The organism is Micromonospora sp. SD19 (assembly GCF_054462275.1).
In genome coordinates, this window is the sequence record NZ_JBTLMN010000013.1 from 1 (window position 1) to 115,343 (window position 115,343).

Consider the following 115,343-nt stretch of genomic DNA (forward strand, 5'->3'; position numbering starts at 1 on the left):
CGACTGAACATCAACAACCAGCGAGGGGGTCAACATTCGGCCGGAACAGAGGGGTCAAAGTTCGGCCGGCGTTGACAGCAGGACACATCGTGGCCGCGATCTGGTGGAGCGACCCCACAAAACCGGTCGCAGGAGTCTTCACCTGCTACTGGAATGATCTGGCATCCTCGTGGACGCCGCTACGTGACCTGTGGACGCAGGCCGACACGGCACCCGGCCAGCGATAGCCGGCCATGATGCGCCGGGCCTGCACCCGGCCAACCGCTGGCCACCGAAGCGATCCCCCCTCCGCGACCTCAGCCGTTCCCACCGTCCCGGGCCGCCTAACCGCGCCTCCGCCAGTCCGCGCCCAAGCCCTTGGCAGCACCGGCGGTGGTGTGATGGTGGAACACGCCGCAGCAGACGACGACTGGACCCGCTATAACCCTGGCCGCATCGCCCCCGTCAACGCCGCGCCGGGCTGGACCGCAGACGCAAGACAGGGCAGCTCGCTCAACCCTGCCAGTGCGACGGTCCGGCCTACGCCAAGCGTGGCCGGGCTCGTTGCGTCAGTCGTCGATTGGGTGGTCGCCCTCGCCGCGGCGCGCCGCGTCTCGGATCATGCCAGCGGCTTCATCGTTGGAGCAGCCGGTGGCGCGGATAAATCGCCGGCAGCGACGCACACCTGGGTAACGACGGCGTTGCCGTCGTTACCCACGTACTCGCGGCCGGCTTGTCCAGCTGACGAGCTTTCGGTTGTGCGGCAACGGCTTGAGGCGTTCGCCGCGGACGTGGTCACCCGCTGGTGCGGTCGGATCAGCGGGTGAAGGGTGAGACGGGACGTCGCCGGCTCAGCCCTGCCCCGCAGCGGCGCGGCGCACCATCCGGCGCGCCTCGTCGCGGGGCACGCCCGTGGCGCGCAGCAGGTCGTTGGCGATGGTCCGCAGCTGGGACACGACGATGGTGCCGGAGAATCCCATGTCCTGGCGGCACGCCTCGCCGGCCTCCCGGACCGCCGCCAGCACCCGCTCCCGCGCGCCGACGGGCTCCCGGGCGGCCAGGAACTCGCGGTGCAGCATCCGGACCGCCTCGCCGTAGTGTTCGACGGCGGCGGGCAGGCCGGGTGGCACCGGCTCGTGGTCGCGCAGAGTGGTGCCGATGCGGCGGACCAGGGTGCGGCTGTTGCGGAAGGCCCGTTTCATGTGCTCGACGCCGTCCCGGTAGGCCGCCAGCCTCCGCCGGCGGCGCCAGCGCAGCGGCGAGTGTCGGGCCACCTCGTCGGCGGCGATGACGACTTCGTCGAGCCGGTTGAGTTCCGGCTCGGCGGCGCGCATCCGGTCGAGCAGTTCCTCGGCGGCGCGGGCGTCGCCGCGGGCCAGGGCCTGTGCGGAGGCGCTCATCTGTCTGGCGAATACGTCGAGCGCGGGGTCGACGACGCGCCGTAGCGTCCGCGTCGGGTTGAGCGGGACGATGACGAGCACGACCAGCAGTCCGATAGCTCCGCCGATCAGTGCGTTGATGGTCCGGGGCAGTTCCAGGTCGGGGTTGTTCGGGGTGACGGTGGCGACCAGCACGCCCGTAGCGCCGGCCTGGGCCATCAGGGCGCCAGTGCCGCGGACCACCGCTGCCACGGCGATCGCCACAAAGACGGTGGCACCGGTCTGCCACGGCCCGGTGCCCAGCAGGCCGATCAGCATGTCGCCCACGGCGATGCCGAGCACCACCCCGGCGATCAGCTCGACGGTGCGGCGGGCGTTGTTGCCGATAGCGGCGGCGATCACACCGACCGCGGCGGCCGGGGCGAAGGTTGAATCCTCGTTTCCCAGCAACTCCCTGGCTGCCACCCACGACAGTGCTGCGGCGAGGCCGGCCTGCACCGCGAGGATGAAGTACGTCTGCAACCGCCGGTATGCCTCCTGGCAGGCCCGACGCAGCCCGGAGTCCGCCTTGGTCGCTGGCTGTTCACACTCCGAGACCCGCATAGGCGCGGGTACCCGGCTCATCCGGCGCCGAACGTCAGACGGGATGGGCCATGGCGCCGGTCAGCGCGACGACACCGGGTAGCCGGGTGTCCTGGCGCAGGAACTGCACCACCACCGGCACGGGTGAGCGCAGCAGGCAGCCGTAGGGACGGTCGAGTCGGACCGCCTCCGGGTCGATCAGGTCGTTGACCCGCACGTGCCGGATCCGCCGGGCGCCGACCAGGATCCGGTACGGCCCGACGGGCTCGGCGTCCTCGTAGTAGACGTCCAGGCTGACCTCGGTGTCCTGATCCGTGGCGTTGAGCACGCACAGCTGGTCGAAGCTGGTGAACTCCGGTTCCGGGCCGTTGCCGGGGAACGGCACGCGCCCACCCGGGACCACCCACGTCCGCGCGCCGATCTGCGGCATCACGCCTCCTCCAGCAGCCGGGCCAGGTCCGGGCTGAGGAACACCCCGTCCGGGTCCAGTCGGCGACGCAACGCCTGGAAGTCGTCCCAGCGGGGATAGAGGGGCCGCAGGTCGCGGGCGGTCAGCCAGTGTCTCTTGCCCCAGTGCGGCCGGCCGCCGTACTGCCGGAAGACCGCCTCCATGTCCCGGAAGTACTCCTCGTGCGGCAGCGAGGTGTTCTGCAGGCAGGCGACGGTCACGGTCGGCCGGCCGTAGGCGTTGCTGAGCCAGATGTCGTCCGCGGCGACGCTGCGCACAAGCACCCGCCACCCGGCCACCCGGCGGTGCCGTTGCATGATGCGCCGCCGTACCTCCGCGAAGCAGGCCGGAAAGGCCTCCACCGGCAGCATGTACTCGATCTCCTCGAAGCGCAGCTCCCGGTGCCGGGGGATGGCCCGGTGGGTGGGGGCCACGTGGACCTCGCGGGGCTCGTCCACGGCCGCCGAGCCCGGTACCCGCGGCGCGTGCCACACCCGCTCGTCCGGCGTCTCGTCGACCCGGTTCATGACCCGGACCTGAGTCAGGTCGCTGCGGGGATACCAGTAGAAGTCCATGTTGCGGTTGGTGTGCTGCAACTCGGCCAGGTGCTCCAGGGTCCAGGCGACGGGCGCGCACCAGGACCGGCGGTGCAGCTGGTAGCGGGGCTGCACGGCCAGCGTGACCCGGGTGAGGACGCCGAGGGCGCCCAGCGAGAGCCGGGCCGCCGGCAGGAGCTCCGGGTTGCGGTCGGCGCTGACGTCCACCGTGTCGCCCGTGCCGGTGACCAACCGGACGCCGGCCACCTGCGTGGAGAGGTTGCCGAAGCCGAGGCCGGTGCCGTGGGTGCCGGTGGCGGTCGCGCCGGCGATCGACTGGTAGTCCACGTCCCCGAGGTTGTCCATCGCCAGCCCCGCGTCGTACAAGCCCTCACCCAACGCCCTGAGCTTGGTGCCGGCGCCGACCGTGGCGCGCACGCCGTCGTCGGCGATCACCCCAGCCAGCCGGTCGAGGCTGGCGAGGATCCCATCGGTACGCACCAGCGGGCTCGACGAGTGCCCAGAGCCCACCGGCCGCAACGTCGTCCCGGCCTCGCGGGCCCGCCACACCAACGCCCGCACCTCGTCCTCGTCCGCAGGCTCGGCATACTCCGCCGGGATGAACGACAGGCTGCCAGACCAGTTCACGAACTCTCGTTCCACGTCCCCTCCTCCTCCCACTGGACGCAATGGCTTACCCGCCGATACGACAGACAGTCACCCACATGATCTGCCGCCCGCGTGGCCCATGCCGGGGGCCGCCATGGATGAGTACCGTCGGCTGCTGACATGTCGAATTCGGTAACCTGTCGGGTGGGTAAGGGCTCCTCGGTCAAACCGAGGCCGACCGCTAGGTCGTGGCCGGCTGGCTCCTAGTACTCCAGCCGCAGCTGGTGGAGTCGGAGTCTTCGCTGGTAGTGGGCTGTTCTGGCGCGGTACTGGTGTCGGCGTCGCCATCGTGACCGTCGATGGATGTGGTCGAAGGGTCGGATGGTGGTCGATGACCTCGCCACCACCCCCGCGATCGTCATGGGCCGCCGGATGGACATCCTCGGCTGGTACCGCCTGGCAGCCGCCATGATCACCGACTTCGCCAAAGTTGCGGAAAAGCACCGCAACTATGTGCGTATCCTGTTCACCAATCCGGCCATGCGCACCCTCTACGCCGACTGGGAATCCGTCGCCAGAACTGCGGTCGCGCAACTGCGCATGCAAGCAGCGAAATACCCCGACGACCCCCGCCTGGCCGGGCTCGTCGAAGAACTGTCCGTGCGAGACCCCCAATTTCGCACCTGGTGGGCCGCCCGCACCGTCGCGAGCCTGACGACCGGCAGCAAAACCCTGATCCACCCCCACAATCGGCGAACTGGTTCTCGACTGGGACACCCTCGTCGAAGCCAACGACACGGAACAACAGCTCGTGATCTGGACCGCCCCACCCGGCAGCCCACCACGACGCCCTACGGTTCCTGGCCTCCTGGACCGACGAAACCCCCACTCCGAGACTCCATAAGCAGGAGGGCTAACCACTCTGTGACTTCCACCGCCGCGCCGATCGACGTTTTATGGCCAGACCCTCGGGTAGCACACCTGACAGCAAGCCTGCCCCGGGGACTGTAAGACGAACGGTGTAACTCCTGATCAAGGAGCAGCACCTGATGACGGATGTCGTGATCACCGGGTCGATATGTTGGCGAACGCGCAGGACTACCCACCGTCATAGTGGGTAGTCCTGCAGACCGATCGACCCACGGGTGGGAGAAGCCATGCCGGTCTACGGCTACCACGCCTCGCACGAGCAGTTCCCGCCGAGTGAGCTGCTGCGGCTGACGGAGAGCGCCGAAGAGGCCGGTTTTGGACGGGCGATGTGCTCGGACCACTTCGCGCCGTTCGGCGCCGAGCAGGGGCACTCCGGGTTCGCCTGGTCTTGGCTGGGTGCCGCGCTGGCCCGTACCGGCCTGCCGATGGGTGTGGTCAACGCTCCCGGTCAGCGGTACCACCCGGCGGTCGTGGCGCAGGCCGCCGCGACGCTGGCGGAGATGTTCCCGGGCCGGTTCTGGCTGGCGGTGGGCAGCGGGCAGGCACTCAACGAGCACATCACCGGGGATCGGTGGCCGAGTAAGTCGGAACGCAACGCCCGGTTGTGGGAGTGCGTGGAGGTGATCCGCCGGCTGTTCGCCGGCGAGTGCGTGACGCATCGTGGGCTGGTGACCGTGGACCGGGCGCTGCTGTGGTCGCGACCGGCGCAACCGCCTGCGGTGTACGCGGCGGCGGTGACTCCGGAGACTGCCGGCTGGGCCGGGTCGTGGGCGGACGGGCTGATCACCATCAACCAGGGCGTCGACGCGGTACGGCGGGTGCTCGCGGCGTACCGGGACGCCGGTGGGCGGGGGCCGGTGCTGTTGCAGGTGCACCTGTCCTGGGCCGTCGACGAGGACACGGCGCTGCGGGTGGCGCACGAGCAGTGGCGCGCCGCGATCCTGGGCAGCGACGTCGGCTGGGATTTGGTCACCCCGGCGGACTTCGCCGAGGCGACCGCGTATGTCCGGCCGGAGGACATGCGGCGGCACGTGCTCGTGTCCGGCGATCCGGCACGCCACGCGTACTGGCTGCGCGAATACGCCGACCTCGGCGTCGACGAGATCTACCTGCACCACGTCGGGCGCGACCAGGACCGCTTCCTCGACGTGTTCGGTACCCGGGTGCTGCCGGAACTGGCATGAGCTTTTCACCTATCGACTCGTACGCCTTCCTGTCCGACACCCACACCACCGCATTGGTGGGACCGGACGGCACCGTCGAGTGGATGTGCGTACCCGATGCGGCAGGCGACGCGGTCCTGGCCCGGCTGCTGGACCGCGACGTCGGGGGCCGGTTCTCCCTCGCCGTCGCCGGCTGCCCGGTGCCGGCCCGCCGCTACCCGCCCGGCACCCTGGTGCTGGAGAACCGGTGGGAGGGCCCGGACGGCACGGCGGTCGGCCAGGACATGCTGGCCATCGCGCCTGGCGACGCAGCTCAACCGATCAGGGCGGAGCACGTGCTGCTGCGCCGGGTGCGCGCCGAAGCAGGTGTGGTCCGGCTACGGGTGGAGCTGACCCCGCGCCCCGGCTTCGGCAAGCATCCGGTGCGGTGGGAACGCTGCGGCGACAGCTGGCACGCGCGGGGCACACCGCTGCGAGTGATCACGGACCTGCCTACGTCGGTGGCCGATGGGACCTTGATCGGCGAGGCGGAGCTGCGGGCCGGACAGAGCGTCACGCTCCTGTTCGGCTATGCCGACACTGTCCCCCCTCTCGCCGCCGCCGACGGGCTGTCCGCCCGGACCAGCGCCACCTGGCGGGACTGGTCGGCGCGCAGCACCTACACCGGCTTCGCCGCGGAGGCGGTGCGGCACAGCGCCCTGGTGCTGCGCGGTCTGTCGTACGACAGGACCGGCGCGCTGCTGGCCGCTGCGACCACCTCGCTGCCGGAAGAGGTCGGCGGGGTACGCAACTGGGACTACCGCTACACCTGGCACCGCGACGCAGCCCTGCTGCTGCTCGCCCTGTTCCGCCTCGGCCACGTGGAGGAAGGCCGCCGCTACATGCAATTCCTGCTCAAGTTGTGCGCTGACGAGCAGCCGCTTCCTCCGTTGACCGGCATCCACGGCCGGACAGACGAGGAACGGCAACTGCCACACCTGTCCGGCTACGCCCACAGCCGACCCGTTCGGATCGGCAACGCCGCCGCCGAACAGACCCAGTTCGACACCTACGGGCACGTCCTCGACGCGGCCCTGGCCTACCAGCAGCTCACCGGCGAACTGGCGAGCGACCAGTGGAAGCTGCTGCGGCGACACGTCGACACCATGGCCCAGCGGTGGCACGAACCCGACCACGGCCCTTGGGAGATCCGCGGTCCCTGCCGGCACTACGTCGCCTCCAAGATGATGACCTGGGTCTGCCTCGACCGGGGAATCCGCCTCGCCGAACTGCTCCACGACCGGGACGCACCGGTGTCGCGGTGGCAGCAGGCACGCGACACACTGCACGCCGAGATCCTCGACCGGGGCTACGACGAGCGGGTCGGCGCCTTCGTCATCGCGTACGATTCGACCGACCTGGACGCCGCGCTGCTGCGTATGCCGCTGGTCGGATTCCTGCCCGGCGACGATCCGCGGGTGGTCTCCACCATCGAGCGGATCCGCGAGGACCTCACCATCGCACCGGCCCTCATCCGCCGATACAAGATCGACGATGGCCTACCCGGTGAAGAGGGCGCGTTCCTGCTGAGCTGTTTCGAACTGGTCTCCGCCCTTGCGCTGGCCAAACAGCACACCGAAGCCCGGCGCCTCTTCGACCAACTCACGAACTATGCCGGACCCCTCGGGCTGCACCCCGAGGAACGTGACGCCGACGCAGCCGCACTGGGCAACCACCCGCAGGCGTTCACCCACCTCGCCCTCATCGAGGCGGCCATGAACCTGGACGCGATCGGCGATCGCGACGCCCTCCACGCTTGGGCCGAACGCCACACAGCCCGAGCCGACCCAACTCGAAGTCAGGTAAAAAGCTCATCTGACTGTGAGGCTGGCCGGGTCGGCCCTCAAGTCATGGACTGATGGTCGGTAGTAGTGGACGTGATCCTACCTCTGAGCGGCTTTGCGCCTTTGAGTGGCTTTGTCCGTCCGCTGCTGCCGGCACCCGGCCCGGCGGAAGACGTTTGGCCTGATCGGGAGCTTGACCGCGCCGGTGAAGCCGAAATGGCCGAACGGGGCTGAGTCGATCGCAGGGGGATGCGGCCTCCTGGGCGGGTGCGGCAGCGGTGGGAGGCGACTGCCTCGGATACGGCGTCGAGGTCGTCGGTGGTGGTGTAGGCGTGGGTGGCCAGGCGCAGGACGCCAGTGCGGGGTGCGGCGATGACGCCGCGGTGTCCGAGCCAGGCCGCCATGGCCTCCGCGTGTGGCTCGACGAGCGCCAGGTGCGGGCCTTGCGTGTCGACGTCGGCGGCCAGGCGCACAATCTCCATGGACAGGCCGGCGACGGCGGCGTAGACGGCGGCGACAGCGGGTGTGCCGGTCTCGTAGCGGCGGGCGTGTGGCGGGAAGTCCAGGACGGTGGCGCGGTGGGCGTGGGGGTCGGCGCGGCCGAGCCAGCCGGTGAGGGTCGGCCGTGGTCCGTCGGGGTTGCGGACGTAGAGGAAGGCCAGCCGGGGGAGCCCGAGCAGGTACTTGCCGGTGCCGGTGACGAGGTAGTCGCAGTGCAGGGCGTCGACTTCGAGGGGCATCACGCCGGCGGCCTGGTAGGCGTCGACGAACACGGCTGCGCCGGTGGCGTGCGCGGTGTCGGCGATACGGGCCACGTCGAGGCGCCGGGAGTCTCGGTAGGTCCCACCCGGGGGACTCGAAGCCTGAGCCGTTGCCCAGTGCCGTGCGGATGACGGCGAACCGGGCCGGCGGCAGAGACCTCAGCATGTGTAGCTGCTCGGTGGTCAGGCGCAGCGTTTCCGCGGCGCGATGCAGGAGCAGTTCGGCTGCGGACGGCCGGTCCGCGTCGAGGTGCGCCAGGGCCCGCAACAGGTGGGATCGGGTGAGCTTCAGCCACAGCTCGGTGCTCTGGTGCACGATCTGGAACAGCAGCTCGTCGGCGTGCACCCACTCCCCCGGCCCTCGTTGTAGGGACAGCAGGTCGTCGGTACGCATGTAGCGGGCGTAGTCGGTGTCACCGGATCCCGGCAGCACAGCGGGCAGAGGGGACGTAGGCATAGGGGTCTCCAAGGGCGTTCGGGCAACTGCCCGGGTGGCTATCGCGTCGGCAGAGGCGTGCCGGTGGCACATGCCGGGTCAGGTGCGCAGGGCGGCGAGCGTGGAGGCCGCTACGGCGCGCACTCGGGCAGGCAGATCCCCGCGCAGGACCGTCCCGGGACGCAGCGGAGCGGCAGTGACAGTCAGGTAGAGATTCGCGTCATAGGCGCAGATGGCGAAGCCGCTGGCCCGGTCCACGTAGGCGTAGGCGGCGGACCCAAGGCCAATCACGTCCATGCTCGGCCCATCAGACTGCTGGGCCTGGCGCAGGCCCTCGTACAGGAGCCTGCCGGAGCCGGGCGCCCCGATGTCGGCACGTACCGTCACCACGATGCCGTTGGGCAGGCGACCCACCGTGGCAGTGCATGCCGTGCTGACGGTGCTGCCGGCCGCGCGGGAGTCGTCCTGTTGGCTTCCGACCGGACCGACGATCTCGGAGATCGGTGTGAGGGCTACCTTCGAGCACAGCGCGTCTACCGGGCGATACGGCGCTGCGGTCGACGCGCCTGCGGTGGGCGTCGTTGCCTCGGCCGTCCTGGTGGTGCCGGCGGTGTCGGAAGCGGTGGTCGCCGTGGTCGTGCCCGAAGCGTCTTGAACTCCGGGATGTTCGGTACAGCCCGTTGCCGCCAGGACCACGGCGACAAAGACGGCCATCGCCGCAACTGCGCGGTGCCGCGCAAAGAACGGGTACGCCTTACGGCGGTCACGGTATTGATTTAGGGCAGACAATGGGGGCAGGATCACAGGATCCACCTATCCCGGGGATACAGGGTAGTTGCCCGCGCGAATTAACCGGGCATGCTTTGACGCAGACCCGCTCCCCAGTCATCGGGACTGCGTCGTTAACGCAGCAAATTCAGCACAGCCCTGACCTCAGTGTCCACAGTTTCGGCTACCCCTAGCCACATTTACTGCCCTGTTGTAACACGCTCGTACAACACCTGAGCAGGGATGAAGCGCTCATCAGACGCACAATCGAAGAATGCGCCTTTCGGGGGCAGGCGATTCGCCCTGCTCGAAAGCACAAGCGCTACGGCGTGAACCTGCTCGACTTGAGGGCGACTTCCAGGATGGCGAGGGTCCGGAGGTCGGCCTAGCGGTCGCCGTTGAGCACCGAGCCGAACCGGTCGACCCCGCCCCGGGTCGGTAGCGCCACCACTTGAGCGGACAGCCTCGCCGCTCCTATCACGCCTGCGCGATGCGCACCGATGGCAGCCTGTGGCGCTGGGGCGACAACTCGTTCGGGCAGCTCGGCGACGGCACCACCACTCACCGGTCGACCCCGGCACAGGTGGCCCTGCCGGGCTGACCGCCACCGGTGGACGAACTGGGCCGTCGATCCGCGCCGCTGCCACGTCAGCGACGGCGCGGGCCGACGGCACCGCGCCATCGGCCGGTGTCGCGCAAGGAGGTTGGGGAGAGCAACCGCACATTGCCGGCACCGAACGCGGTCTCTCACGCGACGCCACCCAGTGCCTCAACCGAGCCGCGGAGCAGGCATGTGTACCCGCTGGCACCGGGCACCGAGCCCGAAGAAACACCATCGAGGTCGACGAGAACACCCCGCAGGCGGGGTACCTGCCAAACGTGGCACGAGCGGCAGGCCTACCCATCGCCGATAGGCAGGCTAATCAGGCCGGGGCGCGGGTGCGGACATCGGCGGCGTGGCCGAGGCCAGCTATTGCATGATCAAAGGACGGCCGCCGCCCGCCGGGTATTCGACAAGGACCCGGACTTGGCGCCTCTCACCGCCACAATCAGAGATCGATGGCGACGGCTCCCCGCATTGGCGAAGCCGTGGGGCCGTCGGCGTAGGGGTCCGGCTCGCCGAGTTCGGGGCGCCATTCGTTGAGCGGCACCAGACCCGGTTCGATCAGCGTCAGGTCGCCGAAGAGAGCAGCGAGTTGCGCGTCGGTGCGCAGCGTAATCTCGGTGGCGGCACGGGCTCGGAAGACGGCCTTGCCCTCAGACACGGTCGTGTTGTCGTACCGATCGGTCACGACGGCGCTGATGTGGGAGATGACCATCGCGCTACCGGGGGCGAGCCGCTCGCGGATCGGGGTGACGACGGAATCGATACGAAGTGAACCAGGCGCGGTCAAGTGTCCCCGCTTTGTCGCCGCGCCAGCGGATCCACAACCCGAGCGTCGTCCACCGCAACTCGCCGTCGGGGGCCCGGAACCCGAACTCGAGCCACCACACCCCGGTTTTCTCTCGGCCCGGCGTCCGGTTGTGGTGGCGGTCAGCCAGGTTGCCGGATCCCCGCTGCGACATGGACAGGGCCGCCGGGCTAGTGTCGCCGTCGATCATGGTGGGAAACCACTGCCCGCTGGTCAGCGACTTACCGGAGCCGTTGGGCCCGACGAGGGCGCACCAGCCGTTGTGGAACAGGAACTGCTCATCAACCCAGGCCCAGGAGTTGACGACGCCAGCGCGCACCGGCTGCCAGCGTCCGACTGCAGCGGGAAGGGCGTCAACGGTGAGAGCGTGCGTGGCGCCGAATCCCGCGTCGAACAGGGTGACGTTCGCGGGCTGATCAATGGACTTGCTCATGCTTGCCGTCCTGGTCGAAGAGAGCGTCGTCGGTCAGGGGTAGCTCGCCGCGGCGGTCGGGGGTAGCGACGCGCACCCGCCAGTGGCCGTGTGCGCCGGTGGTGGTCCAGGCGGGCGGCCGGTCGCTGGTTCGGATGAGGATCCCGGCGGCGACGAGGCTTGCGAGGGCTTCCTGGGTCAGAGTCTGGAGCGCGGCGTTCGATCGGAAGGACTTGGCCCACTCGGGCTGGTCTGCCTTGGCCTCGGCGATGACCGCCTGGCAGGCATCCTCGGTCAGCGGCTGCGGCGCCCCGCCGGTGTTCAGCCACTGCACGATAAGCAGGGCGGCTTGGCCCGGGATGGAGTGGGGTTGAGGGAAGTCGAGGTCCGTGCTGCGGCGGCCGGAATCGGCGGTCAGCCACAGATCTCGGCGCACCACGCAGGTCAGCCCGGCGACCATCGCGGCTTGAACAGCCTGGCGGCGGCCACCCGGCGAGGCGAGATAGGTGGCCTCGATGCCGTCGCCCCCGAGAGGCACTACGGCATCGTCTATCACCGCGCGGAGCGCGCGGTGCCGCCGCTGCAGGTCACGCTGGTTCTCCGAGGCGTGGTCGGGAAGGGCGGCCTGGTCCTCGCACAGCTTGGCGACGTGTGTGTGCGGCTGGCTCAGGTCGATCTGCAGTTGGGAGATGGCTGGCGCTGCCAGTAGATCGTTGAGTCGTTCAGGGTTACAGGTGATCACGATGTCGTTGCCGGCATCTGTGCCGGCGGCCGTCAACGGGCCGTCGCTGGTGATGAAGCCCCACTCGCGCAGCAGCTCACACGCGTCGACGAACGCTCGCCGGTGTTGCTCGGCCTTGGCACGCGGCTCTCCGGCCTGTGTGACGACCTGGAACGCCGGTAGCCTGCCGGCGCCGGATTCTGCCGCGCACGTGCGGATCACTTCTCGCTGCAGATCGCCGAAGGTGATCTCGGGACGCCGCCAGAGCTGTTCAGCGATCAGGCACAGCAGAGTGAGCACCAGCACGGATACCTTGCCTGCGCCTTCGCGCGGCAGGCAGCTGCGGTCCTGCGGCGGTTGGTGACGCCGTTTGAAGAGCCGCACGTACCGCCCGAGGTTGGAAATCCTTACCCGCCATCCCAGGGTCGCGTGGAACCACTGCCGCAGGTCGTCCTCGCGGGCCCGGGCTGCTCGGAACAATTCCGGTTCCGTCTCCTCGGTCAGGAAGGGCTTTCGCAGAAGCGCCGGGATGACCGGCGCGAGGTTGGCCAGTCTGTCCTCACGGGGCTCAAGAAGGAACTCGTCGAGGGCGGTCATCGATGCGACCTGGTCGAATCGGCGACGACGGGAGAGATCTCGATCCAGACGTCGGGCGCGGTGAGGCTGCCCTCGGCGGTCTGGACGGTGGTCACCCTGCCGATACGGCCTGGTTTGAGTCGCATGCGGCACCGCAAGGTGAGCGCTTCCCCGTACCCTAGGTCGGCGTCGTAGCTGTCCATGGCTTCCTCCAGCAGGTCGATCAGTACCTGCAAATGGGCGCTGTCGATGCCAGCGAAGTGGGTCAGGCCCACTTGGCCCGGCGTTAACAGGCCTTCGGACAGCTCGGCGAGCCTGGCCATCTCTGCCAGGGCAGCCTGCTCCTCCGCCTCGCGCGACAGCGCCAGGTTTTCCATCCGGTGGGCGGTCCGTGGCGTCGATGTGCTGGGGGCGCGACTGCGGAGGCTCACAGAAACGTTGACGCTGGGCCCGGCGGCGACGGTGACTGCCGGCAGGATGTCGTCGTCCTCATGAGGGACCTTCGGGTGTTGGGCTGCCCACATCCCGGTGGCGGCGGCGAAAACGGCGTAGGCGTCGGCGTCGGCGCCTTGGGCGTGGATCATCAGCGCCAGCTGCCGGAAGTCCGCCGCGAGATCGCTGGTGCGGTTGGAGGCATGGTAGCGGCGGGTGATGGCCGAGAGCAGGGCATCGATTGCATACATGGCCGAGTCGATGATCTTGTCGATGTTGCCGCCGGGCGTGAACCACGCGTCGAGGCTCTCCAAGTGCGTCACAGCGTCGTCGATCCACGCCGCCGTGTCGCCCATTTCGACGGCGCCCGCGCCGGATGCGCCTGTTTCAGCGATAACGGCGTAGCCTTCCACCCGGATAGCCTCGAGGCTGCGCCTCAACGGCGCGAGCGCTGTCTGAGTGTGCTGCACGAACTGCCGCAGCACCACCATGATGCGCGTCCGGCTCTCGCCGAAGACCTCATCGTCGGTGACGTCATGCTGATTCAGCATGCGCATCGCCTCGTAGTAGTCGCCGGCTGCGTTGAGCAGCTGACCGACCTGCGACCGCACGGCGGCGATGTCCAGGGCGACCCGCATGGGCTCCTTGTCGAGGTGAAGGAGGAGCTGACGTAGCGTGTCCTGGATTGAGTCGATTAGCCGCGGGGGCAGCGCAAGCACCCGATCGAGGTCGTTGATCGCGTCGCGGACCGACCGGACAATGATGCGGCCCTTCTTGCTCAACGCCCACGCCTCCTGACGGCGGTGGCCGTCGCGGAGGTCCTCTCGCGATGCCGTTGGGCTCAAGAACGGCAGTACCAGACGCATCTGGACCAGCTCATCGAGCCGGCTTCGGAGAAGGTCGGCGGGCATAGGCTCGCCGTAGCCATCCCGCGTCATCTGCTCCGCGATGTCGCGCATCGTTGACAGCGGCGCAGTGCCGCTCAATCGCAGCAAAGCGGAGAGAACAGCGGCGTAGTCCTCGCGGGCGTTACCCAGCGGTTCGCCGACGAACCGCCACATGTCCGGCTCGATAGCCCGCCACCAATCGGTTCGCATCATCCTCCCTTCTCGCGCGACCATCAATGCAGTGGATGCTTACAGATGGGTGCGACAAAATCCGCCCTTCGTACATTTGTTCGGCAAGAGTGGATCACGCAGCCTGAATCGGCGACAATGTCGTAGCGCTCTGGCATCGCTCGACCTGGCAGGAATCGAGCAGCTCGGCGAGAGCCTTGGTTAGGTCGTGCAGGGGCTGGCACCGTCGGTGATGACTCGATCCTCTTCTTCCCTCCGGCGATGTAAACGGGAGAGCCGGGCAGCGCACGCCGTTGGGCCGGCCTGGGCGAATGGCGCGGGCGGTTGCGGTACTACGACTTGGAGGTCGAGGTCCGAGGCCGGGCCAGTCGCTCGACCTCGGCGGGCAACGGTCTGCCTTCCCTGTGCGGCCGATCCTGACCCAGGTGTCCGTTGGCTGGCCGCAGAGCGGCGATGGGCAGGGCCAGCGGTGGGATCGCGCGGACGGCGGTTCGCGGAGATCGTCTTCGCTGTGGTGCTTCGGCCGCGATAGTTGATCGGTCTGCCCGACGGGGCGCGAAGGCAGGCTGACGGGGCCTCCGGTAGGGCCATCCAGTCACGGCTGCGTTGAGGGGAGGGCGGCGCGGGTGCGCGGAGTCGTTACGGCGCCGGGTTGTTGAGCCTTTCGAGTAGGGCGAGTGTGTGCGGCTCGTGCGCGAAGCGGCTGGCCAGCGTCGTAGCGGTGGCTCGGGCTTGCGGCGTATTGTCGAAACGTAGGTGCAGGTCGACCCAGGCGGAGACGATGCCTGGATCGGTCACGTCGGGTCGCAGATGGCGGTACGACGTCCACGCCGCGTCCCACCGGTTCTGGTTGAGCTGAGAGATGATCAACGCCCATGCGTGATCACGGTTCGTGGGTTCGTCTTTGAGTGCTGCCCGGCAGCACGCTTCTACGCCAGCCCAGTCGTTCCGCGTGGCTCTGCGCTCTATGAGGCGGCGATGCAGGGCTTTGCGGTGCTCGGTTGCGAGTTCGCCGGTGGCGAGGAGATCCTTGGCGCATTCGTCGGCGGCGTCGAGGTCGCCTCGGATAGCCAGGATGTTGACTTTCTCCTGGAGCGCCTGGAGCGCCCCGTATCCTGTCCAGGTTTCTTCGCACACGGCGAGGGCCTCGTCGTAGCGTCCTGCCTCACGAAGGATCTCGATCAGCAACTCTCCCGCAGCGGGTGACCAGGCAGACCGCAGCAGCGTGACAGCTCCGTCGTGGTCACCGCTAGCAGCGGCGTTGCGTGCGGTGTAAGCGACACGGTCGCCGTCGTCGAGATTCGCCAACACCGCCACCCGGTCGAGGTCCGTTGCATCGAGGGCGCCTCTGGAGGCGAGTTGGTTCAGGCAGATCCTCGCCGCGAGCGGGGTGTCCGCATTGTCGAGCGCGATCCGCCACATGGCGACCGTAGCCGTGGCGGGTTGACGCGGGTCCGCAGCGAGCGCGCGGATCAGTGGCTCGGCGGGTGTGCCGCGCATGGCGTCGCCGAACCGGACGGCGCGAATGCGGTCGTCCAGGGCAATGCTGGCTTGGGCGCCCACGATCGCGACGACGGGGTCGCTCGCTTCGCGGTCGTTTGCTTGGCCGCCGAATGCGGTGGGCGTGGCCAGTTCGATGACCTCCATGAACGCGCCGACGAGCATGCGCTCCTGTACGAGAAGGCGGTGCACGGTCTCGCTGGGTCCAGCCCATCGCCGTAGGTCGTCCCGGACGGACGTGGCGAGCGCTACCACCTCCTGCTGGTCTTGAAACGGTAGCGTCGTGGCGCCGCGCAGCAGGCGCTCCATGAGCGCCCTGGCCCGGCCGAGCCTGCCACCGGTGCTGGTCGGTTGCCGTTCGCAGACGCGGTCATACAGGGCCAGCGCTTGGTCGAAGTCGCCCCGGCCGGCAGCGCGCTCCGCGAGGAACAACAGGCAGGTGGGCTCCGCATCGAGCTCACCGTCAGACCGATCGATTAGTAGCTTCTCCAGCAGGTCTTCCCTGCCTGATTCATCGGCTTCGAGGGCGCAGACGGCGACGTCCATGAGCAGGTTTGTCCCTGCCCGTTGCGGGCCCTGGACGGGACGGAGAAGGCCGGCGGCTTGGCTCCTGTCCCCGACAGTGATGGCCATGATCGCCGCGATGCCACGCAGCCGCGGCTGGTTGTCCGGATCCCGTTCGGCCGCCAGCGCGAACGCTTCCATTGCCAGGTCCTGGTGGCCGTGGTCGTTGGCATACGCCCCGACGGTCGCAAGCCGCGCCACTGTCGCGTGAACCCAGCCCCGGCTCGCGGCAAGGAGCGGCTCCACGACCGCCCTCGGGTCATCGCGGCCTCCGCTGAGCATCCGCGCGAGACGCCGCGCACCATCGGGGTCGACCTGGCTGAGAGCCGACAGCATCTCCACCGTGGAAGGTGGCAGCAGCGGCAGAACCTCCGCGACAGGATCCGGGTTGGCCGAAGGAGCGGCGAACGCGATGTCACGCAGGGTGTCACGCGATGACGCGTCGAGTACGTTCGCGGACGGCACCTCGATCGACCAGCCGCGGTCGGTCTCGCGCACCGCGTCGGCGGTAATCTGAACCCAGTAGCCGACTCGGGTCTCCGGGTCGACGATGACGAGCACCACGGGCATCAGGTTGGCCAGCCAGTACGTGAGGTGCCGAGGCTCTCCAGTAAAGCGCCAGCCGATCCGCGTCCTGCGTTTGAAGAACGTGGGCCCGCATTTAATCTGAACGGCTATGTACCGGCCGGTGGGGTTTGTGGTCAGACCATCGACCTCGACATGAGCATCGATACCCTGATCCGCCTCGCGCTGCTCCCGAAACGCCCAGGTCAGATTGGTGAACGCGAGTTGCACCTCGGCAACGCCGCGGCGCTCCATTCCCAACGACGACGTCTTCACCCTGCAACCCCATCCGCCTCGTTGCCAGCCGTGCGCGCCTGCCCGGCTGCCACCGTTTGCCTCGTCGACTTCACCGCCCCGTTCACACGGGCCGCCTCCGTCACCGTCTCGGTTACCAGGCCGAGGCCGCCATCACCGCCCGTCCTCGGAGCCCGCACATGCCACTTCCATACGGCTGGGATGGAAGCTCCGCAGCTCAAGTGCCGGTCGACCCTCACCCGAACCGAACCATCGCTGGGCCGGCATTCGCGTGCCCGGTGAGGTAACTCAGTCGTCTTGGTCGATGTCGGGGTCGAACTGGACGAGCCATTCCACGTCGCCGTTCGCCTCGGTGGCGACCAACCCGGAGACGAGCCAGATCAGGGCGGGAAGGAACGCGTCGCCGAGCCGGTCGAGTGCCTCGTTGACGGTCACCGTCGGTGCCAGAGGGCTACCGAGAAGACCCGCGAGTTGGAATGCCTGATCGGCGGGTTCGTCGTCAAGGTTCTGGCGGATCCACCCCAGCGCGGGGCCGGCGAGGTCAGTGGTCGCGGTTGCCTTCGCGCTGGTCAGCCAGGTCATCAGAACGGCGGTCAGGGTGGTGGCGGCGAGACCGGCGGCGTCGGGATCGTCGGCGTGGTCGAGGGCTTCCCCAATCCGCCAGGCGGGTTCCTCCATACCGCTGGTGATCGTCTCGTCGATCAGGTCCCGAAGCCCGTCCGCGGAGAGCTCGACCGTCGCCGCGAGGTCAATATCCTCGACGTCGCCCCGATGGCGGGTCACGGCGTCGGCGTAGGCCTGTACCTCGGCGGCGCTGAACAGGTGCTGGTTCTCCTCCGTGACGAGGTAGCCGACCTCCCGCCAGGCATGGATCGGGGCCGGGTCCACCCCCGCGTCCTCGGCGGCCTTGAGCATGTGGTCCACGGCGTCATCGAAGTTCCGCTGGCTCAACGGGGTCGGCTCGTCAGCGTCCGGGTCGAAGAACACCGGATCTTTCGGTCCCGGCTCGCGGCCGAACTTCTCCCGGAACGCCGCGAACTGCGCCTGGAACCCCTCACGCAACTCCGTACCCGTCTCGGACCCCGCGTCCCACGTCAACGTGGCAGCGCCGTCCGCGCCGACGGTGCGCTGCACGAACCGGGGGTCCCCCATCCGGTCGAGGACCAGACGGGCATGCTGTTCGTGGAACTCTTCCTGCCGAGCCACGTCTTGCCGCTGCTGCAGGCGTGCGCGTTGCTGCGCGGCGCGACGCTGGCGAGGTGTGCGCTTTTTCGGCATAACCCGCTCCTCCCGCCACCCCTTCGACGGGCGACCTGGGGCATTATCCCTCTGCGACAGTCCGATCCGGCTCCGCGACACAGGCCCGTTCGGGCGCGCCTGCCTTACCTGGCTCGGCGACCAGATCCGCCCTGTGGACAGCTTCCGGGTTGCCCACGCACCGGCCGGCTATCGTGCGGATGGAGGGCCACCACAGGAGGACGCGTGCGTCGGACGATCAAGTTCCAGGAAGCGGTCGAGCGGCTGCGCGAGGAAGGCCGCCGTCAAGGCCTGGACATCTCGGCGGTCACCGCCCAGGACATCCTCGCCGACCTTGTCAACACCACCGCCGCCACTCTCGGCATCCGCGCAGAGACCTACGTACGGTCCCACCTTCCTAACGTCGACCCCGCCGACCTCGTGACCCGTCTCAAGCAGGCGGACGACGCGCAGAAACGCGAAGTGGCCGACGCTTCCCCCGCGGTGATCAAGCTGGAGGACACCGGCCGGCTCATCGCGTCGCTCGCCCAAGCGGTGCGATGCGTCAGCCTCAACCACGACCGGCTAACAACAGGACGCCGCGACAAGTGGGAGGCCGTCGGCGTCCTCGACGACGCCAGCAACTGCCTGACCCTGCTCGGCGAAGCCGTGAGCAACAGCCACACCACCGCCCAGGGCACCGCCGTGCTCTGGAGCGACGAAAGCGTCGTGTACGCACGACGCGCTCTCACCCAGACCATCACCAACATCCGCGACGGCGGCTGGACCTTCGCCCACGGCCCGCAACTCGACGCCGACGTCGCCACCCGCATGAACGCCGACCTGAAGATCCTCCCGCCGGAGTGAACACGCCGCCAGCTTCAGATAATGCGACGACCGGCACCGCTCCCGACGCATTCCGCGATACCGGACTGGCGTTCTTGCTATGACCTCGGTCGCCGCACCCGAACCATCCGGTCCATCAGGCGCTCCCCTGCACGCTGAACGCCGACGGGCCGTTTGCTTGGTGACGGCGCTTGACGGCCAGCGCAGGGGAACCCCGATGGGGTTGATCCGAATCGCACAGGCGCCGGCGTGGGGCCGCCCTTGGGGTTGTCCTGCGCCGATGGCCAGGTCTACCGTGACGGCATCGTTGGGCAGGGCGGCTCCCCCCCGTGGTCGCCCTGCCCCACGTAAACAAGCCGGGATGCGCCAGGCGCCGGCCACGTCTCGAAGACACGCGCAGACCGTGCCCCATTCACCCGTTTAGCACATCCGTTCTAAGTTCGCGATATCGTCCTGGGATGACCGCTCCTGACGTGCCACCTGATCCGGTGTCGTTGACTGCCCGGCAACGGCAGATCCTCGACGTGATCCGTGGCTGGGTGCAGCGGCACGGCTACCCGCCGACGGTGCGGGAGATCGGTGCGGCCGTCGGGCTCGGTTCCCCCTCCTCGGTGGCGCATCACCTGAAGACCCTCACCCACCACGGCCTGATCCGACGGGCTCCTGGCGGGCCGCGAGCGGTCGACGCCCGCCCCATGCTCGGCCACGACCCGCCGGTGAAGTCGGAAGCCCCGCGCGGAACCGCCGTGCCTCTACTGGGAGCCATCGCCGCCGGAACGCCGATCCTCGCCGAGGAACTGGTGGAGGAGGTGCTGTCCCTGCCCGCCGAGCTGGTCGGCCGGGGCACGCTGTTCGCGCTACGGGTACGAGGCGACTCCATGATCGAAGCGGCCATCGCCGACGGCGACATCATCGTGGTACGGCAGCAGGCGGTCGCCGACAACGGCGACCTCGTCGCCGCAATGCTCGACGGGGAAGCCACCGTCAAGCAGTACCGAACCCGCGACGGCCGCGCCGAACTCGTCCCCCGCAACCCCCGCTACCCGGTACTGCCCGGCGATCACGCGACGATCCTCGGCAAGGTCATCTGCGTCCTGCACCGCCCGTGATCCCGACGATCGCCGCCACGACCTACCGCCGGCAGCACGGTGGCTCGCCTGGGCTTACTGCTCAGCCAGGTCCGGGCGCCACATCGTGATCTCATCGTCGAGGTCGCCGCTGCGGATGTCGTTCAAGGCGGCCATGTATCCAACCTCAGTGGCGTCGATAAGCATCCTCAGGACCTCGGTCGGTGCGTCCTGGTAGCCGTAAGCCGACCACACGTTGGCCATCGCCTCGTAGGCCCGCCGCACGTCACCCTCGTCCTGCGCGGTACTGCCGTGCAAGTTCGCCACAGCATCGGACCAGCCGGTCACATCACGCTCCGAATAGGACATAAAGAAAGTATGCCCGACGCGATCCCTGCTGCGGGGGGCTCGCTGGCAGCAGCGGACAAGCCCTACCGCCGTGGCCGAACCGGGCTGTTGCCAGGTCTTGCTCGCCCGGCCGCCCGGTGTGAGGGATACCCGCCGGTGTCGAGCTGAGCGAGTTCGCCGTCGATGTCGACCGAGTAGATGCCGTAGAAGTGCACCTTCTCGTGGTGGATCGGCCAGCGGGTCCCGACGAGGGACCGGCCCCGGCAGTATTGTCCGCCATGACGACCGTTCTGTATCCAGTGGTCGTTGTTGCGGTCTGGACAGCACCTGGTGGCATTCCTGTTCCTGTGGATGGCCGGTGGCACCGTCCCTGATGCCTGAGAGGCGGCCGCCAACCAACGACGGTGGTCGTGGGTCGACTCCCGCCGATACCACTCCCGGTGCTGATTCCCGGCCATCCGCCAGATGCACGAAGGGCCCGCATGAGCGGGCCCTAAGGCGGCTGCGGGATCCCCGAGAGGGCCTCCTGCACCAACCAGGCTAGCAGCAGTTTTTGCATCACATACAAACTTCCCGTATCCGACCACTGGCTGGCTGCCGTGCTGGCGAAGCACCCGCACTGGCCTGCGGAAATTGGCTACGGGGCCAGGCAAAGCGACCGTGTCCGGTCACCGGTGCCGAATGATGTTGTGGAACAGGGTCATCGCGCCACCGGCGGCCGCGCCGCCAGCGAGGACGGCGGCGGCCAGCAGTTGCTCGGCCAGGTGAGTCAGAACACCGGCCGCCACGCCGGTCAGGACGGCGAGCAGGAGCACCACGGCGGCGCTTCACGGGGCGAAGTGGGCGGTCGACGAGGAGGCGATCACACACTAAGCAGCCTCGGTGTCGCATGACGCGGTCGACAGGTCAGCCACGGTGATCACCTGCGCCAGCAGCGGTGAGGCGGGCGGAGACGCTCGCCCTCGCACTTCAGCTTGCGCTGTACCCGGATGCCGAACTGTTCGTCCCGGCCGCTCACCCTCACGGCCACCCCTTAGGAGCGTCGGGGTTCTGCGCAAACACCGCGCCGACGGCTCGTTCGTCGTCGTTGAGCCGGCTCAGCATCCGGCCGACGTCGGCGGATCGTCCCATCCGCCGACGTCGGCCGGGACCTGCTGCTCCATCACGTTCACACCCGGGATGATGTCGATCAGGGGGACGGTTCGGCCATCGGGTTCGGGAGGACGGGGTTGTCGAGCGAGCCGATCAGTCGACCCTTGATCTGCCGGTCCCAAATCGGCCGGTGCACTTCGTGCTACTCATTGACCCGTAGCCGCATCACGGTCGGGAAGTCCGTATCGTCAAGTGGTTCGGTGCCGAGCCCAACCCGACTGACGCAGCCCGTGCGCTGGCTACCTGGATGAGGTCAGGTCGCATGGTCAAGGCTGAATCGCGGGCCTTGCGCTCTCCGTCCGTACCTGCCGCTCGTACTCGGCGTCCACGTCCTACCCAACGGAGTGACGACCAAGATGCAGGGCGAGACGGAACGTAGCGCCCCACTCACCGACTCGGTACCTCAGCAGTGCTCCGTCCTGAACGTAGAGATCGGCGAGTGAGCGTCGCAGCCAGGCGCGACAAACCGGCTCATCCTCGCCAAGGTCCTTGACGACCTCCGGCCTACCCATGAACTGTCCGTCGGTATTGGTAGACCTGGGTGTCATCGACGAAGCCGCCCAAACATCGGTTGCCGCGTGCCGATGATCGGATGAACATCACCGAACTCGGTGGGTGGAGGCGCGGACGCACCGATGATCGGGAGTTACCCGCCGTGGAGGGCCCGTTCTCGGTGACGACGGAGCGCCTCCTTGTCTGGCTGACTAGCGGATTCGATCGGCCGCCGCAGCAAGACTCCATCGAACTCTGCATACTCCGTATCCCTGAGCTTCGGATCTACCCGGACGTGGTTGCGGCCGTCGATCCAGATGAGCATCTTGTCGAAGAGGTTATGCAGGTCAGCGCGCAGCAGTAGGCCGTTGCTGACGTGGTCGCGACCGCCATGAGCGACTGGATCGATGTGCGCGGCCTGAAGCACGTGGCTGACTTCGCACCCGCTGATCGCGCACCGTCCACGGTAGGCCTTCATGAGCTCGGCCCGGAATGCCGGTTGGCCTTGCCGGTCCAGTACCTGCTGAAGTCGCCGTATGCGGGCCTCCGGCAGTACCTGTGGTCGCGGTGCCTGCAAGGCATCGAGCCAGTCCTGGATGCGGCTGATCTCATCCATGTCGAGCCTGCGTACGGTCCGCGGTGAAGAGGAGAGGATCCCGGGTGGCGTCGAGGCGGAGAGGAGGCGCCTGGTCGTCTGCGTATCCCACTGGATGTAGATCCGCCAGTGATTGCCGTCTTCTGACCAGCGAGGATCATCAGTGGCAATGCCGCGTGCGACGATCCGAGAGTAGGGGACGCCGGCGTACACCCAGATTGTGTCGCCGGCTCTCATCAGGCGGAAGCTGCTGCCCAGATGCCAATCGGCGATGCCGCCTGGACGGACGGCTCGAAACGTGTCGAGTACAGGCTCGTCGTACCCCCACTCTTCTGGGTCGTTCTCATTGACTGGGTAGACGAACTCGTTCAACGGCCGACCTGCATTCCCTGCCATCGGGGTGCTAACCCTCTGCACTTGTCGTCACCCCTTGGGGTGCCAGATGCGGCCTCACGGCGATCACTGTACGGCGCGGCCGGAGACGTACCTCCACACCGCATGGTCTAGCTCCCGAGGATCTACTTCAAGGCGATCGGCGGCACCCAGGTAACAGCTATGCAGATCGGCGTATGAGAGAGCCGGAACCCCGGCCTCGACAGCAAACGAACGAAGGTGAACGTCGACTGCCGTCGTCGACTTGCCAGCGAGGATGCAGAGGTAGTCTGCAGTCTTCGGGCCGACACCGTTTACCGAACGGAGTCCAATGACGTTCTCGGGGCTACTCAGGAAGACCGCAAGTTGATCGACGGTATTCACGCCATGGTCGGCCAGGTGGAGCGCAAGTCGATGGATGCGGTCTGGCTTCCTGCCGGGCCACTTGAGAACCTCACGTAGGCGGTCGGGGCCGCCGAACGCCAACAGACCGCTTGTTGTATCGGCCCCTGGCTGGTCGGAGCGAAATCGAAGCGCCCGGGCGTTAACCGTCTCGTATCGCATCCCAGCCTGCAGAATCGCATCGACGAGAATGGCGCCCATGTGGCCGTAGCTGTTGTGGGGGTGCGCCTCGATGGATAGATCCACATGTCGGGCGTGGTCAACTAGCGCCACGATGTGCGGCACGAGGCGGGCGGCAGGGCTAGACATCCCACAATCCTCGCGTATCGAGGCCACCCCGATGCGATGGGTACGCACGCGTCTACCGCCAGTCGGGTAACGGCCACTACCGCTGAACACCGGACGTGGATCACTTCCGGTTCGCGGCGATGGTCACCATGACGTCGTTGCTTGGTCCTCGATCACCTTCACTCATCGGTGATGTCCCAGGCTTCGCAGGCGTTCCCAACAACGTGATCCCTTTCCGCCGACTCAAAACCTTAGACCTGCGGCCACGGGCGGATCGCGGCGGCCATGGACAGCGACGCGGTGGTTCAGGTTAGCGGTAGACCCGATCACCTACCTGTTCCAGTGGCTGGTCCCCACATGGCGGCAGGGGGCACGCCCAGATCGGCGTACGATCGTGCCGAGAACAGTGCAGCTGACCAAGTACCGGCGGCGTAGGCGCGGGACGGACCGGATGTCGCAGCCCACAGCACTAGGGTGATCGGCCAAGATCGATAGACGGTGGGCGTTGCCCGCGCTGCGGCAAGCGCGCGCCGTATCGCGAGCGCTTCAACTGCGGGCTCCCTACTGGACACAGGCAGTCATAATCGGGTTGGCTCGTACCCGTGGGCGGATTGACGGTTCGACGTGCAAGCCTGTGGCAGGACGCCGTGCGGCTGTTGCTGCTCCTCGACGCGGCGGTGGAACCTGTTGGCGATGACTCCGAGGCGCCACCAGGAGCCGCGGGTGTCGTTCGTGCGCAGGTTCGACTTCAGAAGCTGGACTTCTGGGTTCGGAATCCTGACTACCTGGCCAACGAGCTGCTGAACGACTTCGAGCGAGACCCTGAGTCTCCCGGCCTGGTCGGTGAGGCCGAACGAATCCTGACCGAGGAGGAGCCGGACCTCCGCCGCTTCCCGATGCTGCGACACCGCTTCGGCGCGTTCGAGCACCTCGACAATGCATTGGCGGTTCTCGTCGAGCGGGGGCTGGCTCGCAAGCGGCACCGCTTGGGTGGCGGCACCAGGATCATCCAGCACAACTACTACCTGCTCGACCGAGGCCGCATGACGGCTGTTGGCCTAGTGGCTGAAGCTCCGGCGCTGGCCTGGTACGTCGAGCGCACTCGGCTCGTGGTGAACCTGGTGGACGGGCTTGGAGGGAGCCAGATCAAGCAACGCCAGTACCTCCAGCGCGACTACGCGGACACGCCGATAGGTTCCTACATCCCTGGAATCACCGACCAGGTACGTGCGCGTCTGACGAAAATTCGGGAGGCGCATGCGCTGGGCACGAGTTCGACGGAGGCTTCGTGATGACCCGAGCAGAGAGCGCTGGTGCGCAAGCGTGGACCGCACCAAGCCCGGGCGAAGTCCTCAGACGCGTCGCGGCGAAATGTTCTATGGACGTTGCCGACGTGGAGACGGTGCTGACGGAAGCCGGCATAGCCCTTCCCAGCCCGGTGCCGGCAACCCGGCGAATCGACGTCCAGCGGTTGAGGGTCAACGGCGTCAAGAACGACGGCACCGAGTTCACCATTGATCGGACGATCGGCCCCGGCGTGTGGGCAATCATGTTTCCAAAGAACTTCGTCGGGAAGACGAGCCTGCTCGAGTTCCTGGTGTGGGCGCTCCGCGGCGCTCCGCGAGAGATCGCCCCGGACGTGCGAGCCTGGGTTCGCCGCATCATCGTCGATGTCGTGGTGAGCGGGCAGGCAGTACGGGTGATCCTGGTCCAGGGCTCGTACGGGGATCTCTCGTGCAGCATCCTCTCGGCCGGCTCCGCCGACGAACTCGTCACCGGGGAGGACGACAGCCTCCACCTGCTCGCCGAGGCCGAGGGCGAGGCCGAAATCGAGAAGCTCATCGGCACCTTCATGATGGAAGCACTCGGCCTCGGATATACGTCGATCTGGGATCCGACAGGGGGACTCGATGGCGGAGGCGCCTCACAGAATCATGGCTGGGCGGCCTACTTTGGCGCGTGTTACCTCAATCATGGTGGTAACAAGCTGCTCCTCGGGGACATTGCGAATCTGAGATGGTTGCCCGCCAAGCTCTTGGACCTGTTCATCGGCCTTCCCTACGCCGGCATCCTTTCCTCCCTGAACACCGCACAGAAGCGCCTCAACAAGACAGCTAGGCAAGCAGCCCACCGTGCTGAGTCGGACCGGACGGCCCGACAGGACGAGCGGAAGCAGTGGCAAGACGAGTTGAGCGAGGTTCGCAAGCAGCTGGAGCATGCGAACCGAGCGGCTGACCCTCTCATCACTGATGCGATCGCGGCCGTCGACAGCGCCCTTGATGACCTTCGGGCAGCCCGCTTAGCCCATGCCGACGCCGAGGAGCTGAAGGTTAGGGCTGATCAAGCATGTCTTCTTGCCGGGCAGCAGGTGATGGACGCCAAGGAGACCTGGCAGGCCCGTCGGGTGCTTGGGCTTCTCGACCCGGATTGTTGTCCACGCTGCGAGGAACCGATCGAGCCTGCACGACACGACGCGGAGCGCCAAGATGCGTCCTGTGCCGTATGTGCCCGGCCTATGCGTCAGGTGGACGAGGAGTTCGCCGAAGCGCGCATCCACGAGCTGGAGGAGGAACTGGCAGGACAGCAGGAGGCGCGCGGGAAGGCTAAGGAGGACCTTGCCGAGCGCACGCGAATCCTGACAGAGTCCCAACGGAGCCACAACGAGGCTGTCCAGCGACTGGATGAGGTGCGCGTCGCGACGGCGTACCGCGCGCAGCGCGACCTCGAAATCCGTGCGGCGCGGCTGGAAGGACAACTGCAAGCCACCGGATCTCCTGATGGGGCGCTGCCCGAGCCGACGCCTGACGCAACTGAGCAGGTCCTGGCCGCGGTCATCAAGGTTCTCGGGGGCGTCGTCAAAGAGGCCGCTGACTACCTGTTCCCGGAACTGGACCGCCAGATAGTCGCACTCGCTCGCGACTTCGGCGTGCCCAACCTCGACTCCGTTGACGTCAAGCGCAACGGAAACCTAAACGCCGTCAAGGGCGGCGAGAAGACCGCATTCCCGGACTTCCAACCTGGGGAACGTCTACGGGTGCGGATCGCCATGGTGATAGCCATGCTTCGGGTCAGCACGCAACGTGGGGTGCCGGCCCATCCCGGCCTCCTGCTCATCGATGCGATTGGCAGCGAGGAGGTGACCACCTCGGACGCGACGCGGCTGGTCAGGGAGTTGAACCGGCTAAGCGACGACCTGCCCGGGCTTCAGGTCATCCTGACGACGGCCAAACCGGAATACATCGGCGACGTGCTGCCCGAGGAAAGGATCATCACCAGCAAAGGCGACTACATGTTCTAGAGGCGAAACATGATTAGCTGACTACGCAGGACCTCAAGATCGCACCGCTGACCGAGGAGGACGCGATGGGCTCCGTCGAAGCCGCTCTCTCCGAGTGGGCAGCGCGCGCCACCGAGGAGCAACTCGAGCTCGGCCCAAGCCTCGACGACCTCGGCGGCAGCGAGACCGTCTCGGCCGAGGCGGAAGCCCTAGCCGCAGGACCGATGCTGCCGTACCTTCTCCAGGCATTGGCCCACCAGACGCACGATGCGGAGGACATCAGAAAGGTTCTGAAGCCCGCCATATCCGCTGGACTCATGGCTCCTTCCGCTGCCTGGGTACTCGCCGAAGCGATCGAGCTCCTGTGCTGCCAGCCGGCTCTCCTCGACTCCTACGCCACCATCACCGCGAAGGCCCTGTTGCGACACGCGGAGGACGCCTTTGCTGGCGAACAAGCGCCAGCGTTCGCACACGACGCCGTTGCGGGCCTGCTGCTTCTATCGCTGGGGGAACACACCAATCACCACCGCCTCCTGCTTCTGCTCACGGAGATCGACGGGACCGAGCCTGCTGAGGCCCTCGAGCGGCTACCACTGCTGATCGGCATCGCGCACGACCACTACGAGGACGCCGGCCTGATCAAGGTACTCCAAGCCCTTGAGAATGCTGAGTCGCTGCCGCCGGCAACTCGGAACGACGCCCGCTACGAACTGGCCTTGGCGACGCTACGGGCTGGACTACACGCCGACAACCAGCAGGAAATTCTGCGTCTGCTCCGCTCAGCGGCCATCCTTTTGCAAGCCGTTGAACATGCGGAAGAAGCACGCCTAGACGCTCGAGCCTACCGACTTGCCTTGGAAGCGCTCTTCACGTTCACCGAACTCGAGCAGCAGCCAGACATCGATGTGCAGGACCGGCTCGCCTCTCTCGCACATGATCTTGACAAAGCCGTCTCTCAGCGTGTCGCGTGGTCCGCGCGGATGCACCAGCCTCCCTGGCTAGAGGCTAGAGGCCATACTGAAGCATCCTGGCTCGAACTGGTGGCGACACTTCGCAACGCAGGAAATTGGCTGCTGCAGCCGAGTTGGCTCGACGCAAGCAAGGTCCTGGCAGGGGTGCTGCAGGTCTATCGAGCCAGCAGGTCGGTCTACGCGGTCACGGGGGCCGACAACAGCCTGGAGAGACTCATTTCCCCGCCGATTGAGGCAGCGTTCATACGAGAGATGGGACTCCTGCACCACCTGAGAGAAGGCCTCAAGCACGACCCGCAGTTGGCGCAGCACCCCGACGCTCTTCAACTCGACCAGAGAATCTCCGCGCGGCAACACGCGCTCGCTTCTGGGTCCTCAGCGGAGCCGCCGGGAAAATCCGAGGCCGGGCAGGGGCCCTGGGGCTCGCTGCTCAATGGGACTGACGAGGTCCTGAAGGAAAAAGTGCGTGGGCTCCTAGAAGAGCACGAGAGAGGGTTCGCACTCACCGGCGACCTCCTGCTCGATACTCAGCTAGCGCAGCTTCATGGACAACTAGTGCAGAGCCCGAAGTGGGAGGAACCCGCGCGAAGCTACTTCAGCGCCCTGCTGAACCACGTTCTTCGGTTCCTGCACCTTCGCTTCAACGCCCAGGCAGATTTATTGGGTGGTGTCACTGCGTATCTCGGTCCGCACCCCAAGGGCAAGCTGTGGCTTGAGGAGGATCTGCAGAACGACTGCCTGCAATACCTTGCCGGAATGCTCGAAGCCGGCAGTGTGCAGCGGGAGGTCATCGACGTCGCATCAGGGCGTGCCGACATCACGTACACTCCCGAACTCGGCATGCGGTTCGTGGTGGAGGTGAAACGGCACGAGAACAAGTGGACTCGGGAGAAAGTCGAAAACAAATACCTGGCCCAAGCCGTCAACTACACGGCGACTACACCGCCATTCTGCATCCTTCTCCTAGGCGATCACAGTGACCACTCCAAGGGCTACACCAGCCTTGAGGACAGCGTGTGGAGCACATGGCGGTCGCGTAGCCCTACGGAGACTCCGCGCTTCGTCGCAATCGGTGTACTGCCGATAGGCCGCCTGACGCCCTCGGAGCTGACCAAACGGGCCCGGGTCACCTCCTAGCAGCGAGCTGGCATCCAAGCGGCACTGCGGCCGAGAAGAAACTGCCGCCACCGTCGGATCACTGCCTGCACGCGGTGATCGTACGCATGTTCGAGGGCGGGTGGCGGCGGGGCCGTGCGCAAGACTTACTCGCACCGGTCCTCGCCGCCCCGGCCGTGGGGTTCGCAGTAGTCGGGGCGATGCCGGTACAACCGCAGGTCACGCCCGTGTCGTCGCCCGAGCTCGGGCGTGATCTCATACAGGCAGGCCCGCTACACAACGGTTTCCCTATCGCCGGTGACCACCTCGGCCTGCCCCCGCAGCAACTCCTCCATAGCCCGACGGTAGGTAACTGGCGCGGGCTCAGCCCGGCGTACAGGATCACCTCCGACCCGAACGGCGTGGAGAGGAAGCGGTTCCCGCAGCGGAACGTGCCGCCGCAGGGACCGGAGGTCAGTGGCTTGCGGCCAAAGCTGTTCCACCTGCACGCGGCCGTGTCCGGCAGCTCGAGCGGTGACCTCGCCGACCCGACCAGGATCCGTGCCCACACCGCTGGCGGTTTGGTGGAAGACCTGGTCACGCGACCCGAGCACTGCCTGCGACGGCAACTTGCTCGCCGGCGCCGATCAAGGTATTTGAGCCCGTGAGGCGACGGATAAAGTGCCGACGAGTCGATGGGGCAAGCCCGTGTCGGCGTCGTCAAACCGGCCCTGACCAAGGCCGCAAGCCCGGCTGAGAGCGCCGCACCCCGTGGCGGGTTTCGGCGCGAAGCTGTCGGTGGCCCAGCTACCGTGTACCGGCCAGCGCCCCGTCTAGTGCCCGCCGCTTGACAACATCTGCCCTATTCAGGGCGATGTTTCGGGCTAGAAAGACCTGCTGCCGTCCACAGCGGGCTGGCGGAAGAAGGTTCTGTTAATCCCGCCGCACGGCGCGGTGGGACCCAACCCCGCAAGGCCAGGTCCCACCGCACAATTAACTCAGGGGATGCGGCTCATTTGTGAGCGCCGACAACGCTGCGGCGATCTCCTGCATCGTCGCCCGCACGTAGGTGGCTGTAGTGCCAGCATCACTACCGCCCTCCGAATGACCGGCGTAGGCTCGTGCGACGCCGTAGCCGAAGTTCCTTTCCACCCAGGTCAGCGTGGTGTGACGCAACCAGTGTGTGCTGATCTGTTGTGTGTAAACCCACGGCAGGTGCTCGCCGATCCGCACCCACAGATGGTCATAACGCCGGTATGTGATGGGCTGCCCACTCCGATAGCGCAGCAGTTGCCCCGCCTCCGTCGCACCCCGCTCCTCAGCATGCCGTTGCAGGTACCGCATCAGCGTCGGAGAAATCGGCTGCCACCGCCTTGAGTCCCCCTTCTCTCGCAGCAGGATCAGACATTGATCCGGATCCAAATCGGCCGGACGAAGCGCCAGCGCGCCACCGCGTCGACACGCCGTCTCGGTGTGCAACCGCAGAAGCAACGTGTCGAGCGCCGGATCGTCGCCCGTGCTGGCTGCAACCTCGTTGATCTCGGCCAGCCGGGTATCCGCCACTGCCCTGCGCGTGCTCGGCAGCCGTCGCGGCTTCGCCACCTTCAATGCAGGGTTGTCCGAAGCAACGATGAAACCATCAGCGACTGCCCTCTTGTAAAGACAACGCAAGGCGGCAATCAGATGCTCCGCCGCGCTTCGACCTCCACGGGCGTTCCGCCGCGCCACCACGTGCGTCTTGACGTACTCCGCCAACTGCTCGATCTCCGACGGAGTGGGCTCGTCCAATCTTCGATGCCCCCAGTGCTCCACCACCCGCTTCCAATAGGAGCCGTAGGCACGCCGCGTCCCCGCCGTGACCGCAGCCGCCACCACCGGGACGTACTCGGCAAAGGTCGGCGACGGAGGCCGAGCCACCGCAGCGTCCAACAGCTCAGCAGGCGAGATGCCCATCCGAGCAAGAAGCAGCCGAGCCGCGTCCAACTCAGCACGATTCGCCGCGGTATCACTCATGCTCGCCCCCGAACACCGCGTCGTGAGCCTGGGTGATCAGCTCGTCGAGCTTCGCCGGCGGGTGAACTACCAGCCGTCCGCTGGCCGGTTCAGCGACGATAAGTACGCGGTCACCGGCGGCGAGGCCGCACCACTGGCGAACCACCGCCGGCAGCCGGACATGACCTTCCTTGGCCACCTTGAAGACGCCCTGTTGATCCGCGGAAACCACAATCAGCCCATGGCGCTCCCTGATGCTCAATCGCAGTCCGGGCGCCCACTGAAGCACCTTCATCGCCGACCGATCAGCGATCCGGCCGTGCGCATTCAGCGTGACCAGTCCGTAGACAGCCAGGCGACTGCGGGTGGCGGCGAGGGTTGGAAGGGGTAGCGGCGGTCGTCTCATCGCTGCGGCAGGAGTACCAGGAGCACCACGTGCGCTGGTCTGCTGACCGGGCAGGGCAACAGCGGGGATGACAGATGAGCTGGCGTGTGTTGTCGCAGCTCTCGCTCCGGGAGGCCTGTCACGAGGGGCAGCGCCGGCGCCTGTGTCGTAGGAGCTTCGGCGGTGGTCAAGCATACTTGACCACCGCTACGTCATACTGTGCACAAATGAAAGATACTCGTGTCCGAGGGGGGACTTGAACCCCCACGCCCTATACGGGCACTAGCACCTCAAGCTAGCGCGTCTGCCATTCCGCCACCCGGACCTACACGTTCAGCCTACCTCGCCGACCAGATGATCTTTCCATCCGGTGGTCGGCACGGCGGGCCGCACGGGGAGTTACTGTACACGCCGCTCGTGGATCATGCACATCGCCTTCCGGCGCCTCTCCCCCGGCGCTTCCGCCGCTGCTCAAGCCGCCTCAAACGGCGCGGCGACACACGGTCGAGGCGTGTCCGGGTAGCGTCCGGCAGCCCTCTGACGGCAGCATTGCCACGTGCCCCATCCCTCCCCCTTGGCAGCCGCCCAGCACCGAGCCCTCGCCCTGCGCGCCGCGGGCGACCTCAGCGCCGCCCGGCAACTGCTCGCGGAGGCCGTCGAATCCGCTCCTCCGCCGTACGGTGACGATCATCCGGAGGTGCTGCACACCGCGCACCTGCTGGCGCGGTTGCACCGGGAGGGGGACGACCCGCCGGCTGCCCGCCGGGTGTTGGAGGAGGCGTTCGCGGCGGGCGAGCGGCGCTGGGAGCACTCGGATCCGCTGATGCTCGCGCTCGCCTTCGAGTTGGCGGAGGTGGCGGAGGAGTTGGGCAACCGGCACGAGGCCCGCCGCAACTACACGCGCGTGGCCACCGCCGGGCCCGCCGTGCTCGGTGAGAACCACCCGGCGGTACGAGCGGCCCGCGACTATCTCGGCCCGCCCGCGTCGACGTCGGGCGAGCAGCACCCCGCGCGAACGTCCGGCCCGGTTCCGGTCGCCCCGGCGGGCGAGCCGGGTGCCCGGTCGGCGCTCACCGGCCCGACCCTGTCGCTGGCGACCCTCGCCGCGATGCGGCCCTCGGCGGGCGGTCCGCCGCCGGCCGTCTCACCCTGGGCGCCGCCGCAACCGCCGGCTGCACCCCCACCAACCCCTTCGGCGGTACGCGCACCCGCCGCACCCTCGTCGCCCCGCAACGCCGTCCCAGCGCCTCGGGCGATGCCCGTTCAGCCGGCAGCCTCCTCGACCCGGCCGACGCAGCCCGGCCCGCCGACGGCCGCACCCAGACCTGCGGCGACGCCAATTCCACCCGCTGACGAGCAACAGCCAGCGACCGCGATGTCGCTTGGCTCACGCTCCAGCGGGCAGTCCCCCACGAATGCGCCACCTCCGGTTCAACGCGCCGAGAAGTATCCGTCCGCACCGTCCCGGTCAACGGTCGACCCGACGCCCCGGCCCAGGGCTGAGGGCCCGCCGACAGCGCCGGCCGGGCAGCGACCACCACACGGACCGCCAGCCGGGCCAACCGTGGCACCACGTCAGCGGGTGGGTGACCAGGCGACTCCGCCGGTGGCCGACGCGCCACCACCGCCGCCCGCCGCACCGGCGGTGCCGGCACCTCGCTGGGACAACCCCACGATCCAGGTACGGCAGATCGAACCGCTGCTCGCCGAGGAGGCCGCCCGAGTCGCCGCCGGGCGAACCGCACCGGGCGATTCGCACAAGGTGTCCGACACCGAGGCGACGCTGCCGGGTAGGGCCGCCCCGGCCGTCGACCATCCGGGGCCGGCCTACCCGCCGAGCGGACCACCTACCCAGCCTGTCAGCGCACCCCCGGTGACCCCGCATCCGATCTCCGCGCCACCCAGCCAGCCGCACCCGGTCTCCGCGCCGCCGGCCCACCCATACCCGGTCTCCGCACCCCCCGGCTACGACCAGCCCGTCTCCGCACCACCCGGACACACCTACCCGGTCTCCGCACCCCCCGGCTACGGCCAACCCGTCTCCGCACCACCCGGACACACCTACCCGGTCTCCGCACCCCCCGGTTACGGGCAACCCGGGTTCGGGCAGCCTGTCTCCGGGCCGCCTTACGGGCCACCCGTCTCCGCGCCTCCGGTGAGCGCGCCACCCGTGCCGCCCTGGGGGTTGACCGCACCGCCCTGGAGCAGCAGCGCCCCACCGCAGCCTCTGCCGACTCCCGCTGCCGACCCCACCGACCCGCCCGCGACGCGCAATCAGCCCGCGACCGCCGCACAGGCCACGACCGCCGCACGGGGCATGACCGTCGGACAGGCCATGGCCGCCGGACAGCCCGCGACCGCCGCACAGGGGACGGCGGCCGGACCGGGCACGGCGGCCGGACAGACCATGATGGACGCGGGTGGCACCGGTGCGGACGGTGACCCCGGGCTGGGCATCCTCGACGCCCCGGCGGCGTCGAGCCGGCAGACCGGGGGTGCGCTGTCCGACCAGACCGTGGTGTTCCCGTCGCCCGGCGGGCCGCCCAGTCCGGGCTGGCCCGAAGCCGCCCCGCCCGCCCCGCTGGCCGCGCAGACGAAGCTCACCGCCGGGCCGACGAACGTCACCGGAGCCTCCCCAGCAGACCCGAGCATCGCTCAGGCAAGCCCTGTCGCACAGCCGGCCTGGTCACCGAGCGCCGGCCCGAGGCCGCCGGCCGCGCCGCCACCGGTGCAGCAGTACCACCATCAGCCGGCCCAGGCGCCGTACCCGATCCAGGACCAGTACCAGGCGCCGTACCCGGGTCAGCAGTACCACCCTCCGGCGTACGCCGATGATGGTGGGTCGACGGGCCGCAACCGGGCGGCGCTGATCGGTGCGGTGGTGGCGGCCGGGGTGGCCGTCGTGGCGGTGGCGGGTCTGGGCGCGGTGGTGCTGACCCGTGACGACCCGCCGCCGGCCGCGACCCCGACGACGGCGGCGACGCAGGCGCCGACGGCGGCCGGGCCGGCGCCGGGAGACCTGAAGCTGCGGGACGATTCGACCACGATCACGTTGACCTGGACGGACCCGACCGGTGGTGCGGTGCCGTTCATGGTCGCCGCCGGTCGGGCCGGGCAGGCGTTGGGGGTGATCGCCACCGTGGACCCGGGCCGGACCAGCTACACGGTCAACGGGCTGAACTCCCGGGTGGATCACTGTTTCACCGTGTTGGCGGTCTACTCCACTGACAGCTTTGCGACTTCCGGGCAGGTCTGCACGACGCGGGAGCGCCGAACCACGCCGACCGGGTCGCCCTCCGGCCGACCGTCGCCGCGCTGAATCGAGCGCGGAACCCGGCTGAGCTGGACGTCCACAACGCACACGCTCGGTATCCACAGGGGTGACAGTGCGGGTTCCCCCGCCACCACCAGCGCCATATGATGGCACCCGGCTCAGGGGAGGGGTCGCCGCGAGGCGCACGCCACCTGCCACGACTCACGGGAGGCAGCCGGCTGTGGCCAGCATCGACGACGCCGTACGGACCGAGGCCCCCCGCCCCCGGTCCCGGCTGCGCGGCGGGCTGGTGACCGTCGGCACGGTGGCCGCGCTGCTGGCTGCCATGGGGTTGACAGTCCTCGGGTTGGGCGCGGCGGACAACGCGGTGGCCAACTACGACGCGAGCTCCTGGTTGTGGAGTGCGGCGCGCAGCGAGCTGGCCCGGGTCAACGGGGTCACCGCCCGGGTGGACACCCGCACCGAGATCCCCGGTGCCCGGCAACATCCGATGCAGATCACCCAGACCGACCGGCTGCTGATCCTGCGTGACCTGCAGACGGGGCAGGTCAGCTCACTGGATCTGGCCACCCTCCAGCTCAGCGCGACCACCCGGACCACTCCTGGCCTGGGGGTGAGTGTGGCCCTGCACGAGGACGCGGCGTTCGTCGTCGATGCCGTGCAGGGCATCGTCCGGCAGCTCGACCCGCGATCGTTGACCCCGGTCGGTGAGCCGGTGCGCTATCCGCCGGGCATCGCCGGCGGCACCTTCGACGGTGCGGGTCGGCTCTGGATCGCGGTGCCCAGCGAGGGCACCGTCTCGGCGATCACCGCTGCCAAGCTGCCGTCCGCGCCGGCGTCGGCCGCGCCGGCGGGCACCGGGCTCAGCCCGCAGCGGGTCGAGTCGTACGACGTCGCCGACGCCAGCCACGAGCTGGTGGTCTCCACCCTGGACGACGGGGTGGCGGTGCTCGACCGGACGGCCGGCACGCTGGTGCGGGTGCAGCACGGTGAGGTGCACCCGACGCCGCTGACGCTGTCCGGCCCGGCGGCGCTTCCCGCGCGTACCAGCGGTTCACGGGTGCCGGTCACGGTGACCGCCGACCGGCGGGTGCTGCTGGTGGGTGACGGTGGGCAGGAGAGCGCGTTCACAGTGCCGGGTGAGGGGGGTCGGCTCAGCCCGGCGGTGGCCTGGGCGGACCGGTTCTACTGCGCCGACGAGGCCACCGGCATGATCTACTCCTTCGACGCGGCGGGGCAGCTGGTCGAGACCATCCGGGGGCGGGCCAACGGGCCGCTGGAGCTGGAGGTCCGGGAGAATCACCTGTTCATCAACTCCCCCGACTCGGCGACCGCCCGGGTGGTGGACGACAAGCACCAGGTGCGCGAGGTCAACAAGTACGCCAACGATGTGCTCGGCGGCGACCCGCCGCCGGTCCCACCGCCGCCGCCCCCACCGAAGAAGCCGCGGGTGGGCAAGCCGAGTGCGCCGCGCAGCGTCACGGCCGCCGCCGGTAACGCCCAGGCGCGGGTGAGTTGGCGGCCGGCCGCCGCCAACGGCGCCGAGATCATCAAGTACGTGGTGGAGGGCGCCGGCCAACGCCTGCAGGTGGGCGCCAACCAGCGGGCGGTGGAGGTCAAGGGTCTGACCAACGGCGAGACGTACCGGTTCGCGGTGCACGCCGTCAACGCGAAGGGCGACGGCCCGGCGCGCAACAGCAACCCGGTGACGCCGACCGCCGCGGTCCCCGACCCGCCGGCGAGCGTCACCGCGCAGGAACGGCCCGACGGCACGGTGCTGGTGAAGTGGCCGGCGGCGAACGGGCAGGGCAACACCATCGCGAGGTACGCGGTGACGGCCAGTTCGGCGGGGGCGAACGCGCCGGCTGGCGAGTCGACCAGGACGGAGCTGGTGGTGCCCGCCGGTGAGCTGGAGTACGGCACCCAGTACGCGTTCACAGTGGTGGCGGTCAACAGCAAGGGCGCCGGGTCGGCGGCGTCCCCGGTCAGCAACACGGTGGTGCCCTTCGCCGCGCCCGGTCGGCCGCTCAACCTGCGCGCCGGCACTGTCGCCAACCAGCCGGGTGCGGTGACGGTGCAGTGGGCGCCGGCCGAAGCCAACGGTCGGCCGGTGACGAAGTACCTGGTGGACGTCGGTGGGCGGGTCAGTGAGGTGACCGACACCCGCACCACGGTGACCGGGCTGGGCAACGGCCAGAACGTCACAGTGAAGGTGAAGGCGGTCAACCAGGCCGGGCCGGGGCCGGAGGCCACCGCCACCGCCCGGACGGTGGCCGAGCCTCGGGTCACGGTGACCGGCTCGTCGTCGACCGCCACCGGGGCGACTGTGACGTTCACAGTGGACGCGGGCGGCGGTCAGGCCACCTGCTCGCTGAGCACGGCGGGCGAGCCGGCGAAGGCCGGGGCCTGCTCCAGCATCACGATGGCGGGCCTGACGCCGGGCACGAAGTACACGTTCACGGTGACGGCCACCAACGCCGCCGGTAAGGGCACGGCGCAGAAGGCCCAGAACACGCAGCCGCTGTACGGAATCGCTACCTGCAACAACGGGCCGGACGGTGACCAGCGGACCTACTGCGACAAGGAGGTCGACGGCCGCAACGGCAACGAGGTCTTCAAGGTCACCCGGCAGGACAACGACCAGCAGGCCGGCTGGGCGAAACCCGGCACCCGGTTGAAGGCGTACTGCAAGAAGTCGGGCGAGAACGTCGACTCGTGGATCTACAACAACCAGAAGCAGAGCAACTGGTGGGTGCAGGTCGAGTTCAAGGGGAAGAACTACATCCCGTGGGCCTGGCTCAACCTGGAGGGCGGCGACACCATCAACGTCCTGCCCACCTGCTGAACCACCAGGCGAGGAGCACCACCGACCGTGAACACCCACGAGCCGCTCACCCAACCGGAGGTGCAGGGTTTCGCCGCCCTGGCCGCCCGGCTGGCCGAGAACGTCAACGCGGTGGTGCTCGGCAAGCCGCAGGTGGTGCGGCTGGCGCTGACCGCTTTGTTCGCCCAGGGTCACGTGCTGCTGGAGGACGTGCCCGGGGTCGGTAAGACGACCCTGGCGCGGGCCATCGCCGCCACCGTGAAGGGTGAGTGGCGGCGCATCCAGTTCACCCCCGACCTGCTCCCCTCGGACGTGTCCGGCGTGACGATCTTCAACCAGGCGACCCGGGACTTCGAGTTCCACCCGGGGCCGGTCTTCGCCAACATCGTCATCGCCGACGAGATCAACCGGGCGTCGCCGAAGACGCAGTCGGCGCTGCTGGAGGTGATGGAGGAACGGACTGTCACTGTGGACGGGGTCCGGCACCCGGTGCCGTCGCCGTTCCTGGTGGTGGCCACGCAGAACCCGGTGGAGATGGACGGCACCTATCGGCTGCCCGAGGCGCAACTGGACCGTTTCCTGGTGAAGCTCTCCGTGGGGTACCCGGACGAGGCGGTCGAGGTCGAGGTGCTGCGCGGGGCTACCGTGCGGTCCCCGGAGGCGCTCGCCCCGGTCACCGACACCGCCACCGTCGGCGAGATGGTGCGGATGGCCCGTCGGGTGCACATCGCCGAGCCGCTCTACGCGTACGCGGTCCGGCTGGCCGCCGCCACCCGCACCCACCCGCAGGTGCGCGTCGGGGTCAGCCCTCGGGGCGTGATCGCGTTGACCCGGGCGGCGTGCGCGTACGCGTTGATCGACGGGCGGGGCTGGATCATGCCGGAGGACCTCAAGGCGCTCGCCGAGGCGGTGTTCGCGCACCGGCTGTTGCTCACCCCGGACGCCCAGGTGCGCGGGATGACCGCCGCGGAGGTGCTGCGCCAGGCCGTGGCCTCGGTGCCGGTGCCGCTGCCGTCGGGGCAACCCGCTCCGGTGCAGGGCTGACCGGCAGCAGCGCGATGGGGATCACCGCCCGTGGGGTCGGGCTGCTCGTCGCCGCCGTGGTGCTGCTGGGGGCGGGTTTCCGGTTCGCGTACCCCGAGTTGACGTTGCTCGGCGCGGCGGCCGGAGCGGCCGTGGGCTACGCCGCGCTGGTCGCGGCGTGGCGGCCCCGGCTGGCGGTGACCCGCCGTGCGGACCCGGACCGGGTGGCCCGTGGCGAGCCGGCGAGCATGACGTTGACCGTGCGCAACACCGGCCGCCTGCGATCGGCGAACCTGCTGGCCGAGGACCGGTGCGGGGAGCGGACCGTGCCGGTGCCGGTGTTGCGGCTACGGCCCGGCCGGGACACCGAGGTCCGCTACGACGTGCCGACCGACCGTCGTGGGGTGGTGCCGGTCGGCCCGTTGCGGGTGACCCGGCGCGACCCGCTGGGGTTGGTGGCGCTGGCCCGCCCGTACGGTGCGACGGTGCCGGTCTGGGTGCACCCCCGGGTTCATCCGCTGGCGGCGGTGCCCACCGGCGCGGGGCGCAGCCTCGACGGTCGGGTGGACGGGGTCCCGCACGGGTCGATCACGTTCGACTCGTTGCGGGAGTACGTGGTCGGTGACGAGCTGCGCCGGGTGCACTGGCGTACCAGCGCCCGGGTGGGTGAGCTGATGGTGCGGGAGAACGTGGACACGAGTCTGCCGCGCCTGGTCGTCCTGCTGGACAACCGTGTGGCTGCGCATCCGGGGCGGGTCGGTGGGGTGGCGGAGTCGTTCGAGTCGGCGTGTGAGGCGGCGGCGTCGATCGTGACCGCCGCGCACCGCGCCGACCTGCCGGTGCTGTTGCTGCTGGCCGCCGGGGAGCCGGCGCAGGTCACGACGCCCGACGGCGAGGGCGACGGCGCGCTCGGGCCGCTGGACCGGCTGGCCGCCGCCGAGCTGTCCGGCGATGGTGCGGCGGTGCGCGCGGCCACCACCCGGCTGCGGCAGGACCGGCTGGGCGACACGCTGATCTTCCTGACCGGGCCGGGTGGCCGGGAGGAGTTGGGGCACGTCGGGGCGCTGCGGGGGGCGTACCCGTCGGTGGTGGTCGGGGTGTTCGGCGCGGCCGAGCCGACGCCGCCGGGCACCGCCGGCCTGGTGGTCGTCGATGCGGCGGACGGCGCGCAGTTCGCCGCCGAGTGGGACGGGGTACGCCGGTGGTGACGGGTGCCGCGCGGGTGCTGCGGGCGGCGGTTCTGCCGCTGGCGCTGATCGGGCTGACCGCGCTCGCCGGGGTGGTGCTCGGTCGGGTGTACGCCGGTGGCCTGCTGACCTGGCTGGTCGTCGGCGCGGCGGCGGGTTCGGTGCTGGTCAGTGTGGCCGCGCGGCGGCTGCCGTCCTGGCTGGTGGCGCCGGTGTCGGTGGCCGCGATGGCCGGTTGGACACTGTGGTCGCTGCGGCTGGCCGCCACCCGCGCTGACGTGCCGGGCGGCCTGCTGGAGGTCACCGCGGACGCCGCCCGCAACGGCATTCCCCGGCTGCTCACCGCGATGATCCCGGTGGAGCCCACACCGGACACGGTGCTGGTTCCCGTCGTGGCCGCTTGGCTGGCCGGGTTGGCCGGCGCGGAGGTGGCGCTGCGCACGGGCAGGGTGCTGCTGGGTTATCTGCCGGCGGCGGGGCTCTACGCCGCCGCCCTGTACGTGGTGGGCCCGAACGCCGAACCGGCGGTGGGGTCGACGGTGGCGTTCGTCGCGGTCGCGGCGGTGGGCCTGGCGACCCCGAGCCGGGCGGCGGCGTCGGGCGGCGATCCGACCGCCGACCTGACCCCCCGGGTGCGGGCGGCGGTGCGGTTGCGGCTGGCCGCCAGCGCGGCGCTCGGGGTGGCTCTGGTGGTCGGGTCGGTGGCGCTGCTCGGCCCGGTCGTCGCCGGGCAGGTCGACGGTCGGCCGGTGGACCCGCGCCGGTACGTGGAGCCGCCGCAGGTGCAGACGCTCGACGAGAACCCGTTGATCCGGATCTCCGGCTGGGCGCTGCACCCGGAGCAGAAGCTCCTCGACGTGAGCACGGAACGCCCTGACGCGCCGCCCGACACCGACCCGGCGGCGGACACCTCGCCCGGTGTGCGGATCCGCTTGGCGGTGCTCAGTGACTACGACGGGGTGACCTGGCGCGTCGGCGCGACGTACCGCAACGCCGGCCGGATCCTGCCGGCCGCGACCGCCGCCCGCGACAGCACGGTGCGCACGGTCCGGCAGCGGATCAGCGTGGCCGAGCTGACCGGCCGGTTGCTGCCGGCCGTGGCGACGCCCCGGGAGGTCAGCGGGGCGCGGGTGGCGTACGACCCGGCGAGCGGGACGCTGATCCGGCCGGAGGGGCTGGCGCCGGGGCTGCGGTACACGGTGACCTCCGCCGAGGAGCGCCCGGACCTGAACCTGTTGGCTACCGCGAACGTGCCCGCCGGTGGTGAGGTGGCCCGGGTGCTGCGGGTGGCGGACGGGGTGCCGGACCCGATGCGCCGGCTGGCCGGGCAGCTGGCTGAGGAGAACGGCGCGCCGTTCGCGCGGGCGTCGGCGATCGAGCAGTTCCTGGCCGAGCACTACCGGGTGGTGGCGGACGCGCCGAGCGGGCACGCGTACCCGAATCTGGGTTTCTTCCTGTTCGGGCCGCGCAACGGCGGCGGGCAGGAGGGCACCTCGGAGCAGTTCGCGGCGGCGTTCGCGGTCCTCGGCCGGCTTTCCGGGCTGCCTACTCGGGTGGTGGTGGGTTTCCGGACCAGCGGGCAGGGGCCGGTGCTGGCCGGTGACGCGTACGCCTGGCCGGAGGTGCTCTTCGACGGGTTGGGCTGGGTGTCGTTCGACCCGCTGCCCCGCCCGAACGACGAGCCGAGGCCGGTGGAGGAGGATTTCCGCCCGACGCCGGAGGACCCGCCGCCGTCGGAGGCGCCCGCGCCGACCGCGGAGCCGAGCGCCTCACCGGAACCGGTGACCGCCGCCGATGTCCCGTCCGGCCGCGACGGGGTCTCCACGCCGGTGCTGGTCGCCGCCGGCAGCGGTGGTCTGTTGCTGGTGGTGGGGGCGTTCCTGCTCACCCTGTTGGCGATGCGCCGCTCCCTCACCCGCGGTCGGCTCGTGCGGGGCGACCCCGGTCAGCGCATCGCCGGCGCCTGGCGGGAGGTCACCGACGCGCTCCGGCTGGCCGGGAGGCCGGTCGGCGACGACCTGGCCGCGACCGAGGTCGCCGGGCACGCCCGTCAGGCGCTCACCGACACCGGGGCGGGCAGCGACGGCGCCGACGGGCCGGCCGTCGACGAGCTGGCGGCCCTGCTCAACCGGGTGGGTTTCGCACCGGGTGCCGCAACAGCGGATCAGGCCGCCCGGGCCGCCGAGGTCGCCACCGCGTACGTGACCACCCTGCGCTCGGCGCGCCCCTGGTGGCGCCGTCTGCTGTGGTCGGTGCATCCCGCCCCGCTCCGCCGCGCCCGCCGCTCCCCCCGGTGATCGAAAACGTAGCGGGTCAGGCGGTCAGCCGGCGGACGAGTTTGCGCATGCCGGCCTGCCAACCGTCCGGGTCCTCGGCGCGGCGGCGCGCGTAGTCGGCGACCTCGGGGTGCGGAAGGATCAGGAAACGTTCCTCGGCCAGCCCGGCGATGGCCGCCTCGGCGACCTGGTCCGGGGTGAGCACCGCGCCGGACGCGGCGACCACCCGGGCGCCGAGGTGGCCGTCGGCGAGCCCGTCGGCGAGCATCGGGGTGTCCACTCCCTGGGGGCAGAGGGCGCTGACCCGGATGCCCCGGTCCCGGTAGGTGATGGCCAACCACTCCGCGAAGCCCACCGAGGCGTGTTTCGTCGCGGTGTACGCGGCGTCGCCCACCGCGGTCAGCACACCCGCAGCGGAGCAGGTGTGCAGCAGGTGCCCGCCGCCTCGGGCGAGCATGCCGGGCAGCACCGCGCGGGCCGAGTAGACGTGGGCCAGCACGTTGACCCGCCAGGCCCGGTCCCAACCGGTGTCGTCGACCTCCACTCCCCCGCCGGTGGTCACTCCCGCGTTGGCGCAGAACAGGTCGATCCGGCCGTACCGCTGCTCGGTGTCGGCGACCAGCGCGCGGACCTGCTCCTCGTCGGTGACGTCGACGGCGTGGGCGTGCGCGACCGGGCCGATGCCCTCGGCGACCGCGCGGGCCGCGTCGGCGTCCAGGTCGGCGACCACCACGGCCGCGGCTCCCTCGGCGGCGAACCGGCGGGACAGCGCGGCGCCGATGCCGCCGGCCCCGCCGGTGACCACGACGATCCGGTCGGTGAGGTTCACGCGGACGCCTCCACGAGGTTGGTGCCCAGTCGGGCGATGAGGCCCAGGAGCGCGGTCGCGCCACCGGCGGTGACCTCGGGGGTGGGCAGCAGCGCGATGATCGGCACGTCCACCCCGTTGTCGGCGTAGCGGCGCACCTCGGCGCGGCACCGCTCCGGTGAGCCGTGCAGCACCAGCGCGTCGACCACCTCGTCGGGCACCGCCGCGTTGGCACCGCGCCGGTCACCGGCGGCCCAGGCCGCCCACATCGGTGCGAGCGCCTCGTCGCGGCCGAGCCAGCGGTGGAAGTCGGCGTACGCGCCGACGGTGAGGTAGCTGGTGATGAGCCGGCGGCCCAGTGCCCGGGCGTACGCGGTGTCCTCGGTGGGGCAGACGAAGATCCGGGCGGCGACGTCGAAGTCGGCGCGGCGCTCGCCCAGCTCGGCGAGGGCACGCGGTACGTCGTCGGCGCTGAGCCAGTTGAGGATGACCCCGTCGGCCTCCGCGGCGGCCAGCCGGAGCATTCCCGGGCGCAGCGCGGCGAGCAGGATCTGTGGCGGCACCGCCGGCGGTCGTTCCAGCGTGAACCGGCGGACGGCGAACGTGTCGTAGACCTCGTCGACGGTCTCGCCGCGCAGCGCGGCGCGCAGGAAACGCAGCACGTCGCGGGTACGCCGGAACGGCTGGTCGAACGGCACGGCGTTCCAGTCCCGGACGAGCACCGGTGAGGACGCCCCGATGCCGAGCGAGAACCGGCCCGGCGCGGCCTCGGCCAGCGCCGCCGCGCTCATCGCGAGCAGCCCGGGACCCCTGGTGTAGACCGGGGTGATCGCGGTGCCCAGCCGCAGCCCGGGCTGCCAGGCGGCGGCGAGGGCCAGCGGGGTGAACGCGTCGGCCCCGGCGACCTCGGACGACCAGACGTCGGTGAACCCGGCCCGCTCCAGGGCCGCGTAGGCCGCGTCGTGCTGCGCCAGCGCGATCCCGCCCAGCGGCACGGTCATGCCCCATCGATTCGTCACCGATCGATCGTGCCCGTTGACGACGGCCCGGGCAAGATCCCCGGGTTGGGCAGAATCGCCGGTTTCCGGCCGTGCGGCCCAGTGGGAGGTGCTACCACTTCGAGGTGGACCGGACCGACGGCGCAGGCCGCTGACCATGGGTTCCAGGGCGGCGGGACGCCTGGAGCCGGTCCCGGCCGCGGCCGCGCCCGGCCGGGCGACGTTCCTGGAACTCTTCTTCGACCTGGTGTACGTCTTCGCGCTCACCCGGATCTCGGCACGCGCGTTCGAGGATCTGACTCAGGACCCGGGCCGGGAGCACGGCTGGGGGACGATCACCGGCAGCGGCAAGACGCTGCTGTTGCTGCTGGCGCTGTGGGCGGTCTGGCAGGGCACCGCGTGGACGACCAGCCGGTACGACCCGTACCGGGTGCCGTTGCAGACCGTGGTGATCACCGCGCTGGTGTGCAGCATGGTGATGGGGGTGGCGATCCCCCGGGCGTTCAGCGAGACCGCGCTGATGTTCGCCGTGGCGTACGTGATCGCGCAGGTGACCCGGCCGGTGATCCTGTCGGTCGCGCTGGGCCCGCACCCGTACCGCCGGTTGAAGGTGCGGATGGCGGTGATCTACGCCGTCAGCGGGGTGCTGTGGATCGGCGGCGCGATGCTGAGCACCAACGCGCAGGTGGTGCTCTGGTCGGTGGCGCTGGGCTTCGAGTACCTGGCCGCCCGCTGCGGCTGGCCGGTGCCCGGCCTGGGTCGTTCGACGATCTCCAAGTGGGAGATCGCCGGGGAGCACCTGGCCGAGCGGTACCAGCAGTTCTTCCTCGTCGCGCTGGGCGAGACGATCCTGGTGGCCGGTTTCTCGTACAGCAAGGGGCCGTACGAGAAGGGGCACGCCTGGGCGTTCGCGCTGGCGTTGGCCACCTCGATCATGTTGTGGCGGATCTATGTGCAGCGGGCTGGGCGGATCCTGGGCGAGGCGGTGATGAAGGCCCGGCACCCCGCCAATATCGGCCGGTCCGCGGCCGACACCCACCTGGTGATGGTGATCGGTCTCGCGTGCACCGCGATCGGCTACGAGCTGATCATCGAGGCTCCGTTGGAGCGGATCCCGGGCTCGTGGTTGGCCATGGTGCTCGGTGGCCCGGCCCTGTTCCTGGCCGGCCGGGCCCGCCTGGAGTACGAGGTGTTCGCGCGGGTCTCCCCGTCCCGGTGGATCGCCCTCACGGTGCTGGTGGTGTCGTCGGTGCCGTTGCTGCACCTGCCCGGTGTGCTCGCGACAGCGCTCGGGGCGCTGGCGTTGGCGGCGGTCGCGGTGGCCGACGCCCGGCGGGCGCACGGCGCCCCACCGGAGGCCGCCACGCCACCGTTCTGAGCGTTGCGCGCGAATGCCGTGCCGGACCGGAGGGTTACTCTCGGCCGGTGACCTTCTCGCTCGTCGCCCGCTCCGCCGACGGCCGCCTGCACGGCGTGGCCGTCGCCAGCAAGTTCCTCGCCGCCGGGGCGTTGGTGCCGGCCGCCGCCGCCGAGGTGGGTGCGCTGGCCACCCAGGCGCACGTGAACCTCGCCTACCGCCCGCAGGGACTCACCCTGCTACGCACCGGGGTGGCTGCCGCCGACGTGGTGGCCGGGCTGATCGCCGCCGACCCCGAGCGGGACCATCGTCAACTCGGCGTCGTGGGGGTCACCGGAACGGGGGCCAGCTGGACGGGGCCGGCCTGCCACCCGTGGGCCGGCGGGCGGACCGGCGACGGCTGGGCCGCGCAGGGCAACGTGCTCACCGGGCCGGAGGTCGTCGACGCCCTCGGTGCGGCCTGGGAGGCGGGAACGGCGCTGCCGTTCGCCGAGCGGCTGGTGGCCGCGTTGCGGGCCGGCGACGAGGCCGGCGGCGACCGGCGTGGGCGGCAGAGCGCCGGCCTGCTGGTGGTCGAGCGCGGCGGCGGGTACGGCGGCACCAGCGATGTGGTGGTGGACCTTCGGGTGGACGACCACCCCGACCCGGTGGCCGAGCTGGGTCGTCTGCTGTCGGTGCACACCATGCTGTTCGGCCGGCCGGACCCGGCCACCCTGCTCGACCTCACCGGCGCGGTCGCCGCCGAGGTGGCGGCGTTGCTCGCCGCGCTCGGTCATCCGGCGCGGGAGGACGACCCGGAAGCGGCGTTGATCTCCTGGGCCGGGTTGGAGAACCTGGAGGAGCGGCTGGTGCCGGGGCGGATCGACCCGGTGGTGCTGACGCACCTGCGCGGTGTCGCCCCGCACGTCCCCGCGCCCCGCTCGGCGAGCTGATTCAGCAACACCGGCGACGACCTCGCAGGGCCGGCCGTCAGCGGCCGAAGGCCAGCCAGCGGAAGCCGGCGGCGTCGACCGCTGCCCGTTCCGGGACGGTCACTGCCGTCCGGCCGGTGGCCTTGCGGATCAGCGTCAACCGGTCCCAGCCCAACCCAGCCGGCGTCGGTCGTCCGCCGGTGAGCAGCTCGGCGATGACCGCCGCCGCCGGTGGGGTGAGCCACGGGGACCGGCCCAGCGCGGCGGCCAGGTCCAACCCGTGCACGCCCACCTCGACGACCCGGGTCCGCAGGAACTCGCCGAGGCGCATCGCGTCGCCGTGGCGGGTTCGCACCACCCGGTCGGGCGCGGCGGCGGCGACGGCCGCCTCGGTGGCCCGCCAGGCCCGGTCGAACTCGGTCGCCAGCGCCGCCCGGTCCACCGGTAGCGCGTCCCGCTGCCCGCCGGCGATCCGGTCGGCGTCGACCTCGGCGGTGAACTTCGCCGCGCCGAAGTAGCCTGCGGCGTCCACCTCGGCGTGTGGCGGGGCGGGCGCGGCTAGCATGTCGGTCAGTCGGCCGACCCCGGTGCGGGTGTGCGCGATCAGCTCCCGGACGGTCCACGGCGGGCAGTCGGTGGGCCGGCCGAGATCATCGTCGGTCAGCTCGGTCAGGACCTCGGTGAACCGCGCGCACTCGGCGGAGAACGCCGCCCGGGTCGGCTCCACCGGGCGGCTCAGCCCTTGACCCGGGGCACCAGCCGGTGCACGACGGTGAGCACCAGCGCCATCACCACGGCCATCGTGCCGGCGATCCCGGCGGCGCTGCCCGCGTACCCGACGAACAACGGCCGGCGGGACAACTCCTGCGGCCCGGTGCCGCGTAGCTCGATCAGCCAGGACAGGGACAGTCCGCTGGCGACCAGGGCGAGCAGGCCGACCACCCCGAGCACCAGCGCGGCGACCCGGTGCGCGTCGCCGGGGGCGACCTCGGCCTGCTCCCGCTGGGTGATCAGCAGCAGCAGCCCGGCCAACGCCGCCCAGACACCCACCACCAGGTACGCGGCGACGGCGTCGCTGGGCCGGTGCCAGCCGGCGGAGAGGGTGGCGACTCCGGCGACGGCGGCGTAGCCGGCACCCACGAACGCGCCGACCGCCCGGACCTTGCGCGGCAGCACGAGCATCAGCGCGACCGCCACCGAGGCGGCCACCGTGGTGTGCCCGCTGGGCAGGCTGTTGCCCACCGCCGCGCGTTCCGGGTCGAGGCCGAAGTCGGGGCGGTTCAGCCCGTACTTGAGCAGTTGGGTGGTGACGTTCGCTCCGGCGATCAGCAGGGTCGCGGTGATCGCCAGGGCGATCCGCCCCCGGATCAACGCGATGAAGCCGATCATCGCGGTGGCGGCCAGCAACGAGACCACCGACATCGCGTTGAGGATCCGGTCGACCGGACCATCGATGGTGTCCTGTCCGATCCGGTTGCCGGTGAGGGCGACGGTGTCCACCCACTGACCGACCTCGGAGTGCACGGCCACCCGCCACACGGCGAGGAAGGCAGCCGCCTGGACAAGGGCCAGTACGACCAACCAGACCGCGGTCCAACCCCGTGCCGTCGCGCGCATCCGCACACCGTAGCGGCAGGTGTCGGCGGTCCGAGCGGTGGCCCGCCACCAATCGCCGGTTAGGTTGTGCCGGAGGTGAGGAGGCGGTGGTGAGCGGAACACCGGAGCGCGACAGCTGCCCGGCCGAGCCCGGTCCGGAGCAGCGCGGAGGCGGCGATCCGGGGCCGGAAGGGCCGGCGCGGGCCGGCGTCGACACCGGTCCGGGAGAGCCAGCGCGGGCCGGCGTCGACACCGGTCCGGGAGAGCCAGCGCGGGCCGAGTCGCTGACGGATCTGCTGGGCGGGCGACGCGGCGCCATCGACGCCACACTGCCGCCGCTGGCGTTCGCCGCGGGGTGGTTGTGGGGCGGCGAGTCGCTGTGGGGCGGGGTCGGCGCGGCGCTGGCAGTGGGCGCGGTGGTGGCCGGCGTACGCCTGCGTCGGGGTGACCGGCCGCGTTCGGTCCTGATCGGGCTGCTGGCCGTCTGTGTCGCCGCGCTGATCGCGGTGCGCACCGGTCGGGCCGAGAACTTCTTTCTGATCCAGGTGTTGTCAAACGCCGCGAGCGCTCTGGCGTGGACGGTCAGCATCGTGGTGCGGTGGCCACTGCTCGGTGTGCTGGTCGGCGCGGTGCTGGGCCAGCGCGCCCGGTGGCGGCGCGACCCGGTGCTGCTGCGCGGGTACGGCCGGGCGAGTTGGGTGTGGACGGCGACGTACCTGCTGCGGGTCGCCGTGTTCGTGCCGCTCTACCTGGGCGGGCAGGTGCTCGCGCTGGTGGTGGCCCGGGTGGCGCTGACCTGGCCGCTGGTGGCGGCGGCGCTGGCACTGAGTTGGGTGGTGCTGCGGCGCTCGCTGCCGGCCGGGCACCCGGGGCTGCGTCACCCGGTCGTGCCGCCTCGCTGAACCGGTCGCGCCGCCTCGCCGGTGCGGCGGGGCGGCGCGGACTCGCTGCAAAAGTGGAGAGGCCGCCACGGGGGGAGCGGCCTCTCCGGTGACGTACGTTACTCCGTCACGGACCTCGGTGTGATCCCGCGACGGCCCGAATTTCTGGGCTTTTTCGCGGCTAGCTTCAGTCCGGGCGGTGGGGCGGGCCAGCCGATCCGCTGCGTCGGCCAGATGGCCGGCCCACCCCGGCCTGACCGTGGGTGTCAGGCCGTCCGCCAGCCCTGGTCCGTCGTTCCCCGGACCGGGCCGGACCCCGGGGTGGGCGGTCCACGCCACCCACCCCGGGTCGTATCAGCCGTTCGGGAACAGGCTGCCGTAGTCGGCGTACGCCATGGCGACGTCAGCCTGCGCCCAGAACCGGTGGTAGTTGAACTCGGGCTCCGGACCACCGTCCAGGTACGCCTGCACCTTGGGCCAGTCCGGGTCGTTCTTGTAGAAGGACCGGATGTCCAGGAAGCTCTTGCCGGCGGCGATGGCGTCGCCGTTCGGCATCTTCCCGGTCCAGCCCGACGGGACGTAGAGGCCCTGTCCGGTGGACGCGTTGTAGACGTCGTCGAAGCGCCGGTAGTCGCCACGCTTCTCGGTGGTGGACACGCCCTTGGCGTCGCTGGCGGACGACAGCGCGTCGAGCAGCCCCTTGGCGGTGTCCTTCGCCGCGACGTTGCCCGACTTGGCCGCGTACGCGATCAGGGTCCGGGCGTAGGCGGCGGTGACGCCGACGTCCTGGCCCTTCACCGTGACCTCGACGTGCAGGTTGGTGTTGGGCTGCGGGTTGGACGGGTTCCAGGTGGTCGGCTGACCGGTCCACGCCATGTCCGACGGGATGGACCAGTTGGTGCCGAGGGTGGTGTTGGCGATCGCCCACGGCACCCACTTGTCCAGCAGCGCCTTGGCCTTCGCGTTGCCGGTCTGCAGGTACAGCTCGGCGATGCGCTGCATCGACCAGGCCTGCATGCCGAACCACTGGTTCGACGGCGGGTCGTTGTAGACCGGGTCGACGTCGTAGAACATGCCGTAGAAGGTGCTGGTGCCGGCCGGCGGCTGGGCGTAGCTGCCGTCCCAGCTGTTGGTGGCACCACCGGCGATGCCGCCCTCGGCGGACTGCAGCCAGGTGTAGAACTCCAGCTGCCGGTCGAGGCTCTTGGTCCAGTCGCTGGCGGCGGTCGGCGACTTCGGCGCCAGCTCCGGGGTGTTGGTCAGCGCCCAGGCCGCGAACGGGTTCTGGTAGCCGAAGTGGTTGTGGCTGGAGCCGATCCGCCAGGACCAGTTCTGGCTGGTGTCGTACGCGCCGCCCCAGGCGTAGTACCAGGACAGCAGGTAGTGCGCCGAGTCCTTGCCGCTGCCGGCGGGGCAGGTGCTGGCCCCGACGCAGTTGCCGATCTTCTTGAAGTACTTGTCGAACATCGCGTACCGCAGGTAGTCGCCCATCTTGGCGGCCTTGGTGATGGTGGCCGCGACGTCGGCCTGCTTGTTCTGCGCCTTGGCCCAGGTCAGCGCCCAGTACGCGGCCTGCACGGCGCGGGCGTCGGCGTCCGGAGCGTTGGTGTACTTCCACTGCTTGGCGGGGGCCCCGGTGTCCTTGACGAACAGGTCGAGGTAGCCGTACTGACCGCCGTGCTTGAAGGTGTCGCAGGACGGCTGCGGGACGGTCTCCCACACCGACTCCTGGGTGCCCCGCTGGAAGGTGTTGATGTACGCCGGCTTGGTGGTGCCGTCACCGCAGCGGCCGAAGCCGTAGGTGTTGTCGACGTCCATCAGCCAGTGCATGCCGTAGATGTCGCCGGTGCCGTAGGTGGACTGCAACTCCGAGCGGAGCGGGTCCTGGCCGACCGGGACGTTCGGGTCCAGCGCCGAGGGGTACTGGCTGGGCAGGTTGTACTCCGCGGCGTACTGCGGGGTGCCCGCGGAGCCGGCGGTCGGCTGGTCGGCGTGCGTCGGGATGATGTACTTCTCCATCACGGTCCACGCGTTGTTGAACGGGGCCCAGTTCTGGGTGACCCGCCCGTAGTTCGCCTCCAGCCAGAGCCAGAAGCTGAACGCCTCGGAGGTGGTCTCGTGACCGTGGTCGGGGGCTTCCACGATCAGCGTCTCCACCGAGTGGTACGGCACGCCCTCGGGGCTGAAGTAACCCGAGTTCTTGATCTTGCCGTACTGCTCGAGGAACTTCGCGATGTAGGTGTTGTCGCCGCCGGGGGTGTCGTTGTCGATCTCGGTGGCGGTGACCGCCAGCGAGGCCAGACCCGTGGCGGTGGCGGTGATGGTGGCGGCGCCGCCGACGGTGTCGGCGTCCTCGGCCGCGGCGACCGTGACGGTGGCCCCGGTGTTCCAGTTGCTCGGGGTCAGCGTGACGGTGCTCGGCGAGACCGTGACATCGGTGTCACCGGTGCGGGTGAGGGTGACCGGCACGTTGGCCGTCGGCGCGGCGCTGAGCTTCAGGTTGAAGGTGGCGGTGCCACCCTCGGCGACGCTCACCGCGGACGGCGTGGCGACCAGCGTCGGGCCGCTGGCGGCGCCGACGGTGAATGCCTTCTCGTCGACCCCGATGCCGTTGGCGTTGTCATACGCCTTGGCCTGCACGGTGTAGCTGCCGGCCGGCAGGTCTTCCTGGGTGTAGGCGTACGGGGCGCTGGTGTCGGTGTTGATCAGCAGGCCGTTGCGGTAGAACTCGACCTTGCTGATCGTCCCGTCCGGGTCGCTGGCGGTGGCGGTCAGCGGCACGTCGGCCGGCGCGGTGAACGGCCCGCTCGGCAGGCCGAGCGAAACCGTCGGCGGCTGGTTGGCCGGGGTGCCGTTGCACGGGGTGCCGTTGATGGTGAACGCGGTGGGCTTCGGGTTGCTCCCGGTGTGGGCGCCGTTGAAGCCGATGGTGGTGGAGGCCCCGGTGCCGAGGTTGCCGTTGTACGACTCGTTGGTCGCGGTGACCTCACTGCCGGTCTGGCTGTACCGGGCCGACCAGCCCTGGGTGACCCGTTGACCGCTGTTCGGGAAGGTCCACTTGAGCGTCCAGTTGGTGATCGGGTCGCCCAGGTTCTTGATGGTGACATTGGCGGTGAAGCCGGTGTTCCAGTCGTTGGTCGCGTAGACCACGTCGCAGGCGGGTGCGGCCTGTGCGGCGCCAGCGGGCAGGGTCACCCCGCCGATGGCGAGCGCGGCGGCGGCGATGATCGCCACTCGACGGCGTCGTGCCAGTTGTCTCATGTGCGCGGTGTCTCCTCGGACCGGGCCGGGACGGTCCCCGGCGAGGCGCCTGCCCGCGTGGGTGGTGGTCCGCGGGGATGTCGAGGCGCCGGGAAGGTGGTCTCCCCCGGGCCCGGCCGGGGTTCGGCGGTGCGAGCCCGCACGGGAGGGGTCCCGCCGGCTGATCGGGTGACCGTGACCGGAGCTGGTGCTGCCGGCTGCCCTCGGTGGACCCGCACTCACGCGATGTGGCTCCTGTCGCGTCGAATCGACAGTGTGCCATGGAAGCGCTCCCACAACAAGCGCACGGAGCCTCGGATCAGCTCCTTGTTTCGATCTCGTTTTGGGGCTTTCACAAAGGCGTGACGGGCGTTACAGTCGCAACATCGGTCGATGGGAGCGCTTCCATCGACAAGGTTCCAACAAGAAGATCGCTGGGATCGTCTCTGACGAGCTCAGGGAACCAGACCGAGGGCCGACGACGGGCCAGCCCGGACGCCGTCGTCAGCCATCGTCCCGCCACAGGGAGGGAGGTGGAACCAGAGCCACTCGCGTGGCCCGGCTCCCGCGCGACACGCACGGCAGGACCCAAATTCCGCCCGTGTGTGTGCAGTTACGGTGGGGACGGGGGTTGCCCTCCCCCGTCCCCACACTAAACCCCCGTACACGATAGGAAAAGAGGCCGACGGGACAGGCGCGCCGCGCCGCCCGGACGGCCTCGTTCGCTGCTCGGGGCCACATCCGTCTCCCACTCGCCAGCGCCGGCCGCCATGACGGCCGGCTGACCAGCCGGCAGCGCCTGCCCTATCATGGGAGCGCTCCCGAATCTTTCGGCGGTGGCCCCGTATCCATGAGGAGAATCCATGTCGATACCTATTGGGCCCGCCGGCCCGCTGCGCTTCCCGGACAACTTCGGCTGGGGCGCGGCCACCTCCGCGTACCAGATCGAGGGCGCCACCAAGGAGGACGGGCGCGGCGAGTCGGTCTGGGACACCTTCAGCCGCGTCCCGGGGCGCACCCGCAACGGAGACACCGGCGACGTGGCCATCGACCATTACCACCGGTACGCCGAGGACCTCGACCTCATGCGCGACCTCGGGTTGCGCAGCTACCGCTTCTCCATCTCCTGGCCCCGGATCCAACCCGACGGCACCGGCACGCCCAATCAGCGCGGCCTCGACTTCTACCGCCGGCTCCTCGACGGCCTGCACGAGCGCGGCATCACCCCGATGGCCACCCTCTTCCACTGGGATCTGCCCCAGGCGCTCCAGGACGCCGGCGGCTGGGAGTCGCGCGACACCGCCCACCGCTTCGCCGACTACGCCGACGTGGTCTTCCGCGCCCTCGGCGACCGGGTGCCGTCCTGGCTCACCATCAACGAGCCCAAGACCGTGGTGCAGAACGGCTACCTCACCGGCCACCACGCCCCCGGCCGGCAGGACCCGGACGCCGCCTACCTGGTCGCCCACCACCTGCAACTCGCGCACGGGTTCGCCGTCGGCGCGCTGCGGGCCACCGGCAGCGACAGCCGGATCGGCCCCGCGCTCAACCTGCACCCCTGCTACCCCGCCGACGACTCCCCGCAGGCGGCCGCTGCCGCCCACCTCTACGACGCCTACGAGAACCGCCTCTACCTCGACTCGCTGTTCAAGGGCAGCTACCCGGAGGACCTGCTGGCCGACCTGGGCCCGCAGAGCCGGATGGTCCAGGGCATCCGCGACGGCGACCTGAAGGTCATCTCCGCGCCGGTCGACCTGCTGGCCGTGCAGTACTACACCCCGATCTACGTCACCGCCGACGGCGGCACCGCGCACCGGTGGGCGACCTCCGAGGCCGAGTGGCAGCAGATCTACCCCGAGGGGATGTACGACCTGCTCACCCGGATCACCCGCGACTACGGCCCGATCCCGCTCACCATCACCGAGAACGGGCTGCCCACCCCGGACACTCTGGACGCGGACGACACCGTCCAGGACACCGGCCGGATCAGCTTCCTGCGCGACCACCTCACCGCGGCGCACCGGGCCATCGCCGACGGGGTGCCGCTGGAGAGCTTCCACGTCTGGTCACTGCTCGACAACTTCGAGTGGGACCAGGGCTACGACCAGCGCTGGGGCCTGGTCTACGTCGACTACCCCACCCAGCGGCGGGTGCTCAAGAGCAGCGCCACCTGGTACCGCTCCGTCATCGCCGACGGCGGCTTCTGAACGCGCCGCCACCCGGACCGCCGGGCCCGGACGGCTCGGCTCGGGTGAGCCGGTGACCGTCCGGGCTCGGCCGGCTCACTCAGCGGGGCAGCGCCTGCTGCAACTCCGCCCGCAGGGCCGGGGTGAGCATCTCCCCCGCCTGCTTCGCCAGCCGGGCCATCTCGTAGCCCACCACGCCGATGTCCGCGTCACCGGCCGCCAAGGTCGCCAGAATCGAACCGTCGCGGATCTGCATCACCAGGAAGTAGCCACGGCCCATCTCGACCACCGTCTGCTTGACGACATCGCCGTCGAACATCTGGGCCGCGCCCGCGGTGATGCTCATCAGCCCGGAGGTCACCGCGGCGAGCTTGTCCGCGTTGTCACGCGGCAGGTGATCGGAGATCGCCACCAGCAGCCCGTCGGAGGAGACCACCACCGCGTGCGCCACACCCGGCACCCGCTCCGCGAACGCGCTCACCAGCCAGCTCAGGTCACGCGCCTCCTGGCTCAACGTCGTCACTGTCGTCGTCCCCCTTCGTCGTGCCCCCCGGACGGTGGCACGGGTATCTCGGTGGTGTCCTCAGCCTCGGCGCGCCGTACTCCGCTGTAGAGCCGCGAGAGCATGCCGCCGACCGCCTCCGGGTCCGGGTCGGTGCGGGTCGGTGCCGTCATCGGTTGGGCCGAACGGGTGACAGCGCTCAACTGCGCCATGGGCACCCGCACCGGCAGTCCCCGCTCGTTGGTGCCTGCGGTCACCGGGATGGTCGGTGGCGCCGCCGGTGCGGGCACCACCGGCGAGGTCGGGCCCTGCCGCGAATACCAGCCCCCACCGTTGCCGTTGCCGTTGGCAGCGGCCGGGGCCAGCACGTCCTCGGCGCGCACCGGCATCGGGCGGCCCTGACGCGGCACACCGACGCCCGGCGGGCGGCCGGCCACCGGCAGGTCCCGCACCGCGTTGCCGGGTGCGGCGGCAGCGCCCGGCCAGCCCGCCCCGGGCTGCGCAGCCAGCCCTCGCGCCGCGCTCGCCGCCAGCATCCGCGCCGACGGGGGCGCGTCCAGCTCCACGTTGCCCGGCGGAGCCAGCAACTCGGCGGGCAGGACGAGCCGGGCGACCAGGCCATCCTCGCCGCCCTCCAACCGCACGCGGAGGCCCAACCGGGCCGCCAGGTGGCTGACCACGAAGAGCCCCATCCGCTCCACCGCCGCCACGTCCGCGGCCGGCGGGCTGGCCAGCACCTCGTTCGCCTGCACCAGCGCGGCCGGGCTCATGCCCAGACCACGGTCGACGATCTCGATCAGCGGACCGCCCGCTCCGACCCGGGCGGTCACCACCACGACGGTGTCCGGGCGGGAGAAGGCCGTGGCGTTCTCCAGCAACTCGGCCAGCAGGTGCACCAGCTCGCCGACGGCGTGCCCGACCACGTGCACGTCCGCCACCGACTCGATCCGGACCCGCTGGTACTGCTCGATCTCGGCGGCGGCGGCCAGCAGCACCGCACCGAGACCGACCGGCCGGTTCCACCGGCGGGTGGAGTCGGTGCCGGCGAGCACCAACAGGCTCTCGTCGTTACGGCGCATCCGGGCGGCCAGGTGATCGAGCTTGAACAGGTTCTCCAGCTGGTCCGGGTCGCTCTCCTCGCGCTCCAGGTCGTCGAGCAGCTCCAACTGGCGCTCCACCAGCACCTGACTGCGCCGGGCCAGGTTGACGAACATCGCGTTGACGTTACGCCGCATGAGCGCCTGCTCGACGGCGACAGTGACCGCGCTGCGGTGCACCGCCACGAACGCCTCGGCCAGCTCGCCGATCTCGTCGAGCGAACGCACCACCGCCGGCGCGACCTCGATGCGGGGCACCCCGCCGGTGACGGTCTTCAGCCGGTCCAGGGCGTCGGGCAACTCGACCTGGGCGATCCGCAGCGCCTGGCTGCGCAGCAGCCGCATCGACCGGGCGACCGACCGGCCGATGAGCAACGAGATCAGCAGGGCGGCCAGCAGGACCGTCACGACCCCGCCGACCACCAGCAGGGTCGCCCGCAGCTGGTCGGCGCTGGCCTCCTCGGCCTGCCGCACGGCGTCGTCGAGCACGCCCGCCTCGAGCTGGCGCAGCGACTCCTGGCGTTGCTGGCTGGCCGACCACCACTGCTCCGACGGGAGCACCTGCGGCGACGCGCCACCGGAGGACAGGCTGCGCTCCTCCAGATCGGTGGCGACCAGAAACATCGGCGACACCGATGTCTCGTCGTAGCGGCGGATCTGCGCACTGGTCGCGGCCACCCGGAACGCGCCGAGCGCGGTGAGTTGCTGGCCGCGCAGGTCGGCGAGGATCACCCGGTCCTCGGTGCCGTACGCACCGGCGCGGGCGGCGGCGTAGAGCTGACCCCGCACCCGGGAGGACAGCTCCTTGACCCGGGCCAGCTGGACGTAGCGCAGCACCGCGTCGTTCAACGCCGGCTGGTTCTGACCCGGCGTCGGTTCGGCGAGCAGGTCGAGCAACGCCCCGACCGCCCGGTGGTAGTTGCTCAGGATGGTCTCGCTGCTGAGCACCGCCGGTGGGATCGCCGCGCGGATGTCGACCACCTGGTCGTACGCCTCCAACGCCTCCGAGAAGGCCACCCGCCAGGAGGCGTCCGCGTCCGCCAGTGGCTCGGCGGCCCGGCTGAGGTCCACGATGGCCTTGTCGGTGGCCGCCTGCAACGGCTTCAGGTCGTTCGCGGCGGCCTGCCGGTCACCACCCTTACGCAGCTCGCCCAGCTCCCCCGCCGAGCGGTCGCGCTCCTGCTGGAGCTGGTGCACCGCGGCGGTGATCTGGCGGCCGATGCCGACCTGACTGGAGAAGTCGTTCAACGCCGTCGTCCGCCCCACCAGCGTGCTGGTCTGCACCCCGGCGAGCAGGAGGAACGCCATCGACGGCACCACCAGCACGGTGGCGAGCTTCGTGCTCATCCGCCAGTCGCGCAGCCGGAACGGTGACCGCCGTCGATGCGGAACGACTCGGACGTCGAAGCGGCGGCGGCGATGGTTCGACACCGCACCGTTCGCCGGGTCGGGACCTGCCGCCACCCTGCCTCCTCCGTCCTACCGCGTCCACCGCGGTCGGGGGAGCGCAGTCCATCCAACCAGGCTCGGTACCGCTGTCAACGGCCCGGGCGAGGCCGAGGTTCAGGAAGGATACTGCGGGTGGGACCGTCCTGCCGTGGTCGGTAAAACCAGCTCGTCCGTCCGGCCGATGTCGGCGAGCTCGATCGCGTCACCGAAGCGCCCCAGCGCGACCAACGCGGCACCGGTGGCGCCGATTTCCGGGTTACGTTGATGCGACACCGGTCGCGGTGCGAGCGCAGTGGCGAAGGCCTGCCGCCACCACACCGAGGCGGCAACCGCGCCGCCGCCCAGCACCACGCCGACCGGTTTGTCGATGGTGGACTCCAACACCCCGAGGTCGTCGGCGACCAGCTCACACAGCCCCTGCATCAGCCCGGCCAGGATGTCGACAGATGTGGTGCTGAAGCTGAGCCCGCGCAGCGCTCCGCTGCCCGCCGGAGCCAGCCCGGGTGCCCGGTCGCCGCCGAAGCGGGGATCCGCCGGTCGACCACCGCCCGCCGGCACCAGCGCCAGCGCCGCGTCCAGCTCCGCGCCCTGGGGCAACCGCAACTCCCGGTTCGCCCAGGCGAAGAGGTTGCCGCCGTTGGCGTACGCGGCACCGGTCACCACGTGGTCGTGGTCGACTCGGTAACGCCACAACCGTTCCGGCAGGCGGGGCATCGGTTCGCCGGCCGGGATCCGCTGCATCAGCCGTACGGCTGCGGAGGTGCCCACTGTGACGGCGGCCCGGCTCGGGTCGACGCAGCCCGAGCCGACGTTCGACGCCCCTCCGTCACCGACCGGCGGTGACCAGCGGGCCTGCGCCAGCTGCGGCCACCGACGAGCCAGGTCGACCCGGAGCCGGCCGTGCCAGTCCAGCTCGCCGAGGGGCGGCAGCTGCGCCGGTGTCGCCTCGGCCAGTGCCAGCGCCTCATCGTCCCAGCGCAGGGTGCGCAGATCCAGCAGACCGGTCCCGGAGGCCTGGGAGATCGACATGGGCGCGGTGTCGAGCAGCTCACCCAGCACGTACTCGGGCAGACCGACGAACCGGGCGATCGGGGTGCCGGACTGCTCGCGCAACCAGGGCAACCGCATCGACCAGTACGACCGGTGCCACCAGCAGCCGGTGCGCTGGTGGAAGCCGTCCGGGTCCGCCGGTCCGGCGGTGCGGCCGACCGGGGCGGGCCGGGTGTCCAGCCAGGTGACCACCGGGCCCAGCGGAGCGCCGTCGCGGTCCAGCGGAAGCACCGAGTGCCACTGGGCGGAGACCGCCACCAGGTCGACGTCGTGCAGGTGCCCCGACTCGGCCAGCTCGTCCAGGCACTCGACCAGGCTCGCCAGGTAGTCCCGGCCGGACAGCGTGCCGGTGCCGTCGTCGCCGATGGCGAGGTCGACCTTGCGGCGGGCCAGTGCGCCGGGCAGCGGCTGCGTGTCCGCGTCCAGCACCAGCCCGCGTACCGAGGAGGTGCCCAGGTCGAGCGCGAGAATGTTCATCGCCGGTCAAGTTACCCCGTGCCAGCGGGGCGACGGGCGCGTAGGGTGGATCACATGCTCGCGCACCTGACCAGTTGGTGGCCCGCCGACCCGGCGGCCATCCCCCGCGCGTAGCTCCATCCACGCGGCCGCCATCGAGGCGGTCGCCGGATCTCCCGGTTCCAGGGCCGCCCGAGGGCGGCACCCGGCCCGACGGAGATTCCGATGACCCAGCTGACCGACCTGCTCGCCGCCGTCACGCACGGCGTCGACCCCGGCCCCTTCGCGCTGCTGCGCCGCGACGGCGCTGACGAACTGGACCTGTTCACCGGCCCGGTCGACACCGCCGAGGGGCTCACCGACATTCCGCTGCCGCCGGGCCCACCCGGGGCCCGGACGCTGGCCCTCGTGCCGTACCGGCAGATCACCGAACGTGGTTTCGCCTGCGTCGACGACGGTGCCCCGCTGGAGTTCCTCCAGGTCAGCGCCCACCAGCGGATCGCACTGGCCGACGCCCTCGCCACGCTGCCCGACGAGCCGGTCCACACCACCGACGCCGGCTTCGACGTCAGCGACGAGGAGTACGCGCGGACCGTGCAGCGCGTGCTGTCCGAGGAGATCGGTCGGGGCGAGGGCGCGAACTTCGTGATCCACCGCGCCCTGCACGCCACCGTGCAGGGTCCGCCGCTGCGGGCCGCGTTGGCCGCACTGCGCCGGTTGCTGGTCGGCGAGCGCGGCGCGTACTGGACGTTCGTGGTGCACACCGGCACCCGCACGCTGGTCGGCGCCAGTCCGGAGCGGCACGTCAGCGTCGACGACGGGCTGGTGATGATGAACCCGATCAGCGGCACCTTCCGCTGCCCGGGCGGCGTCGCGGACCGGACGGCCCTGCTGCGTTTCCTCGCCGACCCGAAGGAGGTCGAGGAGCTGTACATGGTGCTCGACGAGGAGCTGAAGATGATGGCCACCGTCGCCGAACACGGTGGGCAGGTGATCGGGCCGTACCTGAAGGAGATGTCGCACCTGGCGCACACCGAGTACCTGCTCGCCGGGCGGGGCACCCGGGACGTGCGGGAGGTGCTGCGCGAGACGATGTTCGCCCCCACCGTGACGGGCAGCCCGATCGAGAACGCCTGCCGGGTGATCGCCCGACACGAGCGCCGGGGTCGGGGCTACTACGGCGGTGTGCTGGCGTTGCTCGGTCACGACGAGGCCGGCCGGCAGACGCTCGATGCCCCGATCCTGATCCGGACCGCCGAGATCTCCCCCACCGGCCGACTGCGGGTGCCGGTCGGCGCGACCCTGGTCCGGCACTCGACGACGGCCGGCGAGGTGGCCGAGACGCACGCCAAGGCCGCCGGTGTGCTGGCCGCGCTCGGCCTCGGTCCGGCGGCGTCCGTCGGCGACCGCGGGCCGGTCGCGCGGCTGGCCGACGACCCGGCGGTACGCGACGCGCTGGCCGCGCGTAACGCACCGCTGGCGCGGTTCTGGCTGGACCAGCGGTCACCGGACGCGCCCGGACTGCCCGCACTGGTCGGCCGCCGGGCGTTGATCGTGGACGCCGAGGACACCTTCACCGCCATGCTGGCCCACCAGCTGAGCGCGTTGGGCCTCGCGGTGACCACCCGGCCGTGGCACGCGAGCGGCCCGGTCGACGACTACGACCTGGTGGTGGCCGGTCCCGGGCCGGGTGACCCGGGCAGCGCGGACGCGCCGAAGATGGTGGCGCTGCGCTCGCTGCTGACCGGGCTGCTGGCAACCGGTCGTCCCACCCTCGCGGTCTGCCTCGGCCATCAGGTGCTGGCCGGGCTGCTGGGGCTGACGCTGCACCGCCGGGAGGCGCCCTACCAGGGGTTGCAGCGGGAGGTACCGGTGTTCGGGCGGACCCGCCGGGTCGGGTTCTACTCGACGTTCACCGCCCGCGCCGAGGCCGACCGGTTGGCCACCGCGTACGGGCCGGTGGAGCTGGCCCGGGACCCGGGCGACGGTGCCGTGCACGCCCTGCGGGGGCGCGGCTTCGCCGGGGTGCAGTTCCACGCGGAGTCGGTGCTCAGCCCGGACGGGCTCGCCGTGCTGAGCGAGCTGTTGGCCGATCTGCTGCCGGCGGCGCGCACGCAGGCGCTGTCCGCGACGCGCGACGGCGCATAGTCACAGTGCCCCGGGGGTAGGGCTGGATGGACCGGTGGCGCGGACGGGCCGAGAGCCCCCGCCCGCGCCACCGGTCACCCTCGTCCGTCAGCCGGCCGCCGGCTCAATTTTTCCGCAACTTCCGGGTCGTTCCGGCCCGGCGCCGCGCGCGGACGACGATCCTGATGCCATCGGTGCCGGCGGGATCGAGCCGTCGCCCCGCACCGGGCGCCTGAACGGGGGATCGCGCTCCGCCGGCAACGGAGCTGGCGTAGCGCGATCAGGGGACCGGGTCCGCCCCGCCCGCGCTCAGTGGACCAGGGTCGCCATCAGCCGGTCCAGTTCGGCCGCCGGGTCCGCGGTGAGACCGGTGTGCACCGGCCCCGTCTGGATCATCGTGCTGCGCGGCGCGGCCAGCCAGTGGAACCGCTCGCCGAGGCGCATCCGGGTCGCCGGCCCGTCACCGGAGCAGGTCCGGTCCCAGGAGTCGAGCACCGCCGCCACCGCCGGCAGGTCGACGTCGGGTGCCAGCGCGCGAACCCGGTCGGCGTCCAGGTGCGTCCGCGCGGCCAGGTAGTCGCGCTGCTGGCAGTAGAGCAACACCCCGACGTTGATCTGCTCGCCGCGCTCGATGCGGGGTACGAGCCGGATCACCGCGTACTCGAAGGGTTGCCTCATGCCCCGCTCCCCGGTGGCAGCCAGTCGGCCGTGCGGGCGACCCGGCGGGTCAGGTGGTGCAGGTACGCCTCGCGCGCCGCGTCGGCCGTGTCGAAGTCGGCGGCGGTCAGCCACTCCCCCGGTACCAGGGCCAGCACCTCGCTGAGCAGCTCCGGGGTGACCTGGGGGGCCAACTCGGCGTCGGCCTCGGCCAGCCGCGACGCGTACGGCGCCAGCACGTGATCGTCCGCGCGGTAGGCCCGGTGCACGGCGGCGTCGGCGCGCGGCCAGTTGTGGTGGAAGTACAGCGAGGCGCCGTGGTCGATCAGCCACAGCTCCCGGTGCCAGACGAGCAGGTTCGGATTGCGCCAACTGCGGTCGACGTTCTCCACGTACGCGTCGAACCAGAGCACCCGGGAGGCCATCGCCGGGTCGACGGGGTGCGCCACCGGGTCGAAGCCCAGCGCCCCGGGCAGGAAGTCCATCCCGAGGTTGGCGCCACCGCTGCCGCGCAGCAGCTCCTGCACCTCCTGGTCGGGTTCGGCCCGCCCGATGACCGGGTCGATGTCGAGGACCACCAGCGGCGGCACCCGCAGCCCCAGCCGGCGGGCCAGCTCGCCGCAGATCACCTCGGCGATGAGCGCCTTGGGCCCCTGCCCGGCGCCGCGGAACTTCGCCACGTAGGTGCCCAGGTCGTCGGCCTCCACCACGCCCGGCAGCGACCCACCCTCGCGGAGCGGGGTGACGTAGCGGATCGCGGTGACCTGGCGGAGCACGCCGCCCACCCTACTGTGCTGCCCGGGACGGGTGGGCGGGCCGGCCCGGACCGGCACACGTGGGTCAGTCGAGCTTGTCGCGCAGCTTGTCGACCTGGGTCTGCAGGCGGTTCACCGCGTTCTCGTTGTTGACGAACGTGGTGGTCCCGGCGGCCAGGCCGAGCCCGATCAGCACGGCCAGGATGCTGAGCACCAGGCCGCCGATGGACACGCCACGACCGGTGACCCCGGGCCGGCGCGCCATCTTGAGCCCGACGATGCCGAGGATGATCCCGATGATGCCCAGCACCAGCCCCAGCCAGGCGAGGATCGCCGTCAACACGCTGAACAGGCCGGCCACTCCGAACACCAGGGCGAAGGTCGCTGCGGCGCTGGTCTTGGCGCGGGCGTCCCCCCGGTGGCCGCGGGACCCGGCCGTTACGCCGGCACCCCGGGCCGGCTCGCTTGCGGCAGTCATGAGAATCCCTTCCGTACGCGCGGCGCGCGCACTTCCGGCGAGCCGCATTCCCCCGAAGACCCCGCTTACGCCTCCCACCAGCAGAAGTGTCGGTGGTCGGCCCTAGGCTGGCCGCCCGGCCACGAAAAGGAGCGCCCGATGCCTGTCGACCTCAGCGCGGCCGAGGCGCTCGCGCTGCGGATGACCAGCTTGTTGCTGCGCCCGCAGCCGAGCACCCGACCCGGTACCGTCGCCGAGGTGGTCGAGTGGTTCGGCGCGATGCAGGCACAGGATCTGGCCAGCGGGTTGTGGTCGCTGGGGGCCCGACTGCCCGGTTGCCGGGTGACCGACGTGCAGGCGGCGTTGGAGCGGCGTGAGGCGCTGCGCACCTGGCCGATGCGGGGCACCGTGCACCTCGTGCCGTCCGCCGACGCCCGTTGGATGCTGGAGCTGACCGGTGTCCGATCGCTGGCCGCCGTGGCGACCCGGCGGGCGCAGCTCGGGCTCAGCGAGGCCGACGCGGACCGGGCGGTGGACGTCCTGGGTGCCGCGTTGGCCGGCGGTGGTCGGCTCACCCGCGCGCAGTGCCTGGCCGCCCTGCGGGCCGCCGGCCTGGGCACCGACGGGCAGCGCGGCTACCACCTGCTGTGGTATGCGAGCGTTCGCGGGGTGACCTGCGTGGCGCCCAACGTCGGCACCGAGCAGACCTTCGCCCTGCTCGACGAGTGGGCACCCGAGTCTCGCCGGTTGGAGCGGGACGAGGCGCTGGCCGTGCTCGCCCACCGCTACGTTCGCTCGCACGGCCCGGTCACCGACCGCGAGTTCGCCGGGTGGAGCGGGCTCACCCTCACCGACGCCCGGCGCGGCCTGACCGCCGCCGACGACGCGCTGAGCACCGTACGGGTCGACGGCACACCGATGTACGTCGACGCGGCAGTGCCAGACGCCCCGCGCACCAAGGCGGACGACGTGCTGGCGTTGCCCGGTTTCGACGAGTACCTGCTCGGCTTCCGGGACCGCACGTTGATGCTCGACCCCGCCCACCAGGCGGCGGTGGTGCCGGGCAACAACGGCATCTTCCAGGCCACAGTGGTGCGCGCCGGTCGGGTGGTCGGCGTGTGGAAGCGCAAGATCACCCGCACCGGGGTCACCGTGACCGTCCGGCCGCTCACGCCGCTGGACGTCGCCGCGCGGGCCCGGGTGGAGCAGGCGCTCGGGCGCTACGCCGACTTCCTCGGGCTGCCGGCCCGCTTCGACTGGCTGACCTGACCGACGGCGTCACGCGGCGGCGGCGGGTCGGCCGCTCGTGGGCGGGCGGCGCTGAGCAGGTCGGCGATCCGCCTCACCCGGGGATCTTCGCGGATCTGCGCCACGCTGGCCGGCAGCGGCAGCCGCCAGTTCGGGTACTCGTCCACCGTGCCCGGCATGTTGGGTTGGCGCACCTCGCCCAGCACGTCGTAGAGGGAGACGCCGAGCAGCCGGGTCGGGCTGGCCGCGAGCGCGGCGTGCATCGACACCACCACCTCGCCGTCGTCGGGTGTCGCTGGCGCGTCGGGCCGTGCCGGGTCGACGGTCGGCGTCGGTGTCGGTGTCGGTGTCGGTGTCGGCAGCAGGTTCTCGGTGCGCAGCATCGTGAGCAGCCGGTCGCGGTCGGCGGCGGCGCGGGCCCGCTCCACCGCCACGTCGGTGCCGAGCAGTTTCAACTCGTCGCGCACCCGCACGTGCTCACCGGTGAGGAAGCCCGGTGCGGTGGGCAGGTCGTGGGTGGAGATCGTGGCGAGGGCGTTGCGCGGCCACCGGGCCGGTGGGACGAAGTCACCGTTGTCGTCGCGGGCGAACCACAGCACTGTCGAGCCGAGCATGTTGCGCCCCCGCAACCCTCGGGTCACCGCCGGTTGGACGGTGCCGAGATCCTCGCCGACCACCACCGCGCCGGCCCGGTGCGCCTCCAGCGCGAGGATGCCGAGCATCGCCTCGGCGTCGTAGCGCACGTAGGTGCCCTCGGCCGCGCCGCCGCCCGGCGGCACCCACCACAGTCGCCACAGGCCGGCGACGTGATCGACCCGCAGGCCACCGGCGTGCCGCAGAGCCCGGCGCAGCATGTCCCGGTAGGCGGCGTAGCCGGTGGCGGCGAGCCGGTCCGGACGCCACGCGGCGAGGCCCCAGTCCTGGCCGAGCTGGTTGAAGTCGTCCGGCGGGGCACCGACCCGCACGCCCTGGGCCAGCACGTCGGCGAGCTGCCAGCCGTCCGCGCCGCCCGGGTCGATGCCGACGGCCAGGTCGTGCACGACGCCGACCGGCATCCCCGCCGCGCGGGCCGCCGCGGTGACGGCGTCGAGCTGCTCGTCGCACAGCTGTTGCAGCCAGGCGTAAAAGGTGACCCGGTCGGCGAGCTGCCGACGCTGCTCGGCGACCGCCGGGGCGTCCGGGTGGCGCAGCTGCGCCGGCCAGGCCCGCCAGTCGTTGCCGTGCCGCTCGGCGAGCGCGCACCAGGTGGCGAAGCTGGTCAGTGCCGGGTCCGCGGTGAGGTCCACCGGCCGGGCGTGAGGGTGCAGCAACTCCAGGGCGTGCCGCTTGGCGGACCACACCTCGTCGTAGTCGATCAGAGGTCCCCGGTCGGGGCGCAACGCGTCGACCACCGCACGGGTCGCCGGGTCCGCCGCGCGGTACGCGGCGGTGTCGCTGACCCGCAGGTACAGCGGGTTGACGAAGCGTCGGCTGGCGGGCGAATACGGTGAGGTGGCCACCGGGTGCGCCGGCCCCACCGCGTGCAGCGGGTTGAGCAGCACCAGCCCCGCCCCGGTCGCCCCGGCCCACTCGGTGAAGTCGGCGAGGTCACCGAGATCGCCCATGCCCCAGGAGCGCTCCGAATTGAGCGCGTAGAGCTGAAGCATCCAGCCCCAGGCCCGGGGTGGCACCGGGAGCCGGCGCGGCACCACCACCACTGTGACCTCCCGGTCGGCGCAGGCCAGCCGGTGCCAACCCAGCGGCAGGTTGGCCGGCAACTCACCGTCGACCGCCCGCCGACCACCGTCCTCCAGGGTGAGCACCCCCGGGCCGGGCAGCGCCCGGCTGCGGCCGTGGGTGAGCACGACCGTCTCCGGCAGGGCGCCCCGGTCGACAGCGCGGACGGCGGCGAGGGCGTCGGCGATCGCCGCCGGGCTGGTGGCGTCCACGCCGAGCAGCCCCAGCACACCCACCACGGTCTCCGGTGCGACCTCGACGCGGCGGTGCCGCCAATCCTCGTACCAGGTGGAAACACCGTGCGCGTTGGCCAGCGCGGCCAATCGTCGGTTCATCCCCATCCCCCGCCCCGAAACGTGACCTGCAACCACCCTCCCACCCCCGCGCCCTACCCGCTCACCGGCAGCGCCGATCTTGCACTTTCTGTCCCGACATAAGGGGCGTTCGACCTATGTCGACAACAGTTACTGCAAGATCGGCGCTAGCTGGCTAGCTGGCTAGTCGGCGAGCGCGCCGGCGGCCCGACCCTCGTGCAGGGTCAGGTTGCGGCCGTTGGTCGGGTCGAACAGGTGGATCTTCTCCAGGTTGAACCAGACCCGCCGCGTCTGCCCCTCGGCGACCGGGGACTCGGCGGACAGCCGGGTCACCAGGTTGCCGCCGGCACCGGCGAAGTCGGCGGCGCCCGCGTCGGCGGCCAACTCCTCCAACTCGGCGGCGCTGGCCTTCTCACCCTCGACGGTGAAGTAGACGTACTTGTCCGAGCCCATCGACTCGACGATGTCCACCGGCGCCTCGAACTCCATGCCCCGCCGACGCGTGTCGTCGTCGACCAGTTCGGCGTCCTCGAAGTGCTCCGGCCGGATGCCGAGGATCAGCTCACGGGGCGCGTCGGCCGCCTCCAACTCCCGGCGAACACGGTCGCCGAGCGGCACCTGCCCCAGGGCGGTGTGCAACTCGCCGTCCTGCACGGCGGCGTGCAGGAAGTTCATCGACGGTGAGCCGATGAAGCCGGCCACGAAGAGGTTGCGGGGGTGGTCGTACAGCTCCTGCGGTGGCCCGACCTGCTGTACCGCGCCACCCCGCATGATCACCACGCGGTCGCCGAGGGTCATCGCCTCGGTCTGGTCGTGGGTGACGTAGACGGTGGTGGTGCCGAGCTGCTTCTGCAGGCGGGACACCACCGTGCGCATCTGCACCCGCAGCTTGGCGTCGAGGTTGGACAACGGTTCGTCCATCAGGAACGCCTTCGGCTGGCGGACGATGGCGCGGCCCATCGCCACCCGCTGGCGCTGACCACCGGAGAGGTTGGCCGGCTTGCGGTCCAGCAGCGAGGTCAGCTCCAGCACCTTCGCCGCTTCGTCGACCTTCTGGTTGATGGTCTCCTTGTCCAGCTTCGCCAGCCGCAGCGGGAACGCCATGTTCTCCCGCACCGTCATGTTCGGGTAGAGCGCGTACGACTGGAACACCATGGCGATGTCCCGGTCCCGGGGAGCCTTGTCGTTGACCCGCTGCCCGCCGATGCGCAGCTCACCGGAGCTGATGTCCTCCAGCCCGGCGATCATGTTGAGGGTGGTGGACTTCCCGCAGCCGGACGGCCCGACCAGGATCACGAACTCGCCGTCGGCGATCTCCAGGTCGACGTCCTGCACGGCGACGGTCCCGTCCGGGAAGCTCTTGCTCACCTTGTCCAGCACGATGTCAGCCATGACTTTCCACCTATCCCTTGACTGCGCCGGAGGTCAGACCGGACACAATGCGACGCTGGAAGAAGAGGACGAACAGGATGATCGGAACGGTGATCACCACTGCGGCGGCGCAGATCGCCCCGGTGGGGTCCTCGAACTGCGACTCGCCGGTGAAGAACGACAGCGCGACCGGCACCGTACGGGCACGTTCGGTGGAGGTCAGCGTGATGGCGAACAGGAAGTCGTTCCAGCAGAAGATGAAGACCAGGATCGCCGTGGTGAACAACCCGGGCGCGGCCAGCGGCGCGATCACCCGCCGGAACGCCTGCCCCTGGGTGGCGCCGTCCATCTTCGCGGCCTTCTCCAGGTCCCAGGGGATCTGCTTGAAGAACGCCGACAGCGTGTAGATCGCCAGCGGCAGCGCGAAGGTGATGTACGGCAGGATCAGCCCGGGCCAGGTGTCGAACAGGCCCAGCTGCCGCTCGATCTCGAACAGCGGCGACACCAGTGACACCTGCGGGAACATCGCGATCAGCAGGGAGACGCCGACCAGCAGCTTCTTGCCGGGGAAGTCCAACCGGCTGATCGCGTACGCGGCCATCGCACCGAGCACCACAGCGATCAGCGTGGCGATCAACGCGATGCCGATCGAGTTGATCAGTGCCCGGACGAACTGGTCGGTGTCGAAGATGGTCCGGTAGTTGTCGAGCGTCCATTCCCGGGGGATGAAGTTCCCGTCGGTGAGGGTGGCCGGCGTCTTGAACGACAGCGACGCGATCCACAGCACCGGGACCAGCGCGAAGACGACCACGAGGACGTCGAGCAGACCCCAGCGCAGCTTCGCCCGGGTGGTGGTTTCGACAGCCATGTCAGCGCCTCTCTCCGTCGTCGCTACCCGGGGCAGCGGTGCCGAACAGCTTCACGAAGACGAACGCGATGATCGCCACGGTGATGAAGATCAGCACCGACATCGTCGAGCCGATGCCGAGGTTGAGGCCCCGGATCAGGTTGTTGTAGGCGAGCATCGACACCGACGACGTCTCGTTGCCTCCGGCGGTCAACACGAAGATGTTGTCGAAGACCCGGAACGCGTCCAGGGTGCGGAACAGCAACGCGACAAGGATCGCCGGCTTCATCACCGGCAGCATCACCTTGGTGAACTTCTGCCAGGCGGTCGCGCCGTCGGTGGAGGCCGCCTTGAGCAGGTCCTCCGGCACCAGCGCCAACCCGGCCATCAGCAGCAGCGCCATGAACGGGGTGGTCTTCCAGATCTCCGCGAGCATGATGATCGCCAGCGAGCTGGCCCGCTCGGTCAGCGGCGCGCCGTCGCTGAACAGGTTGGCCAGGTAGCCGGTGCCGGGCGTCCAGGCGTACCGCCAGGAGAACGCGGCGACCACCGTGACGATCCCGTACGGGATCAGCGCCGAGGTCCGGACCAGGCCGCGCCCGATCAGGGTGCGGTGCATGATGATCGCCAGGCCCATGCCGAGCACCAGCTCGACGGCCACGGTGACCACCGTGATCAGCATGGTCACCCCGAACGCGGTCCACCAGAACTCGTTGGTGAGCACCGTGACGTAGTTCTCCAACCCGATGAACTCACGCTGATCGGGGAAGCGCAGGTCGAAGCGCTGCAACGACAGCCAGACCGAGTAGATGATCGGGTACGCGGTCACCGCGATCATGACCAGCGCGGCGGGCGCGCAGAGCAGCAGGCCGAGCCGGCGTTCGGCTTTCTTGTTCTCGCTCAGTGGGGGCTTGCGACGGCCGCCACGTTGGGCGGGCACTGTGGCGCGCCGGCCGGTGGCGCCACTGGTCTCGTCGGCGGCGACATCGGCGCCGGTGGGCGTGGCGTTGATGCTCACGGCGTCACCTCTTCTCGCGACTGCGGGGCTCGCAAAACCGGCTCACTCCGAGCGCTCACGGCAGGACCCCCTTCGACTGGAGGGCGTCGGCGATGGCGTCGCGCAGCTCGTCGGCGGTCTGCTGCGGGCTGATCCCGGACGGCGGCGACAGGATCGCCGACATCACCGTGGAGATGCTCTGGTAGGCGGGGGTCAGCGGACGCGTCGCCGGCTCCTTCAGCTCCTCCAGGATGGTGTCCTTCATCGGGTACGCCTCGGTCATCTCCGGGTCGTCGAAGACCGCCTCGATGGTGGGCGGTACGCCGTCGTTGATGGCGGAGAACTTCTGGTGCTCGGCGCTGCGGATGCACCGGGCCGCCTCGAAGGACTGCTCGGGGTGCTTGGAGTAGGAGCTGACCGCCAGGTTGACCCCACCGATGGTGACCTTGCTGGGGGTGCCGTCGTCGATGCCCGGGATCCGAGCCCAGCCGACCTGCTTGGCCAGCTCCGGGTTCGCCTCCTGCAAAGCCGGGTAGACGAACGGCCAGTTCACCTGGAACGCGCCGGCGCCGGACTGGAACTCCAGCCGGACCGGGTCCTCAGTGGCGTTGCTGAACGACGGCGACGTCACGCCCGACGTGGCGAACTTCTTCAGCTGCTCCAACGCCCGGACGGTGCCCTGGTCCATCACGGCCTTCGTACCGTCGTCGTTGAGGATCTTCCCGCCGGCGCTCTCGGCGAGGGTGTTGTAGAGAACGACCAGGCCCTCGTACTGGGCGCCCATGGTGAGCACCTGGTACGGCTTGCCCTGCTCCTTGAGCTGCTGGGCGGCGCTGATCATCTGGTCCCAGGTGGTCGGCGGCTGCGGCACCAGGTCCTTGCGGTACCAGAGCAGCTGGACGTTGGTGTTCTTCGGTGCCGCGTACAGCTTGTCCTCGTACCGGGCGGTGGCCAGCGGTCCGGCGAGGGTGCCCTGCTCGACCTCGGCCTTGTCCTGGCCGGTCCACTCGCGGATCCAGTCGGCGCTGGCGAACTCCTGGGTCCAGGTGACGTCCAGCCCGAGCAGATCCATCCCGCTGTCCTCGGCGGCGAGCCGGCGCACCATCTGCACCCGCTGGTCGTCGGCCTGCCGGGGCAGCACCCGGTAGGCGATCTCGTACCGCCCCTGGGCCTGCGCGTTGCAGTCGTCGACGACCTTCTGCAGGTTCTGCTCGGGCGGGTAGTACAGGTTGATCGTCGGTGGGCCACCCGCGTCGTCGGCGCCGCACGCGGCCAGCGGCGCGACGAGTGCCAGCGCGGCAGCCGCCGCGCCCAGCCGAACAACCGGCCGGCGTCGGTGTCGAGCCGTGTCGGGGTCCGTCATCGCCCTCCCCCTCTCCTCGGCGAAAGACCGGGGAAGGGCATCCGTGCCCCGGCGCACGGCGAGCCGACTCCGACCCGGCAAGCTGCGGAAACGCCGGCGCGGAGGCTCTGTAGCGGCTACTCTGCCCCAGCCGTGAAGCCGCGAAACCTGGCTGTCAGAGCGAGAGCCCGGCCGCCTCTGCCGGCGCCGCCACCAGGTGCGTGATCAACTCGACTTCCTGAAAGTCGGGCCATCACCGCACCAGGGAAGCCTCGCTTTTCTGAAAGCCGAGTCGATCACGCGCGGGGACGGCGCTCCCGTGCGGAACGAGGCGCTCCCCCGCCGGCAGTCAACCGAGCTGATCAAGGAAGTGGCGAAGTCATGGGCATGCTGACCCCCCAATGGCGCAAGTCGACCCGGTCCGGCGGCAACGGTGGAGCCTGCGTCGAAGTCGCCGACAATCTGCCGAACGTGGTGCTGGTGCGCGACACCAAGGACCGCGACGGCGGCACTCTGCATGTCGACCCGGCAGCCTGGAAGGCGTTCGTCGCCTACGCCAGGCAGCACTGAACGCGAACTCGGAGATCTTGGACAGTTTCCGTCCGGGCAGAACGGAAACTGTCCAAGATCTACTCTGAAAGGTCTCGCGACCGCCGGCAGTCGCGCCCGGACCAGGCATGCTGGAACCATGCTGGCCCGTTTCAAGGATCTCTGTCTGGATGCCAACGACGCGCTGGCGCTCGGCGCCTTCTGGGCCCGGATACTCGACGGTGACGTGGCTGACGCCGGTGACGGCGACACCCGGGTGGACCCGCGCTCCGCGCGCTCGGACGCCGAGTCGATCTGGGTGAACAGGGTGCCCGAGCCCCGGGTCGGCCGGACCCGCGTACACCTGGATCTGCGGTTGGCCGACGCGGACCCGGCGGCGCTGCTCGCGGAGGGCGCCCGGCTGGTGCGCGAGCCGGACGACGACGCCGGCCGGTGGGTGCTGGCCGACCCCGACGGCAACGAGTTCTGTGCCCTCGCGGCCGACGCCGACAGCCACCCGGGCCCGTTCCAGCTGGTGGTGGACGCGCTCGACCCGGCCGCCCAGGCGATGTGGTGGGCCAGCGTGCTCGGCGGCACCGTCGAGTACGGGCCGACCGAAGCGGCGGTGCTCGGGGCCGCGGGCCTGCCCTGGGAGCGCTTTGTCTTCGACGGGGTGAGCGAGCCCAAGACGGTCAAGAACCGCATGCACTGGGACGTCGAGTTGGCCGACCCGGAGCCGACGGCGCTGATCGCGGCGGGCGCGACGCTGCTGCGGGAGCCGCTCGACGAGGCGCACTGGTGGTGGGTGCTGGCCGACCCGGAGGGCAACGAGTTCTGCGCCTTCGCACCAGAGCGCACCGGGTGAACGACCGACTACCGGGCGCGGGCGTCGTCGGCTAGCGTTTTCCTAGCGCCGCAGCCGGCGCGTTCGCCGCCGCCGTCGACACGCCTCCGGCCGACCCACGCCTGCCCGATCGGTTGGTAATCGCGGGAACGTCCCACCGCCGCTCCCCCGGTTCGGCAGGATCGTCCCAACGAGGAGGTGCCGTCGTGCAGGACACCCGCGCTCTCGCCCTGACATTCGAGGTGAGCGGCCTGCCACCGGTCAAGACCGAAGCGTTGTCCATCTTCGCCGCCGGGCATCGGCAGGCGACGAGGGTCCGCACCCTGCTCCAGGCCGCCCTCGGCGCGGCCCAGCGCACCGGCTGGACGCCGTTGCCCGGGCCGATCGAGGTGGACCTGGTGTTGCGCTGCCCGCCCGGGCACCGTACGTCCGACGCCAGCACCCTGCTCGGCGGCGTCTGCGCGGTGTTGCAGGACAAGAAGCGGGTGTCGAGCATCGGCCTCACCCACCTCGGCGTCCTGGTGGACGTCGCCCTCTACGACGACGACCGGCAGATCCGCCGGTTGTCGTACCACGAGGAGCCGGCGGAGGACTTCTCATACCAGGTGCGGGTCGCCGCCGTACCGAACGGGGTTTGACCGGCGTTCGCGGTGGGGTACCGCGGACGCCGACGAAGGGAGCACCGATGTCGGAGCCACATGTCACGCTCGACCCCCGCGGGCTCGACCCTGTGCAGCAGAAGCTGCGCGGCCCGCTGGAAGAGCAGCTCACCTCGGCGCTTCAGGCGGCCACCGACCGGGTCCGCGCCGACTACGCGGGCGAACCGGTGGAACAGGTCTGCCAGCGACTGCTGGAGGAGACCCGCTCCGGGTTGCACCCCGACATCGCCGCCGGGTTCAACCCGGACATGGACGAGTTCTGCCGGGTGGCGGTGGCGATCGTCCGGCGCGAGGCCGACTGAGCCCTCAGCGCCGGTCAGTACCGGCCGAGCTGGGCGTACGGGCTGAGCACGATGCGCGGTGACAGCGCCGGGTTCAGCCAGTTGAGCACGGCTACCAGGTGCCCGTGCGCGAGCGAGACGCAACCAGCAGTGGCGTTGCCGGCGCTGGTGCTGAACTGGTGCAGGAAGATCCCGCTGCCCTTGTTCGGCACCGGCTTCGGCACGTTCGGCGCCATGTTGTAGGTGATCACCGCGAAGTGCGTGTACGCGGGAACCTCCTGCCACAGTGCCTCGCTGGCCCCGCCCGGGTTGGTCGCACTGTGCTGGAAGGTGTTGTAGAGCGACGACGACGGGTTCTCGTTCCACCAGTCGCCGCTGACCAACCGGTGGTAGGGGTATCGCACGCCCGGGTTGGCGGCGATGCCGTACATGGTCTGACCGATCGAGTAGACGCCGGTCGGCGTGGTCGGCACCCCCTCCACGTGGTTGTCGCTGAAGCCCTTCGAGCCGATCCGGGCGGGCAACGGCGCCGAGACCGGCTGCCAACCGATGCGGGCCCGCACGAACATCTCCACTGTGGCGTAGGTGGTGGTGTAGCTGCTCGCGCCGACGATGATCACCTGCTTCGTCTCCGTCGGCAGCGTGGTCAGCGCGCTGGCCCGGTTCTGGCGCTGCCGCCCCGGCCACTGTCGCTGCGTCGGGTCCGTGCCCCAGCCCGGCCGCAGCGGCCCGCCCGCACCGATCGCGGGCGCGGCCGGGGCGAGCACGGTCGGGGCGGCCAGACCTGCCGCCACACCGAGGAGGAAAGATCTGCGCTTCATGCCCGCCATCCTGACAGTCGAACGGACCGGCGGCCCGCCCCCACGCGCCACTGTCGACGAATTCGCGGGCGGTCAGGACCGGGTCCGCAACTACCCGGCCCTGACCCCCGGCCGTCCGACAGGGGAGCGGACAGCTCCGGCACCCGCCGCGCGGGCGTGACACGACGCCGCGCGCCACAACGGGGTGAGCCGGCCCACTCCGCACTCAGCTCCACGGTGCTCACCCGCCGAACGCCGACGCGCCCCGGCACACCCCGAAAGGCCGTGAGCGCCGGACCAGGTTAGGTGGGCTCCGACCGGCCGGACAAGCCGCGTCGGACGACCGGGGGCAGGACTTATCCCACTGTGAAAATCGGGCAGGTCGGCGTAACACGACCATGATCGCGGACGCTGTTGGGATTCCCGGACGGTCAGAAGTGCCGCAGCAGGTCACGGAACGCGGCGAGCCGCAGCACCCCGTCGTCGGTCGGGTCCAGCTCGTCGTCCTCCAGCACCCACGTGTTCGCGTTCGGGATGAACACCGCGTTCAACCCGGCCGCCCGCGCCGGCAGGATGTCGGACTTCGGGGAGTTGCCGATCATCCACGCGCCGGCCGGCGCGAAGCCGTGCTCCCGAGTGAGCCACCGATACGTGTCGACGTTCTTCTCGGCGACGATGTGCGCGGCCCCGAAGTGGTGCAGCAGGCCGCAGGCGTCCAGCTTGCGTTGCTGCTCCTCCTGGTCACCCTTGGTCAGCAGCAACAGCTCGTGCCGGCCGGCCAGGTCGTCGAGCGCGTCGGCCACCCCGGGCATCAGCTCCACCTGGTGCTCGACGAGGGCCACCGCCAACCGGTCGATCTCCTGGCGTTCGCTTTCGGTGGCCGGTCGCTCGCGCAGCCGCTCCAGACACTCGGCCAGACTGCGCAGGAAGACCTTGCTGCCGTACCCGTGCGCCACCGCGTTGGCCCGTTCGATGTCGTCGAGGACGGCCCGCAGCTCGGCCCGGTCCAGGGTGGGATGGTCCAGCCAGCCCAGGAAGTCGTCGATCACCCGCTCGAAGACCACGTTGTTCTCCCACAACGTGTCGTCCGCGTCGAAGATCAGCACCTGCGCGTCCCGCCGTGCCCCCGCACCGACCGTCATGCCATCCCCTCCCCGCGCCCACCGCCCGGCAGGCCGAGGGACAGGGTAGGCGGCCGACACCCGGCAGAGCCCATGGTTTTCCGCCCGGCGAGCGTGGTCACGGCCACCGCAGCAACCGTTGGGCGATCAACGCCTCGCGGTCCTCCTGCCCCTCGGGTCGGAGCCGGCCACCACGGGTGAGCATCACCACGCCGTGCAACAGGCTCCAACCCACCTCGGCGAGGGTGTCCGGGTCCCGCCCCTCGGCCAGCGGGGTCAGGGCCGCCCGCAGCTCCGCGAAGACCGCCCGTGGCGCGGCCGGCACACCATCCGCGCCGAGGGCCAGGTCGGGGGTCAGCGCGAGCATCGCGTCATAGACCTCAGGATTCGTGTACGCGAAGTCGAGGTACGCGGTAGCGACGGCCGGCCAGACCCCGTCGGGGCTGCCGACGCTCTCCGCGTGCGCCTCGGCCAGATCGGCGGCCAGATCGGCGAAGGCACACACGGCGACGGCGGCGATCAGCGCCTCCAGGTCGGCGAAGTGCCGGTAGATGTCACCCATGTCGATCGCGGTCCGTTCGGCGAGTCGTCGGGTGGTCACCCCCGACCAGCCCTCCGTCTCGGCCAGTTCCCGCGCGGCCGTGACGATGCGGTCACGCCGGTCCTGTTCAGCGGCCTTCTCGGCAGGTCCGGGCACGCACCCGAGCGTAAGGGCGCACACCCGTCGTAGCGGCCGGGTGACGGATTGGTGACTGTTGTGGTTGGCCGGACGCCTCCCGTCCCGTGCCACCGCCGCCGTCCTGGCTCGTTAGGTGAGGAGATCACCACGACGGGAGGGCACGTGGTCGTACGGGGGCACCGACGCGTGGCGCGACGATGAGGAGCGCCAGCGACGTCCGGCTGCTCCGCGACGACGCCACCCGGCAGCGCGCGACCTTCCTGGAACTCTTCCTCGACCTGGTCTTCGTCTTCGCCCTCACCCGGATCTCCGCGCGGCTGATCGTCGACTTCACCGACGGCCACCGCGGCGTGTACGCGGGCCTCGGCCAGGCTCTGCTGCTGTTCCTGGCGCTCTGGGCGGTCTGGTCGGTGACGGTCTGGTCGACCAGTTGGCTGGACCCGGACGCCCCGATCGTCCAGACCGTCATCATCATGACGTTGGTCGGTGCCATGACGATGGCCGTCGCCGTGCCCGACGGCTTCGGCGCGCGGGCTTCCCTCTTCGCCATCACCCTGGTGACCCTCCAGATCGGCCGGGTGGTGTATTTCCACCTCGCCGGGCACGGCCGGCCGGATCCCCACCAGTCCATCCGGATCCTGTTCTGGTTCGGCCTGAGCACACCGCTCTGGGTCGGCGGCGGGCTGGTCACCGACGGCACCGTCCGCGGGGCACTCTGGACGCTCGCCGTGCTGATCGACTACACCGGGCTCTTCCTCGGCTGGCCGACCCCCCGACTCGGCGCGCGACGGATCGGCGTCCAGATGATCGCGGCCGAGCACCTGGCCGAGCGGTACCAGCAGTTCCTTCTCATCGCTCTCGGCGAGGCGATCTTCGTCATCGGGCTCGCCTTCAGCGGCAGCGAGTTCCACACCGACCAGACGGGTGGGTTCGTCCTGGCGCTGGCGAGCACCGTCCTGCTCTGGCGGATCTACTTCCACGTGGCGGGCGGAGTGTTGGGCGCGGCCGTCGACAGCTCCCGCGACCCGGCGCGGCTGGCGACCGGCATGGCGTTCGCCCACATGGTCATGATCGCGGGAATCGTGCTGACCGGCGTCGGCTTCGAGTTGTTCATCACCGAACCGCTCGGGCACCTCCCGACGGCCTGGCTCATCGCCATCCTCGGCGGCCCGGCGCTCTTCCTCACCGGGCGTTCCACCCTCGAATACCAGGTCTTCGCCCGGGTGTCCCGGTCCCGGCTGGCCGGCCTGCTGGCCCTCGGCCTGCTGGCACCGGCGGCACCGCACCTCCAACCGCTCACCGCCGGCGCGGTCGCCGCCGTGGTGCTGCTCGGCGTCGCCGCGGCGGACACCCGACGCTCACGCCGCCGTCCCGCGGAGACACCCGCTCCCCCGTACTAGCCGCAACGGCCGTCAACGGCCGTCAACGGCCGTCAACGGCACAGCGTGGTCGCCCGCCGCATGTGGGACAGCTTCTCCGGGTTACGCACCGCGTAGAGCGCGGTGATCACACCGTCGTCGACGCGCAGCGTGACCACCGAGTCGATCTCGCCGTCGAACCGGAGGACCAACGCCGGGTAGCCGTTGACCTCGGCGGGTCGCAGCGACATGGCGGCCACCTGGACCTTCCTGCTGGCCAGCAGCCGGGCCACCTTGTCGGCCCCGCTGACCGGCCGCAGCAGCGCCTGTTTGATCCCGCCTCCGTCGCCGAGGAGCACGACATCCGGCGCGAGAACGTCGAGCAGGCCCTGCACGTCGCCGACCTCGACGGCCCGCCGGAACGCGTCCAGCGCCCGCCGGGCGTCCGCCGGGGAGACCATCCCCCGGGGCCGGCGCGCCGCGACGTGCGTTCGTGCCCGGTGCGCGATCTGACGGACGGTGGCTGGGCTCTTGTCGACCGCCTCGGCGATCTCGTCGTACGCCAGGTCGAAGACCTCGCGGAGGACGAACACCGCACGCTCGGTCGGCGCGAGTGTCTCCAGCACCAGCATCATCGCCATCGAGACGCTCTCGGCGAGTTCGACGTCCTCGGCGACGTCGGGCGCGGTCAACAGTGGCTCCGGCAACCAACTGCCGACGTAGGACTCCCTGCGCCGGCCGACCGCCCGGAGCCGGTTGAGCGACAGCCGGGTGGTGATCCGGACCAGGTAGGACCGCTGGTCCCGCACCGCCGGAAGATCCACGTCCGCCCACCGCAGCCAGGTCTCCTGGAGTACGTCCTCCGCGTCGGCGGCCGAGCCGAGCATCTCGTAGGCGACCGTGAAGAGCAGGTTTCGGTGGGCAACGAACGCGTCGACAGCGGGCTGCCCGCTGCCGTCCGCGCTGATGATTCCGCCCTCGGCATCCATGCGTCCTCCAGTCTCGTCGATCTCGGCCGCCTCGCCCACCAGACACCGGCCGCCCACCTCCTGTGACACCCGATGCCGGTGCTCCTCGTCACTCGGGGCGGGTTGTCACAGCGCACCGGCCGGCGGTGTCTCCTGTGCGAACCGACGAGGAGGAAATCTCATGAATCTGGCTCTGTGGATCGCGGCCGGACTGCTGGCCGCGTTGGCCCTGGCCGGCGGCATCACCAAGACGTTCGTACCCAAGGAGAAGTTGGCGGCGGCCAACGGCGGAGGGTGGACCGACGGTGCCAGCGTCGGCTTCGTCAAAACCCTCGGGGTCCTTGAAATCCTGGCCGCGGCCGGTCTCATCCTGCCCGCCGTACTGGACGTCGCACCGGTGCTGGTGCCGGTGACCGCCATCTGCTGGATGGTGCTGATGGTCGGCGCGATGATCACCCACCTGCGTCACGACGAGGCCAGGTTCATCGTGCTGAACCTGGCCTACCTCGCGGTCGCCGCCTTCGTGGCCTGGGGCCGTCTCGACTCCTCGCCCTTCACCGGCTGACCGACCTCGTCCCGCTACCCTCACCCGATGAGTTCGCGGACCGCGCTGAGGAGACGAACGAAACACGCTCTGGTGGCCGTGTCCGTCACGCTGGGCCTGCTGTCCTGCCTGTGGGTTCTGTCCTTCGTGTGGTTGCAGATGTTCAAGACCGAGGGAGAGTTGCCACCGACGTCGCGGATGCCGCAGGTGCCGGCCGGAGCAAAGGTCACCGACGAGGGCATGGAATGCGCCTCCGGTGGGTGCTGGCGAACGATCACCGTGGCGCCGGCGGCGGGCCAGTCCTCAGCGGACCTGGCACGGGAGATGGGTCTCTCCAAGGAGCTGATCCTGCCGCCGACCCTCTTCGACCCCGCGTCTGTCTACGTGGGGGCCCACCCGGAAGACGGCGAGCTGATCGTCCACATCGGCTATCGGTGAGCGCCGCGACAGGACGCGCCGGCTGACGATCCGGCACGCGGGTCGGTGCGGCGACACTTGTGCCCGAGCTGCGAGAAGCGAGATCATCACGCATGATCGATCCCTCGCCCGAGGACGACGGGACTCCAGCTGCCTCGCCTCACCTCTCAAGGAGACACAGCCACGTGAAGAAACTATCGAGCGTCGCGTCCGTGCTCGCCCTCTCCGTCGGTATCGCCATCGCCCCGGCGGCTACTGCCTCCGCCGCTACCGACCGGAGCGGCGCGGAACGGCTGAACATCCCGAACAGCAGTGCGTGCAAGGCCGGCCGTACTGTCATGCAGGGCATGGTGGCGGGGCCGGGCGGTCAGCTCTACATCATCTTCACGAAGGCGGCCGGCGCGGAGCCGGTCCTGTCCCGGTGGCTTCGTGACGGCTCGACCTGGGACGGCGCCAGCTGGGTCTGCGCCGGTGCCCCCACCTCCATCCCGACACTCGGCCACGGCAACGACCTCGCCTACAACGCGAACTATCTGGGGCAGGGTCCTGCCTTGATCGCCACCCAGGGAAGCCAGTCCGCATTCCTGAGCGACAAGGTGACAATCGTTCGCCTGAACGCCAACGGAACCATCGGCACAACCAGCGAGGTGCGGCTGCCGATCGGCAACATCAGCGGCCTCTGCTACAGCGCGACGGCTGCCGGTGGAGCCGGCAAGTACGCGGCCCGCCGGTTGGGCAGTCTGTGGACCCATCCCGGCGCTGGCGCGCTCACCAGTGGTTGGACGCTGGTCAAGAGCAACCTGACGAGTCACGACAATCGTTCGGACCAGGGCATCGACTGCTCCGAGAACTACATCTGGAACACCAAGTCGATCAACACCTCAACGCCCACCACCGGGTGGAACTGGGTGTACCAGTACAACTGGTCCGGGGGCGACGTGGAGAGCGACATCGGCATCCCGGGCAACAACCTGACCGACGAGATCGAAGATGTCACCCACGTCGGCAGCGAGTTCTTCGTCGGCATCAACCGCAACGACGGGCTGGCCGACACCGTGAAGGTGCTCACCGAGTAGCCCCAAGCTGAACGGGGTGCGCCCGCACGCACCCGTGGACGGGGGTCGCTGGGCGTGTCGCCTGGCGGCCCCCCGACGCGGATCGCCGGTCGCCCGTCGCCCGTCGCCCGTCGCCCGTCGCCCGTCGCCCGTCGCCCGTCGCCCGTCGCCCGTCGCCCGTCGCCCGTCATGATCGTGCTCGATCCTGGATCGAGTGGCCTCCCGGCGCCAGCGACACCACTACATCATGGATCGAGCACGATCATGCCCAACGCCAGCGGGGTTGAGGCCGGGTGGCCCAGCAAGATCCGTGCAACATCCCTGATGTTGCTGCCTCCGCAGCCCCTGACACAGCAACATCCGAGAAGTTGCGCAGATCTTGCCGGCAGGTGGGTGATGCGGGGTGAGCAGGCGACAGGCGGGCAGGCGGGGCCGGGCGGGCCGGGGGCCGGGCGGGTGCGGGGGACGTCAGCGGCGCAACGTGAGGATCAGGTCGGCCACCAGGGCGGTCCAGCCGGTCTGGTGCCAGGCACCCAGGCCCGCGCCGTTGTCGCCGTGGAAGTACTCCGGGAAGGCGATCAGGTCCCGCCAGTCCGGGTGGGTCTGAAACAGCTGCGCGGCGCCGTAGATCGGGCGTCGACCCCAGTCATCCTGGGTGAAGAGCGCGATCAGCCGGGCCGAGAGGTCGTCGGCGATCTCGTCCAGGGTGCGCTTCACACCGGAGCGGGTCGGGTACTCCACCTGGAGGTCGTCGCCGAAGAACGCCGCGTAGTCCCGCAACGCGCTGATCAGCAGGAAGTTCGTCGGCATCCAGATCGGACCACGCCAGTTCGAGTTGCCTCCGAACAGCCCGCTGGTCGACTCGGCCGGCTCGTAGCCGACGGAGAACTCCTGCCCGCCGAGGGTGACCGAGAACGGCTTGTCCAGGTGCGCGCGGGACAGCGTACGGAGGCCGAACTCGGAGAGGAACTCGTCGGGGTCGAGCATCCGGGCGAGCAGCCGGACCACCTGCTCCGGGCCGACCATTGACAACAGCCGCTGCTGCCGGCCGTCGGGGCCCAGCCGGCGGGTGCCGATCACCTGGGCGTACTCCGGGCGGTTGGTCAGGAACCAGCGCAACCGCGCGCCCAGCTCCGGCAGACGGTGCAGGGTCTTCGCGGTGAGCCGGGTGGTGGCGGCCAACGGCAGCAATCCGACCACCGAACGGACCTTCAGCGGCACCTTCGTGCCGTCGGCGAGGCGCAGCACGTCGTAGAAGAAGGCGTCCTCCTCGTCCCACAACCCCTGCTCGTACGCGGCGGCGGCGATGTAGGCGAAGTGCTCGAAGAACTTGGTGGCGGTGTCCACCCAGGTCCGGTCGTGTTCGGCGAGCACGATCGCGATGTCCAGCAGGTTGAGGGCGTACATGCCCATCCAGCCGGTGCCGTCGGACTGTTCCAGCACACCGGCCACCGGCAGCGCCGCCGAGCGGTCGAACGGCCCGACGTTGTCGAGCCCGAGGAAACCGCCCTCGAAGACGTTGTTGCCGCCGGTGTCCTTGCGGTTGACCCACCAGGTGAAGTTGATCAGCAGCTTGTGCATCACCCGGGCCAGGAAGTCGTGGTCCCGGCTGCCGTCGATCTCGAACACCTTCAGCGCCGCCCAGGCGTGCACCGGCGGGTTCACGTCACCGAACGCCCACTCGTACGCCGGGATCTGGCCGTTGGGGTGCAGGTACCACTCGCGGAGCAGGAGCAGCAGTTGCTCCTTGGCGAAGCTCGGGTCGACCCGGGCGATGCTCACGCAGTGGAAGGCCAGGTCCCAGGCCGCGTACCAGGGGTATTCCCACGGGTCGGGCATGGAGATGACGTCGAAGCTGGTCATGTGCCACCAGGCGCTGTTGCGCCCGTGCCGACGCCCGGCCGGCGGCGTGGAACCCGGGTCGCCTTCCAGCCACCGCTTGACGTCGAAGTGGTAGAACTGCTTGCCCCACATCAGCCCGGCGATGGCCTGCCGGGCGACCAGCGCCTCGTCGGGGGTGGCGGCCGGCGGGATCACCCCGGCGAAGAACCGGTTCGCCTCGGCCCGTCGCGCCCACACCACTGCCTCGAAGCCCTCGCTGAGGTCGGCCGGGGGCGGCGGCGCGGCGGCCGGCGGCGACGCGGTACGGGTGAGCCGCAGCCGGATCTGGCGCTGCTCGCCGGCCGGCACGTCGAGCACGTAGTGCAGTGCACCCTTGGTGCCCTCCCGGGCCGGGTTGACGGTGGCCGCGCCGTTGACGACGTGGTCGTTGATGCCGTCCTTCGGGTACTTCGACCGGCCGGGCAGGCCCCACAGCCGTTCGGCGTTGGTGTCGTTGTCACAGAGCAGCGGCACGGGGCCGCCGTCGCCCTCCAGCAGCAGTTGCCCGAGCACCCGGTGCTCGCCGACGAGCCGGGTGCCCTGGCCGGTGAGCCGGGGGATCCGGTCGCCACCGGGCAGGCCCCAGGACCAGGTGTTACGGAACCACAGGGTGGGCAGGACGTGCAGGGTCGCCGCCTGGTCGCCCCGGTTGGCGACGGTCACCACCATGCAGAGGTCGGTCGGGGACGCCTTGGCGTAGTCGACGGTCACCGCCCAGTACCGGTCGTCGTCGAAGATCCCGGTGTCGACCAGCTCGTACTCGGTGTCGTCGCGGCCGCGCAACGCGTTCACCGCGACGAGTTCGTCGTACGGGAAGGCGGCCTGCGGGTAGTGGTAGCGCCAGCGCATCCAGGAGTGCGTGGGCGTGGAGTCCTCGTACCACCAGTACTCCTTGACGTCCTCGCCGTGGTTGCCGCCGTCGCCGCCGAGGCCGAACATCCGCTCCTTGAGGATCGGGTCCTTGCCGTTCCAGAGGGCGAGGGCGAAGGCGAAGGTCTGTCGGTCGTCGCAGACGCCGGCCATCCCGTCTTCATTCCACCGGTAGGCTCTGGACCGCGCGTGGTCGTGCGGGAAGTAGTCCCAGGCCGTACCGTGCTCGCTGTAGTCCTCCCGTACCGTCCCCCACGCCCGTTCGGACAGATAGGGACCCCATGCACGCCAGTCCTGCTCCCCCGAGTCGGCCTGGGCGAGCCGGAGCCGCTCAGCGTCGGGTGGCGAGGCGTCGGAGGACGATCGGTCAGTGATCACGTGCACATCTTTGACGTCGCCGCGGTACTTGACCACAGCGGCCATTCTCGTCGTGGCGTGTTACACCTTGCCGCCGGTGGAGGAAACTTGATCGACATTCACTTCGGCCCGCAGGTCTGCGGCGATCTGACCAGCGCCGCGAGCCGGGAGTGGCTGGTCCCCGACGGTCTCGGCGGCTACGCGATGGGCACTGTCGGCGGGCTGCGGACCCGTCGCTACCACGGTCTGTTGGTGGTTTCCGGCGAAACGCCGGCGTCCCGCCAGGTGGGACTGGTCAGTCTCGATCCGGCGGTCACACTGCCGTCCGGCACGCGGGTGCGCCTCGGCGCGCACGAGTGGGCCTCGGGTGACGTCGACCCGCGCGGCTTCGAGCTGTTGGAGCGCTTCGACCTGGTCGACGGGCTGCCCCGGTGGCGGTGGCGGATCGGCGACGTGGTGATCGAACGGGAGCTGGCCATGCTGCCCGGCCGCTCCTGTGTCGCGGTGGTGCACCGGCTGGTCGCCGGTGGCCCCGTCCGGCTGGAGCTGTCGGCCGCCTGCACCTGGCGGGACGCGCACGGCGAACGGCGGGCCGACGGCCCGATCCCCCAGGTCGAGGCGGTTGCCGACGGCGCGGTGGTCGAGGGCGCGTACCGGCTCGCCGGCCCGGGTTGGGCCCCCGAGGGGCAGTGGTGGCTGGGCGTGCACCATCGCGAGGAGGCCAACCGGGGGCTGCACCCGGACGAGGACGTCTGGTACGCGGGCCGTTTCTCCGGTGAGCTGGAACGCCCCGGTGACACCGTGTCGGTGCGGGCCTGGGCCGGTCGACTCGACGAGGAGCCGCCGCCGGCGACGGAGATCGTGGCGACGGCCCGACGGCGCAACCGGCGGGTGGTGGCGACGGCGAAGCCGGCCGACGACGTGGCGGCGACCCTGACGCTGGCCGCCGACGCGTTCGTGGTGCGCACCGAACACGCGGCGGTGGACGTGGTCGCCGGGTACCCGTGGTTCGGGGCCTGGTCGAGGGACACGATGATCTCGTACGAGGGGTTGTTCCTCTGCACCGGCCGCGCCGACGAGGGGCGGGACCTGCTGCGGGCGTACGCGGCGACGCTGTCCGAGGGGATGCTCGCCAACACTGCCGACACCGGTCGGGTGGAGTACAACACCGTCGACGGCACGTTGTGGTTCCTGCACGCGGTGAGCCGGCACGTCACCGTCACCGGCGACACCGACCTCGGCGACGCGTTGCTGCCCGCCCTGCACACGGTGATCGACGCTCATGTCGCCGGCACCCGGTACGGGATCCGCGTCGACCCGACCGACGGCCTGCTCACCCAGGGTGCCGCCGGCACCGCGCTGACCTGGATGGATGCCCGGGTGTACGGGGTGCCGGTCACCCCGCGTACCGGCAAGCCGGTCGAGGTCAACGCGTTGTGGATCAATGGCCTGGCCGGGCTCGCGGAGCTGACCGAGCTGGCCGGACGGAACGCCGACGGGCTGTGGCGACTCCACGCGCAGGCCACCGCCTCGTTCCGGGAGCGGTTCCCGGCGCCGACCGGGTGGTTGCACGACGTGCTGGACGCGCCCGCGCCGGCGTACCCGTTGGGTGGGGCGGCCCTGCACGACGACGACGCGTTGCGCCCCAACCAGCTGCTGGCCTGGTCGCTGCCGTACGCGCCGATGGAGCCGGACGAGCAGACGCTGCGCCGGGTGGCGGCGGGGCTGCTCACCCCGCTCGGGCCGCGCAGTCTCGCACCGGACTCCGCGGAGTTCGTGGGCCGGCACCGGGGTGGCCCCGCCGACCGGGACGGGGGCTACCACCAGGGCACTGTGTGGCCGTGGTTGCTCGGCCCGTACGTGGATGCCGCCCGCCGGGAGAAGATGTCCGTCGATGACGTGTTCGTCGGCATTGAGTCCCATTTGATGGAATATGGGATAGGCTCGGTGAGCGAGACGGCCGATGGCCTCGCGCCGCACACCGCTACCGGGTGCCCGTTCCAGGCATGGTCGGTGGCCGAGCTGCTGCGGGTGCGGCGAAAGAGCCAGTAGCGCTTTACACGACCGCAACGGTGGTGTCGCCGCTGGTTATCGCGATCCCGGCAGGATTGGCCCCGATCCAGACGCGACGGCGACATCGATTCCGGTGTCGGTCGGCGCGCGCCCGGGGACAACTCAAAGGGGGCCGCATGTCACTCGATGCCCACGTGATCGACATCAACCCCGCCCGACAGCTGCGGGTGCTGATGCTCTCCTGGGAGTACCCGCCGGTGCTCGTCGGCGGTCTCGGTCGACACGTGCACGCCCTCTCCGTCGCCCTCGCCGCCGCCGGCCACGAGGTCACCGTGGTCACCCGGCACAGCGAGGGCGCGCCCCTGGAGGAGTACGCCGAGGGCGTACGCATCCTGCGCGCTCCCGAGGACCCGGTCACCTTCCCCCTCGCCACCGGTTCGCTGCTGGCCTGGACGATGGCCTTCAACCACACCCTCACCCGCACCGCGCTGCGCGCCACCGAAGCCGGCTCGTACGACGTCATCCACGCCCACGACTGGCTCGTCGCCCACACGGCCGTCACCCTCGCCGAGCACCTGGACCTGCCCCTGGTCACCACCATGCACGCCACCGAGGCCGGTCGGCACCAGGGCTGGCTGCCGGAGGAGATGAACCGCACCATCCACGGCGTCGAGCACTGGCTCAGCAATTCCTCCGTCCGGGTGATCACCTGTTCCGGGTACATGCGCGAGCAGGTGACCACGCTCTTCGACATGCCGGCCAGCCAGGTCGACGTGGTACCCAACGGGGTCGACGACCGGGCCTGGCGGGCCCGTCCCCGAGCTGTCGCGTCGGCCCGGGCGCGCTTCGCCGGGGACGGCCCGCTGGTCGGGTACGCCGGACGGCTGGTCTACGAGAAGGGTGTCCAGCACCTGGTGCACGCCGTACCCCGGCTGCGGGAGCGGCATCCGGGGCTGCGCGTGGTGATCGCCGGCGACGGCCCGTACCGCACCGAGTTGGAGGCGGAGGCCCGGCGGCTGGCGCTGAGTTCGACGGTCCGGTTCACCGGCTTTCTCGACGCCACCCAACTGCCGGCGATGCTCGGCGCCACCGACGCGACAGTGGTCCCCAGCCTCTACGAGCCGTTCGGCATGGTGGCGCTGGAGGCGGCAGCCGCCGGAGCGCCCCTCGCCGTGGCCCGGACCGGGGGTCTCGCCGAGATCGTCGAACCCGGCGTGACCGGGGTGACGTTCCCGCACAGTGACCCGGACGCGCTCGCCGGCGCGGTCGGCCAACTGCTCGGCGACGAGGTCTTCGCCCGACGGCTGGCCCGCCAGGCACGCACCATGGTCGGCGAACGGTACGGCTGGGCGACCATCGCGGCCCGCACCGCCGCCAGCTACGCCACCGCTCGGCGCGAACACGGCCCCGTCCAGGCCCGCCGCGCCGCTGCCCGGCTGGCCGGCGGACGGACCCGGATCGCCATCCCGGAGGGGAATCTGCTGACCCGGGCCGACCCCGCCGCGTGCTGACGTACGTCGGATGACCTATAGGTGACTTCCGATCCGCTGGTTAGGGTGTAGCCCGAACAGCGGCTGAGGAGGAGCGTGCACAGGTGCTGATCGCCGGTCGGTACCGACTGCTCGACCTTGTGGGTCGCGGGGGCATGGGTCGGGTGTGGCGCGCCCGCGACGAGATGCTGCACCGCGAGGTGGCGGTCAAGGAGATCGTGCCACCGAGTTGGCTTGACGATCGTGGCCGGGCCGAGGTGCGCCTGCGCACCATGCGGGAGGCGCGGGCGGCGGCCCGGCTCAACCACCCCGCCGTGGTCCGGCTCTACGACGTGGTCGCGGTCGACGACAGCCCCTGGATCGTGATGGAGTACGTCCCGTCCCGCACCCTCCAGGACGTCGTGGACGCCGAGGGGCCCCTGGAGCCCGCCCGCGCGGCCCGGATCGGTCTGGCCGTGCTCGACGCATTGCAGGCCGCGCACAGCGCCGGGGTGCTGCACCGCGACATCAAACCGCAGAACGTGCTCGTGGCGCACGACGGGCGGGTGATGCTCACCGACTTCGGGCTGGCCACCTTCGACGGTGGCGACGGCGCGATGACCCGCCCCGGCATGGTCCTCGGCTCTCCGCAGTACGTGGCCCCGGAGCGGGCCTCCGACGGGGTGTCCTCGGTGGCCGCCGACCTGTGGTCGCTCGGCGCGACACTGCACGCCGCCGTGGAGGGGCAGTCCCCGTACGCCCGCAGCACCGCGATGGCCACCCTGAGCGCGCTGGCCGCCGGTCCGCCGGACCCGGCCCCGCACGCCGGCGCGCTCGCGCCGGTGCTGCACGGGCTGCTCCGCCGCAACCCGGACGACCGCCTCGGCCACGACGCGGCCCGTCGGTTGCTCAGGACGGCAGCGGGCGGCCGGGCCGACCCACCGGCGGTGACCGACCGCCCCTCGGCCGACGGGCCGGCGCCGGGGGCGCTCGACCCGGGCACCGCCGCCGACGACCTCGACCCCACCATTCCGCTGCCCGACCCGGCCGCGACGGAAGCCGGTGCTGCCTCCCCCGCACCGGACCCGTCCGCCGCCGGGCGTACCGCGCGCCGGGTGGCGGTGGTCGCCGTGGCGCTGCTGGTGGCCGTGGTGGCCGGCGTCGGCACCGCACTGACCATCACCGGTGACAAGCCCGGCGACGTCACCGGGTGGTCCTCTCCGACGCCGGGCGCCGGGCCGCTCGGTCCCGGCCCGCTGCCGAGGGGACGCGGTGTTCCCCCACCCCCGTTCGCGTGTGTCCGCCCGGACATCGTCGGGACGCCCGTACGGGCCGGCACTCCGAGCGCGGGCGACGGGTTCCAACCGCCGCCCGGCTGGATCTGGTACGCCGACGTCACCGGCTTCCGGGTCTCCGTACCGGCGACGTGGTGGACCTCCCGCGACGGCACTGTGGTGTGCTTCCAGGACCCGGCGACCGGCCGGGCCTTCAGCGTCGCCGAGGGCGGCGCTGTCGATCCGCTGCAGCGGGTGCGCGCCCTCCGCGACAAGGCAGCCGCGGCGGGGGCCCTGCCCGGCTACGACGAGATCCGGCTCGCCACCGGCGACGGCGCCGCCGAGTGGGAGTGTCGCTGGCAGACACCGCACGGGCGGTGGCTGCGCGCCCGCCAGCAGACCCTCGGCGCCGACCGCTGGACGCTGGGTTGGATCACCTTCGACGAGGACTGGACCGGGGCGGCCGGCGACTGGGAAATGGTGCGAAAGAGTTTCCGACCACCCCGCTGACCTGCACCGTATGGCCATGATCCGGACCACCGTCCGGTCTGGATCGAGGCCGCACAGTGGATGAGAAAGCCGACATTGGTGGCTATCGTGGATCCCGGGGTGACCGAGGGGGAGCGACCGTGCATCAGTTGCTGATCGCGGGTCGGTACCGGCTGCTCGACCTGGTCGGCACCGGCGGAATGGGCCGGGTGTGGCTTGCTCGCGACGAGATGCTGCACCGCGACGTGGCGCTGAAGGAGGTCGTGCCGCCGTCCTGGCTGGCCGAGACCGAACGTGCGGAGTTGCGGCTGCGCACCCTGCGGGAGGCACGCACCGCCGCCCGGCTCAACCATCCCAACGTGGTCCGCCTCTACGACGTGGTGCACGACCGGGACAGCCCCTGGATCGTGATGGAGTACGTGCCATCCCGGTCGGTGCAGCAGATCATCAGCGCCGAAGGGCCACTGAGTCCGCCGCGCACCGCCCGGATCGGGCTGGCGGTGCTCGCCGCGTTGCGGGCCGCGCACGCCGCCGGAGTGCTGCACCGCGATGTGAAGCCGCACAACGTGCTCGTGGCCGACGACGGGCGGGTGATGCTCACCGACTTCGGGTTGGCCACCTTCGACGGCGGCGACGGCACGATGACCGGGCCCGGCACGGTGCTCGGCTCACCGCAGTTCGTCGCGCCGGAGCGGGCCCGCGAAGGGGTGTCCGACGCGCGTACCGACATGTGGTCGCTGGGCGCGACGCTCTACGCGACGGTCGAGGGGCAGTCACCGTACGCGAGGTCGAGCGCCATGGCGACGCTCAGCGCACTGGCCACCGAACCACCTGACCCGATGCGTCGGGCCGGCCCGTTGCGTCCCGTCCTCACCGGCCTGTTGCAGCGGGACCCCTGGCGGCGGCTGACCGCCCTCGAGGTGGAGCCGCTGTTGCGCAGCGCCGCGGCGAGCCCCGACGAGCCCGCCGCGCCGGCCCGGTCGGCGGCGGTCGCGGCGGTCCGCAGCGCCGGCCGGGCGAGCACGCCCCACCCGGTCGAACCGGCGCCTCCGTCGGACGAACCGGCGACGCAGACCCCGCGCCCACCGCGCCGGACCGTCCGGCGACGCCGCCTGATCGCCCTGGGCGGTGCGGCGGCGGCCCTGCTCGTCGCGGGCGGCGTCACGCTGGCCCTGGTCGGTCGGCACGATGAGCGGACCCCACCGTCCGGCGCGGGTGGCGGCGCACCGACCCACCGGCCGGCGGCGTTCGCCTGCGCGTCGTCCCCGCCACCGTCGGCCACCCCGGTGGTGTCGGTGTCCCCGCCGGCCGACGCGAGATACCGGCTGCCCGAGGGGTGGACCTGGCACGACGACCCGACCGGGTTCCGGATCGCCGCGCCGGTGGGCTGGGCGCGCTGGACCGAAGGTCCGGTGACCTGCTTCCGCAGGTCCAGCGGGTCCCGGGTGCTCAGCGTCGAGGCGGGTCCGGCCCGCGCGGATCCGGTGGCGTACTGGAAGGCCGAGGAGTCGCGGTTGACCACGAGCGCGGCATTGCCGGGTTATCGCAAGGTGGACATCTCCGCGATGGACATCTTCGAGGGCGGCGCGGTGTGGGAGTGCGGCTGGCTGAACGCCCTCGGCGTTGCGGTGCACAGTTTCCGGCTGCTGATCAACACGTCGGCGGGCCGCTCGTACACCGTCTCCTGGTTGACAGAAGAGTTCGACTGGCAGGTCAACGCGGCATACTTGCCGATGATCCGGCAGAGCTTCACCCCCACCCCGTAACTCCGTCCGATGTGGACCTGACGGGTGATGCCCCTGCGGCGCTGAGGCTGACTACAGTGGCGTAGTTTTGGGCGCTCAAGATCCTTGGGGAGGGTGAGCCGAGATGATGGGACCGCAACACGCGCTGTCCGGCGCGGCGGTGTGGTTGGCTGGCTCCTGGGCACTGGAGCAGTTCGCCGACTACCACCAGTCGCCGCTCGCGTTGGCGGTGGGCACCGCGGTGTGCGCCGGTGGCGCGCTCTTCCCCGACCTCGACATGTCGGGCAAGGTGACCAAGAACCAGGGTGGGGCCACCGTGGCCCGTACCTTCGGGGTCTTCTCGCTCTTCGCCGCCGAGGTGATGGAGAAGGTCTCCCTCGGGGTCTACTACGCCACGAAGCTCAGCAAGGATCCGCGCCGCAACAACGGGCACCGGACGCTGACCCACACGCTGCCGTTCACCGTGCTGGTCGGCTGGGGCACCACCGCGCTCTGCGCCGCGTACGGCAAGTGGGCCGTCATCACCATCCTGTTCTTCATGTTCGGCCTGGCGCTGCGCGGGCTGTTCGACGAGTGGGCCGAGCGGGCCGGCTGGGTGATCATCACTCTCGCGTCGGCCGGGGCGGCCTGGTTCACCTACGCCAACCTGCCGGGCGGACGCGGCTATCCGCTGATCGGCACCGCGCTGGGCGTGGGCTGCTTCGTGCACATCCTCGGCGACATGATCACCCGTGCCGGCGTGCCGATCCTCTGGCCGATCCCGATCAAGCGGCGCATGTGGATGATGATCGGCCTGCCGAACCGCATCGCCCTGCGCGTCGGCAGCAAGGCCGAGGTGGTCGGCATGCGCATCGCGCTGACCGCCGTCTCGGCGCTCGCCACCGTCGGCCTGGTCGCGCCCTCCGTGCTGAGCCGATTCGACATCGAGATATGACCGGTCCGGCGCCGGTCGTCCCGCCGGTCGCCGACGAGCGCGTACCGGAGTTCTGCCGCGCGCTGGGGCTGCCGGGCCTCGCCGACGTGCACGTGCACTTCCTGCCGCCGCGACTGCTGCGTCGGGTGTGGGCCTACTTCGACGCCGCCGGGCCGCTGGTCGGCACCGAGTGGCCGATCCGTTACCGGTGGAGCGACGCCGACCGGGTCGCGCACCTGCGCCGGCTCGGGGTGCGGGCGTTCAGCGCGCTGGCGTACGCGCACCGGCCGGGCATGGCGGCCGACCTCAACCGCTGGACGCTGGACTTCGCCCGCGACACCCCGGGCTGCCTGGCCTCGGCCACGTTCTACCCGGAGCCGGAGGCCCCCGCGTACGTCGAGGCGGCCCTCGCCGAGGGTGCCCGGCTGTTCAAGCTGCACCTGCAGGTCGGCGGTTTCGCACCGACCGATCCGGCACTGGACCAGGTGTGGGGAATGCTGTCGGACGCGGGTGTGCCGGTGGTGGTGCACGCCGGGCACGCCCCGGTGGGCACCGCCCACACCGGCCCGGACCCGTTCGCCGCCCTGCTCGCCCGCCACCCTCGGCTGACCGCCGTGGTGGCGCACCTGGGCGCCCCGGATTACCGGGCGTTCCTGGACCTCGCCGAGACGTACGAGCGGGTTCGGCTGGACACCACAATGGCGTTCACGCCCTTCTTCGACCAGTTCGTCCCCTTCCCCGCCGACGAGTTGCCCCGGTTGCGGGAGCTGGGGCTGGCCGGCAAGGTGCTGCTGGGCAGCGACTTCCCGAACATCCCGTACCCGTACGCCGATCAGGTGGCCGGGCTGGCCCGGCTGGACCTGGGCGACGACTGGCTGCGCGCGGTCTGCTGGGACAGCGCCGCCGCCCTCTTCGACCTCGCCTGACCCGCCGCACCCTCCCGCCGCCGCGCCCGCCGCGCCCGCCGCGCCCGCCGCGCCCGCCGCCCCGCCGCCCCGCCGCGCCCGCCGCACCCTCCCGCCACCCCCGCCGCGCCCTCAAGATCGTGCTCGATCCTTGGTGTAGCGGCTTCCGCGACGACCCGAGGGGACTACAACCAGGATCGAGCGCGATCTTGAGGCGTGCCAGGAGCGCAGCCCCGGGGCCCGAGGGCCGGACACGGACTGAATTCTTTTCGACATCGGCTATTGACGTCGCCGTAACAGGTGGCCTAGCGTCCTGTCGAACCGCTTCGTCGAAGCGCTTCGACGAAGTCTCCGGGAGCGGTTCCACAGCAGGCCAAAGGAGGTACGCGGTGGCCACCATGCACGACGTCGCCCGCCTCGCCCACGTCTCGGTCAGCACCGTCTCGTACGTGCTCACCGGCGCCCGGCCGATCTCGCAGGCCACCCGCAACAAGGTGCTCGCCGCGATGGCACAGCTCGACTACCAGCCCAACGCGATGGCCCGAGGGCTGGCCAGTCGCCGCAGCCGGATCCTCGGCCTGCTGATGCCGATGGACGAGCGGGGCCTCGGTGCCACCGAGACCGCCTTCGTCACCGGTGCCGCCGCCGCGGCCAGCGTCGCCGGCTACCACCTGGTGCTCTCGCCGGTCGGCGGGGGCAACCTCGACGACCTGCGCCGGCTGGCCAGCCAGCGGATGCTCGACGGGGTCGTGCTGATGGAGGTGCAGCTGGCCGACGAGCGGGTCACCGTGCTCCAGGAGGCGGGGGTGCCGCTGGTGCTGATCGGCCGCACCGCCGACACCAGCACGCTCTCCTACGTCGACATCGACTTCGACCAGACCGTCCGGGACGCCGTCGCGCACCTGGTCGGTCTCGGGCACCGGCAGATCGTCTACGTCAACCACTCGGCCGCCACACTGGCCAGCGGTTACGGGCCGGCGCTGCGTACCCGGGACGCCTTCACCTCGGCGATGACCGGACACGGCCTGGATCCGGTGATGATCGCCGCCGAGGACAGCGCCGCCGGCGGGCGGGCCGCCCTGGCCGCCGCGTTCGCGCAGGCCCCGGAGCTGACCGCGGTGCTGGCCATGAACGAGACGGCGATCTTCGGCATCCTCGGCGAGCTGACCGGCCGGGGGTTGTCGGTGCCCGACGACGTCTCCGTCGTCTCGATGGTCACCTCGCCGCAGGTCGCCGAACTGGCCACCCCCGCGCTGACCGCGATGACGTCCCCCGGTTCGGCGCTGGGCCGGATCGCGATCGAGGCGCTGACGCGCCACCTGGACGGCCCCGCCGACCTTCGTCACCAGCAACTGCTGCCGTGCACGTTGGAGATCCGGGGGTCGACCGCCGCACCCCGGCGGCCGGCACTGGCTACCTCTGGTCCGGCGTCGAACGACGGCGGCTGACCAGCTAAGACGGCCCGCCATCGCGCTGCAACGCGACGACGGGCCCCGTGAAGTACCGGCTAGTACTCAACGAGGAGGATAGTAATGCAGCGATTCCACCGGCTCGTCGCCGCGATCGCCCTGGCGGCGACCGCGACGACCACCGTGGCCGCCTGCGGCGGTGGTGACAACGGGGACAGCAGCGACGCCAAGGTTCTGAAGCTCTGGCACTACGAGAGCGAGAACAGCGCCATGGGGATCGGCTGGGACCGGGCGATCGAGATCTTCAAGTCCGAGCACCCGGGCGTCGAGGTGCGCTTCGAGCGCAAGGCGTTCGAGCAGATCCAGCAGAACGCTGGCATGATCATCAACTCGTCCGAGGGCCCGGACATCATGGAGTACAACAAGGGCAACGCGACCGCCGGGCTGCTCTCCTCCCAGGGCCTGCTGGCCGACCTGAGCAGCGAGGCCGACAAGCGCGGCTGGGCCGGCAAGCTCAGCCCCAGCCTGCAGACCACCGCCCGGTACAGCGACAAGGGCGTGATGGGCTCCGGCAACTGGTTCGGTGTGCCGAACTACGGCGAGTACGTCACCGTCTACTACAACAAGGACCTGTTCCAGAGCAACGGCGTCAAGGTCCCGACCACCATGGCCGAGATGACCGCCGCGATGGACACCTTCGTCGGCAAGGGGATCACCCCGCTGGGCATGGCCGGCGCCGAGTACCCCGCCGGGCAGCTCTTCTACCAGCTCGCCCTCTCCAAGGCCGACCGGCAGTTCGTCGACAACTACCAGCTCTACAAGAACCCTGTCGACTTCAAGGCCGACCCGCTCAAGTACGGCGCGGAGACCTTCGCCCAGTGGGTGCAGAAGGGCTACGTCGCCAAGAACTCGGCCAGCCTCAAGGCCGAGGACATGGGCACCGCCTTCATCGGCGGCAAGGTTCCGATGATCGTCTCGGGTAGCTGGTGGTACGGCCGGTTCAAGGCCGAGATGAAGGCCAACTGGGACACCTTCCTCTTCCCCGGCAACACCCTTCAGGCCGGCTCCTCCGGCAACCTCTGGGTGGTCCCGGAGAACAGCAAGGCCAAGAGCCTGGCGTACGACTTCATCGACATCACCCTGCGCCCGGAGATCCAGGATCTGATCGGCAACAACGGTGGTGTTCCGGTCGCCGCTGACGCGTCGAAGATCACCGACCCGAAGGACCGCAAGCTGATCGAGGACTTCAACACGGTCAGCAAGTCCGACGGGCTCGCCTTCTACCCGGACTGGCCGGTCCCCGGCTACTACGACGTGCTGGTCTCCGGCTTCCAGGGTCTGATCAACGGCTCGAAGTCGCCCGACCAGGTCCTCGACACGATCGCCAAGCCGTACGCCGATGGCGTCAAGGAGATCACCGGCAAGTGACACGGCGAGCGGCGGGCGTGACCGGCACGACCGGCGCGCCCGCCCGCCCCGCCGGGAAGGATCTTCCATGGCAGTCTCCGAGACGGTCGCCGCCACACCGCCGGCCGCGGCCCCCACTCCGCCCGTGCCCCGCCGCCGACGCCGCGGCCGCAACGCGGCGTACTGGCTCTACCTGCTCCCCGGAGCGGTGCTCTTCCTCCTCGTCATCGGCGCGCCGCTTCTCGGCACCCTCTACCTGTCGCTGACCAAGTGGTCCGGCATCGGCGACCCCCGGTGGGTCGGCCTGGACAACTACCAGCAGTTGCTGCACGACGACGTGTTCTGGGCGTCGTTCCGCAACACCGTCTGGATGCTCGTCGCGATGGTGGTGGTGCCCACCGTGCTCGGTCTGCTGCTGGCCGCGGTGCTCTTCGACGTCATCGGCCGCCGGTTCAAGCCCCGCACCGCCGCCGCGCTGCGGGCCGCGTTCTACCTGCCGCAGGTGCTGCCCGTCGTGGTGGCCGGCATCGTCTGGGGCTGGATCCTGCGCCCCGACGGGGCGTTCAACAGCCTCCTCGACGCGGTCGGTCTCGGCGCGCTCCGCCATGACTGGCTCGGCGACCCGGGCACCGCCCTGCCGGCCGTGATGGCCGTGATGATCTGGGTGCAGATCGGCTACCCCGTCGTCGTGTTCATGGCGGCGTTGCAGCGGGTCGACCCCGAGCTGTACGAGGCGGCCGAGGTCGACGGCGCGAACTGGCTGCACCGGTTCCGGGCGATCACCCTCCCGCAGATCCGGCCGGAGACCTTCGTGGTGGCCCTGACCTGCACCATCGCCGCGTTGAAGGTGTTCGGGCCGATCTTCGCCCTGACCCGGGGCGGCCCGGACAACGCCACGAACGTGCCGTCGTACTTCGCCTACTACACGTTCTTCAAGAAGCTGCAGGTCGGCTACGGCTCGGCGATCTCCATGGTGCTGACCCTGATCATCGTGGTGGTGGCCGGGATCTTCATCTGGATGCAGGCCCGCAGCGAGCGCCGGGACCGGGGGTTCTGACATGGCCGTCATGCTCACACCGAGCACCGCGCCGGTGAAGCCGGCCCGGCCGGTACGCGACCGACACCACCGCGGCGTCAGCCGCTGGGTGGTGCTCGTCCTGGTCCTCCTCGGCGCGCTCGTCATGCTGGTGCCGTTCGCGTTCATGCTGCTCAACGCGTTCAAGTCGCCCGGCGACTACTCGTCGAGCGGGCCGCTGAGCTGGCCGACGGAGTTCTACACCAAGGGTCTGCGCACCTACTGGACCACTGTGAACTTCCCGCTCAAGTTCTGGAACTCGGCGATCATCGCCGGCTCGGTGGCGGTGCTCGGCGTCGCCGTGTCGCTGCTCAACGCGTACGCCCTGGGCATCGGCCGGGTCCGTGGCCGGCTGTGGATCGTCGGTCTCTTCCTGCTGGCGAACATGCTGCCGCAGGAGGCGCTGATCTACCCGCTGTACTACGTGGCGAAGCAGGTCGGCCTCTACAACACCCAGCTCTCGGTGATCATCATCTTCACCGTGATCCAGAGCGCGTTCGGCACCTACCTGCTCGCCTCGGTGATGAGCACGTTCCCGCGCTCGCTGCTGGAGGCCGCCGCGTTGGACGGCGCCGGCAAGTGGACGGTGCTGTGGCGGGTGGTCTTCCCCAACCTGCGGCCCACCCTCGCGGTGCTGCTCATCTTCTTCTTCATCTGGACGTGGAACGAGTTCCTCATCCCGCTGGTCATGCTGATCGACAACCAGACGCAGACCATCCCGGTCGCGCTCGCGTCGTTGCAGGGCGACCGGCTGATGGACGCCCCGACCACCAACGCCGGCGCGCTGATCAGCCTGGTGCCGGCCATCCTCTTCTTCCTCATCTTCCAGCGCACCCTTGCGCGCGGTATCACGGCAGGAGCCGAGAAGTGAAGTTCACCGACGGGTACTGGCAGCTGCGCCCCGGCGTCAGCGTCCTGCGCCCCGGCACCGTGGAGTCGGTCGAGCCGGACGAGCGCGGCTTCACCGTCTTCGCGCCGACCGGTCAGATCACCGGACGCGGCGACACCCTCAACCGTCCCCTGGTCACCGTCCGGTTCTTCTCCCCCGCCCCCGGCGTCATCGGGGTGACGATCGCCCACCACACCGGAGGGCTGCCCCGCGAACCGCACTTCGGGCTGAGCACCGACGAGACGCACCCGGTCACCGTCGACGTCACCGGGCTCAGCGCGACGCTGACCACCGGTGAGCTGACCGCACGGGTCTCGCTCATCGACGGGTGGCGGGTCGACTTCCTGCACGGCGACCGGCTGGTCACCTCGTCCACGGCGCGCAGCATCGGCGTCGTCACCGACGCCGAAGGCCGCCGGCACGTGCACGAACGGCTCGCCCTGGGCGTCGGTGAGACGGTGTACGGGCTGGGCGAGCGCTTCGGCCCGTTCGTCAAGAACGGGCAGACCGTCGACATCTGGAACGCCGACGGCGGCACCGCCAGCGAGCAGGCCTACAAGAACGTGCCGTTCTACCTCAGCAGCGCCGGCTACGGGGTCTTCGTGGACCACCCGGAGCACGTGTCGTTCGAGGTCGGCTCCGAGGTCGTCACGCAGACCCAGTTCAGCGTCGAGGGCCAGTCGCTGACCTACTACGTCATCGACGGGCCCCACCCGAAGGACGTGCTGCGCCGGTACACAGCGCTCACCGGCCGGCCGGCCCGGATCCCCGCGTGGTCGTACGGCCTCTGGCTGTCCACGTCGTTCACCACCTCGTACGACGAGAAGACGGTGACCGAGTTCGTCGACGGGATGGCCGAGCGCGGGCTGCCGCTGTCGGTGTTCCACTTCGACTGCTTCTGGATGCGCCAGTTCCACTGGGTCGACTTCGTCTGGGACCCGGCGACCTTCCCCGACCCGGAGGGGATGCTGCGCCGGCTGCACGAACGCGACCTGAAGGTGTGCGTCTGGATCAACCCGTACATCGCGCAGCGCTCGTACCTCTTCGAGGAGGGCCGCGAGGCCGGTTACCTGGTGCGCAACCCCGACGGCTCGGTCTGGCAGTGGGACAAGTGGCAGGCCGGCATGGCGCTGGTCGACTTCACCAACCCGGACGCGGTCGCCTGGTTCACCGGCAAGCTCAAGGTGCTGCTGGACATGGGCGTCGACTGCTTCAAGACCGACTTCGGTGAGCGCATCCCGACCGACGTGGTGTGGCACGACGGCTCCGACCCGCAGCGGATGCACAACTACTACTCGTACCTCTACAACAAGGCGGTCTTCGAACTGCTGGAGACCGAGCGCGGCAAGGGCGAGGCGGTGCTGTTCGCCCGCTCGGCCACCGCCGGCGGGCAGCAGTTCCCGGTGCACTGGGGCGGCGACTGCGAGTCGACGTTCGTCGCGATGGCCGAGTCGCTGCGCGGCGGGCTGTCCCTGGCGGCGTCCGGCTTCGGCTACTGGAGCCACGACATCGGCGGCTTCGAGGGCACTCCCGACCCGGCGGTGTTCAAGCGGTGGGTGGCCTTCGGGTTGCTCTCCTCGCACTCCCGGCTGCACGGGTCCGGCTCGTACCGGGTGCCGTGGGCCTTCGACGACGAGGCCGTCGACGTGCTGCGGCACTTCACCCAGCTCAAGCTCGGCCTGATGCCGTATCTGGCGGCCGCCGCCGAGGACGCGCACCGCGACGGAACGCCGATGATGCGGCCGATGTTCCTGGAGTTCCCGGACGACCCGGCGACCGCGCACCTGGACCGGCAGTACATGCTCGGCCCGGACGTGCTCGTCGCGCCGGTGCTCAGCGCCGACGGCGACGTCACGTACTACGTACCCGCCGGCACCTGGACGCACCTGGTCACCGGCGCGCAGGTCACCGGCCCGACCTGGGTGACCGAGAAGTACGGCTTCGACAGCCTGCCGGTGCTGGCCCGCCCGGGTGCGGTCATCCCGTTCGGCTCGCGCACCGACCGACCGGACTACGAGTGGGCCGACGACGTGCGGCTGCGGCTGTACGCACCGACCGACGGGCAGCGGGTCCGGGTACGGGTACCGTCACCCGGCGACGGACCGGGCGCCGAGTTCGACGTGCGCTACGAGGGCGGGACGGCCAGTGCCGAACTGGTCGCCGGCACCTCGACGGGCTACATCTGCGAGATCCAGGGGACGGAACGATGACGCGACACCACTTCCCGGAGAGCTTCATCTGGGGCTCGGCGACGGCGGCGTACCAGATCGAGGGTGCGGCGACCGAGGACGGGCGGGGCCCGTCCATCTGGGACACCTACAGCCACACCCCCGGCCGGACCCTCAACGGCGACACCGGGGACGTGGCCGCCGACCACTACCACCGGTGGGCCGACGACCTCGGGCACATCGCCGACCTCGGGCTCAGCGCGTACCGGTTCTCCATCTCCTGGCCCCGGGTGCAGCCGGGCGGTTCGGGCCGGTTCAACCAGGCGGGCATCGACTTCTACTCGCGGCTGGTGGACGGGCTGCTGGAGCGGGGCGTCCGCCCGGTGGCCACCATGTACCACTGGGACCTGCCGCAGGAGCTGGAGGACACCGGCGGGTGGGCGGCACGGGAGACCGCGTTGCGCTTCCAGGAGTACGCGGCGGGCATCGTCGGTGCGCTGGGCGACCGGGTGCACACCTGGACGACGCTGAACGAGCCGTGGTGCTCCGCGTACCTGGGTTACGCCTCCGGGGTGCACGCGCCGGGTCGCACCGAGCCGGCGGCGGCGCTGGCAGCGGTGCACCACCTCAACCTCGCGCACGGCCTGGCCGGCCGGGTGGTCCGGGAGCTGGCCCCGTCCGCCGAGCTGTCGGTGACGCTGAACCTGCACGTCGTCCGGGGTGCCTCCGACTCGGCCGCCGACCAGGACGCGGTCCGGCGGATCGACGCGTTGGCGAACCGGGCGTTCCTCGGCCCGATGCTGGACGGGGCGTACCCGGCCGACCTGCTGACCGACACCGCCTCCGTCACCGACTGGTCGTTCGTCCGCGAGGGTGACGAGAAGCTGATCGCGGTACCGCTGGACGTGCTCGGGGTCAACTACTACTCCAGCACCCTGGTCCGGGCCTGGGACGGGGTGTCGGCCCGCTCCGACGCCGACGGGCACGGCGCGTCGACCTCCACGCCGTGGGTCGCCGCCGACGACGTCGACTTCCTGCCGCAGCCCGGCCCGTACACGGCGATGGGTTGGAACATCGACCCGCCGGCGCTGACCGAGCTGCTGCTGCGCCTGCACCGCGAATACCCGAACCAGCCCATGATGATCACCGAGAACGGCGCGGCGTTCGACGACGTGGTGTCGGCCGACGGCCGCATCCACGACGAGCGGCGGATCAACTACCTGCGTCGGCACATTGGCGCGATGGCCGACGCCCGCGCCCAGGGTGCTGACGTCCGCGGCTACTTCGTCTGGTCGTTGCTGGACAACTTCGAGTGGGGCTACGGCTACGACCGTCGCTTCGGGATCATCCGGGTCGACTACGACACCCAGGTACGCACCTGGAAGGACAGCGCCCACTGGTACCAGCGCCTCGCCGCCACCGGAGAGCTGGACTCGGCGCAGGACTGAAGTACCCCGCCACGCCCGCACCGAGCTTGCGGCCATGTCCTGACGAGCGTGATGCCTGTGAGTCATCTTGATGCCTCACAGGCATCACGCATTCCGGGAAGCGCGACGCAACGCCTACCGTCGGGCTTCCACGGCTGTTGCCGCCTCAGACCCCGACGCGCTGCGGCGGGACGGTGAGGCCGTAGAGATCCATCAGCTCCGGGGTGTCGATCCGGCTGCCGTCGGCGACCGAGTCGCAGGCGATGTCGACAATCTGGTCCTTGTGCGCCAACAGGTACGGCCGGGCGCCCACGTCGGCGCTGGCCAGGGTGGCGATGCCGGGCCAGTGCCGGCGGCCGAACAACATCGGATAGCCGCGCAACCCGTCGTAGGTGGCGCAGACCAGCACGTCCGGGTACGGCAGCGCGGCCACCCGCCGGACCGCCGTCGCGGTCAGGCCCGGCATGTCGACCGGGACCACCACCACCGCCTCGATCCCGTCGTCGTCCATCGCGGCCAGACCGGCCCGGATGGACGAGCCGACTCCGGTGCCCCACGCCTTGTTGATCACAACGGTGGCCTTGCCCAGGTCAGCGGTCTCCTGGACCTGGTCGGCGGCGGCACCCAGGACGACCACGATCCGCTCGCAGCCCGCCTCGGTCATCGTGTCGATCATCTGATTGACCAGGGGCTTTCCCCCCTGGTGCAGCAGCGCCTCGGGACCACCGATCCGTCGTCCTCCGCCTGCGGCGATGATCATTCCTGCGATCCGGTTCAGCTGCGCCCCCTCCAGCACGGAACGGACCGTGACAGATCCGTCCCCTCCTACGGACACTGCAACGAGGACGGCCAGCCGAGGGTGGCGGGGCGAAAAGGAGAAATAGCACAACCGTTACACGCCCGGCATCTCCCGACGCAGCGGACGGTGCCGGTCGTCGAGGGCGCGGCGGTCGCCCGACGGCGCGGACCTGGCCGGTGTCCCGACGGTCGGCGTACGCTCGCGGGTCAGGCGGCGTCGGCGTAGCAGTCGACGATGGACAGATCCAGCGGAAACCGGACCGGCGTCGCACCGAAGAGCAGCGCCGAGGCCCGCTCGCCGCAGCGGCTGACAGCCTCGGCGACCGCGTCGGCCTGGCCCGCCGGCGCGTGCACGACCACCTCGTCATGCTGGAAGAACACCAACTCGGCGTCGGTGCCGGACAACTCCGTACGCAGCGTCGCCAGCAACGTCGAGGCCCACTCCGCGGCGGTGGCCTGAATGACGAAGTTGCGGGTGAAACGCCCCCGCGACCGCGCGGCACGCGCCCGTGGACTCTGCGGATCGGCAGGCCCCTCCGGATCGGCGGTCTCGTCGCCCAGCTCACCGAACCCGGCCGAGCCGGGCGGGCACGTCCGCCCCAGCCACGACCGCACCAACCCACCTGTCTCACCGGTGCGCGCCGCCGCCTCGACGTAACCGAACGCCGTCGGGTAACTGCGCTTCAGCACCGCCAACGCGGGCACCGCGGCCCCGCCGGTCTGCCCGTACATGGCACCGAGCAGGGCCACCTTGGCCTTCGCCCGGTCGCCACCGAACGAATCCCGGGCCAACGCGGCGTAGAGGTCGCCGGCACCGCCCGCCGCCGCCAACCGCGCGTCGCCGGAGACCGCTGCCAGCACCCGGGGCTCCAACTGGCCGGCGTCGGCGACCACCAACCGCCAACCCGGATCGGCCACCACCGCCCGCCGGATCACCTTGGGGATCTGCAACGCGCCACCACCCCGGGTGGCCCACCGGCCGGAGACGACACCACCCGGCACGTACTCCGGTTGGAACCGGCCGCCCCGCACCCACTGGTCGAGCCAGGCCCAGCCGTGCGCCGTCCAGATCCGGTAGAGCTCCTTGTATTCCAGCACCAGCGGCACCGCCGGATGGTCCACCCCGCGCAGCACCCAGGCCCGGGTGTTGGGCAGCTCCACCCCGGCCCGGGCGAACGCCTTCAGCAGCTCGGCCGGCGAGTCGGCGTGCAGGCCGCGTACGCCGAGGGCGTCGGCGATCCGGGCGGCCAGCTCGGCAAGTCGACGGGGCGGCCCGCCGACCGGGGACGCCTCACCGAGCAGCTCGTGCAGGATCTCGTTGTGCACGTCGGCACGCCACGGCAGCCCGGCGACGCCCATCTCCGTGGCGACCAGCGCGCCGGCCGACTCGGCGGCCACCAGCAACCGGAACCGGCCGGGGTGCTCGGTCCCGGCGACCCGGGCGAGCTGGTCCGCGTACACCCGGGTCAGTGCCTCGATGCCCGGCCCCGGCGGACCGGGCAGGGTGTCGAAGAGCGCGCCCTGCCCGTGCCCGGGTGGTGCGGCGGCGCGCGGCGGCGGGTCGGGCGGCACCGCCGCGCCGGTCAGCCGGGCCCAGGCGGCGGCCAGCGAGCGGGGCTCGCCCCAGCGGCCCGCGTGGCCGAGCAGCAACGCCTCGGTCAACTCCACGTCGTGACACCGGTCGACCCGGACGCCGGCGCGCAGCAGCGGCGGATAGACCGCCGAGGCGGTCGCCCAGACCCAGCGGGGGCGCTCTGCGGCCTCGCGCGCGGCGACCGCGGCGACCAGATCGGTGACGGTCTCCGCCGGGCCGCACGGCTGGCCGGTGGCGTCCAGCGGGCACAGCACTCCCCCGCCGCGTTCGTCGGACACCACCGCCACCAGCACGAACGTGATTCTGCCTCTATCGTCCGACAGAAACGGAGGCGCACCTCACCGGATTCGGGTCGGTGCGGTGTCGGAGCCGGTCGGTAGCGTGATCAGGTGCCTCCGCAGATCCCGCATCCCGATCCTGGCACCCCCGACACCCGTGGTCCGATGCGCTACCTGTGGTGGCTGGTCCGCTGCCAACCCTGGCGGGTGCTGCGTGGCAGCCTGCTCGGCACGGCCTGGATGATCGGGCTCTCGGCCCGGCCCTATCTGATCGCCCGGGCCGTCGACGACGGGCTGCGCACCGGCGACACCCGCGCGCTGGCGCTCTGGGTCGCGGCGATCGTGGTCGCCGGCGTGGGCCTGTCCTACCTGGGCATCATGCGGCACCGCACGATGACCTTCATCCGGGAGGACGCCAAGGCCCGCTCGGCGGAGGTCCTGCTGCGCCACCTGTCCCGGATCGGCGCGGTGCTGCCCCGCCGGGTGGGCGCGGGCGAGGTGTCCACCATCGGCGGCTCCGACATCGACTGGACGGCGCAGGTGCTGACGCTGACCGGGCCGGGCGTCGGCGCGGTCGTCGCGTACGGGGTGATCGCCGTGGTGCTCTGGTCGATCTCCCCGATGCTCGCGTTCTGCGTGCTGGTGGGGGTGCCGGTGGTCGGTCTGGTCGTGGGGCCGCTGCTGCGTCGCCTGGAGCGGGCCGAATCGGTCTACCGGCGGCAACAGGGCGCGCTCACGGCCCGGTCCGGTGACATCGTGGCCGGGCTGCGGGTGCTCGCCGGGGTCGGTGGTCGGGACCTGTTCGCCCGACGGTACGCGGCCCGGTCCCAGGAGCTGCGCGCCGAGGGCTACCGGGTCGGCGCGGTCAACAGCTGGATCGACGCGGCGACGGTCGCCATCCCCGGGTTGTTCCTGGCGGCGGTGGTGTGGCTGACCGCCCGGATGGCGGTGACCGGTGACGTCACGATCGGCGAGCTGGTCGCCGTCTACGGCTACGTGGCGACCCTGATCGTGCCGGTCTGGTTTCTGTTGGAGGGCAGTCACCAGCTGATCCGGGGTCGGGTCGCCGCCCGGCGCATCGCCGACCTGCTCAACGTGACACCTGACGACGTCGGTGGACCTGGTCGCCGCTGGCCCGATTCCACGCCCGAGGCACGCCGGCCCGAGGCACGCCGGCCCGGCTCCGTGCCCGAGGCACGTCGGCCACCTGGCCCGGCCGCGCCGGACGGCCCGGCCGACCTGCACGACCCGGTGACCGGGCTGACAGTGCGCGCCGGGTCGCTGACCGGCGTGGCGGTGGACGACCCGGCGACGGCCGTGGCGTTGGCCGACCGGCTCGGCCGGTACGTGGTCAGCGGTGTCACCTGGGGCGGTGTGCCGCTGCGCGACGTGGCCCTGGACGAGGTCCGCGCCCGGATCCTCGTCGCCGACCACGACTCGTACCTGTTCGCCGGCACGCTGCGCGACATCCTTGGCGCCGGGGCCGACGACGATGACGAGCGGATCGGCGCGGCCCTGCGAACCGCCTCCGCGCAGGACGTCGTCGACGCCCTGCGCGCCGGGCTGGACACCCCGATCGACGCCCGCGCCCGGACGCTCTCCGGCGGCCAGCGCCAACGGCTGCGCCTGGCCCGGGCGCTGCACCGCGAACCGGAGGTGCTGATCCTCATCGACCCGACGTCGGCGGTGGACGCGCACACCGAGGCGCGGATCGCCGAGCGGCTGCGGACCGCCCGGGCCGGGCGGACCACCGTGCTGATCGCCACGTCACCGCTGCTGCTCGGCCGGGCCGACCTGGTCGCGCATGTGAGCGCCGGCCGGGTCACCGGCACCGGCAGCCACACCGACCTGTTCGACAGCGACCCGGCCTACCGGCACCTGGTGGCCCGGGGCAGCGAGGAGGCGTACCGGTGAGCCGCCTGCCGGTGGCCGACCGCGCCACCGTACGCCGGGCCCTGCGCGACATGATCAGCCGACACCGGCGCGCCGTCGGGGTGGTGCTGGCGCTGCACAGCGCCGCCGCGGTCGCCGGGCTCGCCCCGCCGTGGCTGCTGGGCACCATCGTCGACCGGGTCGCCGCGGGCGCGGGCGTGGCCACTGTGGACCGGCTGGCACTGGCCATCGCCGGCTGTGTCCTGGTCAGTGCCCTGCTCTCCCGATACGCCCAGTATGCCGGCCACCGCTTCGGCGAACGGGCCGTCGCCGAACTGCGCGAGCAGTTCGTCTCCCGGACTCTCGGGCTGCCGGTCTCGGTCGTCGAGCGCGCCGGCTCTGGTGACCTGGCCACCCGCAGCTCCGTCGACGTGTCGACGGTCGGCAGCACGGTGCGCGACGTGGTGCCCACCATCGTCATCGCCACCGTGCAGCTGACGTTGCTGTTCGGTGCGGTCTTCCTGCTGCACCCGCTGCTCGGGCTGGCCGCGCTGGCCGGGCTCCCGTCGATCGTGGCGGTGACCCGTTGGTATCTGCGCCGGGCCAGCTCCGCGTACCTCACCGAGGGCGCGGCGGCCGCCGAGCTGACCGAGACGCTGACCACCACCGCCGAGGGCGCCCGCACGGTGGAGGCGCTGCGGCTGGCCGACGAGCGGGTCCGCCACGGCACCACCCGCGTCACGCTGGTGTGGCGGGCCCGTCGGGCGACCCTCGCGCTGCGTACCGTGTTCTTCTCGGTCGTCGAGGCCAGCTACCCGCTGCCGGTCGCCATGGTCCTGCTCGTCGGGGGCTACCTGCTGGCCCGGGACATGGTGTCGCTCGGCGCGGTGGTCGCCGCCGCGCTCTACCTGCAACAGGCGATCGACCCGTTGGACCGCCTGTTGCAGTGGACCGAGCAGGCGCAACGCGGCTTCGCGTCGTACGCCCGGGTGCTCGGTGTCGGCATGGTTCCGCCGGAACCACCCGGCACGACGGCCTCGTCCCCAGGTGAGCGGCTCGTCGTGCGGGGGGCACGGTTCTCCTACTCCGACGGGCCGGACGTGCTGCACGGCATCGACCTGGAGGTGCAGCCCGGCGAGCGGCTGGCCGTCGTCGGCCCGTCCGGCGCCGGCAAGTCCACACTGGCCCGGCTGCTGGCCGGGATCGACGCGCCACGGCAGGGTGTCGTCAGCATCGGCGGCTGCCCGGTCACCGACCTCGACCCGGCCGAGCGCCGCCGCCGGATCGCCCTGGTCACCCAGGAGCACCACGTCTTCATCGGTTCGGTACGCGACAACCTCTCGTTCGCCGCGCCCGACGCCTCCGACGACCAGATGCGCGCCGCGCTCGCCACGGTCGGCGCCGACTGGTTCGCCGCGCTCCCCGACGACCTGGACACCCCGCTCGGCGACGGGGCCCGTCAGCTCGGTGCGGCCGAGGCCCAGCAGCTCGCGCTGGCCCGGTTGGTGCTCGCCGACCCGCACACGCTGATCCTGGACGAGGCGACAGCGGCGCTCGACCCGTCCACTGCCCGACGGACCGAGCGCGCGCTGGCCGCGGTGCTCTCCGGACGGACCGTCATCGCGATCGCGCACCGGCTCAACACCGCGCACGACGCCGACCGGGTCGCCGTGCTCGCGGACGGCCGGATCACCGAGATCGGCAGCCATGACGAGCTGGTGGCGGCCGGTGGCGCGTACGCGGCCCTGTGGCGCTCCTGGCACACCCGCGTCGACGAGCGGTGAGACGCCCTACTTCACCGCACCGGAGGTGAGGCCGGCCTGGATCTGCCGCTGGAACAGCGCGTACACGAGGATCATCGGGAGGATGGCGATGGTCAGCGCGGCGAACAACCCGGACCAGTCCGCCTCGTAGCCGGCGTTGACCGAGATGTCGGCGATGCCCTGGGTGAGCACCCACTTGTCCTTGGCGTTGGAGAGCAGCACCAACGGGAGCTGGTACTGCGCCCACTGACCGATGATGTTGAAGATCGCGACGCTGATCAGGCCCGGCTTCGCCATCGGCATCATCACCTGGAAGAACAGTCGGCTGTGCCCACAGCCGTCGATCATCCCCGCCTCGGCCACCGACGACGGCAGCGTCTTGAAGAACGCCGCCAGGAAGAACACGGTGAACGGCAACGAGTACGCGGTGTAGACCAGCACCACGCCGGTGTGGGTGTCCAGCAGACCCAGGTTTTTCACCACGAAGAAGAGCGGCACCAGAGCCAGGAAGACCGGGAAGGCCAACCCCGAGACGAAGAGGAAGTAGACCGCCCGGTTGCCCCAGAACTTGTAGCGGGCCAGCACGTACGCGGCCATCGAGCCGAGCAGCATGGTGAGGAAGGTGCTGCACGACACCACGATCACGCTGTTCAGGAAGTACCGCCCGACGTGCGCCTTGGTCCAGGCCCGGGAGAAGTTCTCCCAGCGCAGCTCCGCCGGGAGCGTCCACGGGCTGCTGAAGATCTCGCTGGTGTTCTTGAACGCGGCGAGGAAGGTCCAGAGGATCGGCACGATCACGATCACCGCCCAGACGGCGAGCGCGACGTGCCCCAGGCTGGCAAAGAACCGTACCTCCGAGCGGGGGCCCTTACGCCCCGGCCCGGCGGGGGCGGACGGGTCACCGGTCTTCGGCGGCAGCGCCGCCGGGGGCGGCAGCGTCGACTGCGGATTCATCAGTACTCCACGCTTTCCCGCTTGGTGAGCCGCAGCGTCAGCGCCGCGAACGTGAGGGTGAGGAAGAACAACGCCACGCCCATCGCCGAGGCGTAGCCGTACTTCGAGTAGACGAACGCGTTGCGGTAGATCTCCATGGCCAGCACTGTGGTGGCGCCGTCCGGGCCGCCACCGTCCACCGAGAGCACCGCCACGATGGCGAACGCGTCGAACGCCGCGATCCCGAGGTAGACCCAGGCCACCTGGAGGGTGTCCCACAGCAGCGGCAGGGTGACCCGGAAGAACAGGGTCACCTTCGACGCCCCGTCCATCTCGGCGGCCTCGTAGATCTCACCGGGAATGGAGGCCATCCCCGCCGAGAAGAGCACCACGTAGAAGCCGACCGCCTGCCAGACCAGCACCGCGATGATCGACCAGAGGGCCAGGTTCGGCTTCACCAGGAAGAGGATCGGCTCCAGGCCGAACTTCATCAGTACGCCGTTGATCAGACCGGACTCGTTCGGCCGGTACACCATCTGGAACAACACCGCGATGATGGCCACCGCCAGGACCTGGGGGAAGAAGAACACCACCCGGTAGAACTTCGCCCCCCAGACCCCCTGGCGTTGACCACCGCTGCTCTTGCCGCCCACGTTGAGCAGGAAGGCGAAGAACAGGGCGATGGCGATAGTGATCAGCGGCAGGGCAAGCAGCAGTACGCCGTGGTGCTGGACCGCCTTCCAGAAGGCCCCGTCGTCGAGCAACCTCCGGTAGTTGTCGAAGCCCACCCACTGCGGGGCGGAGAGCCCCCGCCAGTTGGTCATCGAGATCTGGAACGCCTGCGCGTACGGCCAGATCACGAATGTCACGTACAGCGCGACCGGGGCGAACAGGAACCCGATCACGAATGGATACTTGCCGTGCCGCATGACCCTAGCTCCGATCGATCAGCGCTTGAACTTGGCGACGGAGCTGTCCTTCTTGATCGCGTCGGCACGCTTCTGGATCCGCTCCACGAAGGCGTCCGCGTTGATCCGGCCGAACATCAGCTCGTTGGTGGCGGTCCGCGCCTCCGTGTCGAGCTCCTTGTACCAGCCGTCGAAGTACAGGTTGAACACGTCCTGACCGGCCGCCTTGAGCGCGGCCTGCGAGCTGGCCACGCCGGGCGGGAAGGCGAAGCCCTCCGAACCGGCGGGGACCACGGTCGGGGCCTTGACGACCTCGGTGAAGCCCTTCGCGCCCTCCTTGGACAGCATCTGGCGCATGTACTCCAGGCCACCCTTGGGGTTCTTGCTCTTCGCCGAGACGAAGTAGCCCTCACCGGCGGTGGCCCGCAGCGCGGTGGCCGGCAGCTTGTCCGAGGCGGACATGCTCGGCACCGGCATGAGCTGGTAGTCGAAGCCGGCCGGCGTGTCCTTCTTCTGCTCGCCCTCCAGCCAGTCACCGCTCGGGTAGAGGGCCACCTTGTACTGGTTCTGCCGCAGCTGCACGTCGGTGTGCTTGAGGCCCTCGAAGCTCTTGTCGCTGAACTTCGCGCCGACCTCGGCCCACGCGGTGGCCGCCTGCTTCACGGCGTCCTGCTGCCAGGCGCCGTCCTCCAGGTTGTCGATGTTCTTCAGCACGTCCACGCCGCCGATCTTGGCGGCGTGGGTGAGGATCACGTTCCACTGGTAGTAGGCCGCGTTCGCACCGGCGTAGCCGTACGGGGTGATGCCCTTGGCCTTGATGGCCGTGAGCAGGGCGATGAACTCTTCCCAGTTCTTCGCCGGCGCCCAGCCGTTGTCCTTGAACAGCTTGCCCGAGTACCAGATGCCGAAGACCGTGGAGACGTAGTACAGGACGTACGGCTTGCCGTTGAACGAGCCCGCCTCGATGGTGCCGGGCACCACCGTGTCGCGGACCTTCTTCGCCGGGTCGTCGACCGACGGCGCGTCCCACAGCTCGGTGAGGTCCTGGAGCTGACCGTCGGCCACGAGCGCGCCGAAGTCCATCAGCTTCTCGCCCGAGTTGTTCACGAACTCCGGCGGGTTACCGGAGGCGAACCGCGGCTGGAGCACGGTGGAGACGGCCTGGGTGGCCTGGTGCTTGACCTCCGCCTTGGGGAACGCCTTCTTGTACAGCGGCTCGTGCACGTCGGTGGCGTACTTCTCGCCGTAGCCACCGTTGAAGATGACCACCTCGATCGCGGCGTCCTCCTTGACGCCCAGCGGGTTCTTCTCGCTCTTCGTGCCGCCGGCGACCTGCTCGTTGTCGCCGTCGTTGCTGCTGGTGGCGCAGGCACCGAGCAGGCCGATGGCCGGAGTGGCGAGCATGCCCACGGCGGCGGCGCGACGCAGCACCGTGCGACGGTCGAGTGCGGCCGGGTGTTCGGGGGTAATCGACATCGTCGTCTCTCCTTGTGGAATTCGGGTCATGCGGTACGCCGGAGACGTCCGGCGTACCGCGACTCGAGGGCGAGGTTGTGCTCGTCCCCTCCGGGGACGTTGGCGGAGAGGTAGATAGGGGGTACCTCTCCGGCCTGGTGGAACCGTCGTACGACCTCCGCGGTCAGCAGCTGCGCCAGCAGCGCCGTGGTGACCGAGGAGACCGCACAGACCGCGCCGCCGCCCTCGAGCGGCAGCAGTGCATCGCCGTACGGCGCGCCGTTGTCCAGCACGACGTCGGCGAGGTCGGCGAGCCGATGCCCGGACGGGTGCCGTGGCGCCACCCGTGCGGTGTGCTCGACCGAGGTGACCGCGATCAACGGGTGACCGCGCTCGGTGACCAGCGCCGCCAGCTCGACCACCGAGCCGTTGATGCCGGACTGGGACGCCACCACGAACACGTCGCGCGGCTGGGGCGCCGCGAGCGCGTAGATCTGGTGGGCGATGGAGGGGTCACGTTCCAGTTTGGGGTCGGCGAGCACGTCGCGCGGGGCGTCACCGTGCATCACGAGGTCCCGTACCGAGAGCCGGTTGGTGGGGACCAACCCGCCGGCCCGGGCGACCAGTTCGGCGGCGAACGCCTCCGAGTGCCCGGCGCCGAACGCCTGGAGCACGCCGCCGTCGCGCAGGCTGGTGGCGATCAGGTCGGCGGCCCGGGTGATCCCGTCGGCCTCCGAGTCGAGTAGCCGGTCGAGCACCGGGCGGACGGCGTCCGCGTACCCCTGGGCGCTGATCATGAGTCGGCTCCCTCGGATGTTGTCGGGAAACCTCGTGTCGGCTGCGGCGGGTGGCTTCCCGGCGGCCGCTTCGCCGACTTGTGTCCGTCGACGGCCTGTGCGGTCCGCCGGAAGGCCGCGTGCGCGCGGTCGTGCGTGCGTTGGGCGACGGCGATGTAGAGCAGGTCGAGCACCACCAGCTGGGGGTGCCGGGCGGAGAGCGCGTCCGGCCGGAAGGTGGTCGCCTGGCTGGCCGTGAGCAGCACGATGTCGGCCAGCTCGGCCAGTGGCGAGCGGGGGAAGCCGGTGAGCGCGAGCGTGGTGGCGCCCCGGCTGCCCGCCTCGGCGAGCATCTCGATGGTCTCCCGGGTCTGCCCGGTGTGCGAGATGCCGAGCGCCACATCCCCCGGTCGCAGCAGGGCGGCGCTGGCCAGCCCCTCGTGCACGTCGTTCCACGCCCACGCCGCCACCCCGATGCGGTGCAGACTGAACTGCATCTCCTCGCCGACCAGGGCGCTGCCGCTGGCGCCGAAGATGTTGACCCGGCTGGCGCCGGCGATCGCCACGGCGGCCCGCTCCACCTCGCCGAGGTCGAGCAGGGTGGCGGTGTCGTGCATGGCTCGGGTGTCGGCGGCCATGATCTGGTCGAGCACCCGGGCGAGCGGGTCGCTCGGCTGGATCTCCCGTCCGATGTCGACCGTCCAACCGGCCGAGCGCGCCCGCCCGGTCTCGGAGGCGATGCCCAGTCGCAGGTCGGCGTACCCCTCGAAGCCCATCGCCCGGCAGAACCGGGTGATGGTCGCCGGTGAGGTGCCGCTGCGCTCGGCCAGCTCGACGATTGTCGATCGGGCGGCGGCCTCCGGGTCGCTGAGCACGTGCTCGGCGACCCGGTGCAGGGCGCCGGTCAACTCCCCGAGCCCGTTGCGCACCCTTGCCAGCACCCCGTCGGAGGGCGAGGTTCTGCGGTCGATCACGTCGGCGTCGACCACCGCGGTCCCAGCGGCGGTGTCCACCTCGTGATCAACCATGAGTCGCCTCAACTTTCCGAAAAGACTGTTAACCGTTAGTGGTAAAAGTTCTTACTAGACGCCCCTCTATGTCAAGACCGTGGGCGAAGTTTTCAAACTGTTACCCGGCGCACAGCCCCGCACGGCCCCCACCACTTGCCCCGCACCACGCCGCCGACCAGCATGAACAAGCCAGATCGCCGTTCCACGCAAGGAGACCCGTGCCGATGTCCGACACCGTCGTGGTGGGGCTCGACGTCGGCGGTACGTCCACCCGGGCGACCGTCCTCACCCTCACCGGGCGCCGCGTCGGCACCGGCCGCGCCGGCGGCGGCAACCCCACCAGTCACGGCGCCGAACGCGCCGCCGCCGAGCTGCTGACCGCACTGCGCGAGGCGCTCGCCGACGTCGACCCGGCGCGGGCCGCCGCCGGCACCATCGGTCTCGCCGGAGCGGGCCGGCTGCTCGCCGACCCGGCCGGAAGGGCCGCCTTCGATCAGGCCTGGCGCGACGCCGGCCTGCGCTGCCCGTACGAGGTGCACGGCGACGCCCTGGTCGCCTACGCCTCCGGCACCGCCGCCCCGGACGGCACCATCCTCATCGCCGGCACGGGGGCAATCACCGCGCAGGTCCACGACCTGCGGCTCGACCGGATCGCCGACGGCCACGGCTGGCTCCTCGGCGACGCCGGCTCCGGCTTCTGGCTCGGCCGGGAAGCGGTACGCCGGCTACTCGCCGATCTCGACGCGGGGCGTGCCCCAGGCGCGCTGGCCACGACCGTCCTCACCGAACTGCTGGGCAGCGCCGACGTCGCCGCCCGCCCCCGGGACACCGTCGACGCCACCATCCAGACGGTGACCCGTCGACCCCCTGTCGAACTCGCCCGGCTCGCACCGCTGGTCGTCGACGCCGCCGCCCACGGCGACCCGGTCGCCACCGCGCTGATCACCGAAGCCGCCGCGCACCTGACCGAGAGCGTGAGTCGCATCCGCACCGCCGGGGCGGTGACACCCGTCGTGCTCGGCGGTGGCCTGCTCACCGCGGACACCCCGCTCGCCACCGCCGTCCGGGCCGAGATCGCCCGACGCTGGCCGGACGCGCCGGTGCGTACCGCCGGAGACGGGGCCGCCGCCGCGGCCTGGCTCGCCGCCCGCGGCCTACCCGAGGTCACCGACCCCGCAGCCCTGCACGCCCGCCTCTTCCCCGCCCCCTGACCCACCACACCCCACCACCCGGCCGCCAGCACCTGGCCGCCCCGCGCCCCCACCGCCCCCGCGCTCGCGTCGCATCGGGCCCGGGCGCGCCGGTCATGATCGTGCTCGAACCAGGAAGTAGTGGCCTCGTGCCACGAGGAGGGGACTACATCCAGGATCGAGCACGATCATGACCGGGCGAGGGGGTCGGGCGGACCGGGCGGAGGGTCGCGGCCGGGTCGGGCGGGAGGTCGTGTTCGGGCCGCACACCGGGTGGTCGTTATCGGTCAGGGTGGCGGGCCGCTACTTGAGTTGGCCGGCGGTCAGGCCAGCCTGCACCTGACGCTGGAACGCCACGTACAGGGCGAGCACCGGGAGCACCGCGATGCTCAGTCCGGCGAAGAGCCGGGCGTAGTCACCGGCGTAGCCCTGACTGACCGAGAGCGCGAACAGCCCCTGGGCCAGCATCCACTTGGACTCGTCGCCCTGCAACAGCACCTGCGGCAGCAGGAACTGGTTCCAGTGGCTGAGGAAGTTGAAGATCGCCACGCTGATCAGTCCCGGACGTGCCATCGGCAGCATCACCCGGAAGAAGAGCCGGAAGTGGCCGCAGCCGTCGACCAGCGCGGCCTCCGCCACCGACGTCGGCAGGGTCCGGAAGAACGCGGTCAGGAAGAACACCGTGAACGGCAGCGAGTACGCCGCGTAGACGAGGATCAACCCGAGCCAGGTGTTGAAGAGGCCGGCGTTGCGGACCACGAAGAAGAGCGGCACCAGGGCGAGGAACACCGGGAACATGAGGCCGCCGACGAACAGGTAGTAGACGACCTGGCGGCCCCGGAACTCGTAGCGGGCGAAGACGTACGCGGCGGTCGCCCCCATCAGCATGGTGAGGCTGACCGAACCGGCGACCACCACCATGCTGTTCAGGAAGTACCGGCCGATGTGCGCGCCGGTCCAGGCCCGCGCCCAGTTGTCCAGGTGCAACGCGCCGGGGAGACTCCACGGGTCGGCGAGGATCTCACCGTTGGTCTTGAACGAGCTGATGAACATCCACAGCAGTGGCAGGACGGTGAGCAGACCCCAGACCAGCAGGAAGCCGTGCGAGAGGGTGTTGGCCACGCCGAGTTCCCGGCGCACCGGGCGGTCCCGGCGGACGACCGGGGTCGGGGCGGTCGTGGTGGGCTGATCCAGAGTGGTCACGAGTACTCGATCCGTTCGCGCCGGCCGATGCGCAGCGACAGCACCGCCACCGAGAGGGTCAGGAAGAACATCACCACGCCGATCGCCGAGGCGTAGCCGAACTTGGTCTCGCTGCCGAAGGCGGTGTCGTACATCCGTACGCCGATCACGTCGGTGGAGAAGTTCGGGCCGCCGTTGGTCATGAGCTGCACCAGGATGAACCCGTCCAGGGCGAAGATGGCCAGGTAGACCCAGGCGACCTGGACGGTGTCCCAGAGCAGCGGCAGGGTGACCCGACGCAGGGTGGTGAACCGGGACGCGCCGTCGAGCAGCACCGCCTCGTAGATCTCCTTCGGCACTGCCGACATCGCCGCGCCGAACAGCACCACGTAGAAGCCGACGTTGCTCCACACCATCACCGCCAGGACGCACCAGAAGGCGGTCGCCGGGTCGCCGAGCCAGGTCGGCGAGGGCAGGCCGAGACCGTGCAGTGCGCTGGTCAGCAGCCCCTTGTTGGGGTGGTACACCTCCTTCCAGAGCAGCGCGATGATCACCACGGAGAGCACCTGCGGGAAGAAGTAGACGGTGCGGTAGAGCGCGCCACCGCGTACGCCGGTCACGCCGGCGCTGCCCTTGCGCCCACCCATGGCGAGCATGGTCGCGAAGAAGAGCCCCAGCACGATGGTCAGCACCGGCACGAGAGCCAACAGGATCACGTTGTTCTTCAGCGCGTTCCACACGTAGTCGTCGTGCCAGAGGGCCTTGAAGTTGGCCAGGCCGACCGGGTTCGCGTCGGCCGAGTAGCCGAGCCAGTCGGTGGTGGAGATCTGGAATGCCTGCAGGTACGGCGAGACGACGAAGAAGACGTACAACAGCACCGGCGGCACCAGGAACGTGACGATCAGCGGCCACTTGCCATGTTTCACGAGGTGGACCTCTCCGAGGGGGTACGGCCGGTGGGGAAGGGCGTCTCCCCCACCGGCCGGGCGGTCAGGCCGCTCGCTTGTACTTCTTGATCGAGCTGTCCTGGGCGATCGAGTCGGCGCCCTTCTGGCACTGCTCGAGGAACTCCGCGGGGCCGATCCGGCCACTGAAGAACTCGCCGCACGCGGCGTCGACGAGGTTGCGCTCCAACTTGCGGTAGAAGTTGTTGTAGACCCAGTTGAAGCCGTTGGCGCCGGACGCGTCGAGGGTCTTGACCACGGTGCTCAGCCCGTACGGCAGCTCGACACCCTCGGTGGCGCCGGCGACCACGGTGAGGCTGGCGACCTTCTTCGTGAAGTCCTGGGCGCCCTTCTTGGAGAGCATGGTCCGGAAGTACTCCAGGCCGCCAGCGACGTTGCGGGCCTTGGCGGGCACCATGAACGGTTCCCCGGCGGTGCCCCGGATCGCCTCGAACGGCAGTTTGTCGCCGCTGCCGAGGCTCGGCGTCGGCGCGATGGTCATGTTGAACCCGGCCGGGGTGACGTCCTTCTGTTCGCTCTCCAGCCAGGAGCCGCAGGAGATGAAGGCGGCCTTGCCCTGGCACCAGGCGGTCTGCGACTGCTTGTGGTCCAGGCCGGACGAACCGTCCAGGATGTACTTGTCCTTCACGATCTGGTGCCAGGCGTCGGCGGCGGTCCGCATCGAGTCGGACTTCCAGGCGTTCG

90 protein-coding genes, 1 tRNA gene and 5 pseudogenes (1 of these 96 running past the window's edge) are annotated in these 115,343 nt (G+C 70.6%); 45 read left to right on the top strand and 51 right to left on the bottom strand.

The annotated features are described in order from the left end of the window. Positions 1 to 380 precede the first annotated feature (380 nt). Positions 381 to 806 carry a hypothetical protein gene (locus tag ACX27O_RS29825; RefSeq protein ID WP_458940444.1) on the top strand — a complete coding sequence of 142 codons (426 nt, stop codon included), beginning with the start codon at positions 381 to 383 and terminating at the stop codon, positions 804 to 806. A 24-nt stretch (positions 807 to 830) separates the two neighbouring features. Here ACX27O_RS29825 and ACX27O_RS29830 read toward each other — a convergent pair whose 3' ends face one another. The 3 genes from ACX27O_RS29830 to ACX27O_RS29840 are packed head-to-tail and all read right to left on the bottom strand — an operon-like array spanning position 831 to position 3,587. Next, the gene (locus tag ACX27O_RS29830) at positions 831 to 1,982 is read right to left on the bottom strand and encodes an FUSC family protein (protein WP_244166380.1); all 1,152 of its coding nucleotides are present in this window, start codon (positions 1,980 to 1,982) and stop codon (positions 831 to 833) included. 13 nt (positions 1,983 to 1,995) lie between these two features. Further along, a complete protein-coding gene (locus ACX27O_RS29835) occupies positions 1,996 to 2,370 on the bottom strand; it encodes a sensory rhodopsin transducer (RefSeq protein ID WP_244166379.1) in 375 nt (124 codons plus the stop codon). After that, positions 2,370 to 3,587: a D-arabinono-1,4-lactone oxidase gene (locus ACX27O_RS29840; protein ID WP_091404242.1), complete on the bottom strand. Its 1,218-nt coding sequence runs from the start codon at positions 3,585 to 3,587 to the stop codon at positions 2,370 to 2,372. Before ACX27O_RS29840 ends, ACX27O_RS29835 begins: the two co-directional genes overlap by 1 nt. Positions 3,588 to 3,914: 327 nt before the next feature. Between ACX27O_RS29840 and ACX27O_RS29845 the strand changes: the two genes are divergently transcribed. From ACX27O_RS29845 to ACX27O_RS29855, 3 genes are all read left to right on the top strand, one after another. Next, on the top strand, positions 3,915 to 4,544 hold the full coding sequence (locus ACX27O_RS29845; protein ID WP_208603825.1) for an MmyB family transcriptional regulator: 630 nt from the start codon (positions 3,915 to 3,917) through the stop codon (positions 4,542 to 4,544). A gap of 146 nt (positions 4,545 to 4,690) precedes the next feature. Continuing rightward, a complete protein-coding gene (locus tag ACX27O_RS29850; protein ID WP_091404239.1) occupies positions 4,691 to 5,647 on the top strand; it encodes a TIGR03885 family FMN-dependent LLM class oxidoreductase in 957 nt (318 codons plus the stop codon). Further along, positions 5,644 to 7,524: a glycoside hydrolase family 15 protein gene (locus ACX27O_RS29855; protein WP_091404237.1), complete on the top strand. Its 1,881-nt coding sequence runs from the start codon at positions 5,644 to 5,646 to the stop codon at positions 7,522 to 7,524. Before ACX27O_RS29850 ends, ACX27O_RS29855 begins: the two co-directional genes overlap by 4 nt. Positions 7,525 to 7,712: 188 nt before the next feature. On the opposite strand, the pseudogene ACX27O_RS29860 reads toward ACX27O_RS29855, so the two are convergent. From ACX27O_RS29860 to ACX27O_RS29870, 3 genes and pseudogenes are all read right to left on the bottom strand, one after another. Then, positions 7,713 to 8,306: pseudogene (locus ACX27O_RS29860) on the bottom strand (aminotransferase class V-fold PLP-dependent enzyme); the annotation flags it as partial. A gap of 52 nt (positions 8,307 to 8,358) precedes the next feature. Next, positions 8,359 to 8,739: pseudogene (locus ACX27O_RS29865) on the bottom strand (hypothetical protein); the annotation flags it as partial. 6 nt (positions 8,740 to 8,745) lie between these two features. Then, the gene (locus tag ACX27O_RS29870) at positions 8,746 to 9,360 is read right to left on the bottom strand and encodes a hypothetical protein (protein WP_141710423.1); all 615 of its coding nucleotides are present in this window, start codon (positions 9,358 to 9,360) and stop codon (positions 8,746 to 8,748) included. Positions 9,361 to 9,904: 544 nt separating this feature from the next. On the opposite strand from ACX27O_RS29870, the pseudogene ACX27O_RS29875 reads away from it, so the two are divergent. Beyond that, positions 9,905 to 10,009: pseudogene (locus ACX27O_RS29875) on the top strand (hypothetical protein); the annotation flags it as partial. A gap of 454 nt (positions 10,010 to 10,463) precedes the next feature. On the opposite strand, the gene ACX27O_RS29880 reads toward ACX27O_RS29875, so the two are convergent. The 6 genes from ACX27O_RS29880 to ACX27O_RS29905 all read right to left on the bottom strand — a co-directional run bounded on the left by ACX27O_RS29880 (position 10,464) and on the right by ACX27O_RS29905 (position 18,285). Then, positions 10,464 to 10,733, bottom strand: a complete 270-nt coding sequence (locus ACX27O_RS29880) for an SAM-dependent methyltransferase (RefSeq protein WP_091404226.1) — start codon at positions 10,731 to 10,733, stop codon at positions 10,464 to 10,466. A 4-nt stretch (positions 10,734 to 10,737) separates the two neighbouring features. Continuing rightward, a complete protein-coding gene (locus ACX27O_RS29885) occupies positions 10,738 to 11,259 on the bottom strand; it encodes a hypothetical protein (RefSeq protein ID WP_091404223.1) in 522 nt (173 codons plus the stop codon). Continuing rightward, positions 11,243 to 12,556 carry a DUF2398 family protein gene (locus tag ACX27O_RS29890; RefSeq protein ID WP_091404219.1) on the bottom strand — a complete coding sequence of 438 codons (1,314 nt, stop codon included), beginning with the start codon at positions 12,554 to 12,556 and terminating at the stop codon, positions 11,243 to 11,245. The genes ACX27O_RS29885 and ACX27O_RS29890 overlap by 17 nt, the downstream gene beginning before the upstream one ends. Beyond that, complete coding sequence (locus tag ACX27O_RS29895) at positions 12,553 to 14,067, bottom strand: DUF2397 family protein (RefSeq protein WP_167362462.1); 1,515 nt, start codon at positions 14,065 to 14,067, stop codon at positions 12,553 to 12,555. Before ACX27O_RS29895 ends, ACX27O_RS29890 begins: the two co-directional genes overlap by 4 nt. Positions 14,068 to 14,682: 615 nt before the next feature. Beyond that, positions 14,683 to 16,947: a DUF4365 domain-containing protein gene (locus tag ACX27O_RS29900; RefSeq protein ID WP_141710421.1), complete on the bottom strand. Its 2,265-nt coding sequence runs from the start codon at positions 16,945 to 16,947 to the stop codon at positions 14,683 to 14,685. Positions 16,948 to 17,214: 267 nt separating this feature from the next. Further along, positions 17,215 to 18,285, bottom strand: coding sequence for a carboxymuconolactone decarboxylase family protein (locus tag ACX27O_RS29905; RefSeq protein WP_458940445.1), 1,071 nt, complete (start codon positions 18,283 to 18,285; stop codon positions 17,215 to 17,217). A 123-nt stretch (positions 18,286 to 18,408) separates the two neighbouring features. Between ACX27O_RS29905 and ACX27O_RS29910 the strand changes: the two genes are divergently transcribed. Then, on the top strand, positions 18,409 to 19,029 hold the full coding sequence (locus ACX27O_RS29910; protein WP_091404203.1) for a hypothetical protein: 621 nt from the start codon (positions 18,409 to 18,411) through the stop codon (positions 19,027 to 19,029). Between the two features lie 437 nt (positions 19,030 to 19,466). Next, a complete protein-coding gene (gene lexA / locus ACX27O_RS29915; protein ID WP_091404200.1) occupies positions 19,467 to 20,117 on the top strand; it encodes a transcriptional repressor LexA in 651 nt (216 codons plus the stop codon). 54 nt (positions 20,118 to 20,171) lie between these two features. Here lexA and ACX27O_RS29920 read toward each other — a convergent pair whose 3' ends face one another. From ACX27O_RS29920 to ACX27O_RS29935, 4 genes are all read right to left on the bottom strand, one after another. Then, positions 20,172 to 20,444, bottom strand: coding sequence for a hypothetical protein (locus ACX27O_RS29920; RefSeq protein WP_091404195.1), 273 nt, complete (start codon positions 20,442 to 20,444; stop codon positions 20,172 to 20,174). A 647-nt stretch (positions 20,445 to 21,091) separates the two neighbouring features. After that, the gene (locus tag ACX27O_RS29925; RefSeq protein WP_167362461.1) at positions 21,092 to 21,241 is read right to left on the bottom strand and encodes a hypothetical protein; all 150 of its coding nucleotides are present in this window, start codon (positions 21,239 to 21,241) and stop codon (positions 21,092 to 21,094) included. A 980-nt stretch (positions 21,242 to 22,221) separates the two neighbouring features. Then, entirely contained in the window at positions 22,222 to 23,034 is an 813-nt protein-coding gene (locus ACX27O_RS29930) for an HNH endonuclease (RefSeq protein WP_167362460.1), read from the bottom strand. An 87-nt stretch (positions 23,035 to 23,121) separates the two neighbouring features. Beyond that, complete coding sequence (locus ACX27O_RS29935) at positions 23,122 to 23,745, bottom strand: HhH-GDP family DNA glycosylase (RefSeq protein WP_091404188.1); 624 nt, start codon at positions 23,743 to 23,745, stop codon at positions 23,122 to 23,124. 581 nt (positions 23,746 to 24,326) lie between these two features. On the opposite strand from ACX27O_RS29935, the gene ACX27O_RS29940 reads away from it, so the two are divergent. From ACX27O_RS29940 to ACX27O_RS29950, 3 genes are all read left to right on the top strand, one after another. Then, positions 24,327 to 25,016, top strand: coding sequence for a hypothetical protein (locus ACX27O_RS29940; RefSeq protein ID WP_244166376.1), 690 nt, complete (start codon positions 24,327 to 24,329; stop codon positions 25,014 to 25,016). 86 nt (positions 25,017 to 25,102) lie between these two features. Next, positions 25,103 to 27,022 (top strand): hypothetical protein, encoded by a 1,920-nt coding sequence (locus ACX27O_RS29945; RefSeq protein ID WP_091404183.1) that lies wholly within the window; start codon positions 25,103 to 25,105, stop codon positions 27,020 to 27,022. 65 nt (positions 27,023 to 27,087) lie between these two features. Beyond that, entirely contained in the window at positions 27,088 to 29,109 is a 2,022-nt protein-coding gene (locus ACX27O_RS29950; protein WP_091404181.1) for a hypothetical protein, read from the top strand. A gap of 125 nt (positions 29,110 to 29,234) precedes the next feature. On the opposite strand, the pseudogene ACX27O_RS29955 reads toward ACX27O_RS29950, so the two are convergent. From ACX27O_RS29955 to ACX27O_RS29970, 4 genes and pseudogenes are all read right to left on the bottom strand, one after another. Beyond that, positions 29,235 to 29,423: pseudogene (locus tag ACX27O_RS29955) on the bottom strand (hypothetical protein). A gap of 637 nt (positions 29,424 to 30,060) precedes the next feature. After that, positions 30,061 to 31,080, bottom strand: a complete 1,020-nt coding sequence (locus ACX27O_RS29960) for a tyrosine-type recombinase/integrase (RefSeq protein ID WP_167362459.1) — start codon at positions 31,078 to 31,080, stop codon at positions 30,061 to 30,063. Next, positions 31,073 to 31,465: an AbrB/MazE/SpoVT family DNA-binding domain-containing protein gene (locus ACX27O_RS29965; protein ID WP_458940446.1), complete on the bottom strand. Its 393-nt coding sequence runs from the start codon at positions 31,463 to 31,465 to the stop codon at positions 31,073 to 31,075. Before ACX27O_RS29965 ends, ACX27O_RS29960 begins: the two co-directional genes overlap by 8 nt. 220 nt (positions 31,466 to 31,685) lie before the next feature. Then, positions 31,686 to 31,769 (bottom strand) — tRNA-Leu (locus ACX27O_RS29970). Positions 31,770 to 32,000: 231 nt separating this feature from the next. Here ACX27O_RS29970 and ACX27O_RS29975 point away from each other — a divergent pair. From ACX27O_RS29975 to ACX27O_RS29995, 5 genes are all read left to right on the top strand, one after another. Further along, on the top strand, positions 32,001 to 34,763 hold the full coding sequence (locus ACX27O_RS29975) for a fibronectin type III domain-containing protein (RefSeq protein WP_458940447.1): 2,763 nt from the start codon (positions 32,001 to 32,003) through the stop codon (positions 34,761 to 34,763). Between the two features lie 175 nt (positions 34,764 to 34,938). Continuing rightward, entirely contained in the window at positions 34,939 to 37,563 is a 2,625-nt protein-coding gene (locus ACX27O_RS29980; protein ID WP_458940448.1) for a fibronectin type III domain-containing protein, read from the top strand. 27 nt (positions 37,564 to 37,590) lie between these two features. Beyond that, positions 37,591 to 38,586, top strand: a complete 996-nt coding sequence (locus ACX27O_RS29985) for an AAA family ATPase (RefSeq protein WP_030328647.1) — start codon at positions 37,591 to 37,593, stop codon at positions 38,584 to 38,586. A gap of 14 nt (positions 38,587 to 38,600) precedes the next feature. Then, positions 38,601 to 39,773: a DUF58 domain-containing protein gene (locus ACX27O_RS29990; protein ID WP_458940449.1), complete on the top strand. Its 1,173-nt coding sequence runs from the start codon at positions 38,601 to 38,603 to the stop codon at positions 39,771 to 39,773. Then, positions 39,767 to 42,049 carry a transglutaminaseTgpA domain-containing protein gene (locus ACX27O_RS29995; protein ID WP_458940450.1) on the top strand — a complete coding sequence of 761 codons (2,283 nt, stop codon included), beginning with the start codon at positions 39,767 to 39,769 and terminating at the stop codon, positions 42,047 to 42,049. The genes ACX27O_RS29990 and ACX27O_RS29995 overlap by 7 nt, the downstream gene beginning before the upstream one ends. Positions 42,050 to 42,065: 16 nt before the next feature. Here the strand turns inward: ACX27O_RS29995 and ACX27O_RS30000 are convergent, their stop codons facing one another. Beyond that, positions 42,066 to 42,857, bottom strand: a complete 792-nt coding sequence (locus ACX27O_RS30000; protein WP_210861449.1) for an SDR family oxidoreductase — start codon at positions 42,855 to 42,857, stop codon at positions 42,066 to 42,068. Then, positions 42,854 to 43,837 (bottom strand): LLM class F420-dependent oxidoreductase, encoded by a 984-nt coding sequence (locus tag ACX27O_RS30005; protein WP_358135292.1) that lies wholly within the window; start codon positions 43,835 to 43,837, stop codon positions 42,854 to 42,856. The genes ACX27O_RS30000 and ACX27O_RS30005 overlap by 4 nt, the downstream gene beginning before the upstream one ends. A gap of 154 nt (positions 43,838 to 43,991) precedes the next feature. On the opposite strand from ACX27O_RS30005, the gene ACX27O_RS30010 reads away from it, so the two are divergent. Then, on the top strand, positions 43,992 to 45,212 hold the full coding sequence (locus ACX27O_RS30010; protein ID WP_458940451.1) for a low temperature requirement protein A: 1,221 nt from the start codon (positions 43,992 to 43,994) through the stop codon (positions 45,210 to 45,212). 47 nt (positions 45,213 to 45,259) lie between these two features. Next, positions 45,260 to 46,123, top strand: a complete 864-nt coding sequence (locus ACX27O_RS30015; RefSeq protein ID WP_458940452.1) for a DUF1028 domain-containing protein — start codon at positions 45,260 to 45,262, stop codon at positions 46,121 to 46,123. A 37-nt stretch (positions 46,124 to 46,160) separates the two neighbouring features. On the opposite strand, the gene ACX27O_RS30020 is transcribed toward ACX27O_RS30015, so the two are convergent. Further along, complete coding sequence (locus ACX27O_RS30020; protein ID WP_245233522.1) at positions 46,161 to 46,829, bottom strand: maleylpyruvate isomerase N-terminal domain-containing protein; 669 nt, start codon at positions 46,827 to 46,829, stop codon at positions 46,161 to 46,163. 8 nt (positions 46,830 to 46,837) lie between these two features. Further along, positions 46,838 to 47,725 (bottom strand): phosphatase PAP2 family protein, encoded by an 888-nt coding sequence (locus tag ACX27O_RS30025; protein WP_210865324.1) that lies wholly within the window; start codon positions 47,723 to 47,725, stop codon positions 46,838 to 46,840. Between the two features lie 257 nt (positions 47,726 to 47,982). Between ACX27O_RS30025 and ACX27O_RS30030 the strand changes: the two genes are divergently transcribed. Further along, complete coding sequence (locus ACX27O_RS30030) at positions 47,983 to 48,600, top strand: DUF3159 domain-containing protein (protein WP_051708184.1); 618 nt, start codon at positions 47,983 to 47,985, stop codon at positions 48,598 to 48,600. A gap of 333 nt (positions 48,601 to 48,933) precedes the next feature. Here the strand turns inward: ACX27O_RS30030 and ACX27O_RS30035 are convergent, their stop codons facing one another. Further along, positions 48,934 to 51,840, bottom strand: coding sequence for a glycoside hydrolase family 48 protein (locus ACX27O_RS30035; RefSeq protein WP_210865325.1), 2,907 nt, complete (start codon positions 51,838 to 51,840; stop codon positions 48,934 to 48,936). An 842-nt stretch (positions 51,841 to 52,682) separates the two neighbouring features. On the opposite strand from ACX27O_RS30035, the gene ACX27O_RS30040 reads away from it, so the two are divergent. Next, positions 52,683 to 54,026, top strand: coding sequence for a GH1 family beta-glucosidase (locus ACX27O_RS30040; RefSeq protein WP_030328664.1), 1,344 nt, complete (start codon positions 52,683 to 52,685; stop codon positions 54,024 to 54,026). A 79-nt stretch (positions 54,027 to 54,105) separates the two neighbouring features. Here the strand turns inward: ACX27O_RS30040 and ACX27O_RS30045 are convergent, their stop codons facing one another. The 3 genes from ACX27O_RS30045 to ACX27O_RS30055 form a co-directional block, all read right to left on the bottom strand. Further along, the gene (locus tag ACX27O_RS30045; RefSeq protein ID WP_030328666.1) at positions 54,106 to 54,528 is read right to left on the bottom strand and encodes a roadblock/LC7 domain-containing protein; all 423 of its coding nucleotides are present in this window, start codon (positions 54,526 to 54,528) and stop codon (positions 54,106 to 54,108) included. Continuing rightward, positions 54,525 to 57,068, bottom strand: coding sequence for a sensor histidine kinase (locus ACX27O_RS30050; protein WP_458940453.1), 2,544 nt, complete (start codon positions 57,066 to 57,068; stop codon positions 54,525 to 54,527). Before ACX27O_RS30050 ends, ACX27O_RS30045 begins: the two co-directional genes overlap by 4 nt. Positions 57,069 to 57,167: 99 nt before the next feature. Continuing rightward, positions 57,168 to 58,580 carry an FGGY family carbohydrate kinase gene (locus tag ACX27O_RS30055; RefSeq protein ID WP_030328670.1) on the bottom strand — a complete coding sequence of 471 codons (1,413 nt, stop codon included), beginning with the start codon at positions 58,578 to 58,580 and terminating at the stop codon, positions 57,168 to 57,170. Between the two features lie 204 nt (positions 58,581 to 58,784). On the opposite strand from ACX27O_RS30055, the gene ACX27O_RS30060 reads away from it, so the two are divergent. After that, positions 58,785 to 60,707, top strand: a complete 1,923-nt coding sequence (locus ACX27O_RS30060) for an anthranilate synthase family protein (RefSeq protein ID WP_030328672.1) — start codon at positions 58,785 to 58,787, stop codon at positions 60,705 to 60,707. Positions 60,708 to 60,995: 288 nt separating this feature from the next. On the opposite strand, the gene ACX27O_RS30065 is transcribed toward ACX27O_RS30060, so the two are convergent. The 3 genes from ACX27O_RS30065 to ACX27O_RS30075 all read right to left on the bottom strand — a co-directional run bounded on the left by ACX27O_RS30065 (position 60,996) and on the right by ACX27O_RS30075 (position 62,576). Then, on the bottom strand, positions 60,996 to 61,364 hold the full coding sequence (locus ACX27O_RS30065) for a DUF3037 domain-containing protein (RefSeq protein WP_210865329.1): 369 nt from the start codon (positions 61,362 to 61,364) through the stop codon (positions 60,996 to 60,998). Then, the gene (locus tag ACX27O_RS30070; RefSeq protein ID WP_458940454.1) at positions 61,361 to 62,119 is read right to left on the bottom strand and encodes a HipA family kinase; all 759 of its coding nucleotides are present in this window, start codon (positions 62,117 to 62,119) and stop codon (positions 61,361 to 61,363) included. Before ACX27O_RS30070 ends, ACX27O_RS30065 begins: the two co-directional genes overlap by 4 nt. A 64-nt stretch (positions 62,120 to 62,183) precedes the next feature. After that, on the bottom strand, positions 62,184 to 62,576 hold the full coding sequence (locus ACX27O_RS30075) for a hypothetical protein (protein ID WP_458940455.1): 393 nt from the start codon (positions 62,574 to 62,576) through the stop codon (positions 62,184 to 62,186). Positions 62,577 to 62,714: 138 nt separating this feature from the next. On the opposite strand from ACX27O_RS30075, the gene ACX27O_RS30080 reads away from it, so the two are divergent. Continuing rightward, positions 62,715 to 63,824 carry a winged helix DNA-binding domain-containing protein gene (locus ACX27O_RS30080; protein ID WP_458940456.1) on the top strand — a complete coding sequence of 370 codons (1,110 nt, stop codon included), beginning with the start codon at positions 62,715 to 62,717 and terminating at the stop codon, positions 63,822 to 63,824. On the opposite strand, the gene malQ is transcribed toward ACX27O_RS30080, so the two are convergent. From malQ to ACX27O_RS30105, 5 genes are all read right to left on the bottom strand, one after another. Then, positions 63,776 to 65,854, bottom strand: coding sequence for a 4-alpha-glucanotransferase (gene malQ / locus ACX27O_RS30085; protein WP_458940457.1), 2,079 nt, complete (start codon positions 65,852 to 65,854; stop codon positions 63,776 to 63,778). The genes ACX27O_RS30080 and malQ overlap by 49 nt on opposite strands. Before the next feature lie 162 nt (positions 65,855 to 66,016). Further along, on the bottom strand, positions 66,017 to 67,225 hold the full coding sequence (locus ACX27O_RS30090) for an ABC transporter ATP-binding protein (RefSeq protein WP_030328684.1): 1,209 nt from the start codon (positions 67,223 to 67,225) through the stop codon (positions 66,017 to 66,019). Positions 67,226 to 67,235: 10 nt separating this feature from the next. Further along, complete coding sequence (locus ACX27O_RS30095) at positions 67,236 to 68,072, bottom strand: carbohydrate ABC transporter permease (RefSeq protein WP_030328686.1); 837 nt, start codon at positions 68,070 to 68,072, stop codon at positions 67,236 to 67,238. A 1-nt stretch (position 68,073) separates the two neighbouring features. Continuing rightward, entirely contained in the window at positions 68,074 to 69,069 is a 996-nt protein-coding gene (locus ACX27O_RS30100; protein ID WP_307857794.1) for a carbohydrate ABC transporter permease, read from the bottom strand. A 55-nt stretch (positions 69,070 to 69,124) separates the two neighbouring features. Beyond that, entirely contained in the window at positions 69,125 to 70,411 is a 1,287-nt protein-coding gene (locus ACX27O_RS30105) for an ABC transporter substrate-binding protein (RefSeq protein WP_210860509.1), read from the bottom strand. Between the two features lie 366 nt (positions 70,412 to 70,777). Here ACX27O_RS30105 and ACX27O_RS30110 point away from each other — a divergent pair, with 366 nt between their 5' ends. The 4 genes from ACX27O_RS30110 to ACX27O_RS30125 all read left to right on the top strand — a co-directional run bounded on the left by ACX27O_RS30110 (position 70,778) and on the right by ACX27O_RS30125 (position 72,723). Next, positions 70,778 to 70,960, top strand: a complete 183-nt coding sequence (locus ACX27O_RS30110) for a DUF397 domain-containing protein (RefSeq protein WP_210860512.1) — start codon at positions 70,778 to 70,780, stop codon at positions 70,958 to 70,960. Between the two features lie 118 nt (positions 70,961 to 71,078). Continuing rightward, complete coding sequence (locus tag ACX27O_RS30115; RefSeq protein WP_458940458.1) at positions 71,079 to 71,783, top strand: VOC family protein; 705 nt, start codon at positions 71,079 to 71,081, stop codon at positions 71,781 to 71,783. Between the two features lie 185 nt (positions 71,784 to 71,968). Beyond that, on the top strand, positions 71,969 to 72,400 hold the full coding sequence (locus tag ACX27O_RS30120) for a RusA family crossover junction endodeoxyribonuclease (protein ID WP_030328697.1): 432 nt from the start codon (positions 71,969 to 71,971) through the stop codon (positions 72,398 to 72,400). 47 nt (positions 72,401 to 72,447) lie between these two features. Further along, a complete protein-coding gene (locus ACX27O_RS30125) occupies positions 72,448 to 72,723 on the top strand; it encodes a hypothetical protein (protein ID WP_030328699.1) in 276 nt (91 codons plus the stop codon). 14 nt (positions 72,724 to 72,737) lie between these two features. Here ACX27O_RS30125 and ACX27O_RS30130 read toward each other — a convergent pair whose 3' ends face one another. Beyond that, the gene (locus ACX27O_RS30130; protein ID WP_458940459.1) at positions 72,738 to 73,523 is read right to left on the bottom strand and encodes a L,D-transpeptidase family protein; all 786 of its coding nucleotides are present in this window, start codon (positions 73,521 to 73,523) and stop codon (positions 72,738 to 72,740) included. Here ACX27O_RS30130 and ACX27O_RS30135 point away from each other — a divergent pair. Then, complete coding sequence (locus ACX27O_RS30135) at positions 73,522 to 73,683, top strand: hypothetical protein (RefSeq protein WP_156057313.1); 162 nt, start codon at positions 73,522 to 73,524, stop codon at positions 73,681 to 73,683. The genes ACX27O_RS30130 and ACX27O_RS30135 overlap by 2 nt on opposite strands. Positions 73,684 to 73,933: 250 nt before the next feature. Here the strand turns inward: ACX27O_RS30135 and ACX27O_RS30140 are convergent, their stop codons facing one another. After that, on the bottom strand, positions 73,934 to 74,644 hold the full coding sequence (locus ACX27O_RS30140) for an HAD family hydrolase (RefSeq protein WP_030328703.1): 711 nt from the start codon (positions 74,642 to 74,644) through the stop codon (positions 73,934 to 73,936). 97 nt (positions 74,645 to 74,741) lie between these two features. After that, a complete protein-coding gene (locus ACX27O_RS30145) occupies positions 74,742 to 75,320 on the bottom strand; it encodes a TetR/AcrR family transcriptional regulator (protein WP_458940460.1) in 579 nt (192 codons plus the stop codon). Positions 75,321 to 75,499: 179 nt separating this feature from the next. Between ACX27O_RS30145 and ACX27O_RS30150 the strand changes: the two genes are divergently transcribed. After that, positions 75,500 to 76,702, top strand: coding sequence for a low temperature requirement protein A (locus tag ACX27O_RS30150; protein WP_210865334.1), 1,203 nt, complete (start codon positions 75,500 to 75,502; stop codon positions 76,700 to 76,702). Positions 76,703 to 76,734: 32 nt separating this feature from the next. Here ACX27O_RS30150 and ACX27O_RS30155 read toward each other — a convergent pair whose 3' ends face one another. Further along, a complete protein-coding gene (locus ACX27O_RS30155; RefSeq protein WP_374224260.1) occupies positions 76,735 to 77,718 on the bottom strand; it encodes an RNA polymerase sigma-70 factor in 984 nt (327 codons plus the stop codon). A gap of 91 nt (positions 77,719 to 77,809) precedes the next feature. Here ACX27O_RS30155 and ACX27O_RS30160 point away from each other — a divergent pair, with 91 nt between their 5' ends. The 3 genes from ACX27O_RS30160 (at position 77,810) to ACX27O_RS30170 (ending at position 79,665) form a co-directional block, all read left to right on the top strand. Then, complete coding sequence (locus ACX27O_RS30160; protein WP_210858820.1) at positions 77,810 to 78,193, top strand: DoxX family protein; 384 nt, start codon at positions 77,810 to 77,812, stop codon at positions 78,191 to 78,193. Positions 78,194 to 78,220: 27 nt separating this feature from the next. Then, a complete protein-coding gene (locus ACX27O_RS30165; RefSeq protein WP_210858822.1) occupies positions 78,221 to 78,610 on the top strand; it encodes a hypothetical protein in 390 nt (129 codons plus the stop codon). A 164-nt stretch (positions 78,611 to 78,774) separates the two neighbouring features. Continuing rightward, positions 78,775 to 79,665 (top strand): hypothetical protein, encoded by an 891-nt coding sequence (locus ACX27O_RS30170; RefSeq protein WP_210858824.1) that lies wholly within the window; start codon positions 78,775 to 78,777, stop codon positions 79,663 to 79,665. A gap of 447 nt (positions 79,666 to 80,112) precedes the next feature. Here ACX27O_RS30170 and ACX27O_RS30175 read toward each other — a convergent pair whose 3' ends face one another. Next, on the bottom strand, positions 80,113 to 82,818 hold the full coding sequence (locus tag ACX27O_RS30175; RefSeq protein ID WP_030328720.1) for an MGH1-like glycoside hydrolase domain-containing protein: 2,706 nt from the start codon (positions 82,816 to 82,818) through the stop codon (positions 80,113 to 80,115). Between the two features lie 42 nt (positions 82,819 to 82,860). Here ACX27O_RS30175 and ACX27O_RS30180 point away from each other — a divergent pair, with 42 nt between their 5' ends. From ACX27O_RS30180 to ACX27O_RS30235, 12 genes are all read left to right on the top strand, one after another. Beyond that, positions 82,861 to 84,804: an amylo-alpha-1,6-glucosidase gene (locus ACX27O_RS30180; RefSeq protein WP_458940461.1), complete on the top strand. Its 1,944-nt coding sequence runs from the start codon at positions 82,861 to 82,863 to the stop codon at positions 84,802 to 84,804. A gap of 137 nt (positions 84,805 to 84,941) precedes the next feature. Continuing rightward, on the top strand, positions 84,942 to 86,276 hold the full coding sequence (locus ACX27O_RS30185) for a glycosyltransferase family 4 protein (protein WP_458940462.1): 1,335 nt from the start codon (positions 84,942 to 84,944) through the stop codon (positions 86,274 to 86,276). An 83-nt stretch (positions 86,277 to 86,359) separates the two neighbouring features. After that, entirely contained in the window at positions 86,360 to 88,018 is a 1,659-nt protein-coding gene (locus ACX27O_RS30190; RefSeq protein WP_458940463.1) for a serine/threonine-protein kinase, read from the top strand. 119 nt (positions 88,019 to 88,137) lie between these two features. Beyond that, complete coding sequence (locus ACX27O_RS30195) at positions 88,138 to 89,763, top strand: serine/threonine-protein kinase (RefSeq protein ID WP_458940464.1); 1,626 nt, start codon at positions 88,138 to 88,140, stop codon at positions 89,761 to 89,763. A 103-nt stretch (positions 89,764 to 89,866) separates the two neighbouring features. After that, positions 89,867 to 90,676, top strand: a complete 810-nt coding sequence (locus ACX27O_RS30200) for a metal-dependent hydrolase (protein WP_030328731.1) — start codon at positions 89,867 to 89,869, stop codon at positions 90,674 to 90,676. Then, the gene (locus ACX27O_RS30205; protein ID WP_030328734.1) at positions 90,673 to 91,581 is read left to right on the top strand and encodes an amidohydrolase family protein; all 909 of its coding nucleotides are present in this window, start codon (positions 90,673 to 90,675) and stop codon (positions 91,579 to 91,581) included. Before ACX27O_RS30200 ends, ACX27O_RS30205 begins: the two co-directional genes overlap by 4 nt. 377 nt (positions 91,582 to 91,958) lie before the next feature. Next, a complete protein-coding gene (locus tag ACX27O_RS30210) occupies positions 91,959 to 93,008 on the top strand; it encodes a LacI family DNA-binding transcriptional regulator (protein WP_245233779.1) in 1,050 nt (349 codons plus the stop codon). An 84-nt stretch (positions 93,009 to 93,092) separates the two neighbouring features. After that, positions 93,093 to 94,397 carry an ABC transporter substrate-binding protein gene (locus tag ACX27O_RS30215; protein WP_030337788.1) on the top strand — a complete coding sequence of 435 codons (1,305 nt, stop codon included), beginning with the start codon at positions 93,093 to 93,095 and terminating at the stop codon, positions 94,395 to 94,397. 67 nt (positions 94,398 to 94,464) lie between these two features. After that, positions 94,465 to 95,433 (top strand): carbohydrate ABC transporter permease, encoded by a 969-nt coding sequence (locus ACX27O_RS30220; protein WP_358129231.1) that lies wholly within the window; start codon positions 94,465 to 94,467, stop codon positions 95,431 to 95,433. A 1-nt stretch (position 95,434) separates the two neighbouring features. Then, a complete protein-coding gene (locus tag ACX27O_RS30225; protein ID WP_210857897.1) occupies positions 95,435 to 96,322 on the top strand; it encodes a carbohydrate ABC transporter permease in 888 nt (295 codons plus the stop codon). Further along, a complete protein-coding gene (gene yicI / locus ACX27O_RS30230; RefSeq protein WP_210857896.1) occupies positions 96,319 to 98,550 on the top strand; it encodes an alpha-xylosidase in 2,232 nt (743 codons plus the stop codon). The genes ACX27O_RS30225 and yicI overlap by 4 nt, the downstream gene beginning before the upstream one ends. Beyond that, complete coding sequence (locus ACX27O_RS30235) at positions 98,547 to 99,956, top strand: GH1 family beta-glucosidase (RefSeq protein ID WP_210857895.1); 1,410 nt, start codon at positions 98,547 to 98,549, stop codon at positions 99,954 to 99,956. Before yicI ends, ACX27O_RS30235 begins: the two co-directional genes overlap by 4 nt. A gap of 145 nt (positions 99,957 to 100,101) precedes the next feature. On the opposite strand, the gene ACX27O_RS30240 is transcribed toward ACX27O_RS30235, so the two are convergent. Continuing rightward, the gene (locus ACX27O_RS30240; protein WP_030337783.1) at positions 100,102 to 100,695 is read right to left on the bottom strand and encodes a nucleotidyltransferase family protein; all 594 of its coding nucleotides are present in this window, start codon (positions 100,693 to 100,695) and stop codon (positions 100,102 to 100,104) included. 245 nt (positions 100,696 to 100,940) lie between these two features. After that, positions 100,941 to 102,620, bottom strand: a complete 1,680-nt coding sequence (locus ACX27O_RS30245) for a bifunctional 3'-5' exonuclease/DNA polymerase (RefSeq protein ID WP_435817723.1) — start codon at positions 102,618 to 102,620, stop codon at positions 100,941 to 100,943. Positions 102,621 to 102,770: 150 nt separating this feature from the next. Between ACX27O_RS30245 and ACX27O_RS30250 the strand changes: the two genes are divergently transcribed. Both ACX27O_RS30250 and ACX27O_RS30255 read left to right on the top strand, forming a co-directional pair. Beyond that, the gene (locus ACX27O_RS30250; protein WP_458940484.1) at positions 102,771 to 104,519 is read left to right on the top strand and encodes an ABC transporter ATP-binding protein; all 1,749 of its coding nucleotides are present in this window, start codon (positions 102,771 to 102,773) and stop codon (positions 104,517 to 104,519) included. A gap of 50 nt (positions 104,520 to 104,569) precedes the next feature. Then, on the top strand, positions 104,570 to 106,261 hold the full coding sequence (locus ACX27O_RS30255) for an ABC transporter ATP-binding protein (RefSeq protein WP_245233777.1): 1,692 nt from the start codon (positions 104,570 to 104,572) through the stop codon (positions 106,259 to 106,261). A gap of 6 nt (positions 106,262 to 106,267) precedes the next feature. On the opposite strand, the gene ACX27O_RS30260 is transcribed toward ACX27O_RS30255, so the two are convergent. The 5 genes and pseudogenes from ACX27O_RS30260 to ACX27O_RS30280 all read right to left on the bottom strand — a co-directional run. Continuing rightward, entirely contained in the window at positions 106,268 to 107,194 is a 927-nt protein-coding gene (locus ACX27O_RS30260; protein ID WP_030337779.1) for a carbohydrate ABC transporter permease, read from the bottom strand. Next, entirely contained in the window at positions 107,194 to 108,102 is a 909-nt protein-coding gene (locus tag ACX27O_RS30265) for a carbohydrate ABC transporter permease (protein ID WP_030337778.1), read from the bottom strand. Before ACX27O_RS30265 ends, ACX27O_RS30260 begins: the two co-directional genes overlap by 1 nt. An 18-nt stretch (positions 108,103 to 108,120) precedes the next feature. Continuing rightward, positions 108,121 to 109,557, bottom strand: coding sequence for an N-acetylglucosamine/diacetylchitobiose ABC transporter substrate-binding protein (gene ngcE, locus ACX27O_RS30270; protein ID WP_210857892.1), 1,437 nt, complete (start codon positions 109,555 to 109,557; stop codon positions 108,121 to 108,123). 26 nt (positions 109,558 to 109,583) lie between these two features. Then, on the bottom strand, positions 109,584 to 110,333 hold the full coding sequence (locus ACX27O_RS30275) for a sugar isomerase domain-containing protein (protein WP_030337776.1): 750 nt from the start codon (positions 110,331 to 110,333) through the stop codon (positions 109,584 to 109,586). A gap of 68 nt (positions 110,334 to 110,401) precedes the next feature. After that, a pseudogene (locus ACX27O_RS30280) lies at positions 110,402 to 111,340 on the bottom strand (MurR/RpiR family transcriptional regulator); the annotation flags it as partial. 206 nt (positions 111,341 to 111,546) lie between these two features. Between ACX27O_RS30280 and ACX27O_RS30285 the strand changes: the two are divergent. After that, a complete protein-coding gene (locus tag ACX27O_RS30285) occupies positions 111,547 to 112,533 on the top strand; it encodes an N-acetylglucosamine kinase (RefSeq protein ID WP_210859593.1) in 987 nt (328 codons plus the stop codon). 282 nt (positions 112,534 to 112,815) lie between these two features. Here the strand turns inward: ACX27O_RS30285 and ACX27O_RS30290 are convergent, their stop codons facing one another. From ACX27O_RS30290 to ngcE (ACX27O_RS30300), 3 genes are all read right to left on the bottom strand, one after another. Next, positions 112,816 to 113,715 carry a carbohydrate ABC transporter permease gene (locus ACX27O_RS30290; protein ID WP_358134644.1) on the bottom strand — a complete coding sequence of 300 codons (900 nt, stop codon included), beginning with the start codon at positions 113,713 to 113,715 and terminating at the stop codon, positions 112,816 to 112,818. Continuing rightward, a complete protein-coding gene (locus ACX27O_RS30295; RefSeq protein ID WP_030337772.1) occupies positions 113,712 to 114,620 on the bottom strand; it encodes a carbohydrate ABC transporter permease in 909 nt (302 codons plus the stop codon). Before ACX27O_RS30295 ends, ACX27O_RS30290 begins: the two co-directional genes overlap by 4 nt. Positions 114,621 to 114,684: 64 nt before the next feature. Beyond that, positions 114,685 to 115,343, bottom strand: the end of a protein-coding gene (gene ngcE, locus ACX27O_RS30300; RefSeq protein WP_210859592.1) for an N-acetylglucosamine/diacetylchitobiose ABC transporter substrate-binding protein. It continues 757 nt past the right edge of the window; the window shows 659 of its 1,416 coding nt (coding positions 758-1,416); the start codon falls outside the window, past its right edge — the gene reads right to left on this strand; it ends in the stop codon at positions 114,685 to 114,687.

What these genes read in the sequence shown, in the direction of transcription:
- ACX27O_RS29950 (WP_091404181.1), top strand. Translation starts at nt 27,088, where the DNA reads ATGGGCTCCGTCGAAGCCGCTCTCTCCGAGTGGGCAGCGCGCGCCACC.
- ACX27O_RS30240 (WP_030337783.1), bottom strand. Translation starts at nt 100,695, where the DNA reads ATGATCATCGCCGCAGGCGGAGGACGACGGATCGGTGGTCCCGAGGCG.
- ACX27O_RS29885 (WP_091404223.1), bottom strand. Translation starts at nt 11,259, where the DNA reads ATGAGCAAGTCCATTGATCAGCCCGCGAACGTCACCCTGTTCGACGCG.
- ACX27O_RS30130 (WP_458940459.1), bottom strand. Translation starts at nt 73,523, where the DNA reads ATGAAGCGCAGATCTTTCCTCCTCGGTGTGGCGGCAGGTCTGGCCGCC.
- ACX27O_RS29920 (WP_091404195.1), bottom strand. Translation starts at nt 20,444, where the DNA reads ATGTCCTATTCGGAGCGTGATGTGACCGGCTGGTCCGATGCTGTGGCG.
- ACX27O_RS30165 (WP_210858822.1), top strand. Translation starts at nt 78,221, where the DNA reads ATGAGTTCGCGGACCGCGCTGAGGAGACGAACGAAACACGCTCTGGTG.
- lexA (WP_091404200.1), top strand. Translation starts at nt 19,467, where the DNA reads ATGACCGCTCCTGACGTGCCACCTGATCCGGTGTCGTTGACTGCCCGG.
- ACX27O_RS30255 (WP_245233777.1), top strand. Translation starts at nt 104,570, where the DNA reads ATGATCAGCCGACACCGGCGCGCCGTCGGGGTGGTGCTGGCGCTGCAC.
- ACX27O_RS30075 (WP_458940455.1), bottom strand. Translation starts at nt 62,576, where the DNA reads ATGACTGCCGCAAGCGAGCCGGCCCGGGGTGCCGGCGTAACGGCCGGG.
- ACX27O_RS30200 (WP_030328731.1), top strand. Translation starts at nt 89,867, where the DNA reads ATGATGGGACCGCAACACGCGCTGTCCGGCGCGGCGGTGTGGTTGGCT.
- ACX27O_RS30235 (WP_210857895.1), top strand. Translation starts at nt 98,547, where the DNA reads ATGACGCGACACCACTTCCCGGAGAGCTTCATCTGGGGCTCGGCGACG.
- ACX27O_RS29945 (WP_091404183.1), top strand. Translation starts at nt 25,103, where the DNA reads ATGGACGTTGCCGACGTGGAGACGGTGCTGACGGAAGCCGGCATAGCC.
- ACX27O_RS29855 (WP_091404237.1), top strand. Translation starts at nt 5,644, where the DNA reads ATGAGCTTTTCACCTATCGACTCGTACGCCTTCCTGTCCGACACCCAC.
- ACX27O_RS29850 (WP_091404239.1), top strand. Translation starts at nt 4,691, where the DNA reads ATGCCGGTCTACGGCTACCACGCCTCGCACGAGCAGTTCCCGCCGAGT.
- ACX27O_RS30105 (WP_210860509.1), bottom strand. Translation starts at nt 70,411, where the DNA reads ATGACGGACCCCGACACGGCTCGACACCGACGCCGGCCGGTTGTTCGG.
- ACX27O_RS30080 (WP_458940456.1), top strand. Translation starts at nt 62,715, where the DNA reads ATGCCTGTCGACCTCAGCGCGGCCGAGGCGCTCGCGCTGCGGATGACC.
- ACX27O_RS30260 (WP_030337779.1), bottom strand. Translation starts at nt 107,194, where the DNA reads ATGAATCCGCAGTCGACGCTGCCGCCCCCGGCGGCGCTGCCGCCGAAG.
- malQ (WP_458940457.1), bottom strand. Translation starts at nt 65,854, where the DNA reads ATGAACCGACGATTGGCCGCGCTGGCCAACGCGCACGGTGTTTCCACC.
- ACX27O_RS30205 (WP_030328734.1), top strand. Translation starts at nt 90,673, where the DNA reads ATGACCGGTCCGGCGCCGGTCGTCCCGCCGGTCGCCGACGAGCGCGTA.
- ACX27O_RS30135 (WP_156057313.1), top strand. Translation starts at nt 73,522, where the DNA reads ATGCCCGCCATCCTGACAGTCGAACGGACCGGCGGCCCGCCCCCACGC.
- ACX27O_RS30220 (WP_358129231.1), top strand. Translation starts at nt 94,465, where the DNA reads ATGGCAGTCTCCGAGACGGTCGCCGCCACACCGCCGGCCGCGGCCCCC.
- ACX27O_RS29870 (WP_141710423.1), bottom strand. Translation starts at nt 9,360, where the DNA reads ATGGCCGTCTTTGTCGCCGTGGTCCTGGCGGCAACGGGCTGTACCGAA.
- ngcE (WP_210857892.1), bottom strand. Translation starts at nt 109,557, where the DNA reads ATGTCGATTACCCCCGAACACCCGGCCGCACTCGACCGTCGCACGGTG.
- ACX27O_RS30060 (WP_030328672.1), top strand. Translation starts at nt 58,785, where the DNA reads ATGACCCAGCTGACCGACCTGCTCGCCGCCGTCACGCACGGCGTCGAC.
- ACX27O_RS30040 (WP_030328664.1), top strand. Translation starts at nt 52,683, where the DNA reads ATGTCGATACCTATTGGGCCCGCCGGCCCGCTGCGCTTCCCGGACAAC.
- ACX27O_RS30095 (WP_030328686.1), bottom strand. Translation starts at nt 68,072, where the DNA reads ATGGCTGTCGAAACCACCACCCGGGCGAAGCTGCGCTGGGGTCTGCTC.
- ACX27O_RS30035 (WP_210865325.1), bottom strand. Translation starts at nt 51,840, where the DNA reads ATGAGACAACTGGCACGACGCCGTCGAGTGGCGATCATCGCCGCCGCC.
- ACX27O_RS30185 (WP_458940462.1), top strand. Translation starts at nt 84,942, where the DNA reads ATGTCACTCGATGCCCACGTGATCGACATCAACCCCGCCCGACAGCTG.
- ACX27O_RS30140 (WP_030328703.1), bottom strand. Translation starts at nt 74,644, where the DNA reads ATGACGGTCGGTGCGGGGGCACGGCGGGACGCGCAGGTGCTGATCTTC.
- ACX27O_RS30215 (WP_030337788.1), top strand. Translation starts at nt 93,093, where the DNA reads ATGCAGCGATTCCACCGGCTCGTCGCCGCGATCGCCCTGGCGGCGACC.
- ACX27O_RS30110 (WP_210860512.1), top strand. Translation starts at nt 70,778, where the DNA reads ATGCTGACCCCCCAATGGCGCAAGTCGACCCGGTCCGGCGGCAACGGT.
- ACX27O_RS30055 (WP_030328670.1), bottom strand. Translation starts at nt 58,580, where the DNA reads ATGAACATTCTCGCGCTCGACCTGGGCACCTCCTCGGTACGCGGGCTG.
- ACX27O_RS30265 (WP_030337778.1), bottom strand. Translation starts at nt 108,102, where the DNA reads ATGCGGCACGGCAAGTATCCATTCGTGATCGGGTTCCTGTTCGCCCCG.
- ACX27O_RS30125 (WP_030328699.1), top strand. Translation starts at nt 72,448, where the DNA reads ATGTCGGAGCCACATGTCACGCTCGACCCCCGCGGGCTCGACCCTGTG.
- ACX27O_RS29935 (WP_091404188.1), bottom strand. Translation starts at nt 23,745, where the DNA reads ATGTCTAGCCCTGCCGCCCGCCTCGTGCCGCACATCGTGGCGCTAGTT.
- ACX27O_RS29845 (WP_208603825.1), top strand. Translation starts at nt 3,915, where the DNA reads ATGGTGGTCGATGACCTCGCCACCACCCCCGCGATCGTCATGGGCCGC.
- ACX27O_RS29895 (WP_167362462.1), bottom strand. Translation starts at nt 14,067, where the DNA reads ATGATGCGAACCGATTGGTGGCGGGCTATCGAGCCGGACATGTGGCGG.
- ACX27O_RS30010 (WP_458940451.1), top strand. Translation starts at nt 43,992, where the DNA reads ATGGGTTCCAGGGCGGCGGGACGCCTGGAGCCGGTCCCGGCCGCGGCC.
- ACX27O_RS30250 (WP_458940484.1), top strand. Translation starts at nt 102,771, where the DNA reads ATGCGCTACCTGTGGTGGCTGGTCCGCTGCCAACCCTGGCGGGTGCTG.
- ACX27O_RS30275 (WP_030337776.1), bottom strand. Translation starts at nt 110,333, where the DNA reads ATGATCAGCGCCCAGGGGTACGCGGACGCCGTCCGCCCGGTGCTCGAC.
- ACX27O_RS29835 (WP_244166379.1), bottom strand. Translation starts at nt 2,370, where the DNA reads ATGCCGCAGATCGGCGCGCGGACGTGGGTGGTCCCGGGTGGGCGCGTG.
- ACX27O_RS29965 (WP_458940446.1), bottom strand. Translation starts at nt 31,465, where the DNA reads ATGAGACGACCGCCGCTACCCCTTCCAACCCTCGCCGCCACCCGCAGT.
- ACX27O_RS30285 (WP_210859593.1), top strand. Translation starts at nt 111,547, where the DNA reads ATGTCCGACACCGTCGTGGTGGGGCTCGACGTCGGCGGTACGTCCACC.
- ACX27O_RS30090 (WP_030328684.1), bottom strand. Translation starts at nt 67,225, where the DNA reads ATGGCTGACATCGTGCTGGACAAGGTGAGCAAGAGCTTCCCGGACGGG.
- ACX27O_RS29825 (WP_458940444.1), top strand. Translation starts at nt 381, where the DNA reads ATGGTGGAACACGCCGCAGCAGACGACGACTGGACCCGCTATAACCCT.
- ACX27O_RS29960 (WP_167362459.1), bottom strand. Translation starts at nt 31,080, where the DNA reads ATGAGTGATACCGCGGCGAATCGTGCTGAGTTGGACGCGGCTCGGCTG.
- ACX27O_RS30065 (WP_210865329.1), bottom strand. Translation starts at nt 61,364, where the DNA reads ATGAGGCAACCCTTCGAGTACGCGGTGATCCGGCTCGTACCCCGCATC.
- ACX27O_RS29880 (WP_091404226.1), bottom strand. Translation starts at nt 10,733, where the DNA reads ATGGTCATCTCCCACATCAGCGCCGTCGTGACCGATCGGTACGACAAC.
- ACX27O_RS29990 (WP_458940449.1), top strand. Translation starts at nt 38,601, where the DNA reads ATGGGGATCACCGCCCGTGGGGTCGGGCTGCTCGTCGCCGCCGTGGTG.
- ACX27O_RS30115 (WP_458940458.1), top strand. Translation starts at nt 71,079, where the DNA reads ATGCTGGCCCGTTTCAAGGATCTCTGTCTGGATGCCAACGACGCGCTG.
- ACX27O_RS29890 (WP_091404219.1), bottom strand. Translation starts at nt 12,556, where the DNA reads ATGACCGCCCTCGACGAGTTCCTTCTTGAGCCCCGTGAGGACAGACTG.
- ACX27O_RS30175 (WP_030328720.1), bottom strand. Translation starts at nt 82,818, where the DNA reads ATGGCCGCTGTGGTCAAGTACCGCGGCGACGTCAAAGATGTGCACGTG.
- ACX27O_RS30150 (WP_210865334.1), top strand. Translation starts at nt 75,500, where the DNA reads ATGAGGAGCGCCAGCGACGTCCGGCTGCTCCGCGACGACGCCACCCGG.
- ACX27O_RS30210 (WP_245233779.1), top strand. Translation starts at nt 91,959, where the DNA reads ATGCACGACGTCGCCCGCCTCGCCCACGTCTCGGTCAGCACCGTCTCG.
- ACX27O_RS30160 (WP_210858820.1), top strand. Translation starts at nt 77,810, where the DNA reads ATGAATCTGGCTCTGTGGATCGCGGCCGGACTGCTGGCCGCGTTGGCC.
- ACX27O_RS30005 (WP_358135292.1), bottom strand. Translation starts at nt 43,837, where the DNA reads ATGACCGTGCCGCTGGGCGGGATCGCGCTGGCGCAGCACGACGCGGCC.
- ACX27O_RS29830 (WP_244166380.1), bottom strand. Translation starts at nt 1,982, where the DNA reads ATGAGCCGGGTACCCGCGCCTATGCGGGTCTCGGAGTGTGAACAGCCA.
- ACX27O_RS30225 (WP_210857897.1), top strand. Translation starts at nt 95,435, where the DNA reads ATGGCCGTCATGCTCACACCGAGCACCGCGCCGGTGAAGCCGGCCCGG.